Origin of the sequence: Microcoleus sp. ARI1-B5 (genome assembly GCF_036705795.1) — a bacterium.
In the GTDB taxonomy this organism is placed as follows: Bacteria; Cyanobacteriota; Cyanobacteriia; order Cyanobacteriales; family Microcoleaceae; genus Microcoleus.
The window spans coordinates 1-87470 of sequence record NZ_JAUBVK010000030.1; the positions used below are offsets into that span (position 1 = coordinate 1).

The following is an 87470-nucleotide window of genomic DNA, read 5'->3' on the forward strand; positions in this document are numbered from 1 at the left end:
CGCCAGCACTAGAAGAGAACGCTTAAGAAACTTAAACCGCTAAGTCTTGCTAGGTTTACCTAGATTTTTAAAAGCGGTGAATAGCTATATCATCAAACCTATGGACTTTAAGCTGTTGAAGCAAAGTATTCAGACGTTGCTGAGCTACTGGTTTCAAATCACGATGCTGCCTTTTCAATCTCAGGAGGAAGACCAGTCATGAGTAAAACTGAGCGCACAGTTTTGATTGTGGAGGATAGCCCGGAAGACACCGAAATGTATCGGCGGTATTTGCTGCGCGATCGCGACTATCACTATACGATTGTCGCTGCAAAGTCGGGACAGCAAGGGCTGTTGTGGTGGCAGCAGCACCAGCCGGATGTGGTGTTGCTCGACTACCGACTGCCGGATTTGGATGGACTAGAATTTCTGGGAGCCCTGCAAGCTCGAGCACCGCAACCAACCTTACCCGTGATTGTGGTGACGGGGCAGGGAAATGAGGCGATCGCAGTCCAGGCAATCAAAGCCGGCGCACAAGACTATATAGTGAAAGGACAAATCACGCTAGAAAGTTTGCAATTGGCGGTGCACAGGACGATCGAAGCCGTGGAGTTACGCCAGCAACTGCAACAGCGGATCGATCGCGATCGCGCGATCGCACAGATCGCGCAGAAAGTGCATGGAACGCTCAACCTCGATGAAATTCTGCACATCACTGTCGAAGAAGTGCGGCAGTTCCTGCATACCGATCGCGCGATCGTTTTCCGCTTAGAACCAGACGGCAAAGGAACTGTGATGGCAGAATCCGTTGGCGCCCAATGGATGTCAATTCTGTCAGCCCAGATCTACGATCCCTGTTTTGTCGAAAGCTATATCGATCGCTACCGTCAGGGAATGGTGACCGCAAAAACAGATATTCACGACGGCAGCATTTCCCCGTGCCACGTGGAAATGCTGACTCAGTATCAAGTTAAGGCGAATCTAGTGGTTCCCATTCAGCACGACGATCGGTTTTGGGGAGTGCTGATTGCTCATCACTGTACTAGCCCCCGCGAGTGGCAACCGTTGGAGATTGACTTGCTCCAGCAACTGTCAACTCAGGTGAGCATTGCTATCAGACAGGCGGAGCTTTATCAGCAAGGGCAACACGAACTCGCCGAACGCAAACGCACTCAATTCGTGTTGGGGGGCAGTGAAGAAAGACTGCGGTTGGCGCTGGCAGCCGCCCGCATGGGAACCTGGGACTGGAATATTTTGGAAAACAAAATTACCTGGTGTTCTAACATGGAAGAGCTGTTTGGGTTGGCGCCAGGAGAGTTTGATGGCTCCTACGATCGGTTTGTCGAAAGGCTGCATCCAGAAGACCGCGATCGCGTGCTAGAAGCGATCGATGCTGCTGTCGCTACGGGAGCCAACTATGAGATTGAATTTCGGGCGATCTACCCCAACGGCCGCATCAGGTGGGCGCTGAGCCTGGGGAAAGTGTTTTATAATGCGATCGGGCAACCGATTCGGATGTCGGGCGTGGATTTGGATATGACCGATCGCAAGCGCACCGAGGAAGCTCTGCGTCAGAGTGAAGAGTTTAGAAAACGGGTGTTGGAGAGCAGTCGCGACTGCATCAAAGTGCTCGATCTGGATGCACGGCTTTTATACATGAATGCAGGAGGAATGTGCCAATTGGAGATCGACGATCTCACCCCCTACCTGAACGCGGAATGGCTCTGTTTTTGGCAAGGCGAAGCTCGGCAAGAGGCAGAAGCTGCGATCGCGGCGGCGAAGGCAGGAGAACAGGGTAGATTCCAGGGCTTTTGTGCCACCGCCAAAGGCACGCCAAAATGGTGGGATGTGGTGGTAGTCCCGATGCGGGATGGCGCAGGGCAAGTGGTACAACTCTTATCGACTTCGCGGGATATGACCGATCGCAAACAAGCTGAAATCGAACGCGATCGCATTCTGCAATTAAAACAAGCTGCCCTGGCGGAATCGGAAAGAGTTAACCGCATCAAAGACGAGTTCTTAGCGGTTCTTTCTCACGAGTTGCGATCGCCCCTGAGCCCCATCTTAGCCTGGACAAAATTGCTGCAAACTGGCAAACTGGATGAAAGCAAAACTGTAAAAGCGTTAGTGACGATCGAACGCAATGTCAAAGCGCAGACTCAATTAATTGACGACTTGCTCGATATGGCTGGGGTGCTGCGCGGCAAACTGAGCCTGAATGTGACTGCCGTCAATTTGTTATGTACGATTGAATCTGCGATCGACACGGTGCAGACTGCCGCCACGGCCAAGTCAATTCTGATTTATCCGGTGCTATCCAATATCCGGTCAGTGTCTGGGGATGCCGTTCGGCTGCAGCAAATTGTCTGGAATTTGCTTTCCAACGCTGTCAAGTTCACTCCAAAGGGTGGACGAGTAGACATTCGACTAGAGGAAGCAGACAACCAAGCGCAGATAGTGATAACAGACACGGGCAAAGGCATCAATCCAGAATTCTTGCCGCACATCTTTGAGTCTTTCCGTCAAGAAGATGCTTCAGTTACCCGCAAACACGGAGGACTGGGGTTGGGACTGGCGATCGTTTATCAACTGGTAGAAGCCCACGGCGGAACAATCAAAGCTGACAGTTTTGGGTTCGGAAAAGGAGCGACTTTTACCGTCAGCCTGCCGCTGCTGAACGTCAAAAGAGAGAAAAATCGATCGGACAAATCATTAGAGAAAGAAGTGGATCTGACAGGCATCCGAGTGTTAGCAATTGACGACGAGCCTGACAGCCTGGAACTAATTGGGGTATTGCTCGATCGGGCGGGAGCAGAGGTGATGACAGTTGCATCTGCCCCTGAATTTTTGGTAGCCGTAGAGTCGTTTGGGCCCAATGTTTTGGTGAGCGATATTGGAATGCCAGAAGTCGATGGCTACAGTTTGCTCAGATATGTGCGTTGTCTGCCACCTCAGCGGGGGGGACTGGTCCCGGCGATCGCTTTGACTGCCTATGTTGGAGAAATGAACGAGCAACAAGCTCTGGCGGCGGGCTTTCAGAAGCACATTTCCAAGCCTGTCGATCCAAATCTATTGGTTGGGGCGATCGCGGATTTACTGAGCAAATAGCTATGGAAACATCAGCCTGCTGGTAACTTCGACTATCTACGAATTTTCCAGTATCCAGGTTCCCGGCTGCAATGCATAACCGCCAAAATCAGAATGTAGTCTTCCTCGATTGCGTACAGAATTCCATAAGGAAACCGACGCACCATATATCGTCGAACATCCTCATCAACAGCAACATAACGAGTAGGAGATGCTCTAATCCGATAAACCGTATCCTCAATAGCATTGATAAATGCTTGTGCAACCTCAACCCGTTGCTCTGTATAGTATGGAACTGCCTAGCATATTCAGTGAGAGATTCAGGGTGAAATACATATCTCATAGCTCAATCAGTCGCCTAACTTGAGCCAAAGCTTCTTCGCCTGCAATCGGTTGCACAGAACCATCCCGAACCTCGTCTCTGCGTCTTTTTGCTTCAGTAATCCAAACTGCCTGAATTGCTGAGTCGGTGTCGAATTCTAAGCTTTCTACCAATTTGTCTGCAAGGAGTGTCCTTGATTCATTAGGTAAAGATAATATTTCCTCTGTCAGTTGCTCGATCGACCGCATAGCTCCTCGCAGAATAATAAACTCTAGACTTATTCTAACAGTTGAGATTCACAACGTTTGGGCCTATCCTATTAACCTGAGGGCATTTCAAAACATCCGAGCTGCTGGCAAGGGCGTTTGAGATGCCCCAAAATAATCAATAGCGATCGAAGCATTTTTAAGAAAATGGCACAAAATCACAAGTCAACAGTTATCATCACCGGCGCATCCTCGGGCGTCGGCTTGTACGGCGCCAAAGCCCTTGCAGACAAAGGATGGCACGTAGTCATGGCCTGTCGCGACCTGCGCAAAGCCGGAGACGCCGCCCAAGAGTTGGGCATACCTCAAGGCAGTTTCACGATTATGCAGATTGACTTGGGCGATTTGGAAAGCGTGCGCCGCTTTGCGAGGGAATTCAAGGCCAGCGGCAGGCGCCTGGATGCTTTGGTGTGCAACGCGGCTATCTATATGCCTTTGATTAAGGAACCGCAGCGCAGCCCCGAGGGTTACGAGTTGACGATGACTACGAATCACTTGGGTCATTTTCTGCTGTGCAACCTGATGATGGATAGTATGAAACCTTCGTATTATCAAGATGCCAGAATCGTGATTTTGGGAACCGTGACGCACAATCCAGACGAGTTGGGCGGGAAGATTCCGCCGCGCCCGGATTTGGGAAATTTTGAGGGCTTTGAAGCGGGTTTTAAAGACCCGGTTTCGATGGCTGACGGCAAGAAGTTTGAACCTGTCAAGGCTTACAAAGATAGCAAAGTTTGCAACGTGCTGACGATGCGGGAACTGCACCGCCGCTTTCACGAATCGACGGGGATTAGTTTCACTTCGCTGTATCCGGGATGCGTCGCGGATACGCCGCTGTTCCGCAATCACTATCCTTTATTTCAAAAACTTTTCCCGCTGTTTCAGAAGAATATCACGGGCGGTTACGTATCGCAGGAGTTGGCGGGCGAAAGGCTGGCGATGGTGGTTGCCGATCCGGAATACAAGCAATCTGGCGCTTATTGGAGTTGGGGAAACCGGCAGAAAAAAGATGGTAAGTCTTTTGTGCAGAAGGTTTCTCCGCAGGCGCGCGATGATGAGAAAGGCGAGCGGATGTGGGAGTTGAGCGCTAGGTTGGTGGGTTTGGCTGACGGGGCTCAAATGGGTGCTGCACGTGCTGGCCGCTCTGCATAATTCATAGTTTGTACGCTCCTATCAAAGAAACCGGGTTTTTTACGCTTATCTGCGGGCTGTAACGCAGTATTTTCGAGAAAAACCCGGTTTCTTGCTAGTGGTGCGTGCAAGATTATTACGATTGCGAAATTACCCGCAATCAAGATGTTCGATCGTTCGGAATACAAGTCCTCATAAAATGAGAGAGGACTTGTATTCCGAACGCTCAAACCAATTTTATTGTGGTAGTTCAAGGGGAGATCGTATTAGCGGTTGCGCAACTGTTGGCGGCGACTGCTCTTTCCTTTTTTGCGGTTAAGATTAATTTCAAGTTTAGGGTGCTTAATTCCTGACAAGATTTTTACCGAATTATTCGAGATAATAATTATATCCTATGAGTTGTCGATCGCAAAAACTATTTTTAATCGCTGGCATCTTTGGGTTAGTTTGGTTGGGAAAACCAGCGAAAACAGCCGCTTTCGCCGTTGAAATTTTGACCTCAAAGGCTGAGAATTTGGCAGCCGTCAGCAGCGGAGCCGATCGCGCTTTGCTTCCCACCGACAGCAATTTCGACACTCGCGAAGATTTGACAAACCCTGACGAGCAAACGCCGTTACCTGCGCCCGCTCCCGAATTGCAGCCGGAAGTTGCCAATTGTGCCGATCGCGCATCAGACACCAAAACTCAAGCAACCGAGCTTTCTAGCCAAGAGCCAAAGCTAGAAGAAAATACCGGCACAAATCGAGATTCGCAGCTCGGCCAACTGCCCAACCCAATTCAACCGAGAGAGCCGGAATTACCTGCACCAACAGCCCCGCAACCTCCGCCGCCGTCTCCCCTCCAACCAACGGAGCTAACACCCGTTCCGGGCGATGTTAGACCGGGGATTCCGGGTACAATTAAGGTTTCGCGCTTTGAATTTGAGGGAAACACGGCTTTTAGCGATCGCGAACTCGCAGAAGTTACGCAACAGTTTGCGGGGCGCCCCATCACCTTTGCGGAACTGATCGCAGCAGAAGCAGCCGTCACTCAAAAATACGTAGCAGCAGGATACATCAATTCCGGGGCTGTAATCCCCGCCAACCAAACCTTTCCCAGAGAAGGAGGCGCGGTGAAAATTCGGATTGTCGAAGGCGGGTTAGATGAAATTCAGATTGCGGGAAACAGGCGTTTAAATGCAAATTACGTGCGATCGCGCTTGCAGCGCGCTACCAGAAGGCCGCTCAATCGCGAGCGGCTGCTGGAAGCCTTGCAAATGCTGCAACTCGACCCCTTAATTGCCAATATTTCCGCCGAATTGCAAGCCGGAAGCCGCCCGGAAAACAGCCGCTTGGAAGTGCGGATCAAAGAAGCAGACAGCTTTAGCGGCGAAGTTTTCCTAGACAACAACCGATCGCCCAGCGTCGGCAGTTTTCGGCGCGGCGCGCGCATCAATCAAGCAAATTTGCTGGGTTTCGGCGACGGGTTAGAGCTATCCTACGCTAACACCGACGGTAGCAACGAATTCAACGGCAGCTACACAGTCCCCGTCAACGCGCGCAACGGCACAATTCGGTTCGCTGCGAGCGCTGCTAGCACCAACGTCATCGAGGAACCGTTTGATGCTGCACAAATTGAGGGGAAATCGCGCACCTACGAGTTAACTTACCGCCAGCCGATTGTCGAAAAGCCCGATCGCACTTTGGCTTTGGGACTGAGTTTTTCGCGGCAAGAAAGCGATACATTCCTGATGGGGGAAAGATTTGCGCTTTCGGCGGGAGCGAACGATCGCGGCGAAACCCGGGTTTCGGCTGTGCGGTTTTTTCAGGAATACGTACAGCGGAGTTCCACTCAAGTGTTCGCGGCGCGATCGCAGTTTTCCCTCGGTACCGATTTTTTGGGCGCTACTGCGAACGATAGCGGGCCAGACAGCCACTTTCTGGCGTGGCGCGGACAAGCGCAGTACGTGCGGCTGCTAGCGCCAGAAACCTTGCTGATTCTGCGTTCCGACATTCAATTAGCCGATCGCCCGCTGCTTTCCCTCGAACAAATCGGGATCGGCGGCGTTCAAAGCGTGCGCGGATACCGGCAAGATTTGCTGTTAACTGATAGCGGTGCGATCGCCAGTGCTGAGGTGCGAATTCCGGTGTGGCGCGCGCCGAAAGTCAAAGGATTGTTACAAATCGCTCCGTTTGTCGATTTTGGGGTAGGCTGGAACCATTCGGGAGAAAAAGCGAATCCTGACTCTGACAAACTGCTGGGTGCGGGTTTGGGGCTAGTTTGGCAGATGGGCGATCGGTTGAATGTGCGTTTAGACTACGGTATTCCTTTGATTAATGCTCGATCGTCGGGCGATCGAACTTTCCAAGAAAAAGGCATCTACTTTAGAATCAATTATTTTCCGTTTTAAATTGTAGGTTGGGTTGAGCGCGATCGAACCCTACGCAACGCTAGAGCCCAACAGTTTCATCTTTAGCGCTGACGGTCAAATTTTATTAATACCATTTTTCTAAAATCGTGCAACACTCTTCGACCCCCCCTAGCCCCCCCGCTGTATTGCGGGGGGAACAAGAATACTGTTGCATTCTTTTTTAAAATTGGTATAAGTGGCGGGATCGATCGCACGATTAAACTGTGGGATATCGCAACCGGATGTTGTATTAGGACGTTGATGGGCGATCGCTGTATGAAGGCATGAATATTCAAGGCCCGGCGGCATTGACGAATGCTCAAAAAGCGACACTGAAAGCGTTAGGGTCTTTGATTTGACACTCGATCGAGATTCCGAATCATCTCCAAGGTCAGGCAGCGTTTACGAGATAACGGCACGCGCTTCACCGGACGGCGATAACCTTTGTATCATAACCACTAGCGTAATGCTCGGTTCCGCGTGCAAGCGCTTGTTAGGTTGCAAAGTCACTTATCATCGAATTATGCACAAAAATCGATTCGATCTGAGTGAGACTATGGTTGGGAGAATGAAGGTAGTTTATCGACTACTTTATCAATAATCCCATACGCCTTAGCTTCCTGGGCCGACATGAAAAAATCTTGCCCGGTATCGACTAGGATTCGCTCCAAGGGTTGACCAGTAAGATTTGCTAATAACTGACTGAGTTGTCTTTTCCAATGGAGAATTTCTTTTGCCTGAATTTCAATATCTGCTGCCTGCCCCTGAGCGCCCGCCAAAGGTTGATGAATCATAATTCGCGAGTGACGTAAGGCAAAACGTTTTCCCTTTGTACCTCCAGCCAACAGTATACTTCCCATAGAAGCCGACAGACCAATACTGACTGTTACAACATCTGAGCGAAGGGATTGCATAGTATCGTATATAGCCATACCCGATGTTACTGAACCCCCAGGGGAATTTATGTATAGATAAATATCTTTTCCTGGTGCTTGAGAATCTAGGTAAAGCAATTGAGCTACAACTGTCCTTGCCAAATCATTATCTATAGGTTGACTAATGATTACAATCCTTTTCTTAAGTAGTCTCTCAATAGTTTCCTTATGCGAATTACAGATAGCTGTGTTTGTAGTAGAGCTATTTGGAGCCTGAGCTAGTTCTAAACTTATTTCACCCCGCTTTAAAGTATCACCCATAGCTCTATCAGGATTGAAAATACCAATAATAATACCCGTAAAAATGGGAGAGGAAAATAACAGAAAGTATCTAAAATGCTTCTTCTTAATTAAGCTGCTCATGGTGCAAAACCTTTTGAAATTATCAACGTTGAGTCCATCCAAGTCATTTTTCAGCCATAACAGTTGACTATTTTGTGTATTCTTGCAGTTTTTGTAATCTCTTGTGCCTGCTAATTCATTGGAATAATGCAGCCTAACTTATAATTATGTCGCAGTTGCGGTACAATACTGCATATAGTCGAAAAATACCGCAGATCGATGATGTATGTCAACCCTTTCTTACTCCCCATCAGAATCTCCTTTCCTCGATCGAGTTTGCCGCACGATTCGCCTCAAGCACGCTATGCCATCGCACTGAAAAAAGCTATCTTTATTATATTGTCGCTCTAACACCCTCGGCGATCGGCTGTATGAAGGCATGAATATTCGAGAGGCAACGGGATTGACGACTATTTCTACTGACTCTTTAAACTGTCCAATCTTCGATCGATAACCCTGTTACTTTACCAAAATCTCTATGATTACGGGTTAACAAAATCAACCCACGGAACATTGCAATTGCCGCGATCCGAGCATCCATCGAGAGCCAGTTGAATCCGTTGTGACTGTAATCGATCAAATGTTGTAGCCGCACCTGCATCGAATGAGACAAGGGGCAACACTTTGAAGTCACTAACGAGCCGCGCCATCATTGTATACCCTTTCACTACGTCATCCGGGTTACGAGCACGATTAATATAAGCGTGACAGCCAAGCATCTGTTCATGAAACGTTACAGTCGATACGGCAAAATCTGATAGTGGGTACTGAGCCATGCGCGTCGAAAGGTTGCTAAAATCTCTCCCGGCTTGACGTTGAAGAATACTCAGATGATCTGTATCCAGTAAATATTTCATAGCTCATCTTGAGCTTCGAGGAGAGACTCATCCCCTTGGCGAATCGCTCGTCCATAGGCAAGTAGCTCCTCAAAGGCAGGTTCATCTTTGAAAGACCCTATAATTTGTTGCAACCAATTCGTCGGTTGAGAAGCCACAATTTGCTTCTGCAACTGTGCGATCGCTGCTTCCACTGCTGCAAGCCGTTCTTCTAAAGAAGTGTTAATTGCCATTTGAGTTTCCCTAATTAATCGTTCCTATCCTAAAGTAATTTCATGCGGATAAGGTCGCAGTCATAAACCGACGCTCGCGGTCAGCAGCATAAGCAATGCAGGCTTTTAAATCTTCTCGCGTCAGATCGGGAAAATCACCCTTGAATTTCTGCTTCGGTCATCTCGGAAGCCAGGTACTCAAGCACTTCATAAACCGTAATTCGCAAGCCGCGTACACAAGGCTTACCACCGCGTTTATTGGGTTCGATCGTGATGTGGTTTCGGTAGTTCATAGTTGGAATTATCCTCATTGTGTTCTCGACCTTTGCAAAATCTTAGCCTATGGCTGCGGATCTGGCAAGGTTGTCAATCTTGTTTTTAATACGATCTATCTTCTGAGAGTCAACCTTCGGACGCATATTCTGCACACATATTTAAACAGAAACAGATTTCCTCAGCCGTCGCACTGAAAAAAAGCTATCTTTATTATATTTGGGAAAAGTCCACTTGAGGGGGTGAAAGAGAGTCGCTCGAACACCCTCGGCGATTGGAAAAATCGAGACATTCATCAGAACTTCTTCACGCTCGAATCACTGTAATCGATCGCCCCATATTCGTTGAACGAAGTTCAAGTGCGTTGCAAAAGCTATTGGGGCGATTCAGCAAAGCATTGTAGTAGAGGTAGGCATCATCCCGTTCATCTTCAAGAAGAGCGTACAGGGTCAGTTCTGGCTCTGCGGCTAGACGATCTTTAGGAAAATCTAAGCCCGCTTCGGCTAGGCGCGTTGCTGCGATCGCGACTAACAATGACCCAACTGTATTCGTCTTACCATGATGAAGATCGTGCAGTCCAGGTAGAATTAGCTCCGCTCCCGGCAACTCATTCAAGCTCATGACTGTTCCTCCCAAGACTTGCATCAATCGTTCTATCTTCTCAGAGTCAACGTTTGGACGCATATTCTGCACACATATTTAAACAGAAACAGATTTCCTCAGCCGTCGCACTGAAAAAAAGCTATCTTTATTATATTTGGGAAAAGTCCACTTGAGGGGGTGAAGGAGAGTCGATCGAACACCCTCGGCGATCGGAAAAATTGAGACACTCATCAGAACTTACTCACCCTCGCACTGATACAATCCAAGTATAGCAATCCTCGCATCATTTGTGAATTTATTACTCCCTCCCCTTACTAAGCGGAGGGTTGGGGTGGGGTAAAAAGATTTATGACTCCTGCAAGGATTGCTATATATAATTATGATGGAACCGGAAACGATATTATTTATATAATAGGATTTCAGCTATGTCTCGCCTGTCTTCCGCCCTACTTTTTGTTTTCTTATTGCTATTTCCCTCGAAAACCTTCGCCCAAATCATCCCAGACGGCACTTTGGGCCCAGAAAGTTCCCGCACTGTTTCCGATACTATCAACAACTTACCGAGCGATCGCCTTGAAGGCGGCGCAACTCGCGGCTCTAATCTCTTTCACAGTTTCCGCGAATTCAACATCAATGAAGGGCGGGGAGCTTATTTTGAAAATCCCAGCGGAGTTACTAACATTTTCACCCGCGTTACAGGCGGCAACTCATCTAATATATTAGGAACCATCGGAGTGCAAGGCAACGCCAATTTATTTTTAATAAACCCGAAAGGAATTGTCTTCGGGCCGAACGCTCGGTTAGATTTGCGCGGCTCGTTTATCGGTTCAAGTGCTGACAGTATTGTGTTTAATAACGGCGTTGAATTCAGCAGCAGCAACCCGCAAACACCTGGGTTGTTAACAGTTAATATTCCCGTGGGTTTAAGATTTCGAGACAATCCCGGTACAATTGTCAATCAATCCACGGCTACAGGAAAAGTAAATCTCCCAGCATCTCCCCTGGCAATTCCAATTACAGATCGAGTAGGTTTAGCAGTAGACAAGGGTCAAACTTTAGCACTGATTGGCGGCGACATCCAACTCCCAGGCGGCAATTTAACCGCGAGCGGCGGACAAGTTTTGCTCGGTAGCACAGCCAGTTCCGGTTTAGTTAATTTGACCGTGACATCGGGCCCACAGCAGGAAAATTTAAGTTTAAATTATGGCAATATTCAGAACTTCGGCAATATTCAAATATCCGATGGCACACTCATCAACACGAGCGGCACCGGTGGCGGCCGAGTAGATATTAAAGGTGGAAATGTCGCCCTCAGCAGTGCGCGAATTTATGCGCTGACACTGGGAAATATTGATGGTAGAGGTATTGACATTAATGCCCAAAAGTTGCGAGTGCAAAACGGCACGCAATTTTCTACTTTCACTCTAGGAGATGGTGCCGGAGGCAATATCAACTTGCGCGCTGCTGATTCAGTAGAAATGAGCGGGCGGGGAGTTGATGGCTTTCAACAGGTGGCAATTAAATATCTGGTATCGGGAACCACAGACCCGTTTGACCCGCTGTTTACGCTGTTTAATGCTAGTGCTGGCGCTGGTTCGGGGGGGAATATTACGATCGATACCGGGCGCCTGCTATTCAACAATGGGGTACTGGGTAGCGGTATCACTTTTGGCGGTGGAAGAGGCGGAAATTTAATTATTCGCGCCAATACTTTTGAGATGGTGGGTTCTGGAATCAACAACGGGACAGCGAAAGAAAGTACCGGTGCGGGAGGAAGCATTACTGTTGATGTCAATCGATTAATTATGCGCGACGGTTCTCTTCTGGGTACCACCAGCTACAGCAGCGGCCCGTCGGGGAATATTAACGTTAAAGCTGCTGAATCAGTAGAATTGTCAAACAGCGGCCCGAGAACAGTTGTATCAACTGGAATTAGCACGCTGAGTATCGGTTCTAGCGGCAGGGCGGGGAATATTAATGTTGATACCAAGCGGTTGAGTCTTTCTGGGGGTTCTGCGTTTACATTGGGAACGGGTGTATTGGTTGGCAGATTTTTGTTTTCTCAGGATGGGGGACCTGCTGGAAATTTAACAGTTAAAGCTAGTGAATCAGTAGAAATTTCGGGTATTTCTCAACTTTTGACCAGCGGAATTCAAAATGCTAGCGGGCTGACTTCTGGAACGTTGAGCTCTAGTCGGGGCGGGGATATTCGGATTGATACTCCCAGCCTAACCGTGCGGGATGGGGGAATAGTTTCTACGAGTTCTTTGGGTAGGGGAGATGTGGGGAATATTACTGTGAATGCCGATCGCATCCAGGTCAGCGGCAGCGGCAATAACGGTCTGTTTGTCAGTACGATCGACGCTTCGGTTGGCAAAACTTTTGGTACTAATCCCAATGCTACAGCAAATGCCGGCTCGTTGAATCTGAATGCGCGCGATCGACTAACTGTCACGAATGGAGCTACAATCACGGTGCAGGCTACGGGAACCGGGCGCGCTGGTAATATCAATATTGTCGCAAATTTGATCGGCCTGGACAACAAAGCGAGGATTGACGGCACAACTGTATCGGGTACTGGAGCCAATATTAACCTGCAAGCACAAGACATTCAATTGCGCCGCGGGAGTCGAATTACCACCGACGCGGGCAATTCTGACGGCGGCAATATCAACATCAACAGCGGCATTCTTCTCGCCCTCCCGCAAGAAAACAGCGATATTACTGCTAATGCGCGCACAGCAGCCGGCGGCCGCGTGAATGTGAATGTCCCGAATGTTTTTGGTTTTGCAGCAACGGGCCGCGAACAAGTCAGAAGCAGGTTGAATCTCAGTGACGCGCAATTTGCAGCTTTACAAGTAAGTCCTACTTCTCTGCTAAATAGCAGCGACATCGCCGCGATTTCCCAAAGTGGGGGCCCGGCTTTGCAAGGGGCGGTAACATTTAGTTCTTCTGGGGTGAATCCCGCTCAAGGTTTAATGGAACTGCCGCAAAATGTGGTAAATCCGGCTGCGTTAATTGCTGCAAATCCCTGCATCGAAGGGCAAGAGAACGAGTTTACCGTGACTGGGCGGGGGGGAGTGCCGCCGAGTCCTAATGATGTTCTCAGCAGCAATTCTAGCCAGTTTAACTGGGTGGAACCAGCGGTAGGTGGAAGTCAGCAAGTAGAAGGCCGCCTAGCATCCATAGAAATTCGGCCAACAGAAATTATTCCCGCTCAAGGTTGGGCAATGGACGATCGAGGACAAGTAACGCTGGTAGCGTATAATTCAGGTGGTGGTGCATCTATTCGCAGTCCCAAATCGACGGGTGTTTGCGTACCTCGATAGATACTCTTCAGGTTTTAGCTACCCGATCGCTATTTTCCTAATATTAAATTAAGCAGACTTAAAAGATGCCCCGCCAATCTTCCGCCCTATTTTTTGCATTATTACTGTTGTGTCCTTTCCCTGCGATCGCCCAAATCATCCCCGATAATAGCTTGGGTGCAGAAAGTTCGCGGACAGTTGCCGATACGATTAATAACTTACCCTCAGATAGAATCACTGGCGGCGCAATTCGCGGCGTTAACCTCTTTCACAGTTTCGGGGAATTCAACATCAAGGGCGGACGCGGAGCCTATTTTGAAAATCCCAGCCCAATTGCCAACATCTTCACCCGCGTTACGGGTGGCAACCCTTCTAATATTTTAGGAACTCTGGGAGTTTTGGGGAACGGCAACTTATTTTTAATTAACCCAAAAGGGATTGTCTTTGGGCCGAATGCTCGGTTAGATTTGCGCGGTTCATTTGTCGGTTCCAGTGCATCGGGTGTTGTCTTTAATAATGGCTTTGAATTTAGCAGCGCCAACCCGCAAACAGTACCGTTGTTAGCGATTAATATTCCTGTGGGTTTAAGGTTTAGAGACACTCCCGGTGCAATTGTCAACGCTTCCAGTGTCACCCAAGTTATTCAAGACACCACAATCCCCGTTGGTTTAGCAGTTCCTCCCGGTCAAACCTTAGCACTGGTAGGAGGAGATTTAATTTTTAATAATGGTTTTGCCAGTGCTTTTAGTGGCAACATTCAATTAGGAAGTGTGGCGAGTCCGGGTTTGGTAAGCTTCAACATCACGCCTGTTGGATTAGGTTTGGATTATACAAATATTGCCAATTTTGGCAATATTGAATTTTCAGGTTTATCGGCGGTGACAGCTAGCGGGCCGGGGGGAGGCGCGATCGCACTCCGGGGAGGAAACGTGACATTGCGCGATCGATCGAGCCTAGTATCCGATACCTTGGGAAGCATTGACGGCCGCGGCATCGATATCGAAGCAGTGCGCTTTAGCCTTCTAGATCGAGCCTTTGTCGGCTCCAGCACTAGCGGAAGCGGAGCCGGAGGCAATATCAATGTCCGGGCCGCCGAGAATGTAGAACTCAGGGGAACAGGATTTGAGAACTTTCGGCGGCTGGTTCTCGATCCCGGTGCAGCACAAAAGCCGCCAGATGTCACCTCCCGCGAAAGCAACATAATTACTGGTACCGTCGGTGCCGGTAGAGCCGGAGATATCGCGATCGCCACCAAACAGTTAACGCTCCGAGAGGGCTCGGTAATAGCCAACCCCGCACTCGGTACCGGAGACGGCTCTGGTGTGACAATTAGAGCCTCCGAATCAGTAGAAGTCAACGCCTCCGGCTTGTTCACCACAACTTTTAACCGAGGAAATGCAGGCAGTATAGAAATCGAGACCGGCAAGCTGAGCGTCACCGACGGAGCCGTCGTCTCGCCCTCAACTTTTGGTGCCGGGAACGGCGGGAATCTGATCGTGAGAGCCTCTGACTCGGTAATAGTGTCGAGAGATCGATCGGATAGCCCCCTGAGTACAGCCCTAGCCGCCAACAGTATTGGCGGCACGGGAAGGGCTGGAAACATCGAAATTAACACCCGCTCCCTGCGCGCAGAGCTGGGGGCTGACATCTCTTCTTCGAGCGGGGTGAGTACAGTAGAAAGGCTGATTCCTGCGGGGGGGCCCGGCGGAAACATCACCGTCAACGCCTCAGACTCCGTTGAAGTTATCGGCACCGCTCCGGGCGCGCTCCCTTCCCGAAGTCTGATCGCTGCGGGAACGACGGGGAGCGGCAAAGGCGGCGATGTGACGGTGAACGCCAGACGGTTGATTGTCCGGGACGGAGCAGCCATCGGAGCCTCAACTCTGGGTGCGGGACAAGGGGGAAATATAACTGTCAGTGCTTCGGAGTCGGTGGAACTAGCCGGAACTACCAGAGACGGCATCTTTAAGGGCGGGATCAGCACAGCTTCGGGAGATTTGCTGTACCAGACTTTGTTCGGGGTGCAGCCTCCATCCGGTGCGGCGGGAAGCTTGAGCATTGCAACGGGCCGGTTGAGCGTCCGAGACGGTGCAACGGTTAGCGTCCAGAGTTTTGGAACGGGAGCAGCAGGTAGTATGAATGTTGTCGCAAATTCGATCGCCCTCGACAACAAAAGCAGCATTGACGGCACGACTGTATCGGGTATCGGGGCGAATATTAACTTGCGATCGGGCGACATCCAGTTGCGCCGGGGGAGCCGCATTACCACCGATGCGGGCGCTGCTGACGGCGGCAACATCAACATCAACAGCGATATTCTGGTTGCCTTACCCAAGGAAAATAGCGACATCACCGCTAATGCGCGATCGGCCCTTGGCGGCCGCGTTAATATCAATGTCCCCAATGTTTTCGGGTTTACAGCAGTTAGCCGCGAACAAGTGCGAGGTAGTTTGGGATTAACAGATGCTCAATTTGGTACCCTGCAAGTAAGTCCTACTTCTCTAGTTCCTACCAGCGATATTGCGGCTATTTCTCAATCTGGTGGGCCTGCTTTGCAAGGGACAGTAACATTTAGTTCTTCTGGGGTGAATCCCGCTCAAGGTTTAGTGGAACTGCCGCAAAATGTGGTCGATCCGGCTGCGTTAATTGCTGCAAATCCCTGCATCGAAGGGCAAGAGAACGAGTTTACCGTGACTGGTCGGGGGGGAGTGCCGCCTAGTCCTAACGATGCCCTCAGCAGCGCAGAAGTGCCGTTTCCGTGGGTAGAAGGGGAAGGAAGTTCGACAACGAGCACTGCACGGGATTTAACCGATGTAACGGATAGACGGAAGATAGAAGAAAGGGAAAAAACAGCTCGGGAAGTTGTTCCGGCGCAAGGTTGGGTGGTGAATTCTCAGGGGGATGTGACACTTGTTGGATATAATCCGGGTAACGCTGCTTCGGGGCGGAATCCTCGGCCAAGTTCTGTTTGTGGGCCGCGCTGAAATTAGGTTTTTTTAAACCGCAGATGTAGGCCCATTGACGCGGATTAACGCGGATGAAGAATAAGATGTATTTAGGTTAATTAGTATGTGTGTCTGCGGTTGTAATTTTATTTTTTAAATATGAAGTTTACCCGATCGCTCCGACAAGCAATTCTCTTATTTCTGATTTCCTGTCTGCTATCGGTGGCGATTCCTCCCGCAGTGGCTCAGATTCAGTCACCACAAGGAGTGCAGCTTGTCAGACAAGCTCGAACTCTGTACGCTTCGGAACGTTTTTCCGAAGCTGTACCGCTGTTGCAGCAAGCGGCGGCGCTGTTTGAGGCAAAAGGTCAAAATCTCGATCGCGCCGCAGCATTGAGCAATTTAGCTGCAACCTACGGGGAGTTAGCACTTTGGGAACCAGCAGAACAAGCTGTGAATGCTAGTCTGTCGGTAGTGCAAGCGCAGCCCAAAACTCCCGAACAGCAGCGGATTTGGGCGGAAACTCTCAACATTCAAGGACAGATTCAACTCGAACGGGGGCGGACTCCTGATGCGATCGACAACTTGTACTTAAGCGCTAAAATTTTCGAGCAAATTGATAACAAAAACCAACTTTTTCAAGTTCTAATTAATCAAAGTCGAGCTTGGGAAACTCTCGGACTTTACCCCAGGGCTTGCAAAATTCTGTTAGCTTCCTTGAATCTGGAAAACAAAACTTGCGAAGTTTCGACAGCGGGTTTGGCAAGTTTGCAAAATCAGCCGGTTTCCCTGGAAAAAGTTCGGGCAATTAATGCTTTAGGCAGGGTGCTGCGGGTTTTGGGACAACTGGAACGTTCCCAGGATTTGCTGTCAGCGGGACTGGAAGCTGCGGGAAAATTGGGCGTCGGACAAGAGTCGGCTGCAATTGCTCTCAATCTGGGGAATACGGTGCGGGCGAAAAGCAATAAACCGGGTTTGAGTCCCCGACTGCGGGATGAATTGGAACGCTCGGCCTTAGAATATTATGCTCGAACTGCTGGGGCGATGCCAGATCGATCGCCCCTACAAATTCAGGCGAAATTGAATCAATTGAGTTTGTTGGCCGATCGCAAAAAATGGTCGGAGGCAGAGGTTTTGTGGCGTTCCATCGAACCTCAACTCGGTCGAGTTCCGTCGAACCGCGCCGGACTTTACGCTCAAATTAATCTAGCTCAAAGCTTGATGAAATTAGCTCAGTCGCCAGCGGGAAGTTTGAGTTTAAGCGATATTGACAAAATGCTCGATCGCTCTGTGGAACCAGCAAACACTTTGGGCGACAAACGCATACAAGCTTACATTTTGGCTGCTAAAGGCAAACTTTCGGAAATCCAAAAGCAGTATCAGAAAGCCGAAAATCTCACAAGTCAGGCTTTGAGTTTGGCACCGGCTTTTCAATCTCCCGATATTGCCTATCAATTATTGTGGCAAGTCGGACGTATTCGGAAAGCTCAGGGAGATGCAGAAGGGGCGATCGTTCAATATACTCAAGCTGTGAATGTACTGTCTTCTCTGCGAGGCGATTTGGTGACAGTGAATCCGGAAGTGCAATTTTCGTTTCGGGAAAGTGCCGAACCGGTTTATCGGGAATTAGTCGGGCTGCTGTTGCAAGAGGAATCTCCCAGTCAATCTAAATTGAAACAGGCGCGCCAAACGGTGGAATCTTTGCAGTTGGCGGAATTGGATAACTTTTTTCGGGATGCTTGTGCTGATGCTAAACCAAAGTCGATCGAGGAAATCGATCCTGCCGCGGCGGTGATTTATCCGATTATTTTGAGCGATCGTTTGGAGGTAATTTTGTCAATTCCCGGCAAACCCCTGCGCCGCTACACTACTAAGAAGTCTCAAGCCGACTTGGAAACTGCCTTCAGACTAGCTAAAAATGTCATCAGGCCTGCTGCTTTTCCCCGCGACAGGTTACAACCTATTCAACAGGTTTACGACTGGTTAATCCGCCCCGCAGAGGCAGATTTGACTGCCAGCGGGATTAAAACTCTGGTATTTGTGCTCGATGGTTATTTGCGAAATCTGCCGATGGCGGTGCTGCACGACGGGGAAAAGTTTTTGGTAGAAAAATACAGTATTGCTTTGGCGCCGGGACTGCAACTGCTGGCACCGAAACCGCTGAGCCAAGTCAAGTTAAAAGTGCTCGCAGGTGCCCTCTCCCAAGCGCGTCAAGGCTTCTCGGCTTTGCCGGGGGTGATGCAGGAAGTTGAGCAAATAGCGGCGCAGATGCCGGCGAGTTCGCTGCTGAATCAAGATTTTGTCAGCGGGCGGTTGCACGATCGCATTAAATCGGTGTCTTATCCGATCGTCCATTTGGCAACTCACGGTCAGTTTAGCTCGAATGCGGCGGATACTTTTATTGTGACTTGGGACCAGAAAGTTAATGTTAAGGAGTTCGATCGACTGCTGCGATCGCGCACTGGGGAAAACCAACAGCCGATCGAACTTTTGGTGTTGAGTGCTTGCGAAACTGCTTCCGGCGACAACCGGGCGGCTTTGGGTTTGGCCGGTGCTGCAATTCGATCGGGTGCCCGCAGCACAGCAGCGACTCTTTGGCAAGTCAACGACGAATCTACAGCTATTTTCATGACTGAGTTTTACCGGCAGCTTGCTTCTAAAACCAGCAAAGCTGAAGCCCTCCGCAACGCTCAATTAAGCCTGCTGCAAAACCCAGACTATCAAAATCCCTATTTCTGGGCGCCTTTCGTACTGGTGGGGAATTGGCAATAAACAGTTGACCTGTGACAGTGGACAGTTGACAGTTGACCTGTGACAGTTGACCTGTGACAGTTGACTCCCGAAGCAGTCAATAGTCAATAGTCATTGGTCATTGGTCATTGGTTCTTCGCCTGGGTTTGAAACTGTATCGATATCTAGAGGCTATGCCTCGCCTGGGAAAAAATTTTTGGGACGGGCTCTTCGGCCCATCCCACAACAACAAATACTCTTTTTGGGACGGACTCTGGGGCCCATCCCACAATAGCAAATCCTCTTTTTGGGACGGGCTCTGGGCCCTTCCCAGCTATTTTTGCAATCTTGTCTAGGCTTGTTGCAACCAGACAGTCATATCATCTCCGGTGGATTGACCACAATAACATTGGTTTGTAGTGCCGCCGAAGAGTCCGCTCTGATGCTGCGGACTTAAGTCCAAACGATCGAACGGTTTTTGTTATGGTAATCGACCGGACAGGATATCAATCAGAAACCGGGTTTCTCGGCCCTGCGTGTAAGTCTTGGGAAAATGCCGGTGCCGAGTTCGTGTTGGTTTTTTGTTAAAGATTGTAAACTGTAACGAGTGCTTTCTGCATCTGATATTTTTTCGAGGAGTCCCATGAAGCAACTTTTGATGGCTGAGCGCTTTTGCTTGATTGCCCACGTCTTGTCAATGGCTTTTGGATTGGCAGGGTTGCTGCTGATTTTACCCCGTCCCGAATTGGTGATGAGCTTACCGCCCGCTGGGCAAACTTTGTTCCAGTGGGGGATGGCTGGGGGTGGAGTAGTTTATATCATCTTTGGTGCAGCAGCGGTTGCTCTATATGCCTATCGGACGTTGGGGCTGGGTGCAACTCTGACATTTTTGCTGCCTTCTGTGTTTTTATCTTTGAGTAGCGAGTTGTTGGGAACGAGTACGGGTTTTCCCTTCGGCAACTACCACTATTTGAGCGGTTTGGGCTACAAAATTGCAGGGCTGGTGCCGTTTACAATTCCCCTGTCGTGGTTTTATCTGGGACTGGTTTCATATATAATTGCTCGCGCTGGAGTCGCTGGCGGTAAAGGTGAACTCAACTGGGTGCGCCAAATCGGGGCGATCGCCCTTGGTGCTTTGCTGCTGACTGCTTGGGATTTTGTACTCGATCCGGCGATGAGTCAAACTTCTGTGCCTTTTTGGGAGTTTGAGGAAGTTGGGGCTTTCTTTGGGATGCCTTACCGCAATTTGGCTGGCTGGATGGGCACGGGGGCTGTGTTTATGTCGGTAGCAGCTTTCTTCTGGAGAACAAAGTCGATTAAATTAGAGCGATCGGAATTGGGTTTGCCGTTAATTGTTTATTTGGTAAACTTTGCTTTCGGAGCGATTATCACTGTCACTTCCTTGGATTCTCGGTTCTGGTTCCCAACATCCCTAGCTGTGCTTTTGGGTGTAGTTCCGGCGATCGTATTGAGCTCGATCGCTAAACCCGCAGCACATGACTTAACAGAAACAATTCCGTCTTTGGAATCGGCTCTCAAAGCTGAAATTCCACCTCAGCGCGTGGGCGCTTTGGGCAAGTAAGCGGCTGATGAGGAATCATATCGTTTCCGGTCGATTGACTGCAATAATATTCGATCGCGGGTGCGGACTTAAGTCCGCTCTCCGGCTGCGGACTTAAGTCCAAACGCTCGAACCTTTTTTGTTATGGTAATCGAGCGGACACGATATCACGGCTGATTTGGCAAAAATTTACAGGAAATTTTGAGCTAATTTAAAAACCCGGTTTTAACAAGAAACCGGGTTTTTCAGCAACTATATTTTCATGCCAAATTCCTGTAATATGTTTGAGGTCATATCGTGTCCGATCGTCGATTAACCGCAATAAGTAAGGAACGCACGTGCGTTCCGTTTTTGTTGTGGTAATCGACCGGACATGATATCAAAAGTTGATTAAATTTTTCCAATTGACACCAGCCGTAATTCCCAATTCTTCAATTGAAAATCTAAGATCTAAAATCTAAAATCTAAAATCCCATGCTCGCCCCCAACATCCCAAATCTCTTGACAAGCATCATCCCTGCCGCACTTTTGCTGCTGCAATTACCCGCCGCCGCGATTTTAATGTCGCGCTTAATTAAAGGCCCCTCGCGCATCCCTCCCCTAGAACCGGATTCGCCGACGCTGGATTTGTTGGGTGCTTGTACTGCGGTGGTACCGACTTTGAACGAAGCCGATCGAATTTCGCCTTGTTTGGAAGGATTGAGCCGCCAAAGTTACGAACTCCGAGAAGTTGTGGTTGTTGACAGCTATTCGGTAGACGGCACCGGAGATTTAGTCAAAGCTGCCGCCCAAAAAGACCCCCGGTTTCGCTTAATTAACGACGATCCGTTACCGGCGGGCTGGGTGGGGCGTCCCTGGGCGCTGAATTGGGGTTTTTTGGCAAGTTCCGAGAAATGCGAGTGGATTTTGGGCATCGATGCGGATACTCAGCCGCATCCGGGTTTGATCGCGAGTTTGCTAAAGACGGCTGCTGCTGGAAATTACGATTTGATTTCGCTGTCGCCGCAGTTCATTCTCAAGTATCCGGGCGAGTTGTGGCTGCAACCTGCTTTGTTAATGACTTTGGTTTATCGCTTCGGCCCCACGGGAACCGGCCCAGATGTGCCGGAACGGGTGATGGCAAACGGTCAGTGTTTCCTCTGCAAGCGCGAGGTTTTGGTGGCATTAGGGGGCTATGAGGTCGCAAAAGGTTCTTTTTGCGATGATGTGACTCTGGCTCGCTATGCGGCTGCTAAAGGCTTTAAAGTGGGCTTTTTGGATGGGGCGAAGGTGCTGAAGGTGCGGATGTATGAGGGGGCGATCGAGACTTGGAACGAGTGGGGTCGATCGCTCGATTTGAAAGATGCTGCTTCTGGCGCTCAAATTTGGGGCGATTTGTGGCTGTTATTGGCGGTTCAAGGTTTGCCGGTGCCGATCGTACTGTGGTATTTGCTGTCGGGTTCTGTGCCTGCGGTGGCTGTATTTCCCCACTTTTGGCTGTGGGGATTGAATGTATTTTTGGTTGCGGTGCGATCGGCTTTGTGTTTGGCGATCGCTCCTTCTTACGATCGAACTCAGGCATCGGGTAAATGGCTGTTTTGGCTGTCACCTTTAGCCGATCCGCTAGCGTTTTTGCGAATTCTCATTTCTGCCTTAAATCAGCCTACTCAGTGGCGCGGGCGGAAGTATAGTTAGTGACAAACTTCCGAAAAAACTCGGCGGTTGAAACCGCTACTATACAAACAATGTCCGCAGAGGCGGACTAAAGAGTAAAGGGGGGGAAAAATCCCGGATTTGATATAATTCCGGTAGGGGCCCGTGAGCCAACAATCTTTCGTTCAGACTAACAATCTCAATAAACCCGCCCCGGCCTCAACTAGGATGTGGGATTCGCGAGCGGGGCGGGCTGGATTCTCGTCTTTTCAGGCCCTCAGCAGCGCTTTAGAGGCTGATTCGCCTGCGAGTCGGAGCTGCCGCGTCAATTGCAGGTTCAGCAGCACCAAGACAGTCCACTGGCCGAGCATCGAGAGCAAAACGGTATGTCCTGACGCGCTGGCCAGGGCTGACCAAGAGTCAAAGGCCGGAAATACTGAAGACAGCCAAATTAAAGGAGCTTTTTCAGCGCTGAGGGAAAGCATAGATAAAATCATTGGCGGCAAAAAGAGAGCGCCTCCGACTGTACACGCGGCCCAAACTGCCTGGTTTCGGATTTTTGCAAATAGGAATAGCTGGGTGACTGTGGCGTAAATCAGAATCAAATTCGCGAAGATAATCATGCAGAAAAAGACTTTGAGACCCTGGAGTATTAAAGGTGTTAAAATCACCGTCGAACTCAGGATATTGATGGCGATCGCAATTTCAGGCGGACTTTTTTCGCTCCAAATTAAATCTAGCATGGGGTAGCGCCGCCACAGCTTCTGACTGCTGGGAACGATTTGTTTCCGATACCTCGCCCAATCGTACAATGCTTGTCTTTCAGGGGTTAAAGCAGCAATTAAAGCTACAAATAGTAGGAAATCCAGGAACAATAACCCGGCAATATTGTTGTTGTTTGTGATTTCCGATTGGAGTGCAAACCCTAAAATTAGTGGCTGACAGCACATCACCAGCAAATAACTTTGCCGTTTGCTCAAAACAGTGGCGCTGGGGTTGGGAAAGCGGCGCTGCCATCCCTGCCACATCCAATAGGTTACAATCCCACAAATTAAGAGAGATAAAGCAGTACAAGACACAAGGTATGTGCCGATCGGTAAATGAAACCATTGCAGATTATTGAAGTTTCCAACTAACCAGTTCAAGTCAGAATTGTGGGCTTCAGTAACTCGTCGATCGACTAAGTATTTCAGGGCAGGAGCCGGAGATAAAAATGTTAGCAAGTCAGCAGCATTGCTGTTTAACGGCATATTAAAAGCTAGGGTAATAAAACCCAAAACTGCAGCGCTAGCCAACCAAGGTTGAAACCCTCCCAACCAACTGGTTGTTAAGCCAAATAGCATCGCGCTGCTGTAGAATAAAGCACAGCTAGCTGCCATTGCTATGTCGAAACATAAAATATGATGCAGAGGTATTTGAGCTGTTAATCCGCTGTAGATGTGCAGCGGTACAGCAAGAATTGCTGCGAGATACAGTAAAATTGGGACACCGAGAATTTTGCCGATAAAAATTGTGGTGGTAGACTGGGGACTGAGGCGAATAAAGTTAAGCGTGCCTCGGCGTTCCTCCTTATCGAGGTCGCTGACCAGCATATAAGTGCCTGCTACTAATAGCACCATAGCGCTAAATATGCTGAGGTAAACAAATATTTCTAGCCACCAATACTGCCAGTTAACGGTAAAGTTTCCCGCCGCATCTTTGATGCACTTTGTCTCAACAACACGACCATACAATTCAGTGCAAAATCTGTTGTAGATGGGGTAAGTGTACTCGCCGGCAGGAGGGGCAATCGGTATCTGGGCGCGCCAAGACAAGAACAGCAGCAGTTGAGCGCTGAGGGAAAGGGCGCTGGCGATCGCGATATTGCCCATTTTCAAGCGGCCTTTGAGTTCTCGAAATAACTGGGAATTCCAGTTACCGATTTGGTCTAGCAAGTTGAGTCTCATAGGTAATAGTTTTGAGTTGTGAGTGAAAAATTAGAAAGGGAAAAATTTATTTAATAGTCTTGGACGCATTTCGACCAAAGAAACCGCGTTTTTTGCTGAATCTGGTGGCTCCGATGAAAGATTTTGATAAAAACCCGGTTTCTGACTACCCGTGCGTCCAAGACTATTTAAGATGCTTGTTTGTGTCCCATCTTGAGGAAGATGGTTTCTAAGTCTTCTTGAGTGCAGTGAAATTCTGTAATGGGAATGTTGGCGTTGACAAGCGATCGCAATAAATTCGCTGCATCTTCCCGGCTTCCTGAAAAATGAACGCACACCTGCTGAGTTTCCGGCAGTATTTCCCAACTTTCTACCCAAGGAAAGTTCTTGAGTTCGGATGTCAGCGCTTCTAAATTGCCCAAAGTTGACAGGAAAATTTGCTGTTTCCCGAGGCGTTTGTAAAGTTCTTGCAAAGGGGCGCTTTCGACAAGATAACCGAGTTCCATAATTCCCACCCAACTGCAAAGTTCCGCTAAATCGCTGAGAACGTGAGACGATATGACTACGGTCATGCCGGCTTGTTGCACAGCTTTGATAATTTCGCGGAATTGCGATCGCGCGATCGGATCTAAACCGGAAACTGGCTCGTCTAACAGCAGCAACAGCGGTTCGTGAATAATAGTGCGCCCCAAACTCAGCCGCTGTTTCATCCCCCGCGAAAGAGTGGAAATTAAGCTGTTGCGCTTGTTGGTTAATTGCACGAGTTCTAAAACTGCATAGATGCGTTCTCGGCGGCGGGGCTGCCGCAAGTTGTAGAGTCGAGCAAAGTAATCTAAATAATCCCACACAGTCAAATCGTCGTAAAGGGGAAAATCGTCGGGAAGAAAGCCGATGTGCTGTTTGAGAGTGGGGTTGGATCGATCGCGCAACAAGGGACTGCCGTTGATGTAAATCTCCCCTGTAGTCGGCTCTTCGGCGGCGGCCAACATTCGCAGCAAGGTAGTTTTGCCGGCACCGTTGGGGCCTATGAGCCCGCAGATTTCGCCGGCGGCGACTTGCAAGTCGATGTCATTAACCGCAATATGGCGATCGAATTGTTTGGTGAGTCCGCGAGTGTCTATTGCTAATTCTTTTGCCATAGTTAAAAGGCGAGTGAAATTGGCTGCGGTTTGTCTCTAGCTTGGAAGTTAAAGCTTGCAGCTAGCTTAGCCTTTTGATACAGCAGTTGTCAGCGGTATTGCGGAAACTTAACTGTTAAGTTTTAACATCAATCTTATAACCATTATTAAAAGTTGCTCCTGACCCCGCCGGACACGGCCATGCCGTTTCCCTACAGATACTTGCATACAATGTATATGTATTCAGACTTTTTGGAATGGGTATTATAACTCATAAAAAAGAATGCAAACGCACTTACAGCAGTGCCATATCCTTCAAGCAACGGCGCGTTAACTCGATTCTGGCGGCTGGGTCGTTTTTGCTGCGGATGTCAATGTTTGTGGCAAAAAAGTAAACATTTTTATTCTGCTCTAAATAACCTACATACCAGCCAATTTGAGGCGCTGTTTGTTCTCCCAAGCCTGCCCAGCCTGTCTTTGCCCTAATTGTGTAATTGGGAGTTTGTTCGACAATTATGATGTCTTTAACCACAGAGAGCGATCGCTCAGAAAAGGGTAAGTCGTTTTTGTAGAGACGGCGCAGAAATTGAATTTGCTCGTTGGGGGTGATTCGCAGTTCTCCGCTCAACCAGAATTTGTCAATATCGTCTTTGTTACCGATTTTTTGGTTGCCATAACCGACTTTGGCTACCCATTTTTGCATTGGCTCGTGTCCGACTCGGCGCGCGAGAACTTGGTAAAACCAGACGGCGGAAAGTTTGATGGCTTCTCTCATATTCAAGTCTCGATTCCATGCGGGAATTTGCCTTTGAATTCCATCCCAAGTTAGGACGGCAATTTCATTTGCGATCGCGCCTGTTTCTAAGGAAATCAGAGAGTTGAGAATCTTAAATGTAGATGCGGGTAAAAAAGCTGTGCTGTTGCGCTGCGGGTTGTGTTGGTAAAGCCGATCGCTATTCAAGTCGTAAATTGCGATCGCCCCTTCAACCCCTAATTCTTGAAAGTGCCGTCCAAAATTCACTGTTTGAGCGACATCTCCTAGGCGTGGCCGAGATTCCTGCACGGGAGTTGGCGCGGTTAAGGCTGAGCGCTGTGTCTGAACTAAAACAGCACTAATGCAGCCGAATACAATTAAAATCCGAGCGATCGCGCGAGATATTCGGTTCATAAACTTCGATTTATAAGGTGCGTCAGATTTAGGTTGTGTACGAAACAATGAGAGTTTGACTCCGGGGCACCCTACAATATAATAGGTGCCAATTGCGTAAGGATTCAACTACAAAACTGCCATAACAATTAAGGCTACCAAGCAGCTTAACTGAATCCCTAAGCTCAAAATCCGAAACTTTGGATCGAGGCCGGCAATGTGAATCATTGAATGCACCAGCCTCCATACGATGTACGCAACAATCAGCGAATCTACGGCTGTTCCAGAGACGCCCCTAACTGTTAGCAGGAAAACAACTCCCAAATACAAAGGCAGGTTTTCTATCAAGTTGGATTGTACTCGAAATAGTCGCCACAGCAAACTTTCATCGTTTGGTGTGCCGAAATCTTTGGGAGATCCGCCCGCAGATAGATGCCGAATCCTGACTGCTATGAGCGCGATGACGACTGCGATCGTCCACAAAATGAAAATTACTAAACCCCAGAGAGGGACGGTCATATTTGTCTGTTCAATTTGTATCATCTTTCTACCTTGCGAAACTGCTAGTAATATTATGTGCTGTCAATTACATTAATAAAAAAAGGAACGCACGTGCGGACTTGGGTCCGCAGCTTGTTGCGGACCCAAGTCCAAACGATCAAACCAATCTTATTGCGGTTAATCGATCGCACACGATATAAATCTAAAATCTAAAATCTAAAATCTAAAATCGCCTTGACGATCGCACCATTGTATCGAGCAGATGTTCGATCGCACTTGGTAGATTTTGGCAAAAACCAGTGTGTACGCGCGATGTCTGAACGATCGTGCTGCGGGGCGCTACGAGCCAGTGAAAGCGCTCTCTGTGGGGAAGTTGACCGATCGCGCCAGATTCCTTGCCGCCCGCACAAATGACGGGAATGACGGCTAGGTGGTTGCGAATCAGTTCCAGATCCAAGGTTGAGTCGATCGCCCTCAAACGCTGTTCGTCAATTTCGATGCGGGCTTCGAGGAATTTTTTCGCACCGCAAGAAACGATCGCGCCGACGTTGACAAACTCTTCGCGATCGACTTTGGGAACGACGCGGATAATGGCATAATCATACAGAAATCGATCGGGCACGAATCGCCTCCTCCAAGAAAATATGTGGTGATTCTAGCCGGTTTAGCAGGTATTCGATATAAGCATCGCGATGTTGGTTGCTGTCGCTGAAGGGAGAATCTGCTACCAGCCAAGTATCAGGAATCAGTTTAACGATGCTGCGAATGATGTCCGGCGTTAGCCTTTGAATCATCTTTGAATTTGCCGTTTCCAGCGTGCTAGCAAAGCGCAGCAGAACGTGGTCTTTGATTGCGGGAAAACGATCGCGGCTGCGCGAGAGATAATCTTTCCAGGTATGTTGGAAGTAGAGAGCCGCACCGTGATCGATCAGCCAAAGCCGGCGGTGCCATACCAGCATATTTGCATTGCGCGGCGTGCGATCGATATTGGTGACAAAAGCATCGAACCAAACGATTTCTGAGGCCAGATCCGCATCGGACTTGCCGGCTACGGGGTCAAAGGTGATGGAACCGGGGAGATAGTCGAGGGCGAGATTGAGGCCAGCACTGGCGCGGATTAAATCTTGAATTTCCGGATCGGGCTCAGTGCGAGCGAGTTCCGGATCGAGTTCCACAAACACGAGTTCGGGGATTGGGAGTCCGCAGGCGCGAGCAATTTCCCCCGCCACTAGCTCCGCGATCAAAGATTTTGCTCCCTGGCCCGCACCGCGAAATTTCAGCACGTACATACCGTCATCGTCGGCTTCGACGATCGCCGGTAGCGAGCCGCCCTCGCGCAAGGGAGTGACATATCTAGTTGCAGTGACTGTTCGCAAGCTGGTAATCATACCATTTTAGATTTGGGATTTTGGATTTGGGATTGAATAATTGGGCAGGACTGATTCTATATTGTTTAATTTTGACAGCACAACTATATAATTGTAAGATGATTTCTCACAAATGTTGATACCAAAAAGTGTTGAGTTTATTTATTCAAATATTTGTCAGGTGCGGCTCTGTGAGATTGTCGATTTTTTTGAGGAATTTTCTGCAAGCGACGCACCCTACGGCTACTCTATTATAATTATAAACTAATTAGGATTTAAATTTAGGACTCGTGTACAAATTTGCGGCGGCTTCGGAGCATGAATTAATTGTGTTTGGTGCGGCAAAACCGGGATACCGGGATGGGGAAGTTGCTCGGTGGATAGATTTTATGCGGGGACAGAAGATCGATCGAGTTTGCTGCTTGCTTCCTGAGTCTCAACTCATGGGCTATTCTGACTTGCTGGGAAGCTATCGAAATGTTTTTGGGTGCGATCGAGTTTGCTGGGCGCCGATCGCAGATTTTGAATTGGCCGATCGCGAAATTTTAGTCGATCGCATTTTGCCGTTTTTGGCATCAGCAAATAGCGCGGGCGATCGCGCGGTAGTTCACTGTGGTGGCGGGATTGGGCGCACAGGACACGTCTTGGCTGCTTGGTTGGTTAGCGGGCGGGGATTTTCTAACCAAAAGGCGATCGCGGCTGTCAAAAAAACTGGCCCAAATCCCTATGAAGCTGCGATCGCTGCTGTTTTCAAAGGTAGAAATCCCTGGAAAGTCGTTCGAGAACTTCATAGGCTATTAGATGATTGCCGGATCGCTTTTGAACAAGACTTATTTGAATAGATAAATCTTCGATCGATCCCGAAACCGCAGATGAACGCAAATTAACGCAGATAATTGCAACGGGTGGCGAGAAACCGGGTTTTTTTTACGAAAATCCTTCGCCGCAGCCCGCAGTAAGGGTGAAAAACCCGGTTTCTTCGATCGAGATGCGTAAGTGCTGTTCAACATTGGCGATCGATCGCCTTCAATAGACTACTGACTGCTGACTACTGACTAATGACTGCTGTCAACTGTCAACTGTCAACTGTCAACTGTCAACTCATTTGTCACCGCTTCCGCGAAGGGAACCGGCGCATCAAGCTGCAACCAGTGGCTGGTTTCTGGTATGACGGCGGTGGCAATTTGGGGGCGGAGTACGTGGAGGCTGAAGGGCCAGGAGTTGGCCGGCGCGAGGACTGCTGAGATTTGGGTGCCCGGGGTTGCTAAGTAGCGATCGATCGCACCGACGGCGTTGTAAGCAAACATACCCTCGTACATACCGACTAGGCGATCGCGCGGCGTGGCCCCGAGGCGTGCGATCGTGGTTTCGCGCGTCTCAGGCGTACTGCCTTCGAGGGCTTGGGCGAACTTTTCCTCTGCAGCAGCGCGGTAGCCGTCGCCCGCCAGCGCTGCGAGGAAGGGAACCATCTGTTCGTCGTATACTGAGGGCGGCAGGTAGTTAAAGTCACCGGGGGGATCGGCGAGGACGACGCGCGCCACCCGCGCTGGCGCGGCGTCGGCGGTGGCGAGGACGGCGAGGGCCCCGAAGCTGTGCCCTACAAGGGCTACTTGCGGGATATCCAGTGCGTCGAGGACGGCGAGGATGTCGGCTGCGCAGGCATCTGGCGAGTAGTCGCCGTCTGCTGGCGGATCGGAGGCGCCGTGGCCGCGCAGGTCGATCGCCAGAATCCGCTGGTTTTGGCCGAGATTGGCGCGCAACAGGGCGATCGTCTCGTCCCAGACTCCGAGGTGGTATGCCATACCGTGTACGAAGAGGACGGGGATGGCTTTAGGTTCTTCCCCGCTGACCGCGCCCGTGTCGGTGAGATTGAGTCGCCCCGCTGGGCCCGCGACAGTAGTAATGTGCATAAAATGCCTCGACTTCAACGTTGTTCGGATTGGAACGCACGTGCGCCCGAAAGTCCGTAGCATTATGCGGACTTTCGGGCGCACGTGCGTTCCGTTTTTGTTATGGTAATCGAGCGGACGCGATATGAGATACTTATTAACCATGACAGTCGATCGCACCCGCGGTCTTGTCAGCAAACATACCCTTGTAGGTATTTGGCTTTCTTCTTTGACCGATCCTGTAGAGTTTTGGCGGATTCTAATTTCTGCTTTGAATCAGCCGACTCAGTGGCGCGATCGCAAATATGAATCATAATTGGAACCCGGGCCTAAATAATTGGCTGTCGCCCCTCAACTTATTTTACTCAACGATCGCCTCATCTAAGCTTGTTTTTCTTAAGTCTGCTCTCCCTAAATTTGCACCTCTTAAATCGGCATTTTTAAAGTTAGCATTGCTTAAATCTGCCCAACTCAAATCTGCACCTCTGAGATTAGCATCTGATAAATTAGCTCCCGCTAAATTAGCCCTCACAAGTTGCGCTCCACTCAAATTGCTGCCGCTCAAATTTGCTGCTGGCAACTGTGCTGCTGTTAAGTTTGCTTTTCTTAAATTAGTGCCGCCCAGGTCAGCCAAATTCAATTTGGCATAACTCAAATCAATATTTTCCAAGCAAACTTCACGCAATTGGGCGCATCTCAAGTTGGCATTTATAAAAAATCTTTCTCCAACGGCATAACGGCGCAGAAATTCGTCAACTCCCAGCCGAATTAAAATTGTTTCGCAAGCATTTTGGTAGCACCACGATGTCTCCAGCAAACGGGCGGCTGCTTCAATCGCTACCTTGTCGCATTTAGGGAGAACCAAACTATTGCACCCATCCCACTCACCGTTGAGCATAAATGCCATGTCAGAAGCTGCTGCAATTGAGCCGCACAGCAAAACGGTTTCTGGTTTTGGTTGCAGCCAGTTCATTAAACCGATCGAACTCTTGTTTTTCACTGTTTATTCAGGATTTGTTTGTCTTTCTTAATTATAGGTTAAATTATTTTTTAGGTCTTGAAACAGGTAAGGTGCGCAGTGCGCACCTACCGTTAGAGTTCTTGGAATTAGTCCTAGATATCGCAGCAGGCAGAAGGCATTTGTCAGAATCTGACTGAGGACTGAGGACTGATGATTAATCAGTCGTACTAACGTGGTCTATGCGCTCTAATTGCCAGAGAATTTGGTTGCCCTCGCGGCGCACGCGAGAAACTACCCAGTTGCGCCAAACCCAGTTGTCTCCGCGGCTGGTTACAGCGCTGGCATTTACATCCATCAAATCAGCCAGTTCAGAACTGGTAATCAAGTAGCCTTTGGTGGCAACTTCGTCGGCTATGTGCAAGGTTTCGATCAGGTTGCGGAGTTCCTGAACCCTCACCTCGCGGGGCAAGTTCTCCAGCGTATCGGCAGTTGAATCCATCATGGTAGAGTTGGAGATCGGAAGGTCAGACGTTATGACATAGGATTCTATCGTTTTGTTACCAGTTGTGTCCGTTTCTTCCAAAACAATTGTGTTTTCAAAGCGTAGGGGCGATGCCGCCGCGATCGCCCCAGCCTCATCTGCTGTTGGTGGATGCTGTTGCAGTTGGGGAGTGCGGTTGTGCGAGAAGCTGCGGGCGATTTCGTCGCACCTGTCGTTATAGAAGTCGCCGGAGTGACCCCGGACGTGTTCCCACTTGATTTGTCGCGAATTCAGCTTGTCTAGCAGGTGCCAGAGGTCTTGGTTGACGACATCTTTGCCCGTCGAGGTTTTCCAGCCTTTGTTTTTCCAGCCTTGAATCCATTTGGTGATGCCGTTTTTAACGTATTCGCTGTCCGTGTAAACGGTGACTGGTTCGGTTTGACCGGAATTGGCAAAAAATTCTAATGCAGCGACGGCAGCCTGCATTTCCATGCGGTTGTTGGTGGTTTGGGGGTCTCCCCCCCCGAGTTCGTGACATTTGCCGTCGGCGAAGCAAACTACTGCACCCCAGCCGCCCGGGCCTGGGTTGCCGGAACAAGCGCCGTCTGTGTACAAGCTTTTGATTTTGGGAGTTGTCATGAGCGAATTAATTTGTCATTTACAGGTAAGTTGTTGGGTGCGATAATTGAGGGGAATTGCGATCGAATGTAGCTGCTATGAAAAATGCCAACTTAAAGATTAAAAAGGTCGGGCTACTTATTTGCCCGTTTTATTTGTTATTTTTTAATACTCTGGCGCAAGCACAGCCAATAGTCCCGGCTGCTGACGGTACTGGCACGGCCCTCACCCGCACCGGCAACCGCTACGATATTAACGGTGGCAGTTTGTCGGGAGACGGGGCGAATCTTTTTCACAGTTTTGGGCAGTTCGGCTTGAATGAAGGTCAAATTGCTAATTTTTTGACTAATTCAAGTATTCAAAATATATTAGCTCGAATTGCTGGCGGGAACCCTTCACTAATTAACGGTTTAATTACTGTCACGGGCGGCAATTCTAATCTGTTTTTAATTAATCCGGCGGGGATTGTGTTTGGCCCGAACGCCAGTTTGAATGTGCCGGGGGCTTTCACTGCAACTACTGCTAATGGTGTGGGTTTTGGTTCTAATTGGTTTAATGCGGCGGGTACAAATAATTTTAGCGCGTTAGTTGGTGCGCCAAATGCTTTTTATTTTGGTGCGACTCAACCGGGAAGTATTGTTAATTATGGCAATTTAGCTGTGAATCCGGGGCAGAGTTTGACTTTGCTGGGCGGTACGGTTGTGAGTACGGGACAGTTGTCGGCACCGGGCGGGCAAATTACTGTGGCTGCTGTTCCGGGCGAGAATGTTTTGCGCATCAGTCAACCGGGGCTTTTGTTGAGTTTGGAAATAGCAGCGGGCGCGAATTTAGGGAATTCTCAACAAAGTTTAAATCCTGTTTCTTTGCCGCAGTTGCTGACAGGTTCTGGCCAAAATCAGGCGGCGGGTGTTGCGGTTGCGGATGACGGTACCGTGCGGCTGGTGGACTCGGGTTTGCAGGTGAATTCTGGGGATGTGGCGATTGCTGCTGGGAATATGTCTGTGCTTGGGCAGGTGAATGCGGGAAGTGCGACTGTTTGGGCTGCGGGAAATCTGACGTTAGCGGGGGCTAGGCTGCAAACTGCGGGGGATTTGAACTTGCTGGCACGGGATGCGGTGCGGGTTCGAGACAGCGTGCAGAATCCTTTTTTGGCGCTCTCTGGGGGCAATTTAGAGATTCGGGCCGATCGCGCGATCGACATTCTCACCTTAAACGCCACGGGCGGCTTGTCTCTTCCCCCGCAATTCCAAAGCGGCGGCAATTTGAGTTTAGTCAGCAACGGCGTGATTTCGGGGGATTCTCACTTTATTTCGGGAGGCAATTTTTCGGTGCGGAATTTGTCGGGAATGCCGGGAAATTTTGTCAGTTTATTTGACCCGATTATTAGTTCGGAAGGAGATGTTTTTTTTGGAGATTATACCGGGGTTTCGCTGAAAGTGGAGGCGAGGGGAAGCATTGTTGCCGAGAATATTACAATTACTGGCCCCGATGTTGCATTGCGGACTGAAAATGTGAATCCCGACGATCCAGATATTCCTATTTTAACCAGAAGTCCGGCTTTAATTCTGCGGGCGGGACTGCTAAATCTGGCAAATCCGCTTAATATTTCTCCGGAGGATGCAAATTTTACTTCGGTGTCGGTTTTTCCCAGAAATTTGATTTCTGTTGAAAATATTTCTGCGGGCGGGCCGGTGATTTTGTCGGCTGCGGGAGATGTGGCAACTAGAGATATTAACGGCGGTCAAATTAATCTCGAAAGCACCGCAGGGTCTGTGATAGTCGGGGGCAGATTAACGTCGAGTTCGACGATTAATATTCAAGCTATCAACAATATTATATTGACAAGTGACATCTCTCGTGCTGATATCAACGGCAATATTACTCTGAATGCGACTGGGGGTAATATCGTAACGGGTGCGATCGACACTGGGACGAATGGGGCGATCGACATTACAGCATCCGGCAATGTAAATTTTGGGAGTTTGCAGGGTTCTCAAGTTAATGTTACCAGCAACTCCGGCGGTCTGGGAGTTTTGAGCGATCCGAATACAATTGTCCCCAATACAACACCCGTCAACGTTACAGCAACCGAGAATCTCACTTTGGCAGCTTCGGGCGACTTAACCGTAGGGGATCTCAGGGGTGCGACTGTCAGGGCCACCAGCCGCAGCGGGAGTGTCGCTACGGGTGCGATCGCCACTGCGGGAGATGTCAGAATTGTAGCGGGACAGCAAATCAGTACAGCGCCAATAACCGTTAATCCTGCCGCCGCAAATCCAGTTAATCCTACCATTCCCACAGTCAATCTGGACGCCCAAACTAATATTAACGTTGCCTCGGTAAATGCTCCGACTGCTACAATTGCTTTGAGAGCAACCAACAACTTAACTGCCGGGAATTTGCAAGGGGGAGCAGTGGATGTTAGCAGCAATACCGGGAATATTACAACTGCCAATACTTCGTCAGCGGGAAATATCAATGTCAGAGGTGCGGGGAATGTAATTTCAGGAAATTTGCAGGGTATTGGAGTTAATGTCGCCAGCAATTCGGGAACTGTTGCCGCAGGCAATACCAACGCTACAGGTAATGTTGATTTGACGGCTTCGGGCAATTTAACGGCAGGAAATTTGCAGGGAGTTGGGATTAATCTCAACAGCACTAGGGGAAATGTCACGGCTGGTAATCTAACCGCTTCCGAAAAAGTTGGGATTTCCGCAGGAGGGCAAATTCAAACCGGGACAGTTAATATCAATCGCGCTACCACAGACGCAGTTAATCCCCGGTCGGCGGTAACTCTGAACGCCCAAAATAATATTAGCGTGGCAGGGATAAATGCTCCTGGTGCGAGCATTGTTTCGAGAACACCGACTAACTTTACTGCGGGGAATTTGCAAGGGACGGTTGTTGATGTTATTAGCGGTGGAAATATTGCGATCGGCAATACTGTGTCAACGGGAAATGTCAATTTACAAGCCGCGGGTAATGTGACTGCGGGTAATTTGCAGGGAGTGGGAGTTGATTTAATTAGCAGCAGGGGAAATGTCACCGCTGGGAATATCAATGCTGCGGAAATTGTGGGAATTTTAGCGGGAGGGCAAATAACAACCGGGGGAATAAATGTTAATTCTGCTGGTGTCGATCGCACTTCTGGAGTAAATCTTAACGCTCAAAATGATATTAGCATTGGATCGGTGAATGCTCCGGGCGCTCAGGTTGATATCGCAACTCCCGGTTTAGTGCGAGTGACGGGTATTTTTGACCAAAACGGTTCTCCTGTTAGCATCTCAACGCTTGGGGGCACTCAACCGGGTACAGTGAGGATCGCTCACGGCGGCGGGGATGTCAATCCGCCGACGCCTTTTGCGGTGGGAGATGCGACGACTAACGGGACTGCTGGGGCGATCGCCAGCAATGCTTCGGGTACTATTACTGAGGGGCAATCTTTCATAAATTCTTACACTCAGGGCAATAGTGCGATCGTCACTACCAACCAACCAATTAATCCCGACAATCCCGACAATCCCGACAATCCGAATAATCCCAACAATCCCAACAATCCCAACAATCCCAACAATCCCAACAATCCCAACAATCCGAATAATCCACTAAATCCAAATAATCCACTGAATCCCAGTAATCCACTAAATCCGAATAATCCGAATAATCCTAATAATCCCAACAATCCGAATAATCCCAATAATCCACTCAATCCAAATAATCCACTCAATCCAATCGATCGCAATAACCCAAATTCGCTGCCGCCATCGCTAATCAATAGATTTCCATTAGATAGAGCGCGAGCGGTTTTTCCCGATGCCAACCAACCCTTTAACCCCGAACAGCGGCAGAATCAAAACAGAATATCCCGAGATATAGGAAAACCCGGAGAAAGGATGCCGCCGGAAAGAATGCCATCTCCGAGAGGACTCAGAAATTTCATCGGTGGAAATCCCAGACCGCCCGTTTTTGGGCCACCATTTCGCAGCGACATCGGCAGGAACTTGGATGCCGGCCAACTATCAGCAGCTTTGCCTCTGCTGGACAAATCTTTCGGCCAAGAATTCCAGGAATATTTCGGCCTCAACATCAGCGACGATTTGCTATCCCCAGACGACATCAAAAAAAAGTTAGCATCCGTGGCGGAAGAAACTGGCACGAAACCCAGCTTGATTTATCTGTTTTCGCGATCGGAAAAATTAGATTTAATGTTAGTAGATTCTTGCGGCGGAGTGGTTCACAAAAGCGTGCCGTCAGCGAACCGGGAAGAATTGCTGAAAGTTGTAAGTGCGTTCAGGAATGAGATTACTAAGCCCGGGGTGCGGGCTACTACGAGTTATCTACCATCTTCCCAACAGCTTTATAAGTGGATGGTTGCGCCTTTGGAGGAGAATTTGAAAAGGTGCCAAACGGATACTATTTCCTTTGTGGTCGATCGGGGTTTGAGAGCTATGCCCTTTGCTGCTTTGCACGACGGGCAGCAATTTTTGATAGAAAAGTACAATCTCAGCCTGATGCCGAGCATTAATTTAACAGATACTCGCTACGTGGATCTCAGAAAATCTCAAGTTTTAGCAATGGGTGCGGATCAATTTTCCGAGTTGAATCCTTTACCTGCGGTTCCTGCGGAAATAGCGGCTATTTCGCGAGAGTGGCCGGGAGTTAGTTTTCTGAATGAGGGTTTCACTTTGGAGAATTTGAAGCGACAGCATCAAAGCCGGCCTTTTGGGATTATTCACTTAGCTACTCACGGCGAATTTCGTCCGGGGCTGCCGAATAATTCTTTTATTCAGTTGTGGGATAGTCGGTTGAGACTGAATCAATTGCGTGATTTGAGATTGAATAATCCGCAGGTGAATCTGTTAGTTTTAAGTGCTTGTCGGACTGCGGTGGGTGATGAAAGTGCGGAGTTGGGTTTTGGGGGATTGGCGCTGCAAGCTGGGGTGCAAACGGCTTTGGGGAGTTTGTGGTATGTTTCGGATGAGGGTACTTTGGGATTGATGAATGAGTTTTACCAGCAGTTGAAGACGGCGCGAATTAAGGCGGCGGCGCTGCGACAAGCGCAAATTGCGATGTTGCGGGGAGATGTGCGTTTGGAGGGCGGCAGGTTGCGGGGTTCGAGTCGGGGTGAGGGGGTGGAGTTGCCACAATCTTTGCAAGGGTTTGCGGATTTGAAGTTGTCGCATCCTTATTATTGGTCGGCTTTTGTGATGATTGGGAGTCCTTGGTAATCCCGTTTGTAGCGATACCAAATCTGGGGAAGGTCATCCCCTTGATGATTAACCCTTCGTCTCAAGCGAAAGCTAACGTGCCTCGCTTGAGACAAATCCAAAAAGGGGTTAGCTTTGCCCCGGATTTAGTATGAGGAGATAATATTATCCATCCTCAGAAACACGGCGCAATATTTTATCCCCAATTAGCGCGTTCCTTGGGTTATCAACTAATCCTGTGTCGAGTAGCACAACACCAAAAAGTACCGCCCATCCCTTGGCGCGTTGCAGTGTTGCTTCAGAAGCATTTGCATATTCTGCGATCGCCCGTTGGCGTGCATTTCGATGAGAGAAGAGCATCCAGATAGCAGCAAGATCTGTGGCAATATCGCCTGATGTCATGTCGCCCCAATCAATAATCCCCGCGATCGCACCGTTTGCAACAAGCACATTTCGCGGGTGAAGGTCGCCGTGCAGCCATGTTGCTTCAACGTCAACAGGCGCGTTTAAAGCGACATTCCAAGCGTTCTCGATCTCTCGATTAATCCGGTTGGTTTTCGCCTTCAGCCGTTGCATCCGTTCCTCAACAGAAGCTGCCCGCTGGTGCAAGGATACGCCGCGGAACGCATTTGATGGCGCATTCAATGGCGCCGGTACGTGCAACGATCGCAAGAATGAAGCAAAGGGTTTTGCCTGATTGGCATGGGGTTCTTCTCGATCGGCAGCCACACCGGGCAGCCAAGGCAATACACTCCACCGCCAAGGATAACCCCCTGCTGGTTTGCCCAGCCTGCAAGGTGTTGGAACAGGGATAGAAAGCCGATCGGCCAAAATTGGCAGCCAAGTTTGCTCGTTTTCGAGTAGTGGGGCTGCTATTTGGCGGCGCGGGAGTCGTACAGACAACTCGTCGCCCAGCCGAAACATCGCATTATCCCAACCACAATCAACGAGATGAATCGGGAGGTGTTTCAAATCAGGGTGCTGGTTTTCTAACAATCTGTAGACAAGGGCTGCATCTATTTCGACTTCAGATATCGGCGTTCCTATTGAACTCGGTTTTCGCTCCAACTCCATATATATTTGCCTCCTTAGCTTGACTGCCGCCTTTTCAAGGGTAACGGAGGGCGATCGTCAGCAATGCCGCTGCTGCAAGCGCTGCTGCCGATCGAATGTGATTCCAGATTGTCCAGTTGGCAAGGTAGCTGACTCAGAGCGATGTTGAATTAATAGGCTGCATATAATATGCACACCACTCTAAATCCTCTTCACTTTGTGAACAAGAATGATGCAAGTCTGGGGGGTTTATTTCGATCTTGTTGGTGCCACCACTCATTGAAGTCCTCAAGCATGAAACCTTGATTTTTACCCCCCTCAAAAAACTCTGATATATGATGCACAAATGCTGGTATTTCAACGACCTTTTGATTTATTTTAAAATTAGCTTTTGTTCCTTGATACTGTCTAAAGGGATGCAGTTCAGAGATGAATAAATATCCTCCTTTGACTAATACACGAAATGCTTCTGAAAATATAAATGAGAGGTTTTCGATGTGTTCTAAAACGAGATTGCAGGCGATAATATCGGCAGAGCCATTGCTACAAGTCCATTGCTTCGTGATGTCTCCTCTAATAAATATCACGTTGGCAGCTCTCACTTTTTCTTGCGCTTTTTCGAGCATGGATGCGGAAAAATCGATTGCATAGACTTTTTCAGCAATTTGTGAAAGCAGAACCGTATTTTTACCCGTACCACAACCAATTTCAACCGCGGATTTACACCTCAAACCCATCAAGGTTTCTCTGGTAACTACTCCATCGAGATCGCGCGTCAGGTTTTCGTCAGCATCGTATGTATTTGACCAATTATCGTAGGCGGCTTGAACACTCATATTGACTCCAAGAATCGCTGCATTTTGCCGATCGAAAGGTATCGTACTTGCTCATCGATAATTTTACTGTACCTTGCTGCTGAACGCCCGCTGACAAGTTCCTAACCTCCCAAATCAATGGTATGGAGTAGCACAAACGCATACACAACATTACTATTGTGCCGATCGATCGCATATCCCAACGATGAGCAATGCCGCTGCTGCAAGCGCTGCTGCCGATCGAATATGATTCCAGATTGTCCAGTTGGTAAGGTAGCTAGCCCACAGTTTCGCGCCCTCAGCGCTGCTAGGCTCAACTTTTGCCAGCGCATCGTTCAGCGGCACATTAAATGCGATCGTCACGGATACTGTGCCAACGAGATACAGCAGGCTGCCGACGAGCAAATAAGCAGCACCTGGTTGATGCGACTTGAATGAGGAGATAATCAGGAAAATACAAGCCGCAGCCGTTCCGAAGAGCGCCGTCATAAATAATGGATTGATAGCGGTGATATTGATCGATTGCATGGCCGCAATACCCTGCGCCCGCGGGAGTCGGCTAAGGGCGTTCATCACGAAAGTTGAGAAGGCGAAAAAGACTCCGGCCATCAGCCCGCAGCCCAGTGCGGCGAACAGCTTCAATACGAAATGTTGTTGCACAATCAGATGTTGCGGTATCATCTTACCTTCCTACCAGTTGGGCGACTTGGACACGAGCATTTGCGATCGACTCCGCTAACGTTTTCCCACCAAATTCGTCAGTCTCAACAGCGACAAAAGTGATATCGGTGATGCCAATAAATCCCAAGATTGTTGTTAAATAAGGGTCTTGATGATTCAGTTTCTCGTTGTACTCACCCGGGCCAAAACCTGAACCACCTCGCGCCGCGATGACAAACATTTTATTACCTAAAACGAGCGGTTTGTAAGGGTTGGCAGCATCCTCTGACTCATACACAAAGGTTCGCCCCGGACGCACAATTTGGTCAATATAAGCTTTGAACGTACTGGGAATGCTGAAATTGTACATCGGAATGCCGATCGCGTAGATATCCGCAGCTAAGAATTCGTCTAGGAGTCGATGCTCGTGCGAATTGCTTCCCACAGTTCGGGCGTGCGTTTTTCCGGCGGTGTATAAGCTGTCGCAATCCACGGTTCATCCACATGGGGAACCCGATTGCGACCAATATCTCGATAGGTAACGACATCAGCCGGATGCGCTTGTTTCCATTGTTCGACAAATTCTGTTGTAAGTCTGCGAGAGTGCGATCGATCTCCTCTCGGACTGGAATCAATATGTAACAAATGTGCCATAGCTTCCTCCCGATCCATCACCATTCCAGCTTAGGCAAATGACTCATGTTCAGCTATCTGATTCTTGTGCAACTATCAAAATCTTGCGGTCAATTTTGCGATCGATCGGCAGGAACAATCTCAAAGTGAGTACAATCTAAACTAGACGAATTGGATTTGCATCATCGAGCTACCAGTTACTCATCAACCTGAACCAACCAGCTTGCACAGTTTGTCTAGCAAATCTCAGGGTTGGGAGCATATTTGGGTCGAACAGTTCCATGAACCTCTGGGTGAGTGCAATTGTCATTACAGCGATGAACACACAATTTATCTGTCTCTTGCACCCCGTCCAGTACGCCTGCTGGTAATCAAGGGAGGAAAAACCCACACGGGGCTGTACGCCAAAGGTGACATTTCCATAACGCCTGCAAAGATGCCGTTGTTTGCGCGTTGGGATAGTGACGATCGCCCGATGCAGATTAAAATTGCGTCTCGTTTCATCGAAAGCGTTGCTAGAGAAGCTTTTGACATGAATCCCGATCGGCTTGAATTGCTCCCGGAATTTCGGACGCGCGATCGACAAATTGAGTCGATCGGCATGATGCTGCTTTCTGAACTGCAACAGGAGAATTTAGGCCAAAATCTCTACATCGAGTCACTGTCAAATATCCTAGCAGTGCATTTGCTCAGACAATACTTTACTGCCAAACCTCGCCTGACAATTTACGAGGGTGGTTTAACTGAACGCCAATTGTTGCAAGTCTTGGAATACATAAACGAACATCTAAGTCAAGACATCAAGCTTGCAGATTTGGCTGCATTGCTGGGTATGAGTCAATTTCATTTCAGCCATATGTTTAAAGTGGCGATCGGAATAGCTCCCTATCAATATCTGCTCCAGCAACGAGTTGAACGGGCGAAGGAGTTGTTAAAGCAAAAAGAGCGATCGATTATGGAAATTGCCTTAGAATGTGGGTTCAATAGCCACAGTCATTTGAGTAAACATTTTCGGCAGCTTACGGGCATGACGCCTACAGCCTACAGAGCAAATTAAACAACCATGCTTTTGTACAGTACGCAGTATAAGATGAAATTGAGGGGCGACCGATCGACTCGAACGGCGAGCGGGCTTATTGTTCGACCGCGATCGCTACCGCCAAACCTGTATAGAGTCGATCCAGGATTGCATCTTAATCTACTGGTAGAGATACAGATTGTCTCAGGACTCATCGGGTAGGCTGACCAATTGTCGATCGATTGCGCTGGGAAATAGATAAAACAGTGGAACTAGGATATAGAGGATTGTACTCAAGGTTGTACTGTTAAATGACAATAGCGAAGCAATCAAGTAAAGAATGGGATAACCAATACTCCAAAGAGAAGCCTGATAGATGAAACGGCGATCGACTTGAGGATGACCCCAGAGATATTGACGAACGACATAAAACCAAAGGACATTGTAGACAATTCCGGTGAGCGACAGCGTTAAACCATAAAACATCACAATAGGTTGGAGCCTGCCGTATTCACCGATCAGGGCTGTTGGGAAGGGAATAAAAGCAATGCACATCAGCAACACTAAGTTGATTGTCAAGGCAATGCGATCGACCCGCTTAAGCAAATGAAACAGAGCATGATGATTGAGCCACAAAACGCCAATGACCAAAAAGCTCGTGATGTAGCTAAGAATATGCGACCCAGTATGAATCAGTGCATCAATCGCTGTTGATGCTGTTGCCTGAGACAAATCGGGCACTTTAATTTCAATCACCAATAGAGTCATGGCAATTGCGAATACCCCATCGCTGAATGCTTCAAATCGATTCAGGTTCATGAATGTCTTCATCGGTTATCCCTCCCTTCGCCCCTTACCGTACATAAATTGCGATCGCTCTCCCAAAGCTTGTCCAGATTTCCCTAGGCGCATTCCCAGCGCAAGCTGTTCACCTTCCCATGCCTCTAGTGCTTTGGGTACATCACGATCGCAATCAACCAAAGCATCCACAAGGGCGATCGCATTGGCAGCAGCCTTAGCGGTACTAGCAGCCGTATGGGGACGGGGAATAAAAGCAGCGTCGCCAATCAGAGCAATGCGATCGAACGCCATTTGCGGCACGCCAAGATCCAAAATCGCTTGTACAAATGGTTCTTGGGTTGCTGCCAGTAATTTTTGGAATGGAGGCGCTAAAACGCGATCGGCATACGATCGCATCGCTTGTTCCACAGTCGGATGGATCGTTCCAGGTGCGATCGAATAATCCCGACGCTTACCGTTTTTATCGGTCAAAATGTGCGGCAATTCGGTTGTTTGGTCGTAATTGACATACCAAACCCAGTTGAAGCGGCGTTCCCCCGGAATCAACGATTCATTCTCTCCCGGAATCACGTATTGCAGAATGTGCGAATTCGGAAACTGATAAAACACAAATCGTTCGGTCAACAATTTCGCCGTTGCGGGCTCGAGTTCCCCTTCATCCACTAAGCCGCGATAGGCAACATACCCAGCATATTGGGGCGTGTAGTCAGGCAAAAGCAAGTGGCGAATCGTTGAAGTCGGTCCATCCGCACCCACGAGCAAATCGCCCCTCTCACGGGTGCGATCGGCAAATATCGCAGTCACCTGTGTCCCGTCTTGCTGAATCTCAGTCAGGTGCTTGCCTTGATGATAATGTTCAGCCGGAAAATGCCGCCGCATCGAGCCATAGAGCAAGTTCCAGGAGGTTAAGGTTTGACGCATCGGCATTCGTTGAGCAATGCTGCCGTCTCGGTTTAAATAATATCGTTCGTGCGCCACCACGCCCAAAGGGGCTTCATACGCTACTCCTGCTCGCTGAAACGCTTCCAACACATCCGGTTGAAGCACAATCCCGCCGCCGCGACTGTCGAGGGTGTGCGGCGATCGCTCGTAAATATCCACTTGCCAACCGATCGATCGCAGCAAGATGCCTGCAAATAATCCAGCTAATGACCCACCAATCACAATCGCATGGTTTCCTGTCGCGTTCATCCCAATTCCTCTAAATATTTATGCACAAACGTGACCGCCATTGCTCCTTCACCCACGGCTGAAGCCACGCGCTTCACAGAATTATGTCGCACATCTCCCGCAGCAAAAGAACCGGGAACACTGGTTTCCAGAAAAAACGGATCGCGATCGAGTGTCCAGCATTCCGGTGGGCGACCCTCTTTGAGCAAATCTGAGCCAGTCATCAGGTAGCCTGCCCGATCTCGAATGATGTCAGTATCCTTTGCCCATTCAGTGTTCGGCGCACCGCCAATGCAAACAAACAGCCGTCGAGTATCGATTTTCTGTGTCGATCGATCGCGACAGTTGGTCACTTCAATCTGATGCAACGAGGTATCTCCTGCCAGCCCAGTCACCTGAGCCTGAAAGATCACTTCAATGTTGCTTTGATGGGTAATGCGCTCAACAAGATACTGCGATAAGGTCGCCGCTAGCGTATCGCCGCGAATCAGCATGGTTACTTTCTGTGCATAGCGCGAGAGATACATAGCAGCTTGACCTGCTGAGTTACCGCCACCCACAATAAAAACGTGTTCGCCACCACACAGAGGTGCTTCACTTGCCCCCGCACCGTAAAACAATCCGACTTTGAGAAATTGGTCTTCATTGGGAAGATTGAGCCGTCGGTACTCAATCCCCGTGGCGCAGATGTTAGCTCGTGCAACCATTTTGCTGCCATCCGCCATGTCCGTGTAGATGCGATTGTCTCGAAATTCTGATTTCATGCCCTCGCGCAACAGCAGCAGTTCAATCCCAAATTTGACTGCCTGCTGGCGGGCGCGTTCCGCTAAATCAGCGCCGCTAATGCCTTCAGGAAATCCCATGTAATTCTCAATCAAGGAACTGGTGCCTGCTTGTCCACCGACAGCGTGGCGCTCAACCAGAACGGTGCGTAACCCTTCAGATGCGGCATATACGGCTGCACTCAGTCCGGCAGGACCCGCACCATAAATCGACAGATCGTATTCTCTGAATTTGGGTTGCGTCACCCAGCCGAGCCGTTGAGCAATCTCTCGAATGGTCGGGGCAAATAGTTGCGTTCCATCTGGAAATTCAACAACAGGCAAGCGGATATCACTCAGTGTTGAAAGACTAAGTTCGCGATCGCAATCTTCATCGCTCGTTAATTCAATCCAGTCAAATTCAACCACGCTGCGGTTGAGAAAATCTCGAATTTCGTAGGCTGCTGCTGAATTGGGTTGTCCATAGAGTTTAACTTTGCGGGGATTAGACGGTGAGCCTGAATAATTCGTCATGGTGTTGTCGCTGTCGCTATCGTTAATCGTGTTAGCTTTTTGGTTCAGGCGATTGTCAATTTCTTGACTGCGTTTTGCAAGGCGGCGACAAAAACATCAACCGATTGAGCGCCTGACAAAACTTCTTGACCAATACGGATATGAGGCACGCCACGAGCCCCTTGAGCGATCGCCTGACGTTTCAATTCCTGCACCTCTTGTATCCCTGCATCAGACAACAAGAAGGCTTTTGCCGCCTCTGCATCAATGCCCACTTCAGCCGCGAGATTCACTAAGGTTTCAACTTCAGCTATATTTTGTCCTTCCGTGAAATATGCCTTCAGAATGCGTTCTGCCATTACCGTTGCTTTATCCTGCTGCGCTGCAAACCAGGTTAAGCGATGTGCTTTCAGCGTGTTAGGCGTAATGGTCATCAAGTCATAGCGAAATGCGATGCCGTCAGCTTGGGTTGCCTGCACCGTTTTGGCATCGAGTGCCTGCGAGTATTCCCAACTGCCGAACTTCTGGCTGCGGTAAGTTTTGCGATCCATCCCAGCTTCAGGCATCTCTGGGTTTAGCTCGAATGGATACCAAATCCGTTGAATTTCAACAGGTGAATGCAATTGTTCAATTGCCTGGTTTAGTCGCGTTTCTGCGACCAAACACCAGGGACAAATGAAATCTGAGGTAATGGCGATCGTCAATGTCATGGTTGCCTCCTTTTAAGCGGTGTCTTAATGACTCACAGTTCCACTGTAATTGCATTCACAAAGAATGTTAATATATCGAATGTGCTCAACACCTTTGCATTTTTTGCAAAACTCAAGGATGGCGATCGATGGATCAATTCGCAGCAATGCGATCGTTTGTCAAAGTAGTGGAAGCAGGGGGGTTCTCAGAAGCCGCACGTCAGCTAGACCTAGCAGTTTCTTCAGTCACGCGACAAGTGAACGCCCTGGAAGCAATGTTAAACACGCAGTTGCTCAATCGCTCCACACGCAGCATTACCCTGACCCCCCAGGGACACAAATACTACGACAAAGCGGTGCAGATTCTACAAGATGTGGAAGCCGTAAATCTTTCTGTGATTGAGCAGGGCGATGTTCCTCGCGGAATCTTGCGGGCGAGTCTACCGGTGGCGTTTGGACGGCTTCATATTGCCCCACTCTTAGGCAGGTTTCTGGCTCAGTATCCAGAAGTCAAGCTGGATCTGCGCTTGAGTGATGGGTTAGCCAACCTGGTAGAAGAAGATCTCGATCTCGTGGTTCGCATTTGCAATCTCGATCGCTCTAGTGCGAACCTGATTCTCCGCAAACTGGCATCTCATACTCGTCTAGTGTGCGGCAGTCCGGCTTATTTCGAGCGGCACGGCATCCCGACCCATCCAGATGATTTGGCTCACCACAATTGTTTATGCTTTACCTATGCAACTGGGTACGAAATTTGGAGGTTCAAGCGCCACGAGGAGGTCTGTGAGATCAAGGTTAACGGTTCCCTGAACGTGAATAACTCTGAAGTGCTGCGTCAAGTTTGCCTGGATGGTGTAGGTCTAATTTTGATGCCAACCTGGTTGATTGGCGAAGACGTTCAGGCTGGCAGGTTGCAAGCGGTGCTGACCGATTTTCAGTTTCATCCTCAAGCAAATCTCGATACAGGCATCTATGCCCTTTACTTGCCCAACCGCCGAAATTCGCTACGAGTTCAAATCTTCATTGATTTTTTGACTCAGCACTTGAGCAACGTAGGCTATCGAGAAGTGATTTAAGCGGCTGATTTGGCTGCATTGCTGGGCATGAGTCAATTACAGTTCAGCCATATGTTTAAAGTGGCGATCGGAATAGCTCCCTATCAGTATCTGCTGCAACAACGGATCGAACGGGCGAAGGAGTTGTTAAAGCAAAAAGAGCGATCGATTGTGGAAATTGCCTTAGAATGCGGGTTCAACAGCCACAGCCATTTGAGCAAACAGTTTCGGCAGTTGACGGGCATGACACCAAAAGCTTACAGGGCTCATTAATTGGGATGTAAAAGGGCGATCGCTCTTGAATTTCTCAACTACATTTCAAACAATCTTTCTGATTCAGGAGCGCCAGAAAAAACTTGTCATTACTATAGATTGACAGAGGATAAAAGCTAAGGGAAATATCCAGCGAAACTTTCTCACCACCCCAACGGTAAATTCGGGCTTTTCGTGGTTGTTTAGCAAGAAATGCACGCTGACATTAGCCATAATCGACGAGAAGAAAAAGATGTAACAGATAAATATGTATGCGTCCAGCATAGTCATGTAAGATAATCTAGGCAAAGAATTAGCAACGGTAAAGTTAAAAGTTATTGCCGTGAGGGTGCTGGTAATGCCTAAACTCATCTGAGTGGCAAAAGCCGTGTTCGCATTGATCCAAAAAGTCGCCCAAGAAATCAGCGTAATTAGCAGCAGGGGAATAAAGACCTTAAATACGTAAAATTGGTAATTGCGATTGAGTTTAATTTCAAATACGTATCGCGCATAGGTTTTATTCTCCTTGATAAATTTGTTGGCAGTGATGGGGGTGTTGATACCGAGAATTTTCCATTCGGATAAAGAAACAAAAGAATCTTCGCTGGAGCCAGTCAGCGTTGGATTTTCTTTAAAAACTACACCTCGGTCATCAAAAGACAATGATTCCCAGACAATCTTCACAGTTTGCGAATCAAAGGGAAACTTTCTCAAATCTAAGTCCGACGATACCGTCGCGTTAATGAGTTGTAGATAATTGACAGTCCCGTCGGGTTGCACGGTTAAGTCCTGCGCAACTGTTTTCGCGGCTGACGAAGCGTTGACAATTGTTAAATTTGGTTCCCATATTTTTTCGGGAGTGTAGCGAATTACTGTGTCGCCAACTGCTTTCGGGTCAAATGCTAGGCGCGGGTCTTGCCAAGTTGTGGCAAAATAGCCGCTGACATCGATAGTCTCATCTGATTGATTAATGCGACCGAGGTTGATGAGGTAGAAACCGAGGGAAACTTCAGTTGGCCCGTCGGTATTTGGAGGACTTTTGAAAGAAGGTGGGGAATTTTCTGGGCGTTGTGCGGCAGGATTTTTGGCTGCGGTTGTTGCGGTGGGTGTGGGGGAATTTCTGCGAGGATTTTGAGCGACGACTGGGGAATAGATAAAAAGTGCGACGGTTAATGCTAAACTTACCAGGGCTGCGATGGATCGAGCTGCTAGTCGATTTTTTTTGTTCATCGGACGATACTCTTGGGACTACAGGGGTTATTTTATAACTAAATTAACAGTCTCTACAAGGGCGCTCGTTCCAATATTTTTGTCCTACCTAAAATCGCTCTCAGGTATAGGAGTAGCTTGCAGGTTGACATTACCAACTGATAATCAGCGGCAATCCCGGTCGGAAATCTACCCGTTTTCCCTGCACTTCTCCATCAAAACCTAGCTCCACAAAATACTCGGTTCCGAGTCGTAACTTTACCTGATTTGTCTCAAGCACTGCTTGAAGTTCTGGTGACGGATTATTTGCAGCAGGACTCACTAATTCTACGCGAGTAATTTCGCGGAAACCAACACCGTGATTCAGAGGCGGTGACTTCTGGGCAGAGAATCGATCGGGACGTTTGCCCCATGGAATCTGGAACAGCATCGGCTCAGTCAAATTATCGCTATTTGTTGCTACCGCGATGCTGATTGTCTCAGGTAAATAAGGTGGATGATATTGCCAACTAGAAAATGCAACTTTGTCCTCAGAACCTGTGGCTGGACGCAAACAGATTCCAAACGGACAGGCGCCATTGTTCCGATTTGTCGATCGCTCCCAAAGACGAGTCTGACGAATTGGCTCAGATTGCGCCTCTTCTGGATCGCGCACCCACAACAGTTCCAACATGGCGTTATGGAAAAAGAAACAGCGATTGGTTGTACCTTGTCCGCGATGTGTTCTAGAGGAGCCCTCGACTAAACCGAAGGATGATAGGCGATCGGCTTCGGGGGCACCAATATCAGTTAAGATGAAGAGATGGTCGAATTCAAATGTCATAAAAGTTATGTGTTAATTGGACTCAACTACTTTACTTGTAGGGTGTGTCGCCATGGAAAATCCGTAAAAAAATCGATAATCTCATAGCGACGAACCTGAATTATTCAAAAACAATTGTGAATCAACCCAAAAAATATGTTGCCACAAAGATTTTGAAAACTGGTATTAGTGAGACTCAACTATTGAGAGGCAAAAACACGTCAGTAATCGCCTCAGATTCTGCTACATCTGGAAAAAGGCTGACTCTCTCAAAATATAGCGGAAAGTCTCGCAGCTCTTCACCACTTTGCGGCAGCCATTCGGAATAAAGATATCTTACTGCTGCATCGAGATTATAGTTAGAACCAGTATACCGCAGTACGGCACAACGACCTCCAGGGAGAATTTTTCCCATCACCCCGAATGAGTTATTTATAACATTACGATCCGTTGCTGCACAAATATCCAGGCGATAGTCTTCCGGCGCGGTTTCCGCTGGATTGTCGTAGACAATGTTGAAAGTTTTGCTAACCTTGGGAGGTAGATTGTTCTGCTTGCGCCACTCGATAAATCGGCGCACAGAATTGCCGATTAGTTGCGGATCTCCCCGATGTTCAAGTGCTGCAACTTTTGTTTCTGGGAAGACGACGATTTTGACTTGTTCAGCGTATGTATCCGAATTCATGTATTGGTTCCTCAGTTCGCTTAATTGTTGGTAAGTTGCGTGCCAATGTTCCCATTGCGGCTGCTTTCTGAATTCAGAAGGAGTTTGTGCTATGCTCTTCTTGAAGGCGCGAGCAAAGGCTTCAGGGCTTTCGTAGCCACTCGCTAGCGCGATATCGACGATCTGGCGATCGCGAAATGCGAGCTGATAAGAGGCGCGCTTCAAGCGATTTAACTGGACGTATTTGTATACGCCGATCCCGAAAAACTCAGAGAACTGTCTGTGAAAATGATATTTCGAGAACGCAGCAACAATGCTGAGCCGATCTACACTGAGATTTTCCTCCAGATTGGCATCAATGTACTCAAGTAATTTGAGAAATCTAGATCGATAGGCATCAAAGGCTTTTACATTCACAAAGTATCCTCCTTGGCAATCTCAAGTCTATCTTTTGAGGCGGACTAAAGCCTGACAGAAGTTGCTGAATTTGTGGGTGTTTGTTTTGACATCGAATTTTACCTCGCGGCTTCTGGAGAGAGGTGAGTGTGGCAGATGTTTAAGTTATTAAATTTTCGTTCCTTATTAAGTTTAATGAATTCAACTCTTGGCGATCGGTGTGCACGGGCATGATTAGGCAGGGGTTTGTACCGACTCATAGGGCTGGATCAAAATTTCAGCCGGAACCCCCAGTTCTTGATGCAACTTCCGAATCATCTCCAAGGTTAGGGAACGTTTGCGAGATAGCACCTCAGACACCCTAGCTTGACTGCCAAGACATACCTCTAAATCGATCCGAGACCATCCACGGGCGTCCATATAATATTGAATTGCTTCGATCGGATCGGGTATTTCAATGGGGAAGTTTTCCTTCTCATAGGCTTCCACTAAGGTACTGAGGATATCTAATCGATCGCATTCCTGGGTATTGGGCGCTGCATCAAACAATGATTCAATTTCTCGCAGGGCTTCGTGATAATCTGTTTCAGTTCTAATCGGGTGCAATTCCATACATCTACCTCTGTTTAGATCGTTTCCGCATCTACTTTGTCATACTCGGCATGAGTTCCAATAAATCGGATAAAAATAATGCCAATGTCATAGCGAATTGCCACAATCAGTCGATAGGTATTACCTTTTATATTGAAAAGTACACGATTGTGAGCAATGATGCTGGCATTGCGACGAGCAGTTTTAATATCGGCTGGACTCTGCCAATCCGCCTGAGATGCTTCGCAGTACCAAGCTTTCAGTGCTTCTTCAACATCTGGATGAAACTAAGAGAAGTCTCTTAGGGTGCTGCGGGACAAGATACGCATAGTGTTTATAATAACGCGCTCCCAAAATGGTATCAAGAATTAGTCCCACAATATCAGATGTTAGCTTGTAAGCGCGATCGACTGTTTCTGTAGATTTGAGCGATAATTGGTGGAATGGTCGATCGCATTTATAGCCTTTTTTGCGGGGAAAGCATCAAATCTTTCCCAATCTAAAATCTAAAATCTAAAATCTAAAATCTAAAACTTGTTCGCTCGCGAAGTCAAAGAATCTAAAATCTAAAATTGAGGAACTATCAGCCCCCATCCAGCAGTCTCAGCATCCAGTTACCGCCAATTCTGCTAGAGTCAGGTGAGAGACATTCCGTGCACCTTGCAGAGACAAGGATTCCCAGCCTCTGCGCCGACAGCAGTAAAATCCCATCACACGGTCACCTGCAACCCGATCGGCAGTAAGTGAAAAATTAAGGTAGTTTGAAATAATCGCCGAAAGTTCCCATAAGCCTTGACATCCGACCTACACTCTGTAAATTAGACACTCTAACTGCGCCGCCATCCATATATAAAAGATGCCATGTCAACCTTAGTCATTGTCGAATCTCCCACCAAAGCCCGTACCATTCGCAACTTCCTGCCCTCCACCTACCGTGTAGAGGCATCTATGGGCCACGTGCGCGACCTCCCATCCTCCGCCGAAGAAATACCAGAAGCCGTTAAAGGAGAAAAATGGGCGCAACTCGGCGTAAACGTGGAGGCCGACTTTGAACCGCTTTACGTCATCCCCAAAGATAAAAAGAAAATTGTTAAAGAACTCAAAGACGCCCTCAAAGACGCCACAGAACTGATTCTAGCCACTGACGAAGACCGCGAAGGCGAAAGCATTTCCTGGCATTTGCTGCAAATCCTCAAACCCAAAGTTCCCATCAAGCGGATGGTGTTTCACGAAATCACCCGCGAAGCTATCCGTGACGCCCTCACCCACTGCCGCGATATCGACAATCGAGTGGTACAAGCCCAAGAAACTCGCCGAATTCTCGATCGACTCGTCGGATACACACTCTCTCCGCTACTGTGGAAGAAAATCGCCTGGGGTTTGTCTGCAGGGCGAGTCCAGTCAGTCGCTGTACGCCTGTTGGTGCGACGGGAACGCGAACGCCGGGCCTTCCGCCAAGGTAGCTACTGGGATTTGAAAGCAAGTTTGGAAAAGAGCAAAATTTCCTTTGATGCCAAACTCGTGACAGTCGGGAATGTAAAAGTTGCCAACGGTAGCGATTTCGATGAAAATACCGGGCAAATTATCTCCGGCCGCCGCGTACTTTTGCTGAACGAACAACAGGCGCGGGCTTTACTTTCACGCATTCAAAACAAACCTTGGACTGTCACCAATCTCGAAGAACGGCCAGTCACCCGCAAACCGTCGCCACCGTTTACGACCTCGACTTTGCAGCAGGAAGCTAACCGCAAGCTGCGGCTGGGTGCGCGGGAAACCATGCGAATTGCCCAAAGTCTCTACGAACGGGGTTTTATCACCTATATGCGGACGGATTCGGTGCATTTGTCCGAACAGGCGATTACGGCCGCCCGCAGTTGCGTGCAAGAACTTTACGGCAGCGAATACCTCAGCCCCCAACCGCGCAAATACACGACGAAAAGCAAAGGCGCCCAGGAAGCCCACGAAGCTATCCGCCCCGCCGGCAGCACTTTTCGGACTCCGCAGCAAACGGGATTGGATGGGATTGATTTCCGCCTTTACGATTTGATTTGGAAGCGGACAGTGGCTTCTCAAATGGCCGATTCGCGCCAAACTCACGTCACCGTACTAACTCAGGTAGAAGATGCCGGTTTCCGTTCCAGCGGGAAACGCATTGATTTTCCGGGCTTTTTGCGCGCCTACGTGGAGGGTTCTGACGATCCGAATGCGGCGCTGGAAGATCAAGAGGTGATTTTGCCGGCGCTGAAGGTCGGTGATAAACCTAATTGTAAGGATTTGGAGGCGATCGGACACGAAACTCAACCTCCCGCCCGCTACACGGAAGCTTCTCTGGTGAAGATGCTCGAAAGCGAGGGCGTGGGCCGTCCGAGTACCTATGCGAGTATTATCGGTACAATTGTCGATCGGGGATATGCCAAATTAATAGCTAACGCCCTAATTCCGACATTCACCGCTTTCGCCGTCACCACTTTATTGGAAACGCATTTCCCCGATTTAGTAGACACGGGTTTTACTTCGCGAATGGAACAAACCCTGGATGAAATTGCCACGGGCGAGGCGAAATGGTTGCCGTATTTGCAAAAGTTTTATATCGGGGAAACGGGACTCGCAACTCAAGTTAAGGAACAGGAAAGTCAGATTGACGCGAAAGTTGCCAGAACTGTGGTATTGGAGAATATCACGGCAAAAGTTTGCATCGGTAAATACGGCGCTTACCTCGAATCTGAAAACGAAGAAGGCCAGGTGAAAGCGTCGATTCCCCAGGATTTGACTCCGGCAGATTTAGATCCGGAAAAAGTGGAGTTTCTGTTAAAGCAAAAGACGGAAGGCCCGGAAAAATTGGGTTTGCACCCAGACACTGGGGAACCGATTTATGTGCTGATTGGCAGTTACGGCCCCTACGTTCAATTAGGGGATGTTTCGGAAACGAACAAGAAACCGAAGCGGGCTTCTTTACCGAAGGGGACGGATAAGGATAGCGTGACGCTGGATATGGCGGTGAGTTTGTTGACTCTACCTCGGTTGTTGGGCACTCACCCGGAGACGGGGGCTAAGGTGCAGGCTAATTTGGGGATGTATGGCCCTTATGTGGTGCACGACCAGGGTAAGGTTGGTAAGGATTATCGATCGATCAAACCGCCGGATGATGTTTTGACTATAATGCTCGATCGGGCATTAGAGTTATTATCGCAGCCGAAAGCTGCCCGCGGCCGCAGCAAATCAGCTACACCTTTGAAGGAATTGGGCGCACATCCAGAGTCGGGAGAACCGATCAATGTTTACGACGGCCGCTACGGCCCCTACGTGAAACACGGCGATATCAATGCTTCTTTGTCGAAGGATGAATCTGTGGAGAATTTCACCTTGCAAAGAGCACTGGATTTGTTAGCAGCGAAGGAAGCAGCGGGAGGCGGTAAATCTAGCAGCAAGTCGAAGAAGTCTACTAAGACTGCGGCGAAGTCTGAGACTGCAACTGAGAAGACTGCGGCGAAGAAAACGACTGCTAAGAAGACGACGACTGCGGCGAAGAAAACCACTGCTGCGAAATCGGAAACTGCTGCGAAGAAAACAACTACTGCTAAGAAGGCGACGACTGCGACAAAGACTAAGAAAGAAACTAAGTCAAGTTAGCAGAATTTACGCATAGGATGTCAGAAACCGGGTTTTTAGCGAAAATAATTTGTTTTAGCAGACAGATTCGGTAAAAAAACCGGTTTTTGCGATCGGGCCGTGCGTAAGTAGGTCGGCTCTTTCTAAAGTAATCCTTTCGTTTTCATGATATAATCCAGATTATCCATGTAGTAACTGAGTAGTAGAATCACCATGATAGCTGAACTTATGGTACAACCTTCCTACTGGATCGATCGGGAGATTTCGATTCAGAGAGTCAGAAATCTTTACTTATTCAAATTTACGGAAAACCTGCAAGCCAGATTAGAAGAACTAGCCGAGAGAAAAAAGGCTAATCTTTTAACTTCAGAAGAGGTTGTAGAATTAGCAAGCTTACTAGAACTAGATCGGATTTTCACCTTAATTAACGCTAAAGTTATAGCAGCCTCATGTCCGTAAACCGCGCTACTAGAAATTTAGTAAGAAGTAGAGCTGATTTTCTTTGTGAATATTGCCATTCAGCGGAAGAAAGTAGCTCTACTCTGTTTACGATAGACCATATTTTACCTCGCTCAATTGGTGGTAGCGATGAACTTGAAAACTTAGCTTTAGCTTGTCATCGGTGTAATAATAATCGCTATAATTTTGTGACTGCTACTGACCCAGAAACAGAACAAGAAGTAACCGTGTTTAATCCCCGTCAACAGCAATGGTTTGAGCATTTTAACTGGTCTGCGGATGGTTTAGAAATAAGGGGTATTACTCCAACAGGTAGGGGAACCTGCGATCGATTAGACCTTAACGATCGATATCATAATGAAGGAGCGATTATCAGAGCTCGTCGTTTATGGGTTAGAGCAGGGTGGCATCCTCCCTCTAGCGACCCTCGCCAAAATTCATAATATTGATAAGAACAGTTGATTTTAATCATATGCAAGACGTTCGCCTTGAGAAAAATATTGAATATCTAGTTTTCACTCATCCAGAAACCCGGTGTGCACGGGGGGAATCGCCCCAAGTGCGATCGGGTTTCTTTGTTGTTAAAATATGGGAAAAAATTAGATTTGTTCGGAATTCAGTCCTTAAAATAGGGTTTTAAGGTAGTAGGGCTATCGGAGTTTTTCAATAAAGAGATGTTTGGGCGATCGAGGGGTAAATTTTTGATATTTTTCTTGAGTAGAGCTTGACAGGAGACAAAATAAACGGTACTTTAAGTTTATATCAGGTGTTAATTCCGAATTGGCGGATTAACGCTTAGCTAGACGTAAATTAAGAGAAAATTTCATGAATAAGAGTTATGTTATATGGAACAACAAGGGTGGTGTGGGTAAGAGTACCATTACCTTCCACATTGCATCTATGTATGCCGAGAAAAATCCCGCTCGAAATGTTGTGGTTATAGATATGTGTCCACAAGCAAACTCATCAATGATGTTGATGGGAGGCGGTACTGAAGCAGAGTCTCGTCTTCAGGAACTAATTATGGGAGATATTCCTAAAACTGTTGTGGGTTATCTGACAGATAGTGTGTTAAAGAATGACACTAATGATGTAAATAGGTATTTAATTAAATTAAATGAAAGTAACCCCTCTTTATCACAAAATCTTTTTTTGATGTCTGGGGACGGAAATCTTGAGTTAATTGCTCCTTTGTTGGCTGAAAGAGCCGATGCAACACCCTTATCAAGTACCGATTCTCCTTGGGTTGAAATACATTCAATTATATATAAAAAAATTGACAAAGCGTACTATATTTGACAAGCCAACCACATTTTTTATCGATACTAATCCCAGTTTTTCAATTTATACACAAATAGCAATTTTGTCAGGGGAAAAGTTATTGGTTCCTATCAATGCTGATGATTCATCAATTTATGCTATATCTGGATTGTTTAATTTAATTTGGGGTACTGAGCAATCACATCCAGTTTATGGAAAGTACACTTTTGCAGCTAAAGTTGATAATTTCCAAATAGAAAGACCAAAAATTGCGCTTTTACTAGGTAATAGATTCACTCAGAAAAAGGGCGCAGCGCAGGCTTTCAAGGCACTATCAAATGAAGCGGTGAGTAAAATGTTTGTCGAGTACAAGAAAAATAAGTCTCGTTTTGTGGAGGGAGATAAACATGATTATAATCAAGCTGAATTTGAGAATGCTTATAGTTGTGAATTGAGAGATTTTAATAGTGCTGGTGTAGTAGCAGCCAATCTAGGATTACCACTAAGTAAAATGCTGGATCGAGGTAAGTATCAACTGTATGGGGAGGCTATACAAATTAATAAAGAACAGAGAGAATTATGCCATGAAGTGATAAAAACACTTGTTGAAAAGTTATGAAAATCTGGTTGACTTTTTAGGTTTATAAAGTTGCTTTGCAAAGGGCTTTTGATGCGACATCAAACTTTCCCGCAACCGTAATCGCGAAACTTCCTCATAGCTGTTCTCACGCCCCCAAGGCCGATCGTACAAATCCCCCATCAATGACCTCTAGTTGGTGTAAAATCTCCTGGGCCGCAACAAAGGCGATATGTGCGATCGACTTTCACGACAAAACTGCGGCCATCCAGAACTAGAAAGCGTACCATAAGTATTATCTTGAGTGATTTTTCCAAATAATGACAAAACCTCCCTTAAATGAAATATTGATTGGTGACTGTCGTGAAGTGATGAAGTCACTGCCAGAAAATTACGTTTCTGCCTGTATCACCGACCCACCTTATAACTATGAATTTATTGGTCACAAATGGGATGACTCAGAAATTCAAAGGCGTATGGAAAGAGTCAATAATAAGGAAAATAAAACGCTTGTCAAGAACATTCCCTATGGCAGCGGTTTAGCTGGTGGAGTCAGAAACGAAAGATGGTATGAAAAGAATCGCAACAACATTCTCGATTATGAGAAGTGGTGCTGCGAGTGGGGTGAGGAGCTTTTTCGGATCTGCAAACCTGGTGCGACAGTTTTAGTTTTTAATAGCACACGAACTGTTGCTCACGTACAAGTGGCACTTGAAAGTGCTGGCTTCTATGCGAGAGATATTGTTGTTTATAAAAGACCAAGTGGCATCCCTAAAGGTGTCAACATTAAGCAACAGTTGGAGAAGAAAGGATATGAAAATTCTGAGAAATGGGATGGTTGGCACAGTTGTCTGAGAAATGAATGGGAAGCAATTTGTGTGCTTCAAAAACCACTGGTCAATAATTATCTAGAAACTTTACTAGAGTACGGTACTGGTCTTTTTTACACTAAAGATCATTTTGGTGGTTTTCAATCAAATATTTTAGAGGGTATACAGCGCGATAAAAACGAAGATTTTAATGTTCATTGCACCGTGAAACCAATTGCCCTAATGAGAAAGTTGGTCGAAATATTTGTGCCGCGTTTAGAGGACTCTATTCTCATCGATCCTTTTGCAGGCTCAGGAACTACATTGCTGGCAGCCAAGGAACTTGGCATTAGTTATGTTGGAGTTGAAATAGTACCTGACTACATAGAAATAATTAACAAACGCCTTGATAATTTCAGCGGTCTACAGGGAATTCTCCCACTCTTTCAGTGAGAAATGATTTTAAATCAAACCCGCTTATGCTTTGTATGAATTCAAATGAAGCGTCACCAGTATAAACTTTCCAAGTCCCAACTAGACAGGCCGTAATAGCTGCGGCTAAATTATCTTGTCGAAGAATCAGAATAATTGGTTCATAGTTATGAGTACGAAGTAGTGGGCCGTAAGATTTGAACTTTTTAAGTGTTCCAGAATCTCCTGAGCCAATACGGTATTTTGTATCTATCGCATATCCATCAACAATCAGGTCGCATGGTTCATCGCTACCCACTTTAAATGCTGGCTGAAAGCCACTGCAATATGCTTTACATATTTCAACAACTAACAATTGCCAACACATACCTAGCTCACGTCCCCAATACTGCTTATTTTCTTTTTTGATTATGGGAGAAATCCCAAACACATCCATTAAAATATCGTGTTCTTCATTTTCTTCTGCATAAACCTTGGCAACAAATGATTTTTGATATCTTGCTAAGATGTTATCTAGTGCTCTTTCAGTCATCATCAGTTACCAGTTCAGCTAGGCTCACAGATAGTGCATTAGCTATTTTCTTGGCATTAAGCAGGGTTATGTTCCTTTCTCCTCTTTCAACTGAGCCAATATAAGTACGGTGTAATTCAGATAGTTCTGCAAGCCGATCTTGTGAAAGATTTCTGAGATTTCTGAAATGTCTAACTCTCTTACCAAATTGCTCTGTAATATCCATAGAACAGTCAAGATTGAGCCAGGATTATCATAAGCCGACAGACTATAAGTAGCGACAGACTATAAGTAGCATTAGAGATAGCGAGTCTTAGATATTTGTGGCTTGGGGGTATAGTCGCATCATAAATCGATCGCCAAAAGGTCATCTGCTGGACGTTCTGGCGCCTCTAAGATCGATCGCACCACCGACTCTATCCCTGACCTCGCGTTGGTCTAAAATCTCCTGGGCCGCCAGAAAGACGATATGTGCGATCGACTTTCCTGCCCCTATAACCCCGCCTGCTGCAGCAGCGGGGGAAAAACTAGCAGCAAGTCGAAGAAGCCAACTAAAACTGCTGCGGTAAAATCGGAAACTGCAACCCAGAAGACTGTGGCGAAGAAAACAACTGCTAAAAAGACGGCGACAGCAACAAAGAAGAAAACCAAGTGAAATTAGTTTAGTTTTCACTCATCCAGAAACCCGGTTTATTAAAAAAACAGAGTTTCTTTATTTATAAAATACTAGACAAGCTGGCAAAAATAGGTTTGTACTTCCGTCCTTAAAATTCTCTTCTCTTCCTTTGTGTCATAAACGTCTGCGCGGTTCCATCGCCCCTATCTTTTTTGAGACATATCAACTCAAACTCCTGCCCAGCCTAGCTTTTGGGCTGACAAGTAAGCCGTCGGCCAAATCATCCTATTTACTTATTGACAATTGCTCTTCTCTGTTGAATTGTCAGGGAACCTATATATTAGGTTACAAATTGTATCCTAAGCAACAGAAAGTACCGAATGTTTTATGTAGTGCTCTACAATGGAGAAAAGAAACAAGATTAAGAGGCGCGATCGCTATGGGTATCAATGAAAACTTAGACTGGGAAGAAGCATTTGAGTACCGAGCGGGCTTAACAGTGGAGTTGAAGTCCCAGCCAGGGGTTTTGCATAAGATCGCTTACTATGAAGTGATGATGGTACCGCCCATCTGGTTAGAAAATGACCCGCGTCCCCGGTATCCTCACGAACTGCGAGTCGTTGCCCACCAGCCAACTGTGTCCAATGTTTGCCGGATTTCAGAGTGTCCTGTTTTAGTCGCCTCTTAGGTTTTTTCAGCGGGAAATATCGGCGATGGCATCTAGCCAGCAATCAAACCGATGCAGTGATTTTCGGATTGAGATTGCTTGAGTTTGCTGTGTGGCATCGGCTAAGTAGTCGTAGGGTGCGCCGCCATGAACAACCCTAACTTGCATATCGACAATCTCACAGATCCGCACCTGTGCGATCGAGAGCCGATGTAAACAAACCCAACACTTATTTTCTAGCCAAACTTTGTAAAAATGGTATTATTTGAGGGTTTCGGTAATTCCTTTCCCTATCCATAACCGCACGTTGGTCTAAAATCTCCTCAGCGACCAGAAAGGCGATATGGGCGATCGACTTTCACGAAAAAACTGCGGTAATCCAAAAGTATATTGGTACAAATGGTAGAAATCCATCTTGATATTAATGAGAGTTGTTTGAGGTTTTTCCTAGGGTGACTAATTCGGTTTATTAACACAAAAGTGACAACTTTAACCATAAAAATTAAATTGGTATGTTAAGATGACACAAGCCCTTACCATACTTGATTTCAATTATGGCTGAAAAATTAATAGTTAGAAACTTTGCTGGCATCAAGGATTTGGAGATTGAAATCAAACGAATAAATATACTTATTGGTCCTCAAGCTAGTGGTAAAAGCGTTTGCGCTAAACTTCTATTTTATTTTAAGAACTTTGTATGGGAAATTTTATCGGTTGTAAATAATGAGCAGACAAAACGCAATCTAGATTCAAACTATTCCAAGACGTTTGAGGAATATTTTCCTCCTGATTGTTGGGGAAAACAACATTTTTTCATCAGGTATGAAATTTCCAATGTTTTTATAGAAGTTAGGAGAAAACAGGATACCAAAGGTAGAATTTCCCTCAGCTATTCAGATTTTTTCAAGAAAGAATTGGCCGACCTACGCAATTTACTCAAAAAAGCAAGAGAGAAAAGGCTTGGAATAGCTCCTAGTTTTGATATTATTTATAGTTTATTTTTTTACCAAAAAATTTTAAAAGAACACTTAGTAGAAAGTTTAGGTAGATCCATTGGTCGAGAGGCAGCCTTCAATCAGCTTTTTATCCCTGCTGGCCGCTCATTTTTCTCTAATATTCAGAGCAATATTTTTTCTATTCTGTCAAGCAATAATACCTTAGATCCATTTCTAAGATCGTTTGGCTCAACATACGAAACGATAAAAAATTTGCGTATACAATATAATATTCCTCTTGATGATAAATATACAAAAAATATACTAGAGGAAATAAACAGGCTAATAGAGCAGTCTTTATGTGGTAAGCATATACAGGAAAAAGGCAAAGATTTTCTGGAGGCCGCAGATGGAAGACGCATGAATATTGTCAACTCATCTTCCGGTCAACAGGAAACATTGCCTCTGACAATTATTCTAGCGGCACTACCTTTTCTAGCTTCCCCTCCTGTCGGTCAGACAGTGTATATTGAGGAGCCGGAAGCGCATTTATTTCCAAGCGCACAGCGTAATATTGTCGAGTTGATCGCTACTGTCTTTAATTCTCGCAAAGAGCAACTTCAATTCTTTATAACTACCCATAGTCCTTATGTCCTGACAGCACTTAATAATCTGCTCCAGGCTGGGCTTCTTTATGAAGAGTCCAGCGAAGATATACAACATCAACTAGAAAAGATTGTATCTAGATACAAATCATTAGATGTTGACCAGATCTCAGCCTATGTTTTGAGCGATGGAAAATGCAATACTATTGTGTGTCCTGATACTGGGTTGATTGACGCGCGAGTGATTGATTCTGTTTCTGATGAACTAGCTATTGAATTCGATCAACTTCTCAACTTAGTTTGAATCGTATATGAAAAGTATTCCAGAGTGTTGTGAGGAACATAGATCCGACACCAAGATTGTCTTGCAGGAAAACAAAAGTAAAATAACGTTCCTCAACCCGAATCAAGACGAAATATTAAAAATTAAGGTTGATGGCTGCGTTATTAGTGACAATGAGACTTTGCGTTGCGACTACGCACTCATTCCTTGTGATGCAGTAGAAATATATGTAGAGTTGAAAGGAAGCGATATTGCACAGGCGGTTAAACAAATAGAATCAACTATTAAATTACTTTCGGAAAATCCCCAAAAGATTAAGAAGCTATGTTTTGTCGTGTCTACACGTGTGCCAAAACAAACAACAAGTATACAACAGCTACAAAGTCAGTTTAAGAAAAAATTTAATGCTAGTTTCCGAATCAAGAATATTCAAGATGAGTATGATTTAAGTACGCCCACAAGCTAAACTAACGAGAACTTTGATATGACGAACATACAAAACTTTAGCAGAAAAGGAGTCAGCGGACGATCGCCCTGTTTCAACTAAATTTGAGTGTGTATTTATTATAATTAATTCTGACATCTACCTTAAGAAATATATTTTCGGGAATTCCACAACAAATCCCATCACTCCCAACATATACTACGGATCGGTGTGCAGTGCACACCCTACCAAAACTTTTGTGTAAATCCTATTTTCTATTGCTGAATTCGTTGAACCCCGCAATTTTACGCCTTTTTTCCCTCAGAATTGTGCGATATTTAGCCAGAAATTAACATTGATTTAAACTTTAATGTAGACATAAACGAGCTAGAATTCAAGAGTTTGCGTGGAAGACATGGAGGTTAAATACAAAAAGTCTCAGATAACAAATTAATATCGATCGCACTTTACAAAACAACCAAAACTCAGGAGTCAATCGCTGATGATGCTAGGAACAACCGAGATCCCGCAATTAAAGCCGCTTTCCGACTCAGAACTACACAAAATGAACGCCTACTGGCGGGCGGCAAACTACCTATCCGTCGGACAAATCTATCTCCTCGACAACCCCCTACTCAAAGAACCCCTCAAAATCGAACACGTCAAACCGAGACTCCTCGGACATTGGGGCACCACTCCAGGGCTAAACTTCATCTACGTTCACCTCAACCGCATCATCAAAGCCCAAGACCTCAACACCATCTACATCGCAGGCCCCGGACACGGCGGGCCGGGCTTGGTCGCCAACACCTATCTCGAAGGAACTTACAGCGAATATTACTCGAACATTTCCCAAGATGAAGAGGGTATCAAACGGCTGTTCAAACAGTTCTCCTTTCCCGGCGGTATCCCCAGCCACGTCGCCCCGGAAACCCCCGGTTCGATTCACGAAGGCGGCGAACTCGGCTACGCCCTCGTCCACGCTTACGGGGCGGCCTTCGACAATCCCGATTTGATAGTGGCGGCCGTTGTCGGCGACGGGGAAGCCGAAACCGGCCCGCTAGCTGCTAGCTGGCACTCTAACAAGTTTCTCAACCCGGTTCGCGACGGGGCTGTGTTGCCGATTTTGCACTTGAACGGCTACAAAATTGCCAATCCCACGCTGTTGGCCCGCATTCCGCAAGAGGAATTGGAAAGTTTGATGGTCGGTTACGGCTACAAACCTTATTGGGTGGAAGGTTCAGACCCGGAAACCATGCACCAGTTGATGGCTGCAACTCTCGATACCGCGATCGGCGAAATTAAGGCGATTCAGGAAAAAGCCCGGACGGAGGGCTATTCGGGCCGTCCCCAGTGGCCGATGATTGTGATGAAAACTCCCAAAGGCTGGACGGGGCCGAAGGAGGTTGACGGTAAGAAAACTGAGGATTATTGGCGATCGCACCAAGTCCCACTTTCGGAAATGGCTTCTAAGCCGGGACACGTCCAACTCCTGGAAGATTGGATGAAAAGCTATAAGCCGGAAGAACTCTTCGACGAAAAGGGGAAATTAATTCCCGAATTGGCGGAACTCGCACCCAAGGGATCTCGGCGCATGGGGGCAAATCCCCACGCTAACGGCGGCCTGCTGCTGCGAGACTTGAAAATGCCGGAATTTGAAGACTATGCCGTTGACGTGCAAAAACCGGGCACTGTAATGGCAGAAGCAACCCGCGTTTGCGGCCGCTTCCTGCGAGAGGTGATGACACTGAATCAGGAAAACGCCAATTTCCGCATTGTCGGGCCTGACGAGACGGCCTCAAACCGCCTCGATCCGGTGTTTGAAGTGACGAACCGGGTGTGGGCCGGGGAAATTTTGCCGGAAGACGACCACATCTCCCCCGACGGCCGGGTGATGGAAGTCCTCAGCGAACATCTATGTCAGGGATGGCTGGAAGGCTATTTGCTGACGGGACGCCACGGCTTTTTCTCTTGTTACGAGGCGTTTATTCACATCATCGATTCGATGTTCAACCAACACGCCAAGTGGTTGAAAACTACTAACGACATTCCTTGGCGCCGATCGATCGCCTCTCTCAACTACCTGCTAACTTCTCACGTTTGGCGGCAAGACCACAACGGTTTTTCTCACCAAGATCCGGGTTTTATCGACCACGTAATTAACAAGAAAGCGGAGGTTGTGCGGGTTTATTTGCCGCCGGATGCGAACACTTTGCTGTCAGTAACGGATCACTGTCTCCGCAGCCGCCATTATGTCAACGTGATTATTGCAGGGAAGCAGCCGGCATTGCAGTATTTGGATATGGATGCTGCGATTAAACACTGTACGGCCGGCATCGGCATTTGGGAGTGGGCCAGCAACGATAAAGGCGGCGAACCGGATGTGGTGATGGCTTGCGCGGGTGATATTCCGACGCTGGAAACTTTGGCTGCTGTTGACATTCTCCGCCGAGATTATCCCGATTTAAAAGTGCGGGTGGTTAATGTGGTGGATTTGATGACTCTTCAGCCTGCTAGCGAACATCCTCACGGTTTGTCTGACAAGGATTTTGATGCTTTGTTCACGATAGATAAGCCGGTGATTTTTGCTTTTCACGGCTATCCTTGGCTGATTCACCGATTGGCTTACCGCCGCACGAATCACTCGAATATTCACGTTCGGGGTTACAAGGAAGAGGGAACGACTACGACGCCGTTTGATATGGTGGTGATGAATGACCTCGATCGATTCCATTTAGTTGGAGATGTACTCGATCGCGTTCCGAAACTGAGTTCTGTAGCAGCTTACGGCAAACAAGCTATCCGTGACAAGCTGATCGAACACAGGCAGTATATCACCGAACACGGCGATGATATGCCGGAAATCCGCGACTGGAAGTGGCCGCACGCGGGCCCGGTTTCGCCGGAACCGCCGCAGGAAACGAAAGATCCGGCGGCGACAGCACAACAAACCGTGCGATCGGGTGCGCCTGCATAGGTGCGATCGCTTGTAGAGCACAAGCTACTCATCCCTAGGATTGTCAACCACTGGGAAAATTAACGATTTTGCGAGTATACAACCTACGCACGATCGAGGTTTCACCTCAGTTTGACAATCATAGGGAGTGACATGAGTTAAATAAAGCTTCAGCAAGCAATCTTAATTTCTAGGTATGCGCCCGGAACAATAGTGTCGATCGCGTTCCGAATATGGTCTTGACGCCTTTGAATGCGCGGCCAAGATGCAGACAGCAAAACCACAACAGTAATTTGTCGGCTTGTCAGGTTTTGTTGATAACGCAATCTGCGATCGGTCGTGACCAGCAGATTATACCCCTCGCGTTCGGCTGTGTCGAGCAGATTGCCATTTGCTAATGTTGACCATCCACGTTCATAAACAGTATCTACTTTATGATCCAGCAACGAGCCGCGCAACGGTACTGGCGTACCTTGGTCGAACAATATCTTCATGCTTGCGCCATCTGCGTTATTGAGGCTAGGGCGCGATCGAGTAATACCTCAACTTGGGCGCGAGTTACTCCCGGAAACCATTCGAGAAACTGGTCAATAGAGGCACCATCTTTAAGGTTCTCGAAAAAGGCGGCAACAGGTACGCGCGTTCCCCGAAATATCCATGTACCACTCACCTTGGTTGGATCGCGTTCAATGACTTCAAATAGATCTACATTCTGCATGGCGATCGTTTAGTATACAATTAAAACAAGATAATATGTAAGTTATCTTAGCATAAATCAACAATGATTTATGATTTGTACATTCAAAAGAGGCTGTAATGCTTAAAGAAATAGAAATCCAAAATTTTAGGTGCTTTGAAAACACCAAAATTTCTGGGTTTGAAAGAGTCAATTTAATCGGCGGTAAAAATAATGGTGGCAAGACAGCCTTGCTAGAAGCACTTTTTCTCAATGTTGATCCACAAGCTAGCAGTCTAGAAATACTAAGAAAGCTGAGAAGGGAGTCATCAGAAGCCCTACAAGCCATGCCTAATAGAGCCTGGGATAACTTATTCTATGCACTAAGAAAAGATAGACCTATAGTAATTTTAGGAAAAGATGACAATAATAATACCGAACAAGTAAAAATAATTAATTCATCTCTATCTCGGATAACTGTTGAGTTAACAAAAAGCGAAAAGGGAACACCTAATTCCTCATCTTATGTTGCTAGTGCCCAAGGTTTAAGAAATACTTACGGCGATCCAATAATTACTGATAACAGTTCTACTACTGACGAAGTACCAATCATTCCCTCCTTTATCATGATTTCGGGAAGAGAACTCACAGAAGCATACGATAACGCGCGTTTGGATGACAAAGATAGCGAAGTTTTGAAAGCTTTTCAAATTCTAGACCCTGCGATCGAATCTGTAGAGAGTTTTTTGATTGGAGAACCCACGCTCTACTTGAGAAGAAAAGGCGAAAAGCGTTTGCCTCTCTCATTGTTTGGAGATGCAATGAATAGAGTGGCATACGTTATTCTTAAACTGGTAAATAATAAATATAAAATCTTGCTAATCGATGAGATAGAAAATGGCATACATTATACAAGCCAGCGGGAGTTTTGGAGAGTGTTATTTCGGTTGGCGGTTGAACTGGATACCCAGATTTTTGCTACAACTCACAGTTTAGAGATGCTTCAAGCATTTGCTGATGTGGGTTTAGAACCAAATCAGGAATGCAGCAGCGCATATTTTGAAATGGCAAAGAAATGGAAAACAGATCAAATAATCGGAATTCGGCGCGATTTGGAAACTTTGAATTACGCACTAGAGCATCAAGAAGGAGTGAGAGGTGAGTAATATTGTCATAGTAGAAAGTAAAAATGATAGAATTTTCATGCAGGCAATGGTTGAGAAACTAAACTGCGATCTCCAGGTAGCATCACCTATTTATATAGATGATTATAAAAGTTTGGACGGCTTGGACGAAACAAAGTTAATCTCTGCTTTAAAAAATTTAAAAGCAGAGATTCCAAAAAAAGGGGTAAAAAAAATAGGGATTATTATTGATATCGATAACTATTCAGAGCAAGAGCGGCTGGGATTGGTAAACAACTGTATAAAAAATGGGTTGGGAACTGAATCAGAAACATTGTCAAGCACTAAACAATTTATAGATATTGGTGGAGATAATGGAACAAAGGCCAAATTGGCTTGTTACTTTACAAATGTTGAAGGTAAAGGCGAACTGGAAACGCTTTTAAAGGCAATAAAGGCTAGAGAATCACCTCATGCTGATTGTTTGAATAGCTGGAAAACTTGCATAGAAAGCCAGGGACAGGAAATCGACCGCAAAGATTTTGATAAATTCTGGGTGAGCATCTATCTCAGGTATGATACTTGCTCAAATCAGGAACAGACGCAAGCTGGAAAAAAATGCAGTATGTCTGGGTTTGATTATGTTATGGAACACAAAAAAGATATTTGGAATTGGGATAATCCTGCACTTGATGATTTGAAGGAGTTTTTTAAACTCTTTTGCTAAGATAGTAAAAATCACATACAATTAATATCAAATCCGTTGGTATCGAAATAATTCATCTCTCTCTTATCTGACTCTGCGCCCTCTGCGCCCTCTGTCGTTAATCAAAAAAAATCCCGTTCACCAATCAAATAAGATATCTATATGAGCTTAAAAATCTACTTTGTACGACACGGTGAAACGACTTACAGCCAAACAGGCGGTTTCTGCGGCGCGATCGACCCAGAATTAACGCCCGCAGGTTCTCAAATGGCAGAACAGTTTGCCGCCACTTACGCAAAATTGCCTTGGAATGCTGTTTATGTCAGTCCGATGAAACGCACAATTGCTACTGCAAAACCTTTGTGCGATGCTGTGGGAATTGAAATGCAGCTTCGCGACGGACTGAGGGAGATTAATTACGGTGACTGGGAAGGCAAAACAGTAGAAGCGGTCAAAAAAGACTACGAAGAAGATTATATTAACTGGCTGACTGAACCTGCTTGGAATGCACCGACGAATGGCGGCGAAACTTCCGTGGAAATTGCTAGCCGATCGTCCTTAGTCATCGCAGAAATTCAGGAAAAGTACAAGAATGGTAATGTTTTGGTGGTTTCGCACAAGGCGACTATTCGGATTATTCTGTGCAGTTTGTTGGGGATTGATTTGGGAAGTTATCGCAATCGCATTGCCGCTTTAGCAGCTTCTATTAGTATTGTCAAGTTTGATGTGCGCGGGCCTATGCTGGAGGTTTTGGGCGATCGATCGCACCTGGATGAAAATCTCCGCAATTTACCCGGTACTTGAAATTGCGGGTAAGGTGCGCACACTGCGCACCCGGAGCGTCTGAAACTAAATCGCGCCTATGTAAGACAATCCTAAAATCGTACCCGTTCCCAAAATATGACCGAAGCAGAGACTTCCCACAAGTGCACCCAAACTTAAGCCGCCGACCAAACCCGATGAGGGCGCGGCTGGGCCTGTGTGAGGCTTTTGGATGGTTGATTTGCCGATCGCAATAGCTAAAATATTGCAAAGAATCATAATCAAACCGGTCGTGGGGCTCCACTCTATGGTTCTGGCGACAGTGGCAAGTAAAATTGGTGTAAACATCGATCGGCTCCTTAAACTTTAGTCAATGAAAATCTGATGATGAAGGTATATCAAACTACTGCAACGCTTGGCTACAGATTGCATTAATACTTAACATTTTGATAAGTTTCTTAATAAAATTGTCATGAGTTCACAGCTAACAATCAATACGGGTAGCCAGAAACCGGGTTTTTTAACAAAATACTTGGTTACCACCGACAGAAAAGGTAAAAACCCGGTTTCTGAGATCGGAGTGCGTAAGCCCTGAATTACCAATTACCAATTACCAATTACCAATTACCAATTACCAATTACCAATTACCTATTACCCATTACCATGAAAATCTTAGTTTTAAACGCAGGTTCTAGCAGTCACAAAAGCTGCTTTTACGAACTAAATGACCCCATTGCCGATCGCCCGCCCGAACCTCTCTGGGAAGCAAAAATAGACTGGACTCACCGCGGAGGTGCGGGGGAGTTGCAGGTCAAAACTGCTGCTGGGCATACGCTTGAGGAAGAATTCGCCTCAGATTCTCGCGCCGGGGCGATCGCTCGAATGCTGGAGACTCTGCGGCAGGGGAAAACTCAAGTTATTAAGAGTTTAAACGAAATTGATATTGTCGGCCACCGCGTCGTTCACGGCGGGCAAAACTATCAGCAAAGTACGCTGATTTCGCCCGAAGTAAAACAGGAAATTTCCCGTTTATCTGAGTTTGCTCCCGTCCACAATCCGGTTAACTTGGAAGGTATCGAAGCAATTGAGAAAATCCTCGGAAATGTGCCGCAAGTCGCAGTTTTTGATACAGCTTTTCACTCGGATTTGCCGCCCGCTGCGTATGTTTATCCCGGCCCCTACGAATGGCTGGAAAACGGGATTCGCCGCTACGGTTTTCACGGCATTAGCCATCAATATTGCGCTCGCAGGGCGGCTGAAATTCTGAACCGCGCTTCTGCCGATTTGCGCCTGATTACCTGTCATTTGGGCAACGGGTGCTCTCTGGCGGCGGTTCGCGGCGGCCGGAGTGTTGACACTACTATGGGTTTTACTCCTTTGGATGGTTTGATGATGGGGAGTCGATCGGGTGCGATCGATCCTGGTATCATAATTCATCTGTTAAGGCGATCGCACTTTACTGCTGAGGAACTAGATAATATTCTGAATCGGAATTCTGGTTTGAAGGGGATTTCTGGGGTTTCTAGCGATATGCGGCAGGTTGGAGAGGCGATCGCAAATGGCAATTCTCGGGCTCAACTTGCTTTGGATATTTACGTGCACCGTTTGCGGGCCGGTATCGGGGCGATGTTGGCGAGTTTGGGCGGGTTGGATGCTTTGATTTTTACTGCGGGTGTTGGGGAAAATTCGGCTGTTGTCAGGGCTGCGGCTTGCGAAGCTTTTGGGTTTATTGGGTTAAGGCTGGATGGGGAGAAGAATTTGAATTCGCCGGTTGATGATGATATTGCGGCGGTTGATTCTGCGGTGCGAGTTTTGGTGATTCACACTCAGGAAGATTGGGAGATTGCGCGAGAATGTTGGGATATTTCTCGCAGATGATTCGGGGTTTTTTCGGCGGTTGAGACGGGGGTTGAGACGGCGGTTGAGACGGCGGTTGAAACCGCGTCTACACATACGAAACCCGCCTGCGCGGGTAGAAGATTGCACGGTTGAGACGGCGGTTGAGACGGCGGTTGAAACCGCGTCTACACATACGAAACCCGCCGGACGCCGGTTGAAGAGTTCGGGGTTTTTTCGGCGGTTGATACGGCGGTTGAAACCGCGTCTACACATACGAAACCCGCCGGACGCCGGTTGAAGAGTGCGGGGTGAAGTGCCGAGTTTTGTACATTGAGACTATACTCTGTAGATAGATTGACAAGCCCGATCGCCCTTCCAGCATCCACCACAACCAATATGAACGTCAACAATAAGCTCCAGACTATTTTAACTCAGTTACGAGATCAATTCGAGCAACTCTACGGCGTTAACTGAACTGTGTTGAGCTATAAACCAAAACAGTAACGAACCGCCGATTCAACTTCTAACATTTTTTCTGCGGAAAGTTCCCCTGCTGAATCCGTAGAAAATCGCTCTTTATCCAAAGATCGAATCTGAAAACAGAGGAAAACAGTTTCTATTAGCAAGCCACTTTCAGACGCAGAAACACGCACATTGGTTCTATATTCGCGGTGAATATTAGTTCCTTTAGTGCCTACAATGACAGTAACAACTAAGGGTGACTGGTTAATAGTATCAATGGAAAGCACCAAAACAGGTCGCATTCCAGCTTGTTCTCTTCCATGAACTGGGTTAAGATTGACAAAATAAATTTTCCCTCGCTGAATGCTCATAGCGCTTCTAAACCATCCATTTCTGCCACAATGAACTCTCGATCGATCGCAGCAATTTCAACTTGAATCTCTGGATCGCTTGCCATCTCGGCTATCTCTGCCTCCAGGGATTTAGCATTAGCGAGTTTATTAGCTATGTGAGTTTTCTCTCGTACTCGGCAAGCGATACGTTCCAGCAGCCAAAGTTGTTCTTCTACGGACAGGGAACTAATAGAACGTTCAATTTCTACTAAAGTTTGTGAAATCATTTTAGTTTCCTCTTGTTTTTTGCACGATCGCAAATTATCCAGATGTTTTTGAATGAGGTTGCGCCCATTGCGAATAGATTTATTATTAGGCGCGATCGCTTACTTATCTTGTCTCTATATTATACGACATAGTTGCGTAGCAGCTTATGACACACACTCCACCTACTCCAGACGATTCAGAAAGTCGGGTTTTCCCCTTGTTTTTACCCCACAAAGAATGTAAAATTATAAAAACATGGGTTGTCAGCGATGAACGAAGAACGCCGCCAAGCTTATCTCAATCTGATTCGATCGCTACTAGATTGCATCAACGGAGAGGAAAGCCAAATTTTGCAGGCAAACTCCGAGTTAGTTGATGTGGGGTTGGTGCAGGTAATGCTAGAGAGGGCAAATGATCTGAGAAGTTTTAACAACCTGGATGATGCTAATTCTTTAATGACTATTGCAAGGTATCTCCTAGGTATTTACAATAATACACTTATAAATAAATCGTCACCCTCTACTTACATCGAATTCTTAATGGAAGTATTGCAGGCTACGCAAGATAGCCAGGGCGATCGTAATGTAATTTATTCCCTGCTGCGGGATAATCTCAACTTGATTAATGATAATTTGGCTGCGGTTTTGCAAAATTGGGCGAGAGAAAATTTACCATATTTAGATAAAAAAAAACAAATTTATATAATAGGAGTCGTTGGGAATTTCAGTAATGCAATGGCGGACTTTTCTTTAGGCAGCAGGGCGAGTAATTTGGAAATTGCCATTGCAGGTTATGAAGTTGCAATGACAGTTTTTACCCGTCAAGAATATGCTGAGAATTGGGCAGAAACTAACAATAATTTGGGGATTGCCTATAACGACAGAATCAGAGGGAAAAAAGCGGAGAATCTCGAAAAAGCGATTGCCACTTATCAAGCATCGTTACAAGTTTACACCCGCGAAGCATTTCCTGAAAATTGGGCAATGACTCAAAATAATTTGGCGGTTGCCTACCGCAACAGAATCATCGGCGAAAAATCTGATAATCTAGAAATCTCGATCGCATTTTATCAGGAATCATTAGAGGTTTGGAGCCGCGAGGCATTTCCCTTTGAATGGGCAACGGCTAAAAATAATTTGGGGATTTCCTACAACGACAGAATCATGGGCGAAAAAGCGGAGAATCTCGAAAAAGCGATCGGATTTTATCAGGAATCATTAGAGGTTTACACTCGCGAGGCATTTCCCTTTGAATGGGCAAGGAGTCAAAATAATTTGGCGGCGACCTACAGCAACAGAATCAGAGGGGAAAAAGCAGATAATCTCGAAAAAGCGATAGCTACTTATGAGGAATCATTGGAAGTTTACATCCGCGAGGAATATCCAAAAGAGTGGGCCGGGAATCAAAATAATTTGGCGAATGCCTACCGCGACAGAATCAGAGGAGAAAAAGCGGAGAATCTCGAAAAAGCGCTCGCCACTTTTCAGGAATCATTAGAGGTTTATACCCGCGAGGCATTTCCCTTTGAATGGGCCAATACTCAAAATAATTTAGCGAATGTCTACCTCTACAGAATCAGAGGAGAAAAAGCGGAGAATCTTGAAAGAGCGATCGGATTTTATCGGGAATCATTAAAGGTTTACACTCGTGAGGCATTTCCTTTTGAATGGGCAAGGAGTCAAAATAATTTGGCGAATGCCTACCGCAACAAAATCAGAGGCAAAACAGCGGATAATCTCGAAATGGCGATTTCCGCTTATCAAGCAGCTTTGTCAATTTACACCCGCGAGGCATTTCCGATCAATTATGCTGAAACCTTATTTAATCTGGGACTTGCCTACTGGGATAATTATCAAATTCCAACAGCTTACAATACCTTTAATGCTGTCATTGAGACAGTCGAATCAATACGGAGTGATATTATTATCGGTGGTGAAAAAGACAGACAGAAATTAGCAGAACAATGGAATAAACTTTATAAAATAATGGTAAAAATTAGCCTAGAAATGGAAAACTCCACCGCCGCCCTAGAATATGTCGAACGCAGCAAAACCCGAAACCTCGTAGAATTGTTTCACAAAGCCCGCAGCCTCCCCGATCGAGTACAGCGGATGAGTTTTGCAGAAATTCGCAGCCTGCTAGCTGAAAATGAGGCAATTTTGGAATGGTACATTACCTACAACAACTTTAAAGTTTTCATCATTACCCGCGACTCCACCACACCCGATGTCTGGGAATCTTCCTATCAAGACTTGCAAGCATTAGAAGAATTTCAGCAGGAATATATCGATGACTACACCGACTAGGAAACCGACAACTGGGGAAATCGACTAGAAACCCGCCTGGAAAAATTAGCCCAGATTCTGCACATCGACGAAATAATTTCTCGCCTCCCCGAAAACTGCCAAAAATTAATATTAGTTCCCTTCCGATACTTGCACCTATTCCCCCTACACGCCCTCACCAGCAGCCGACAAAAATCCGACAAAACCGTAGAAACTGGATGTCTTCTCGAACTTTTTTCAGGCGGCGTGAGATACACACCCAGTTGCCAACTGTTGCAATTATCTCAGCGGGAAAATCTGACTGTCGAAGACTCATCACCCAGCAGATTTTTTGCCATCCAAAACCCCACAGAAGATTTAGACTTCACCGACATCGAAGTCGAAGCCATTGCCAAATCCTTCAATCCCGCCGAAATATTGAGTCGGCCAAACGCCAGCAAAACAGGATTGCTGCAACAAATTGCCAGCTTGCAAAATGCCGACATTGCCCACTTTTCCTGTCACGGCTTTTTCGACTTTCTCAATCCCGAAAAATCCGCATTAATCCTAGCCGGTGCAAAAGTAACCCCCCTTAATCCCCCCTTGCTAAGGGGAGAGACAAGAGAGGATTTCCCCTTGGTAAGTGGCGAGACAGGAGAAGATTTATCCTTAATAAGTGGCGAGATACAAGGTAAAGAAACTCCCCCCCTTAGCAAGGGGGGGCTGGGGGGGGTTCCCTCCGAGGAAAGGCGTTATATCCGTTCCCGCCGAGGCGAAACCTTCCACATCGCAAAATGCCTGACGCTGACAGAAATCTTTGATTTGCAGTTAAGTAAGTGCCGTTTAGTAGCCCTTTCTGCCTGCGAAACTGGGTTAACCGATGCCAGGAATACCACAGATGAATATATCGGATTGACTAGCGGTTTTTTCTATGCCGGGGCGACGAGTGTACTCAGCACTTTGTGGGCTGTCAATGACGTATCTACCGCGATTTTAATGATAAAATTTTATGAGCTTTTGCGTTCAGAAAGTCTGCCTCCTGTGGCGATTGCGTTGCGCGAGTCTCAGTTGTGGCTGCGGGATTTAAGTGTAGGAGATTTGCTAAAATGGGTAGCAGCCTCGGAGTTGCTGAGTAGCGAACACAAGGAGAAAATTCAAAACAGATACAGTCGCGGTTACAAACAGGATTATCAACCTTATAAATCCCCTATGTATTGGGCGGCTTTCTGTGCAGTTGGGCAATAAGCGTGGGTATCAGAAACCGGGTTTCTTCGGAGATTTTCGGTTTTACTTGAGATTTCTCGCAAGAAACCCGGTTTCTTTGACTTGAGTTTTTGCATGGGTGGGGGCGGGTTTATTAGTTGGTTGGTTTAGATTCATAAATTTCGGCGAACCCGCCCCTACAAATTTATCGAAATGGGTGATTTAATCCTGCATAAAATAGATATAATTGCTGTAGGGGCGGGTTCGCCGATGTTTTTGAAACCACACCGTAAATCCCCAAAACCCGCCCCGGCCTCATCGTGTGGTGGGGGCGGGTTTATGAGTTGGTTGATGGGGTGGGGGCGGGTTTATGAGTTGGTTGGTTTTGATTCATAAATCTCGGCGAACCCGCCCCTACAAATTTGTTGAAATGGGTGATTTGATCCTGCATAAAATAGATATAATTCCTGTAGGGGCCCTTCGCGACAGTCTGTGAAACCACACCACAAATCCCAAAAACCCGCCCCTAAATTTAATTAAAGGACAAATTAACCATGACAGACGAAGAATTTATTTCAGGTTTCCTAAAAGTCTTTGAAACCAAACCCGAAATATTTGAACAATTCGGGGCGGTTGATGCTTTAGAAAATCTCAGCAATACGATATCCCAGATGGCGGATTCATCCAACAAGGAAGTAGCTGATGCCATTGGCAATTGGTGTGCAGACTATCCTAAAATAACAGATGAGATCAATTTAATGGCTAGAAAGCCAGACCCACAACCCACCAAAAAAGAACAGCAAGAACCAAGGCTATCAAATCGCTATCCAGAATTACCCGAAAACCTCAAAAAACGCCTTCCCAATTCACAGCCACCGCGCCAATAAGATGAGCGATAAAATTTCTGCCCCCAATGTTTATCTATACGCTTTCCAACTGCACGATGACAGTCAGGGCAGCAATAATCCTCTGTGGAAACACTGCGACAATATCCTCGCCAACTTCACCGATAAAAAGCTAACACCAAATCTAGTTTTCCAGCCAAATTCTCGCAGCTACCGCGAGGATTTGCTGCCAAATGTCGCACTAAAATTCAACAGCAATCCACCCATAGAAGGTTTTGCCCAACCGCTACAAATTCAAGACAGCTATGCTTTATGGTTAAATATAGGTTGCCCGGAAGATGGCACGGCTGATAATGTAGATGTTGATTTAATCCAGAAATTTAACCCAAATCAAGCCTTACTTATCGATGGCGATGACAATTTTTTAGGTCAAACTCTCCTAATCACTGCATGGCTTCCTGAAAACTCCTCAGATAATTTAGATTCCCTCAAACCCCTCGCCGATAAATGCCGCGATGCTTTATTCCAAGGCTATTCACTACCTCCATTCTACCGTTTGGGTAAAGTATTTGGTAGTCCAATTTTTGAATATGGTTCAATTACCGATATAGCAAATTACCGCCACCTGCTTGTCTGGCTGCTTGCTGACAAACAAACCGACAAGGATTTTAACACTTTTCAGGAAGAAATATTCGACCTGTTTTTTTACCGCAACAAAATCATCAAAGCTTTTCAAGACAGCCGCCTGATTTACAGCGAACTCGATCGCGAATACACTGAAATAGAGCAAGATATAGAGTATTTGCAGCAGCAACTCACCGAGGGGAGAATTTCATTGCAACCGGAAAAATTGCAGAGTTTTAAGGAACAGCTAAAAGTGCTTCTCCGCAAAGCTTTGTTATATACTGGGTTGCTGCGGAAACTAGAAGATTATGACAATACAATTGCGATAAATATTTACAATTACAGTGATATTTTGCAGAAAATATGTGATATACTAGGAATCGATAAGGAAGAACTATCTATTTTAAATAACTTCCGTATAAAAATAGCTCCGTATATCCGATCGCAAATTGCAGCAGATTTAGGATATTTCCGCCACGGAACAGACTTAATCGACCAGGCGATCGCCTCCATCCGCGGCATAGTAGAAATAGAACAAGCCAAGAGCGATCGCACAAACCAGATCGCACTCCGCACCAGCGAGATAGCAGAGAAAAATCGGGACGATCGCCTAGAGAGCACAGTACAGGCGATCGGCGTCGGTTTAGCAGCCGGAGGAATCGCAGCATCCAGCGGTACAGAAAAACTCTTCGAGACAGTCCAAAACCATCACATCCCAGTTTTAATGCACTTGCATCCCTTTGCATTCTCCTTTTTGTTGAGTTGCGCGATCGCACTTGGAGCAGCCGGCATTACTTGGTGGCGCACAAAACCGAAAAATTAGGTAAAAAAGTCGATCGCCCCGGCTAATTGCGAACATACGGGCGATCGACCTTCTCCAAAAAATCATTGATATCAAATCCGCTGAGATCCGAATGATAGCGCAGCGCGATCGATTTACAACAAGCGCGATCGTCTAATCATCCTGCGATCGCCCCACCCAACACTCCCACCTGTTGCTGGCGAACATACCTACCAGCCCAAATATCAATAACTATTAAGAAATATCACATTTATCGCCGGTATTTGTACAGGTGACTTATAGTTTAGTTTTCCACAAGTAAAACTGTAATATGAATTTAACAAATTCTCGTTATCAGCGATTAGCGCCCTACTTAATATTTCTATTTATTGTAACTGTATTTTTTGCGACCGCCTCTGTTTTTCCTTACCGAATAGAGTACGATCCCGTACCTCAACTGAAAGGAATTAACCAGTGGTTAAGCGGAGTCTCTAATTTAATTAACTCAGTCGTGGCAGTAAATCCAAAAGATATATCCCAAGATATACAAACCTGGATAGTCTGGCACGCCCCCGGCGTTACCTTCGCATTTTTACCTTTAATTGCCCTCGGCTTGCCTTTAGGAATTGCCGTCAGAACAACCGCATACTTTTTGTTTGTTTCAGGCGGCTTGGGGTGGATAAAGGTAATAGATACTCTCACCTCCGACCCGAAATTAAAAATAATTCTAGCTGTGCTATTATCTATTTATTATATAGAAATTGGCTCGTTATTGGTTTGTACAGCAGGAGATGTGATTCCTTGGGCAGTCATGCCTTGGGTATTACTGTACGCAATGTATCTTTGCTCAATTTTAGACTCAGGCAATAAATTTAACAGCCGCCTTCTCATTCATTCAGCTCTACTAGGTCTACTTTTAGGAGGAGTTTACTGGTTAAAATACTCTGCTTTTTTAGTTTCTCTAGGAATTCTCGCATATCTAGCTGTATTTTTAGGGTTTTTCAGCAAACAATATACCTTAAAAAACCGTTTTATCCTGTTAACAGTTTGTACGGTATTCACCTTATTGCCCGTAATGGGCCTCAATGCTATCCACCATTCACTTTCTGGATTCAATAGTGCTGTAGACCAATTTAAAGCTGCTATTCCTGTGGCGTCGCCTTCTACAAGAGGAATTCGTTTATTATTAAGTTTAATAGCAGCTCCAGGTTTAGGTCTATTCAATTCAGAAATTTTTACTGAAGGCAGGCTGTTGACGTTTACAAGCAAAATTGTTAAACAGTTATTTACCTTAGATATTTCACGGAAAACAGAAACCTTTAAAATAGTTGCAGGTATTGCAGGAACCTTAGCAGGTTTTTGGTTTGTGGCAGACTCTGCTAGAAAAAATATATACAATAAAAAACTTATTATTCTTTGGGGCTGCGTTACATCGATTCCTTTTATATTGATTGCATATATATCTTATAAAACAGGAATCAATCTATTAATGGCAGGCATCGGTCGTTACAGCAATCCTTTCTTTATACTTACTGTATTGTTTGTTATTTCTTCCTACCTTCACACAATTTCAAATCATGAAAAATCTCTCCTGTCAAAAATTGTATTATCTATTGTATTGGTATTCTTTTTATTGCTGCCCCCGCTCAATTATATAGCTGATTTGACTCAGGCTATAATGTTGCGGAAAAATTACGTAACAACAGAGAATTTTCTCTATGTCGATATTTTGTCAAAAGTTAATGTTAAATCGGTAGTGAGTCAGATAAACTCTGCTGTTAAATCACCTAAAGATGTTGTCGTTTTAACTAAAGATACCGATGAATTGCGTTTTGGCTCGTGGCTGCAAACGAAACATAGAATCCTTACACTCCAAATAGTTGACAGTGAAGAGGCTAAGATTAAAATTACAACATCGCAAGATTTGAGAGTGATACTTGTGGTATCTAAAGCTTTGGAGCACAATGAAAAGCAACTGGCGCTACTCAAGCAGAGATTTGCCCAATCGACTGGATGGACTAGGCTACCAGAAAATCCCGATGCTGAGGTTTCTATTTGGTTTTCTGATTTGAAGGCTTGACAATATAGCAATCCTTACAGGATTTGTGAATATTTTTTTTATACGAACCGCGAAGGCGCTTTCATGCGCAAAGGAAGAGAAGAGAGAGAACAGAAAAAGTTGACAATTGATCGGAGGAACGCTATAGCTGTTGCAGCCTCAATCCGCGGCATAGTAGAAATAGAACAAGCCAAGAACGATCGCCTAGAGAGCAAAATTCAGGCGATCGGCGTAGGTTTAGCGGCCGGAGGAATTGCAGCATCAAGCGGCACAGACAAAGTATTCCAGACAGTCCAAGACTATAAAATTCCAGTTTTAATGCACTTGCATCCCTTTGCATTCTCCTTTTTATTGAGTTGCGCGATCGCACTTGGAGCAGCCGGCATTACTTGGTGGCGCACAAAACCGAAATTCTTGCGGAACGTTATCAAGAGCTAGAAGACGAAGAGGCCGCCGATGAAGAATACACGCCAGAGCAAGATGCCGAAAATCTCAAGCGGCAGTGGGTGTTTACCCGGATTGAACCGCAGCGCTGCCGCTTGCAAAATCATATCGGCGACCAACGCCGGAAGAATGATTGATTCCCAGAAGCAAAGCGGCCGACCCGTGACGGCGAGAGTAAACCGATTTCGTCGTAGTAATGCAGTGTCCGCACGGACACGCCTGTTTGTTTTGCCAAATCGCCCACTTTCATCGCCAAGGGTGGCATACCTTTCCTCCTTTCGGTTCAGAGTCGATCGCTGAATGAATTAATCGTAAAAGCCTAACGTGGCGTCAGTGTCAAGGGGTGAAGCGAAAAAATTTGTGCGATCGACCTTGGCGGGCGATTTTTCTATGTGCGATCGTGATATTTGTGTTGGCGGTGCCGCAAATTTTCAACATCCAAAGTCTCTGCAACTTCCCATTGCAACTTTCCTTCTCCCATTACGGCTGCCACCTGGGAACTCGGAAGGGGGCGGGCACCTCTGGCAAGTCTGGACTCTTTAAATCCATCGCCTTTAATCGTATACTGGAGGTCATAATGACAGCATAACTGCTTCAATTCGTCAATTTTATCGATCGGCAAAGCTCCTGTCCATGCCTTACCGTTCCAACTCAGTCCGGCCTTGTTCAAGCGCTCTTTGACTGGGTAAGTTTTTCCCGAAATAGCAATATTCGGTCGTGTTTCAATTGTTTTCAGTTGTCGGGCGGTCTGTTGGCAGCGATCGCTCGATTGGCGTTCCCCATCGCAATTAGCAGGGATTTTGCCCCACAATGAAGTATTCCACTTCAAAATGGGATTAGCGTAATCTTTATTTGCCAACCAAATTAATGCCCTTTCAATTAAGTTAAATATCTCTTGGTTATTTTCATTTCTATCCAAGTTTGTTCGCACACTCTTGCCTCTCACCCACAGGAGCGCTGTTTCAGAAGCGGAATAAATAGCTGTGTTGCTACTTTGATTGTTGAGATGAGCCAGGGCGTGAACAATTGCTAAAAATTCTGCGAGTTCCTTCGTGCCATTTGGCATGGGGCGCTTGTGAAAAATTACTTCCCTAGTTGCTGTATGCACGCCTCTGTATTCAACATCCCCAGCATTGCCAACACATGAAGCTGCGACGCAAATACTATCTACGAGCGGTTGAATTGCAGGCATAATTTTTTCCTCTTTTTTTAGCTTGATATTTCACACAATTTTTTTGGATGATTGCAAGTGCGGTCAATTATCCGACATCATCTGAGGACTAAAGTCCGAACGATCAAACCAATTATGGGGTGCATAAAGATTTGCAGGCAACTACAAAAAACATTGTGACATCGTTCCAAAAGTCTTGTGCGCTTGAGACTGCATTTACTGCGGTAAAATAGTCTTGTTTGCACTGTTCCCATTGCTGGTCTGACCGTGGCACTCCCTGAAGTCCGAATGCGCTGTTTGCGTTGCCATTCCAAGCTGCTTCTGCATCTTGCAAGTAGAAGCCAAATTGCTCGTTCGTAATTTTAATATCCTCAAACCCGATCGATCGCAAAATTTGGCAGCACTTCTCGTGCGTCCCCAGTAACTCGTTGGGATTCGGGATGGTAATGCCGTATCGCTGTACGACTTTCCGAAACAATACAGATGCAGTTGGAGAGGTTTCTGCCAGACAGGAAAAGGCGATTATTCCGCCCGGTTTCAGAGCATTGTACCATTGACCGAGGGCTTGGGGAATATTTGTCAGATAGACGATCGCACTGGAACACAAAATTGCATCAAATTGGCTTTCGTGAAATTCTTGTTCGTCGGCGTCTGCTTCCGCAAACTCGATATTCGTCAGCCCTAAATCTGCAACTTTTTTCCTCGCTTGCCGCAACATTCCCGCAGCAAAATCAGTTCCCAAAACACTGCCCTCGGGCCCAACAACCTGCGCCGCCGCAATCGCCGCTAAACCCGTTCCGGTGGCGATATCTAGAACTTGCTGGCCCGAGCGCAATTGGGCCAATTCTACTAACCGAGTTGCAGCCCGTTTGTGAAATTCATTTTCGTAATCCGGGCGGTTGTTAAAGTCATTCAGAATCTGCTGTTTGTAGGCACTTAGCGAGTCAGTCATGCCGAGAGATTGGTGGGATTTTTTATATTGTGGCAGATTGAGGTTCGATCGTTTGGAATGCGAGTCCGCATCCATAACGGTTGAGTAAAGTCCAAACGATCGAACCCATCTGATGATGGTAGTTCTCTTAGGACATGATATTACCTCTAAATTCTTCAGTCTGCGGAGGCAGACATTGTTTGTATAAACCTGGTTTCAACCGCCAACTCTCCGCCAACTCCCCTCCAACTCCCCGCCGACTCCCGCCAACTCCCGCCAACTCCCCGCCGACTCCCGCCAACTCCCCGCCGACTCCCGCCGACTCCCGCCAACTCCCCGTCTTGCTCCCCGGCAACAAACACCGCAAAACTGGGCTTGCGAAGCTGTAATCAGCTACAATCCAGTTTGGTAAAGAATTTTTACGAGCTAACTGCCCATTACGGCCTTTTGGGCCTGTATTACCCAACCTGCCTGAAAATATGGATTTTGCTACTCTTGCAGCCCAGCTAAATGCTGGAACTATCTTGCCCGAGGGAATTGTCATCATCACCCTCTTGGTGGTTCTCGTCGGCGATTTAATCGTAGGCCGCAGTTCCTCGGGTTGGACTCCCTACGCTGCCGTTGCGGGTTTGCTGGCCGCCGTCGCTGCCTTGTGTTTGCAGTGGGATAACGCTAACACTATCTCGTTTCTGGGCGGTTTTAACAGCGATGCCTTGAGTTTAGTGTTTCGCGGAATTATCGCTTTGGCTGCGGCTGTCACTATTTTGATATCCGTGCGCTACGTACTGCAAACGGGTACTGCTTTAGCGGAATTTATCGGCATTTTGCTGTCGGCTACTTTGGGGGGAATGTTCCTTTCCGGCGCTGATGAATTGGTGATGATTTTTATTTCGTTGGAAACTCTGAGTATCTCGTCTTATTTGCTGACGGGTTACACAAAACGCGATCCGCGTTCCAATGAAGCTGCTTTGAAATATTTGTTAATTGGTGCATCTTCTTCGGCGGTGTTTCTCTACGGTATTTCGCTGCTGTACGGGTTGTCTGGCGGCCAAACTACGCTAAGTGCGATCGCAGCTAACCTTTCTACTGTTAATAACGGTGAATCTCTCGGTTTGGTGATTGCATTGGTTTTTGCGATCGCCGGCATCGCCTTCAAAATCTCCGCAGTTCCCTTCCACCAGTGGACTCCCGACGTTTACGAAGGTTCGCCTACACCCGTTGTCGCCTTCCTTTCAGTCGGTTCCAAAGCAGCCGGTTTTGCCCTAGCAATCCGCTTGCTAACAACTGCTTTCCCCGCACTTACCGCACAGTGGCACTTCGTATTCACAGCCTTAGCCATACTCAGCATGGTGTTGGGCAATGTGGTTGCCCTCGCCCAGACTAGCATGAAGCGGCTTTTAGCTTATTCGTCGATCGCCCAAGCCGGTTTTGTGATGCTGGGTTTGATTGCAGGAACAGAAGCCGGTTACTCCAGCATGATATTTTATCTGTTGGTTTACCTGTTCATGAACCTAGGCGCATTCGCCTGCATCATCCTGTTCTCCCTGCGGACTGGAACCGACCAAATTAGCGAATACTCCGGTTTGTATCAAAAAGACCCGCTGTTAACTTTAGCCTTAAGTATTTGCCTGCTTTCTCTCGGCGGAATTCCGCCCTTGGCTGGATTCTTCGGCAAAATTTATCTATTCTGGGCCGGCTGGCAAGCTGGACTTTACGGCTTAGTTATCCTGGGATTAATTACCAGCGTAGTTTCAATTTACTACTACATCCGCGTCGTCAAGATGATGGTAGTAAAAGAACCTCAAGAAATGTCGGACGCCGTGAAAAATTATCCGGCAGTTCGCTGGAACCTTCAGGGAATGCGGCCTTTGCAGGTCAGCGTTGTACTCACCTTAGTAGCGACAACATTGGCCGGTATTTTATCGAATCCTTTGTTTAACTTAGCAAACGATTCTGTTACCAAAACTCCCATGCTGCAATCGGCATTGAGTCACGTTGTGCCGATTTCTGCTGCGAAAATCGAATCGAATCTTTTGTCTCGCCAGGATTAAGTTTCCCTGGCTTTGAAATATTGAAACGCGCCTAACTTTTTGAAGTTAGGCGTTTCTTTTTTGTTGTGATATACTTAGGACTAAGGCTAACTGGGGACTATCGACTTGTAGGGTGCGTCAGACTTTCATTATCAACGGGTAATCAAGAGTTTACGCTCTGACCAACCTTACTAATTATGACACTTGCGTAACTCCTGATACTGTTAATTATGATTTTTAAGCGCTGATTAACGCAGATAAACGCAGATAAAAGTGAGTAATTGAGAATGACTAAAGAACACGTATACCGCATCAACACTGTTTGGACTGGTGCCAGTCAAGGTTCTACTTCATCTTACGACGCTTATTCTCGTGAGTATGCCATAAATATTGAGGGTAAGCCGCCATTTGTGGGTTCGGCAGACCCGACTTTCCGGGGCGATGCTTCTCTGTACAATCCCGAAGATTTGTTGGTGATGGCACTGTCAGCTTGTCATATGTTGAGCTATCTTGCTTTGTGCGCTCGTGCTGGGATTCGGGTAGTCTCTTACTCGGATGCAGCGACGGGCAAGATGGCACAAAAGAATGGAAAGATTCGATTTACCGAGGTAATTTTGCATCCGCTGGTAACAATCGAAGCTGGTGACGATTTGGAAAAAGCCCGCAGTTTGCACGACAACGCACATCATGTTTGTTTTATTGCTAATTCGGTGAATTTTTCGGTGCTTCATGAGGCAAAAATGCTAGTAAAAAATCAGCCCAACAAGTTTTATACTCCCGATGAGTATCGAAAGTTAGAAGAAACTGCCGAGTTTATAAATGAATACCGCGATGGAGAAATTTTACCAATGGCAGGCAGCACGATTAATCGCAGCCAGATTAAAGGCAATATCTGTGCTGGTTTGCATACTGCTTTGCGGGGGAAGAATGCAAAAGTATTTATCAGCGGTTTGCGGTTGTGGATTCCTAGGTACCGACGGGGAACTTACCCGGATGTGATGGTTATTGAAGGTGAGCCAGTTTTCAACGAGGGACGCAGTGATGAGATCCTCAATCCGATGCTCATTGTGGAAGTGCTTTCTAAGTCTACCAATAATTTCGATAAAGATGATAAGTTTCGGTTTTATCGCTCGATTCCTGAATTGCGGGAATATGTATTAGTGAGCCAATATGAGTTTTTCGTCGAACAGTATATTAAAACTGACTCGAATGAGTGGTTATTTAGGGAATATGAGGGAGAAACAGCAACAGTTTCTTTTGCTTCGGTGGGAGTGCAAATGTCGATGAGTGAGATTTATGTAAAAGTAGTATTTGAAACCCAGGAAACGGAAGCACAAGAAGAAAATTAATCCTATTGAAGGATGCGAATATCAAGATGCCCGACTTCGCCATCAAATTTATTCAGTCGTAATCGAGATTGTTACCAAGAAGTCGGGGATTTGGTTGGTTGGCACCTGAGTTTCACAAGTTAAATTAAGAGTAAAATTAAATGAATGTAATTTGGTTACTGTTAAAAGCTTCTTGGTTAAATGTTTCTATCGCCATACTCACAGGCTTAATCAGTGGCGGTTGCAGCGCTAGGTTAATTTCCCTAATTAATCGGGCAATCAGCGACAATTCCAATGGTAATTTAGTCTGGTATTTTGCCGGATTAGCAATCTTGGCTCTTTTGAGTGGCTTTGTATCCCAGTTTTTGTTAATCTACCTTTCTCAAGAAACGGTTTATAACCTGCGACTTAGTTTGAGCCGGGGCATTTTGTCTTCTCCTTTGCGGCAATTGGAAGAATTGGGTGCTAGCCGCTTGCTGGCTACTCTGACTGATGATGTGCAAACGCTTTCCAATACTATATTTGTGATTCCTTTTCTGTGCATTGATATCGCCATTGTTGTGGGATGTTTGACTTATTTAAGCACGCTTTCTGGGGCAGTTTTTGCGGTTGTTTTTGCTTTTCTGGCGGTGACGATTGGCACTATACAACTGCTGCTCAATAAAATGCGGAAGTTCTTCGATTTATCCAGAGAAGAAAAAGATGTATTGTTTAAGCATTTTCGCAGCATTACTGACGGAATTAAGGAACTAAAACTGCACTCTTTGCGCCGCCAAGAGTTTTTTGCCGAAGAATTGCAAGTGAGCGCTGCTAATTCTCGTAATTACAATTTGCAGGCGCTGAATACCGCAGCAGTGGCGATTGGAGTCGGGCAATTGCTGTTTTTTACGTTGATAGGTTTGCTATTGTTTGCTTTGCCCAAATTTGTGCCGATTTCTGCTCCTGTTTTGTCGGCTTACATTTTGACAAGTACGTATTTAATGTCTCCCTTTCAGAATATCTTGGAAAGATTGCCTGATATTTTTCGGGCTAATACTTCGGTGGAAAAGATTGAGAGAATGGGATTGGCTTTGGCAAGTCAAGCTGAGATTAATTCTGTGGTAAAAATGGTTGAAACTGCTGATTGGCAGACTCTTGAATTACAGGGAGCAACTCACCGCTATCCGGGAGAAAAAGAAGACAGCAATTTTATTTTGGGTGAGTTAAATTTGAAGTTTCATGCGGGTGAGTTGGTATTTATCATTGGTGGAAATGGCAGTGGTAAGTCTACTTTGGCTAAGTTAATCACTGGTTTGTATATTCCTGAATCGGGAGATATTTTGCTAGATGGACAGCCGATTAATGATGAGAATCGAGAATGGTACAGGCAGCATTTTTCGGTGATTTTTTCGGATTTCTATTTGTTCGATCGCCTTTTGGGAATGACTAATCGCGATTTGGACAATCAGGCGGCTGAATATCTGCAAGAGTTTCATTTGGATCGTAAAGTTAAGGTGAAAGATGGGGTTTTGTCAACCACGGCTTTGTCTCAGGGACAGCGAAAGCGGCTGGCTTTGCTGACGGCTTATTTGGAAGATAGGCCGATTTATTTGTTTGATGAATGGGCTTCGGATCAAGACCCGTTTTTTCGGGATATTTTTTACAAGCAGTTGTTACCGGAGTTGAAGCAGCGGGGGAAAACTGTGTTTGTCATCAGTCACGACGATCGCTATTTTGATTTAGCCGATCGCGCAATTAAACTAGATTACGGTAAAGTAGAGTATGACCGATAAAATGGATAACTACCGAATTGTGGAAACTTTGACTGACAGCCAGGTTTCCGACTTGATGGATTTGTACAAGAACGAGTTTTGGTGCGACAAGCGGACGCGGGAGGATGTGGTGAAAATGCTGGCCGCCACTGATGTTATCGTTGGTTTGGTCGATGAGGGCGATCGGCTAATTGGCTTTACCCGCGTCATGACTGATTTTGTCTACAGAGGCACGATTTTTGATGTGATTGTCCACCCAACATACAGAAAGACGGGACTGGGTAAGGTGTTGATGGATGCAGTCTTAAATCATCCCCAACTGCAAGTCGTGGAGAATTTGTCTCTTAACTGTTTGCCGAAAATGATACCATTTTACAAACGCTGGGGTTTCACTGATGATATCGGTGAAATGAAGTTTATGCGAAAAAATCGATGAATTTAGTGGGTTCAAATGCCTAATCTTTCTCTAATTATTTCGGCTTTGAAACCTACTAAAACAGCGGTTCCATCTTTGACAAAAAGAGGACGTTTCAGCAGCATCGCATCCTTAGCAAATGCTTCCACCCACTGTTCGCTAGTCCACTTTTTCTTGTCGTCGCCCAACGCGCGGTAAGATTGACCGGAAGTATTTCGCATTGGTTGAAAACCCAAAGTAGCTACCCAGTTTTGAATGGTTTCGCGAGTGGGCGGCTGTTCTTTTGTGTTAATGAACTCGTAAGTAATACCACTATCTTGGAGCCACTGGAAAGCTTTTTTGCAGGTTCCGCAGTTGGGAATTCCGTAAACTTGAATTGACATATAGGGACAGTTGACAGTTGACAGTTGACAGTTGACAGTTGACAGTTGACAGTTGACAGTTGACAGTTGACAGTTGACAGTT

At 46.8% G+C, this 87470-nt stretch carries 81 protein-coding genes and 1 pseudogene; 40 read left to right on the forward strand and 42 right to left on the reverse strand.

From position 1 onward, the window contains the following. Nucleotides 1–198: 198 nt before the first annotated feature. Entirely contained in the window at nucleotides 199–3087 is a 2889-nt protein-coding gene (locus QUB63_RS28535; RefSeq protein ID WP_332948746.1) for a response regulator, read from the forward strand. 32 nt (nucleotides 3088–3119) lie between these two features. Here QUB63_RS28535 and QUB63_RS28540 read toward each other — a convergent pair whose 3' ends face one another. After that, nucleotides 3120–3317 carry a type II toxin-antitoxin system RelE/ParE family toxin gene (locus tag QUB63_RS28540; protein ID WP_332948822.1) on the reverse strand — a complete coding sequence of 66 codons (198 nt, stop codon included), beginning with the start codon at nucleotides 3315–3317 and terminating at the stop codon, nucleotides 3120–3122. 88 nt (nucleotides 3318–3405) lie between these two features. Further along, entirely contained in the window at nucleotides 3406–3636 is a 231-nt protein-coding gene (locus QUB63_RS28545; RefSeq protein ID WP_332948747.1) for an addiction module protein, read from the reverse strand. Nucleotides 3637–3801: 165 nt separating this feature from the next. On the opposite strand from QUB63_RS28545, the gene QUB63_RS28550 reads away from it, so the two are divergent. Then, on the forward strand, nucleotides 3802–4806 hold the full coding sequence (locus QUB63_RS28550) for a protochlorophyllide reductase (protein WP_332948748.1): 1005 nt from the start codon (nucleotides 3802–3804) through the stop codon (nucleotides 4804–4806). Between the two features lie 373 nt (nucleotides 4807–5179). Next, the gene (locus QUB63_RS28555; protein ID WP_332948749.1) at nucleotides 5180–7174 is read left to right on the forward strand and encodes a ShlB/FhaC/HecB family hemolysin secretion/activation protein; all 1995 of its coding nucleotides are present in this window, start codon (nucleotides 5180–5182) and stop codon (nucleotides 7172–7174) included. Between the two features lie 554 nt (nucleotides 7175–7728). Here QUB63_RS28555 and QUB63_RS28560 read toward each other — a convergent pair. The 5 genes and pseudogenes from QUB63_RS28560 to QUB63_RS28580 form a co-directional block, all read right to left on the reverse strand. After that, nucleotides 7729–8472, reverse strand: a complete 744-nt coding sequence (locus QUB63_RS28560) for an ATP-dependent Clp protease proteolytic subunit (RefSeq protein ID WP_332948750.1) — start codon at nucleotides 8470–8472, stop codon at nucleotides 7729–7731. Nucleotides 8473–8933: 461 nt separating this feature from the next. Then, nucleotides 8934–9308, reverse strand: coding sequence for a type II toxin-antitoxin system VapC family toxin (locus QUB63_RS28565; RefSeq protein ID WP_332948751.1), 375 nt, complete (start codon nucleotides 9306–9308; stop codon nucleotides 8934–8936). After that, nucleotides 9305–9520 (reverse strand): hypothetical protein, encoded by a 216-nt coding sequence (locus tag QUB63_RS28570; RefSeq protein WP_265238029.1) that lies wholly within the window; start codon nucleotides 9518–9520, stop codon nucleotides 9305–9307. The genes QUB63_RS28565 and QUB63_RS28570 overlap by 4 nt, the downstream gene beginning before the upstream one ends. 40 nt (nucleotides 9521–9560) lie before the next feature. Next, a pseudogene (locus QUB63_RS28575) lies at nucleotides 9561–9792 on the reverse strand (DUF433 domain-containing protein). A gap of 286 nt (nucleotides 9793–10078) precedes the next feature. Beyond that, on the reverse strand, nucleotides 10079–10456 hold the full coding sequence (locus tag QUB63_RS28580) for a hypothetical protein (protein ID WP_332948752.1): 378 nt from the start codon (nucleotides 10454–10456) through the stop codon (nucleotides 10079–10081). A gap of 344 nt (nucleotides 10457–10800) precedes the next feature. Here QUB63_RS28580 and QUB63_RS28585 point away from each other — a divergent pair, with 344 nt between their 5' ends. From QUB63_RS28585 to cruG, 5 genes are all read left to right on the forward strand, one after another. Next, entirely contained in the window at nucleotides 10801–13704 is a 2904-nt protein-coding gene (locus QUB63_RS28585) for a two-partner secretion domain-containing protein (RefSeq protein WP_332948753.1), read from the forward strand. 65 nt (nucleotides 13705–13769) lie between these two features. Further along, a complete protein-coding gene (locus QUB63_RS28590) occupies nucleotides 13770–16667 on the forward strand; it encodes an S-layer family protein (RefSeq protein WP_332948754.1) in 2898 nt (965 codons plus the stop codon). Between the two features lie 120 nt (nucleotides 16668–16787). Further along, nucleotides 16788–19400 carry a CHAT domain-containing protein gene (locus tag QUB63_RS28595; RefSeq protein WP_332948755.1) on the forward strand — a complete coding sequence of 871 codons (2613 nt, stop codon included), beginning with the start codon at nucleotides 16788–16790 and terminating at the stop codon, nucleotides 19398–19400. A 601-nt stretch (nucleotides 19401–20001) separates the two neighbouring features. Beyond that, complete coding sequence (cruF, locus tag QUB63_RS28600) at nucleotides 20002–20940, forward strand: gamma-carotene 1'-hydroxylase CruF (RefSeq protein WP_332948756.1); 939 nt, start codon at nucleotides 20002–20004, stop codon at nucleotides 20938–20940. Between the two features lie 453 nt (nucleotides 20941–21393). After that, the gene (cruG, locus tag QUB63_RS28605; RefSeq protein WP_332948757.1) at nucleotides 21394–22593 is read left to right on the forward strand and encodes a 2'-O-glycosyltransferase CruG; all 1200 of its coding nucleotides are present in this window, start codon (nucleotides 21394–21396) and stop codon (nucleotides 22591–22593) included. 227 nt (nucleotides 22594–22820) lie between these two features. Here the strand turns inward: cruG and QUB63_RS28610 are convergent, their stop codons facing one another. The 6 genes from QUB63_RS28610 to QUB63_RS28635 all read right to left on the reverse strand — a co-directional run bounded on the left by QUB63_RS28610 (nucleotide 22821) and on the right by QUB63_RS28635 (nucleotide 28630). Then, on the reverse strand, nucleotides 22821–24497 hold the full coding sequence (locus QUB63_RS28610; RefSeq protein WP_332948758.1) for a hypothetical protein: 1677 nt from the start codon (nucleotides 24495–24497) through the stop codon (nucleotides 22821–22823). A 167-nt stretch (nucleotides 24498–24664) separates the two neighbouring features. Continuing rightward, entirely contained in the window at nucleotides 24665–25615 is a 951-nt protein-coding gene (locus QUB63_RS28615; RefSeq protein ID WP_332948759.1) for an ABC transporter ATP-binding protein, read from the reverse strand. Nucleotides 25616–25889: 274 nt separating this feature from the next. Further along, nucleotides 25890–26762, reverse strand: coding sequence for a class D beta-lactamase (gene blaOXA / locus QUB63_RS28620; RefSeq protein WP_332948760.1), 873 nt, complete (start codon nucleotides 26760–26762; stop codon nucleotides 25890–25892). A gap of 108 nt (nucleotides 26763–26870) precedes the next feature. Further along, entirely contained in the window at nucleotides 26871–27284 is a 414-nt protein-coding gene (locus QUB63_RS28625; RefSeq protein ID WP_332948761.1) for an MAPEG family protein, read from the reverse strand. A gap of 181 nt (nucleotides 27285–27465) precedes the next feature. Further along, complete coding sequence (locus tag QUB63_RS28630; protein WP_332948762.1) at nucleotides 27466–27864, reverse strand: DUF3037 domain-containing protein; 399 nt, start codon at nucleotides 27862–27864, stop codon at nucleotides 27466–27468. Further along, the gene (locus QUB63_RS28635) at nucleotides 27842–28630 is read right to left on the reverse strand and encodes a HipA family kinase (RefSeq protein WP_332948763.1); all 789 of its coding nucleotides are present in this window, start codon (nucleotides 28628–28630) and stop codon (nucleotides 27842–27844) included. Before QUB63_RS28635 ends, QUB63_RS28630 begins: the two co-directional genes overlap by 23 nt. 269 nt (nucleotides 28631–28899) lie before the next feature. Between QUB63_RS28635 and QUB63_RS28640 the strand changes: the two genes are divergently transcribed. Further along, nucleotides 28900–29451, forward strand: a complete 552-nt coding sequence (locus QUB63_RS28640) for a protein-tyrosine phosphatase family protein (protein ID WP_332948764.1) — start codon at nucleotides 28900–28902, stop codon at nucleotides 29449–29451. A 240-nt stretch (nucleotides 29452–29691) separates the two neighbouring features. Here the strand turns inward: QUB63_RS28640 and QUB63_RS28645 are convergent, their stop codons facing one another. Beyond that, the gene (locus QUB63_RS28645; protein ID WP_332948765.1) at nucleotides 29692–30663 is read right to left on the reverse strand and encodes an alpha/beta fold hydrolase; all 972 of its coding nucleotides are present in this window, start codon (nucleotides 30661–30663) and stop codon (nucleotides 29692–29694) included. On the opposite strand from QUB63_RS28645, the gene QUB63_RS28650 reads away from it, so the two are divergent. Then, nucleotides 30644–30814, forward strand: coding sequence for a hypothetical protein (locus QUB63_RS28650; RefSeq protein ID WP_332948766.1), 171 nt, complete (start codon nucleotides 30644–30646; stop codon nucleotides 30812–30814). The two genes, QUB63_RS28645 and QUB63_RS28650, sit on opposite strands and share 20 nt — an antisense overlap. 45 nt (nucleotides 30815–30859) lie before the next feature. Here the strand turns inward: QUB63_RS28650 and QUB63_RS28655 are convergent, their stop codons facing one another. Next, nucleotides 30860–31498 (reverse strand): pentapeptide repeat-containing protein, encoded by a 639-nt coding sequence (locus tag QUB63_RS28655; protein WP_332948767.1) that lies wholly within the window; start codon nucleotides 31496–31498, stop codon nucleotides 30860–30862. 175 nt (nucleotides 31499–31673) lie between these two features. Beyond that, a complete protein-coding gene (gene rnhA / locus QUB63_RS28660) occupies nucleotides 31674–32579 on the reverse strand; it encodes a ribonuclease HI (RefSeq protein ID WP_332948768.1) in 906 nt (301 codons plus the stop codon). A 77-nt stretch (nucleotides 32580–32656) separates the two neighbouring features. On the opposite strand from rnhA, the gene QUB63_RS28665 reads away from it, so the two are divergent. Then, nucleotides 32657–37786, forward strand: coding sequence for a CHAT domain-containing protein (locus tag QUB63_RS28665; protein ID WP_332948769.1), 5130 nt, complete (start codon nucleotides 32657–32659; stop codon nucleotides 37784–37786). A 144-nt stretch (nucleotides 37787–37930) separates the two neighbouring features. Here the strand turns inward: QUB63_RS28665 and QUB63_RS28670 are convergent, their stop codons facing one another. The 5 genes from QUB63_RS28670 to QUB63_RS28690 form a co-directional block, all read right to left on the reverse strand. Beyond that, complete coding sequence (locus QUB63_RS28670) at nucleotides 37931–38839, reverse strand: aminoglycoside phosphotransferase family protein (protein WP_332948770.1); 909 nt, start codon at nucleotides 38837–38839, stop codon at nucleotides 37931–37933. A 191-nt stretch (nucleotides 38840–39030) separates the two neighbouring features. Then, nucleotides 39031–39654 carry a class I SAM-dependent methyltransferase gene (locus QUB63_RS28675; protein ID WP_332948771.1) on the reverse strand — a complete coding sequence of 208 codons (624 nt, stop codon included), beginning with the start codon at nucleotides 39652–39654 and terminating at the stop codon, nucleotides 39031–39033. Between the two features lie 153 nt (nucleotides 39655–39807). Beyond that, nucleotides 39808–40161, reverse strand: a complete 354-nt coding sequence (locus tag QUB63_RS28680) for an anthrone oxygenase family protein (protein WP_332948772.1) — start codon at nucleotides 40159–40161, stop codon at nucleotides 39808–39810. A gap of 154 nt (nucleotides 40162–40315) precedes the next feature. Continuing rightward, nucleotides 40316–40738: an FMN-dependent NADH-azoreductase gene (locus tag QUB63_RS28685; RefSeq protein WP_332948773.1), complete on the reverse strand. Its 423-nt coding sequence runs from the start codon at nucleotides 40736–40738 to the stop codon at nucleotides 40316–40318. Beyond that, the gene (locus QUB63_RS28690; RefSeq protein ID WP_332948774.1) at nucleotides 40705–40947 is read right to left on the reverse strand and encodes an NAD(P)H-dependent oxidoreductase; all 243 of its coding nucleotides are present in this window, start codon (nucleotides 40945–40947) and stop codon (nucleotides 40705–40707) included. The genes QUB63_RS28685 and QUB63_RS28690 overlap by 34 nt, the downstream gene beginning before the upstream one ends. Nucleotides 40948–41158: 211 nt before the next feature. Between QUB63_RS28690 and QUB63_RS28695 the strand changes: the two genes are divergently transcribed. After that, a complete protein-coding gene (locus tag QUB63_RS28695; RefSeq protein WP_332948775.1) occupies nucleotides 41159–41983 on the forward strand; it encodes a helix-turn-helix domain-containing protein in 825 nt (274 codons plus the stop codon). 165 nt (nucleotides 41984–42148) lie between these two features. On the opposite strand, the gene QUB63_RS28700 is transcribed toward QUB63_RS28695, so the two are convergent. From QUB63_RS28700 to QUB63_RS28715, 4 genes are read right to left on the reverse strand one after another with little or no spacing between them, the layout of a single operon-like run. Beyond that, nucleotides 42149–42775, reverse strand: coding sequence for a TMEM175 family protein (locus QUB63_RS28700; RefSeq protein ID WP_332948776.1), 627 nt, complete (start codon nucleotides 42773–42775; stop codon nucleotides 42149–42151). Nucleotides 42776–42778: 3 nt separating this feature from the next. Beyond that, complete coding sequence (locus QUB63_RS28705; RefSeq protein ID WP_332948777.1) at nucleotides 42779–43936, reverse strand: FAD binding domain-containing protein; 1158 nt, start codon at nucleotides 43934–43936, stop codon at nucleotides 42779–42781. Further along, nucleotides 43933–45210, reverse strand: a complete 1278-nt coding sequence (locus QUB63_RS28710) for an NAD(P)/FAD-dependent oxidoreductase (RefSeq protein ID WP_332948778.1) — start codon at nucleotides 45208–45210, stop codon at nucleotides 43933–43935. Before QUB63_RS28710 ends, QUB63_RS28705 begins: the two co-directional genes overlap by 4 nt. A 44-nt stretch (nucleotides 45211–45254) precedes the next feature. After that, nucleotides 45255–45899 carry a DsbA family oxidoreductase gene (locus QUB63_RS28715; protein WP_332948779.1) on the reverse strand — a complete coding sequence of 215 codons (645 nt, stop codon included), beginning with the start codon at nucleotides 45897–45899 and terminating at the stop codon, nucleotides 45255–45257. A 128-nt stretch (nucleotides 45900–46027) separates the two neighbouring features. Between QUB63_RS28715 and QUB63_RS28720 the strand changes: the two genes are divergently transcribed. Continuing rightward, entirely contained in the window at nucleotides 46028–46954 is a 927-nt protein-coding gene (locus QUB63_RS28720; RefSeq protein ID WP_332948780.1) for a LysR family transcriptional regulator, read from the forward strand. An 18-nt stretch (nucleotides 46955–46972) separates the two neighbouring features. After that, nucleotides 46973–47206, forward strand: coding sequence for a helix-turn-helix transcriptional regulator (locus QUB63_RS28725; RefSeq protein WP_332948823.1), 234 nt, complete (start codon nucleotides 46973–46975; stop codon nucleotides 47204–47206). A 63-nt stretch (nucleotides 47207–47269) separates the two neighbouring features. Here the strand turns inward: QUB63_RS28725 and QUB63_RS28730 are convergent, their stop codons facing one another. The 5 genes from QUB63_RS28730 to QUB63_RS28750 form a co-directional block, all read right to left on the reverse strand. Then, complete coding sequence (locus tag QUB63_RS28730; protein WP_332948781.1) at nucleotides 47270–48415, reverse strand: hypothetical protein; 1146 nt, start codon at nucleotides 48413–48415, stop codon at nucleotides 47270–47272. 130 nt (nucleotides 48416–48545) lie between these two features. Continuing rightward, entirely contained in the window at nucleotides 48546–49217 is a 672-nt protein-coding gene (locus QUB63_RS28735; RefSeq protein ID WP_332948782.1) for a VOC family protein, read from the reverse strand. A 175-nt stretch (nucleotides 49218–49392) separates the two neighbouring features. Further along, complete coding sequence (locus QUB63_RS28740; protein ID WP_332948783.1) at nucleotides 49393–50277, reverse strand: AraC family transcriptional regulator; 885 nt, start codon at nucleotides 50275–50277, stop codon at nucleotides 49393–49395. A 213-nt stretch (nucleotides 50278–50490) separates the two neighbouring features. Then, nucleotides 50491–50868: a helix-turn-helix domain-containing protein gene (locus tag QUB63_RS28745; RefSeq protein WP_332948784.1), complete on the reverse strand. Its 378-nt coding sequence runs from the start codon at nucleotides 50866–50868 to the stop codon at nucleotides 50491–50493. A gap of 14 nt (nucleotides 50869–50882) precedes the next feature. Further along, on the reverse strand, nucleotides 50883–51110 hold the full coding sequence (locus QUB63_RS28750) for a type II toxin-antitoxin system HigB family toxin (RefSeq protein ID WP_332948824.1): 228 nt from the start codon (nucleotides 51108–51110) through the stop codon (nucleotides 50883–50885). A 598-nt stretch (nucleotides 51111–51708) separates the two neighbouring features. Between QUB63_RS28750 and topA the strand changes: the two genes are divergently transcribed. From topA to QUB63_RS28780, 6 genes are all read left to right on the forward strand, one after another. Beyond that, nucleotides 51709–54477 (forward strand): type I DNA topoisomerase, encoded by a 2769-nt coding sequence (gene topA, locus QUB63_RS28755; RefSeq protein WP_332948785.1) that lies wholly within the window; start codon nucleotides 51709–51711, stop codon nucleotides 54475–54477. Nucleotides 54478–54669: 192 nt separating this feature from the next. After that, entirely contained in the window at nucleotides 54670–54915 is a 246-nt protein-coding gene (locus QUB63_RS28760) for a hypothetical protein (RefSeq protein ID WP_332948786.1), read from the forward strand. Next, on the forward strand, nucleotides 54906–55358 hold the full coding sequence (locus QUB63_RS28765; protein WP_332948787.1) for an HNH endonuclease: 453 nt from the start codon (nucleotides 54906–54908) through the stop codon (nucleotides 55356–55358). The genes QUB63_RS28760 and QUB63_RS28765 overlap by 10 nt, the downstream gene beginning before the upstream one ends. Nucleotides 55359–55740: 382 nt before the next feature. After that, complete coding sequence (locus tag QUB63_RS28770) at nucleotides 55741–56214, forward strand: ParA family protein (RefSeq protein ID WP_332948788.1); 474 nt, start codon at nucleotides 55741–55743, stop codon at nucleotides 56212–56214. Next, nucleotides 56192–56794 carry a hypothetical protein gene (locus QUB63_RS28775; protein WP_332948789.1) on the forward strand — a complete coding sequence of 201 codons (603 nt, stop codon included), beginning with the start codon at nucleotides 56192–56194 and terminating at the stop codon, nucleotides 56792–56794. Before QUB63_RS28770 ends, QUB63_RS28775 begins: the two co-directional genes overlap by 23 nt. Before the next feature lie 278 nt (nucleotides 56795–57072). After that, the gene (locus QUB63_RS28780) at nucleotides 57073–58014 is read left to right on the forward strand and encodes a DNA-methyltransferase (protein WP_332948790.1); all 942 of its coding nucleotides are present in this window, start codon (nucleotides 57073–57075) and stop codon (nucleotides 58012–58014) included. Here the strand turns inward: QUB63_RS28780 and QUB63_RS28785 are convergent. Both QUB63_RS28785 and QUB63_RS28790 read right to left on the reverse strand, forming a co-directional pair. Beyond that, a complete protein-coding gene (locus QUB63_RS28785) occupies nucleotides 57977–58528 on the reverse strand; it encodes a hypothetical protein (protein WP_332948791.1) in 552 nt (183 codons plus the stop codon). The two genes, QUB63_RS28780 and QUB63_RS28785, sit on opposite strands and share 38 nt — an antisense overlap. After that, nucleotides 58518–58730, reverse strand: a complete 213-nt coding sequence (locus QUB63_RS28790) for a helix-turn-helix domain-containing protein (protein ID WP_332948792.1) — start codon at nucleotides 58728–58730, stop codon at nucleotides 58518–58520. The genes QUB63_RS28785 and QUB63_RS28790 overlap by 11 nt, the downstream gene beginning before the upstream one ends. 829 nt (nucleotides 58731–59559) lie before the next feature. Here QUB63_RS28790 and QUB63_RS28795 point away from each other — a divergent pair. Further along, entirely contained in the window at nucleotides 59560–59808 is a 249-nt protein-coding gene (locus QUB63_RS28795; RefSeq protein ID WP_332948793.1) for a hypothetical protein, read from the forward strand. Nucleotides 59809–59814: 6 nt separating this feature from the next. Here QUB63_RS28795 and QUB63_RS28800 read toward each other — a convergent pair whose 3' ends face one another. Beyond that, nucleotides 59815–59955, reverse strand: coding sequence for a hypothetical protein (locus QUB63_RS28800; RefSeq protein WP_332948794.1), 141 nt, complete (start codon nucleotides 59953–59955; stop codon nucleotides 59815–59817). Nucleotides 59956–60341: 386 nt separating this feature from the next. On the opposite strand from QUB63_RS28800, the gene QUB63_RS28805 reads away from it, so the two are divergent. The 3 genes from QUB63_RS28805 (at nucleotide 60342) to QUB63_RS28815 (ending at nucleotide 65011) form a co-directional block, all read left to right on the forward strand. Beyond that, entirely contained in the window at nucleotides 60342–61631 is a 1290-nt protein-coding gene (locus QUB63_RS28805) for an AAA family ATPase (RefSeq protein ID WP_332948795.1), read from the forward strand. A gap of 7 nt (nucleotides 61632–61638) precedes the next feature. After that, nucleotides 61639–62076 carry a hypothetical protein gene (locus tag QUB63_RS28810; protein WP_332948796.1) on the forward strand — a complete coding sequence of 146 codons (438 nt, stop codon included), beginning with the start codon at nucleotides 61639–61641 and terminating at the stop codon, nucleotides 62074–62076. A 460-nt stretch (nucleotides 62077–62536) separates the two neighbouring features. Beyond that, complete coding sequence (locus tag QUB63_RS28815) at nucleotides 62537–65011, forward strand: phosphoketolase family protein (RefSeq protein WP_332948797.1); 2475 nt, start codon at nucleotides 62537–62539, stop codon at nucleotides 65009–65011. A 149-nt stretch (nucleotides 65012–65160) separates the two neighbouring features. Here QUB63_RS28815 and QUB63_RS28820 read toward each other — a convergent pair whose 3' ends face one another. Both QUB63_RS28820 and QUB63_RS28825 read right to left on the reverse strand, forming a co-directional pair. After that, nucleotides 65161–65484 (reverse strand): hypothetical protein, encoded by a 324-nt coding sequence (locus QUB63_RS28820; protein ID WP_332948798.1) that lies wholly within the window; start codon nucleotides 65482–65484, stop codon nucleotides 65161–65163. Next, a complete protein-coding gene (locus QUB63_RS28825) occupies nucleotides 65481–65708 on the reverse strand; it encodes a DUF433 domain-containing protein (protein ID WP_332948799.1) in 228 nt (75 codons plus the stop codon). The genes QUB63_RS28820 and QUB63_RS28825 overlap by 4 nt, the downstream gene beginning before the upstream one ends. A gap of 98 nt (nucleotides 65709–65806) precedes the next feature. Between QUB63_RS28825 and QUB63_RS28830 the strand changes: the two genes are divergently transcribed. The 3 genes from QUB63_RS28830 to QUB63_RS28840 all read left to right on the forward strand — a co-directional run bounded on the left by QUB63_RS28830 (nucleotide 65807) and on the right by QUB63_RS28840 (nucleotide 68300). Then, complete coding sequence (locus QUB63_RS28830; RefSeq protein ID WP_332948800.1) at nucleotides 65807–66832, forward strand: AAA family ATPase; 1026 nt, start codon at nucleotides 65807–65809, stop codon at nucleotides 66830–66832. Beyond that, the gene (locus QUB63_RS28835) at nucleotides 66825–67517 is read left to right on the forward strand and encodes a DUF3226 domain-containing protein (RefSeq protein WP_332948801.1); all 693 of its coding nucleotides are present in this window, start codon (nucleotides 66825–66827) and stop codon (nucleotides 67515–67517) included. The genes QUB63_RS28830 and QUB63_RS28835 overlap by 8 nt, the downstream gene beginning before the upstream one ends. A 141-nt stretch (nucleotides 67518–67658) precedes the next feature. Continuing rightward, on the forward strand, nucleotides 67659–68300 hold the full coding sequence (locus QUB63_RS28840) for a histidine phosphatase family protein (protein WP_332948802.1): 642 nt from the start codon (nucleotides 67659–67661) through the stop codon (nucleotides 68298–68300). 45 nt (nucleotides 68301–68345) lie between these two features. Here the strand turns inward: QUB63_RS28840 and psaK are convergent, their stop codons facing one another. After that, complete coding sequence (gene psaK, locus QUB63_RS28845) at nucleotides 68346–68606, reverse strand: photosystem I reaction center subunit PsaK (protein WP_332948803.1); 261 nt, start codon at nucleotides 68604–68606, stop codon at nucleotides 68346–68348. A gap of 316 nt (nucleotides 68607–68922) precedes the next feature. Between psaK and QUB63_RS28850 the strand changes: the two genes are divergently transcribed. Continuing rightward, nucleotides 68923–70137: an acetate kinase gene (locus tag QUB63_RS28850; protein ID WP_332948804.1), complete on the forward strand. Its 1215-nt coding sequence runs from the start codon at nucleotides 68923–68925 to the stop codon at nucleotides 70135–70137. 446 nt (nucleotides 70138–70583) lie between these two features. On the opposite strand, the gene QUB63_RS28855 is transcribed toward QUB63_RS28850, so the two are convergent. Both QUB63_RS28855 and QUB63_RS28860 read right to left on the reverse strand, forming a co-directional pair. Beyond that, a complete protein-coding gene (locus QUB63_RS28855) occupies nucleotides 70584–70931 on the reverse strand; it encodes a type II toxin-antitoxin system PemK/MazF family toxin (RefSeq protein WP_332948805.1) in 348 nt (115 codons plus the stop codon). Beyond that, entirely contained in the window at nucleotides 70928–71179 is a 252-nt protein-coding gene (locus QUB63_RS28860; RefSeq protein ID WP_332948806.1) for a hypothetical protein, read from the reverse strand. Before QUB63_RS28860 ends, QUB63_RS28855 begins: the two co-directional genes overlap by 4 nt. Before the next feature lie 249 nt (nucleotides 71180–71428). On the opposite strand from QUB63_RS28860, the gene QUB63_RS28865 reads away from it, so the two are divergent. The 7 genes from QUB63_RS28865 (at nucleotide 71429) to QUB63_RS28895 (ending at nucleotide 79516) form a co-directional block, all read left to right on the forward strand. Then, entirely contained in the window at nucleotides 71429–73465 is a 2037-nt protein-coding gene (locus QUB63_RS28865) for a tetratricopeptide repeat protein (protein WP_332948807.1), read from the forward strand. A 36-nt stretch (nucleotides 73466–73501) separates the two neighbouring features. After that, nucleotides 73502–74668, forward strand: coding sequence for a CHAT domain-containing protein (locus QUB63_RS28870; RefSeq protein ID WP_332948825.1), 1167 nt, complete (start codon nucleotides 73502–73504; stop codon nucleotides 74666–74668). 512 nt (nucleotides 74669–75180) lie between these two features. Then, a complete protein-coding gene (locus QUB63_RS28875; RefSeq protein ID WP_332948808.1) occupies nucleotides 75181–75513 on the forward strand; it encodes a hypothetical protein in 333 nt (110 codons plus the stop codon). Nucleotide 75514: 1 nt separating this feature from the next. After that, the gene (locus tag QUB63_RS28880; protein ID WP_332948809.1) at nucleotides 75515–76918 is read left to right on the forward strand and encodes a hypothetical protein; all 1404 of its coding nucleotides are present in this window, start codon (nucleotides 75515–75517) and stop codon (nucleotides 76916–76918) included. Between the two features lie 289 nt (nucleotides 76919–77207). Next, entirely contained in the window at nucleotides 77208–78956 is a 1749-nt protein-coding gene (locus QUB63_RS28885; protein ID WP_332948810.1) for a hypothetical protein, read from the forward strand. 99 nt (nucleotides 78957–79055) lie between these two features. Beyond that, a complete protein-coding gene (locus QUB63_RS28890; protein WP_332948811.1) occupies nucleotides 79056–79373 on the forward strand; it encodes a hypothetical protein in 318 nt (105 codons plus the stop codon). After that, nucleotides 79328–79516 carry a hypothetical protein gene (locus tag QUB63_RS28895; protein ID WP_332948812.1) on the forward strand — a complete coding sequence of 63 codons (189 nt, stop codon included), beginning with the start codon at nucleotides 79328–79330 and terminating at the stop codon, nucleotides 79514–79516. The genes QUB63_RS28890 and QUB63_RS28895 overlap by 46 nt, the downstream gene beginning before the upstream one ends. On the opposite strand, the gene QUB63_RS28900 is transcribed toward QUB63_RS28895, so the two are convergent. The 3 genes from QUB63_RS28900 to QUB63_RS28910 form a co-directional block, all read right to left on the reverse strand. Further along, the gene (locus QUB63_RS28900; RefSeq protein ID WP_332948813.1) at nucleotides 79483–79644 is read right to left on the reverse strand and encodes a MerR family DNA-binding transcriptional regulator; all 162 of its coding nucleotides are present in this window, start codon (nucleotides 79642–79644) and stop codon (nucleotides 79483–79485) included. The two genes, QUB63_RS28895 and QUB63_RS28900, sit on opposite strands and share 34 nt — an antisense overlap. A gap of 123 nt (nucleotides 79645–79767) precedes the next feature. Beyond that, nucleotides 79768–80571, reverse strand: coding sequence for a hypothetical protein (locus QUB63_RS28905; RefSeq protein WP_332948814.1), 804 nt, complete (start codon nucleotides 80569–80571; stop codon nucleotides 79768–79770). A gap of 112 nt (nucleotides 80572–80683) precedes the next feature. After that, nucleotides 80684–81502, reverse strand: a complete 819-nt coding sequence (locus QUB63_RS28910) for a class I SAM-dependent methyltransferase (protein ID WP_332948815.1) — start codon at nucleotides 81500–81502, stop codon at nucleotides 80684–80686. Between the two features lie 179 nt (nucleotides 81503–81681). On the opposite strand from QUB63_RS28910, the gene QUB63_RS28915 reads away from it, so the two are divergent. From QUB63_RS28915 to QUB63_RS28935, 5 genes are all read left to right on the forward strand, one after another. After that, the gene (locus QUB63_RS28915) at nucleotides 81682–81870 is read left to right on the forward strand and encodes a hypothetical protein (protein WP_332948816.1); all 189 of its coding nucleotides are present in this window, start codon (nucleotides 81682–81684) and stop codon (nucleotides 81868–81870) included. Between the two features lie 90 nt (nucleotides 81871–81960). Further along, nucleotides 81961–83532, forward strand: a complete 1572-nt coding sequence (locus QUB63_RS28920) for an NAD(P)H-quinone oxidoreductase subunit N (protein ID WP_332948817.1) — start codon at nucleotides 81961–81963, stop codon at nucleotides 83530–83532. A 266-nt stretch (nucleotides 83533–83798) separates the two neighbouring features. Continuing rightward, entirely contained in the window at nucleotides 83799–84860 is a 1062-nt protein-coding gene (locus QUB63_RS28925; protein ID WP_332948818.1) for a Uma2 family endonuclease, read from the forward strand. 140 nt (nucleotides 84861–85000) lie between these two features. After that, nucleotides 85001–86611, forward strand: coding sequence for a cyclic peptide export ABC transporter (locus QUB63_RS28930; protein WP_332948819.1), 1611 nt, complete (start codon nucleotides 85001–85003; stop codon nucleotides 86609–86611). Then, nucleotides 86601–87026, forward strand: coding sequence for a GNAT family N-acetyltransferase (locus QUB63_RS28935; protein WP_332948820.1), 426 nt, complete (start codon nucleotides 86601–86603; stop codon nucleotides 87024–87026). Before QUB63_RS28930 ends, QUB63_RS28935 begins: the two co-directional genes overlap by 11 nt. A gap of 11 nt (nucleotides 87027–87037) precedes the next feature. Here the strand turns inward: QUB63_RS28935 and QUB63_RS28940 are convergent. Then, a partial coding sequence (locus QUB63_RS28940; protein ID WP_332948821.1) for a Spx/MgsR family RNA polymerase-binding regulatory protein occupies nucleotides 87038–87470 on the reverse strand: 433 nt, incomplete at its 5' end.

Bases quoted from the DNA above. Each gene is read 5' to 3' on its own strand.
- QUB63_RS28535 (WP_332948746.1), top strand. From the start codon at position 199: ATGAGTAAAACTGAGCGCACAGTTTTGATTGTGGAGGATAGCCCGGAA.
- QUB63_RS28545 (WP_332948747.1), bottom strand. From the start codon at position 3,636: ATGCGGTCGATCGAGCAACTGACAGAGGAAATATTATCTTTACCTAAT.
- QUB63_RS28550 (WP_332948748.1), top strand. From the start codon at position 3,802: ATGGCACAAAATCACAAGTCAACAGTTATCATCACCGGCGCATCCTCG.
- QUB63_RS28555 (WP_332948749.1), top strand. From the start codon at position 5,180: ATGAGTTGTCGATCGCAAAAACTATTTTTAATCGCTGGCATCTTTGGG.
- QUB63_RS28560 (WP_332948750.1), bottom strand. From the start codon at position 8,472: ATGAGCAGCTTAATTAAGAAGAAGCATTTTAGATACTTTCTGTTATTT.
- QUB63_RS28565 (WP_332948751.1), bottom strand. From the start codon at position 9,308: ATGAAATATTTACTGGATACAGATCATCTGAGTATTCTTCAACGTCAA.
- QUB63_RS28570 (WP_265238029.1), bottom strand. From the start codon at position 9,520: ATGGCAATTAACACTTCTTTAGAAGAACGGCTTGCAGCAGTGGAAGCA.
- QUB63_RS28580 (WP_332948752.1), bottom strand. From the start codon at position 10,456: ATGCGTCCAAACGTTGACTCTGAGAAGATAGAACGATTGATGCAAGTC.
- QUB63_RS28585 (WP_332948753.1), top strand. From the start codon at position 10,801: ATGTCTCGCCTGTCTTCCGCCCTACTTTTTGTTTTCTTATTGCTATTT.
- QUB63_RS28590 (WP_332948754.1), top strand. From the start codon at position 13,770: ATGCCCCGCCAATCTTCCGCCCTATTTTTTGCATTATTACTGTTGTGT.
- QUB63_RS28595 (WP_332948755.1), top strand. From the start codon at position 16,788: ATGAAGTTTACCCGATCGCTCCGACAAGCAATTCTCTTATTTCTGATT.
- cruF (WP_332948756.1), top strand. From the start codon at position 20,002: ATGAAGCAACTTTTGATGGCTGAGCGCTTTTGCTTGATTGCCCACGTC.
- cruG (WP_332948757.1), top strand. From the start codon at position 21,394: ATGCTCGCCCCCAACATCCCAAATCTCTTGACAAGCATCATCCCTGCC.
- QUB63_RS28610 (WP_332948758.1), bottom strand. From the start codon at position 24,497: ATGAGACTCAACTTGCTAGACCAAATCGGTAACTGGAATTCCCAGTTA.
- QUB63_RS28615 (WP_332948759.1), bottom strand. From the start codon at position 25,615: ATGGCAAAAGAATTAGCAATAGACACTCGCGGACTCACCAAACAATTC.
- blaOXA (WP_332948760.1), bottom strand. From the start codon at position 26,762: ATGAACCGAATATCTCGCGCGATCGCTCGGATTTTAATTGTATTCGGC.
- QUB63_RS28625 (WP_332948761.1), bottom strand. From the start codon at position 27,284: ATGATACAAATTGAACAGACAAATATGACCGTCCCTCTCTGGGGTTTA.
- QUB63_RS28635 (WP_332948763.1), bottom strand. From the start codon at position 28,630: ATGATTACCAGCTTGCGAACAGTCACTGCAACTAGATATGTCACTCCC.
- QUB63_RS28650 (WP_332948766.1), top strand. From the start codon at position 30,644: ATGAGATACTTATTAACCATGACAGTCGATCGCACCCGCGGTCTTGTC.
- QUB63_RS28645 (WP_332948765.1), bottom strand. From the start codon at position 30,663: ATGGTTAATAAGTATCTCATATCGCGTCCGCTCGATTACCATAACAAA.
- rnhA (WP_332948768.1), bottom strand. From the start codon at position 32,579: ATGACAACTCCCAAAATCAAAAGCTTGTACACAGACGGCGCTTGTTCC.
- QUB63_RS28665 (WP_332948769.1), top strand. From the start codon at position 32,657: ATGAAAAATGCCAACTTAAAGATTAAAAAGGTCGGGCTACTTATTTGC.
- QUB63_RS28670 (WP_332948770.1), bottom strand. From the start codon at position 38,839: ATGGAGTTGGAGCGAAAACCGAGTTCAATAGGAACGCCGATATCTGAA.
- QUB63_RS28675 (WP_332948771.1), bottom strand. From the start codon at position 39,654: ATGAGTGTTCAAGCCGCCTACGATAATTGGTCAAATACATACGATGCT.
- QUB63_RS28680 (WP_332948772.1), bottom strand. From the start codon at position 40,161: ATGCAATCGATCAATATCACCGCTATCAATCCATTATTTATGACGGCG.
- QUB63_RS28690 (WP_332948774.1), bottom strand. From the start codon at position 40,947: ATGGCACATTTGTTACATATTGATTCCAGTCCGAGAGGAGATCGATCG.
- QUB63_RS28700 (WP_332948776.1), bottom strand. From the start codon at position 42,775: ATGAAGACATTCATGAACCTGAATCGATTTGAAGCATTCAGCGATGGG.
- QUB63_RS28705 (WP_332948777.1), bottom strand. From the start codon at position 43,936: ATGAACGCGACAGGAAACCATGCGATTGTGATTGGTGGGTCATTAGCT.
- QUB63_RS28710 (WP_332948778.1), bottom strand. From the start codon at position 45,210: ATGACGAATTATTCAGGCTCACCGTCTAATCCCCGCAAAGTTAAACTC.
- QUB63_RS28715 (WP_332948779.1), bottom strand. From the start codon at position 45,899: ATGACATTGACGATCGCCATTACCTCAGATTTCATTTGTCCCTGGTGT.
- QUB63_RS28720 (WP_332948780.1), top strand. From the start codon at position 46,028: ATGGATCAATTCGCAGCAATGCGATCGTTTGTCAAAGTAGTGGAAGCA.
- QUB63_RS28730 (WP_332948781.1), bottom strand. From the start codon at position 48,415: ATGAACAAAAAAAATCGACTAGCAGCTCGATCCATCGCAGCCCTGGTA.
- QUB63_RS28735 (WP_332948782.1), bottom strand. From the start codon at position 49,217: ATGACATTTGAATTCGACCATCTCTTCATCTTAACTGATATTGGTGCC.
- QUB63_RS28745 (WP_332948784.1), bottom strand. From the start codon at position 50,868: ATGGAATTGCACCCGATTAGAACTGAAACAGATTATCACGAAGCCCTG.
- topA (WP_332948785.1), top strand. From the start codon at position 51,709: ATGTCAACCTTAGTCATTGTCGAATCTCCCACCAAAGCCCGTACCATT.
- QUB63_RS28760 (WP_332948786.1), top strand. From the start codon at position 54,670: ATGATAGCTGAACTTATGGTACAACCTTCCTACTGGATCGATCGGGAG.
- QUB63_RS28765 (WP_332948787.1), top strand. From the start codon at position 54,906: ATGTCCGTAAACCGCGCTACTAGAAATTTAGTAAGAAGTAGAGCTGAT.
- QUB63_RS28770 (WP_332948788.1), top strand. From the start codon at position 55,741: ATGAATAAGAGTTATGTTATATGGAACAACAAGGGTGGTGTGGGTAAG.
- QUB63_RS28780 (WP_332948790.1), top strand. From the start codon at position 57,073: ATGACAAAACCTCCCTTAAATGAAATATTGATTGGTGACTGTCGTGAA.
- QUB63_RS28785 (WP_332948791.1), bottom strand. From the start codon at position 58,528: ATGATGACTGAAAGAGCACTAGATAACATCTTAGCAAGATATCAAAAA.
- QUB63_RS28790 (WP_332948792.1), bottom strand. From the start codon at position 58,730: ATGGATATTACAGAGCAATTTGGTAAGAGAGTTAGACATTTCAGAAAT.
- QUB63_RS28795 (WP_332948793.1), top strand. From the start codon at position 59,560: ATGGGTATCAATGAAAACTTAGACTGGGAAGAAGCATTTGAGTACCGA.
- QUB63_RS28800 (WP_332948794.1), bottom strand. From the start codon at position 59,955: ATGCAAGTTAGGGTTGTTCATGGCGGCGCACCCTACGACTACTTAGCC.
- QUB63_RS28805 (WP_332948795.1), top strand. From the start codon at position 60,342: ATGGCTGAAAAATTAATAGTTAGAAACTTTGCTGGCATCAAGGATTTG.
- QUB63_RS28810 (WP_332948796.1), top strand. From the start codon at position 61,639: ATGAAAAGTATTCCAGAGTGTTGTGAGGAACATAGATCCGACACCAAG.
- QUB63_RS28815 (WP_332948797.1), top strand. From the start codon at position 62,537: ATGATGCTAGGAACAACCGAGATCCCGCAATTAAAGCCGCTTTCCGAC.
- QUB63_RS28820 (WP_332948798.1), bottom strand. From the start codon at position 65,484: ATGAAGATATTGTTCGACCAAGGTACGCCAGTACCGTTGCGCGGCTCG.
- QUB63_RS28825 (WP_332948799.1), bottom strand. From the start codon at position 65,708: ATGCAGAATGTAGATCTATTTGAAGTCATTGAACGCGATCCAACCAAG.
- QUB63_RS28830 (WP_332948800.1), top strand. From the start codon at position 65,807: ATGCTTAAAGAAATAGAAATCCAAAATTTTAGGTGCTTTGAAAACACC.
- QUB63_RS28840 (WP_332948802.1), top strand. From the start codon at position 67,659: ATGAGCTTAAAAATCTACTTTGTACGACACGGTGAAACGACTTACAGC.
- psaK (WP_332948803.1), bottom strand. From the start codon at position 68,606: ATGTTTACACCAATTTTACTTGCCACTGTCGCCAGAACCATAGAGTGG.
- QUB63_RS28850 (WP_332948804.1), top strand. From the start codon at position 68,923: ATGAAAATCTTAGTTTTAAACGCAGGTTCTAGCAGTCACAAAAGCTGC.
- QUB63_RS28855 (WP_332948805.1), bottom strand. From the start codon at position 70,931: ATGAGCATTCAGCGAGGGAAAATTTATTTTGTCAATCTTAACCCAGTT.
- QUB63_RS28860 (WP_332948806.1), bottom strand. From the start codon at position 71,179: ATGATTTCACAAACTTTAGTAGAAATTGAACGTTCTATTAGTTCCCTG.
- QUB63_RS28865 (WP_332948807.1), top strand. From the start codon at position 71,429: ATGAACGAAGAACGCCGCCAAGCTTATCTCAATCTGATTCGATCGCTA.
- QUB63_RS28875 (WP_332948808.1), top strand. From the start codon at position 75,181: ATGACAGACGAAGAATTTATTTCAGGTTTCCTAAAAGTCTTTGAAACC.
- QUB63_RS28880 (WP_332948809.1), top strand. From the start codon at position 75,515: ATGAGCGATAAAATTTCTGCCCCCAATGTTTATCTATACGCTTTCCAA.
- QUB63_RS28885 (WP_332948810.1), top strand. From the start codon at position 77,208: ATGAATTTAACAAATTCTCGTTATCAGCGATTAGCGCCCTACTTAATA.
- QUB63_RS28900 (WP_332948813.1), bottom strand. From the start codon at position 79,644: ATGCCACCCTTGGCGATGAAAGTGGGCGATTTGGCAAAACAAACAGGC.
- QUB63_RS28905 (WP_332948814.1), bottom strand. From the start codon at position 80,571: ATGCCTGCAATTCAACCGCTCGTAGATAGTATTTGCGTCGCAGCTTCA.
- QUB63_RS28910 (WP_332948815.1), bottom strand. From the start codon at position 81,502: ATGACTGACTCGCTAAGTGCCTACAAACAGCAGATTCTGAATGACTTT.
- QUB63_RS28920 (WP_332948817.1), top strand. From the start codon at position 81,961: ATGGATTTTGCTACTCTTGCAGCCCAGCTAAATGCTGGAACTATCTTG.
- QUB63_RS28925 (WP_332948818.1), top strand. From the start codon at position 83,799: ATGACTAAAGAACACGTATACCGCATCAACACTGTTTGGACTGGTGCC.
- QUB63_RS28930 (WP_332948819.1), top strand. From the start codon at position 85,001: ATGAATGTAATTTGGTTACTGTTAAAAGCTTCTTGGTTAAATGTTTCT.
- QUB63_RS28935 (WP_332948820.1), top strand. From the start codon at position 86,601: ATGACCGATAAAATGGATAACTACCGAATTGTGGAAACTTTGACTGAC.